The sequence below is a fragment of the Hymenobacter sp. R533113 genome, assembly GCF_056835965.1.
In genome coordinates this window covers 2,061,716-2,147,497 of record NZ_JAKWBD010000013.1, presented here as the reverse complement: position 1 = coordinate 2,147,497, position 85,782 = coordinate 2,061,716, and the positions used below count along the sequence as shown (strand labels likewise).

Here is an 85,782-nt window from a genome sequence, read left to right as displayed (position 1 = left end):
CTGGGAATTGCTTTCAGTGCGAGGCCATCCAGCGAAATCCACAACTGACTAGGGTTTTGGTTAGACGAGCCGCTACTCATGCCTATATAGTTCGTGTTGCTGACATCAGCTGTGGTGCCAAAGTATAGATGATAGTAATACAAGCTTGGATATAGCTGTGTGTTGTAAGTGGTACTCAGCGTATAGGGTATGCTATTGTCGAAACTTTTAGGGCCAGCCAGCGAAAAGCTCGTCACTACGGTTGAGGCTGGCTGCCCCAGCACTACCGCACGCACCAGATTAGGATTTTGGACATCGAGTACGAGGTTCTGCTCCTGCCAGGTACCCACGCCAGCACCGCTATAAACGACCTTGTACTGGTCAAACGGCAGCGTTTTAAATTGGAAGCTGCCGTTAGCATCGGTAGTCGTGGTAAGTGGCTGAGCACTTGTACTCCCTTGTAGCGTTACCAGCACCCCGGTATTAGTAACGGGCTGCCCTGCCTCGTCCTGAATTTTCACAGTGCCGGCCAGCGAACCCATGGTCACCAGAACCGGCGGAGCCGGATCGTCTTGCTTCTTATCACGGTCACAGCCCGCCAACAGAAAAACTGCCCAAACAAAGCTAAGTAGCAGCTTAGCAAATTTGCTCATAAAAGTTAAATAGGTAGCTAGTTGAAAGAAAGGGTAGCATACTTCTCGCACCCATTCTACCCACAAGTGGATACAAATAGTATTCCATGTCAGCCCCTAGCGCCAACTCAATTTGTGTTCTTTCGAGCTTCTATTCTCTCAACTAAACGGCCCCACTAATTTAATAATGAGGCCGTTTCAGTTAGCGAACAGCGTTTTGGTGATACAGGCTCTCGATCAAATTCCGATTGTTCTCGGTAATCGCCTTGCGCTTTACTTTCATTGTGGGCGTCATTTCACCAGTTTCCACGGTCCAGAGGTGGGGCATTAGGCAAATTTTCTTCACCTGCTCCCACTGGGCAAAGCCTTGGTTATAACTCTTCACCAAGTCATCGTACATATCCACGATTTGAGGGTCTTTGATCATTTCCTCATTGGAGGTGAAGGCTATTTCCTTGCGCTTACACCAGTTTTTCAGCTCATCAAACGACGGCACGACCAGCGCTGATGGAAACTTCTGATCAGCGCCAACTACCATGGCCTGCTCAATCAGCGGCGACTCTTTAAGCTTGTTCTCAATGACTTGCGGAGCGATGTATTTGCCCCCCGAGGTCTTGAACATCTCCTTTTTGCGGTCCGTGATTTTGAGGAAACGCCCGTTTACAAACTCGCCAATGTCGCCGGTATGGAACCAGCCATCGGCGTCGATGACCTCTTTGGTCAATTCGGGCTTGTTGTAATAGCCTTTCATTACGGAAGGCGACTTGGTCAGAATCTCGCCGTCGGGGGCGATTTTAACTTCCGTGTTTTCAATTAGGGGACCCACCGCGCCGATGTAGTTGTTCTCCCGCTCGTACCCACTGACAGCAATAACGGGGGAGGTTTCGGTGAGGCCGTAGCCTTCCATTACGGGGATGCCCGCCGCCCAGAACACACGGGCCAAACGCGGCTGCAAGGCTCCGCCACCCGACACGATACACTTCAAATTGCCCCCCAGCGCTTCGCGCCACTTATTGAAAATCAACTTATTGGCCAGTGCCAGCTGGGTATTATAAACAAAGCCTTGGTTTTTCTGGGTATCAAATTTCAACCCTAGATCCAGGGCCCAGAAGAAGAGGTTTTTCTTCACGCCTTCCAGATCGTGGCCCTTGGCCACAATCTTATCATATACCTTCTCCAGCAGGCGGGGCACCGTGGTAAATATCTGCGGCTTGACTTCGCGCAGGTTGTCGGCAATGACTTCCATGCTCTCGGCGTAGTATATGCTCACGCCGTTGATCATGTACAGATACGTCACCATGCGCTCGAAAATATGGCACAGCGGCAGGAAGCTGAGGGCCGTATCATCCTTGGTCACGGGCACGGACGGTTGCGAATTGCGGCAGTTGCTGAGCAGGTTATCGTGGCTGAGCATTACCCCTTTCGGGTTGCCGGTGGTGCCCGAGGTATAGATGATGGTCATCAGATCATCGGGTTGCACGGCGGCTTTTATCGGGTCCAGATCGGCCACGTTGCCTTTCTTGCCCATGGCCAGCAGCTCATCGAAGTGCCGGGCGCCTTCTATTTTATCGAATGTGAAAATGTGCTGTACTTCGGGCAAAGCGGCTGTAGCCTCTTTCACTTTGGCGTACAGGCTTTTATCAGACACAAACACGGCCTTTACACCAGCATCGGTAAAGATGTATTTATAGTCTTCAACCGTGATGCTGGGGTACATAGGCACGCTCACGGCACCAAGCTGGGAGATGCCAAAGTCGGCCAGCATCCACTCCGGCCGGTTCATGGAGATAATAGCGACTTTATCATCTTTTTCAATCCCCAACTGCCGCAGCCCCAGGCTTACCTGATTGGCAGCCTCACTTACCTGCTGGGTGCTCATCTTTTGCCATTCGCCCTTGACTTTGGCGGCGAGACAATCAGACTTCGGGTACTTCGCAAGCTGGTTAGGCAGAATATCAAACGCGCGACGAACTTCCATTGAATAAGAGCGAAAGGGTGGGAAATACTGGTTAAATAACTGGATTTTTTTGCGGAAAGCCAACTGCTACCGTAGGATTAAACCGCTGGGGGGCAAATGTGGTGGACGGCTGACACGATTTGCGTAATTTCGCCGGCCTGCCTTGCTTTTGCCCGATGAATCTGGCTATATTTTTTGATCCGCTCCCTGAGGAGCTAGTGCCCTCGCTCATTGCCCCTACCACGCTCGGGGCGCATCTTACCTGTTTTCTGGATACGTTTCCGGACTGGCGGGAGGCTGATATGGCAATTATTGGCCTGAATGAGTGGCGGGGTAGTGCTGCGGGCTCACCTGACCAGCACGGAGCCAACGTGGTGCGCCACCGCTTCTACCAGCTGCAGAAAGGCGCGGCACCGCTCCGGCTCGTGGATCTGGGCAACCTGCGGCCCGGCCTCACTCTGGAAGACACTTACCTGCGTCTCCGCGAGATAGTCTCGACGCTGCTAGAGCAGAATACCGTGCCCATCCTTCTGGGCGGCAGCCACGACCTGGACTACGGCCAGTTTCTGGCATATGAAACCCTCGACCGAGCCGTAAGCTTTGCCTCCGTGGATGCCCGCGTGGATATGGCTGAGCATGACTCAGCCGCCCCCGAAGACTCACACTTGCGACGTATGCTCATGCACGCGCCCAGCTTTTTATTCAACTTTGCCCAACTGGCGCACCAGCAATACTTGGCTACCCCGGAGGTGCTAGCGGCTTTAGAGAAGCTGCATTTCGAAACGCTGCGCCTGGGTGCCGTGCGGACGGATGTGCGCCAGGCGGAGCCTTTACTGCGGCAGGCCGACTTTGTGAGCTTTGATGTGGCCGCGCTGCGTTGGCAAGATGCACCTGCTTATTCGCCGGCCAACCCTTTCGGTCTGACCAGCGAGGAAGCGGCGCAGCTGGCCTGGTACGCGGGCCACAACGACCAGCTCAGCAGCTTCGGTCTCTACGGCTACCGCCCCGACCACGACCCTCACGGTTTGGGCGCCGCTACCTTGGCCACCATGCTCTGGTATTTTGTGGAAGGCTTTTATCATCGGCGTGGCGAAACGGATTTTCAAAGTACCCGCTTTAAGCGCTATGCGGTGGGGCTGCCCGGTACGCCGGCCAAGCTGGTTTTCTACAAAGCCAAGCGCACCGAAAAATGGTGGCTGGAAGTGGAAAGCATGGCCAACAGCAGCATCAAACGTGTGGTGCCGTGCAGCTACGAAGACTATGTGCACGCCGCGCAAGGCGACTTGCCCAATCGCTGGATTCTGACGCAGGCGCTGTTGGGTTAATCCGTTTTAGTGGCTGTAAAGTCTGTATTTACCAGAAGCTTCTCCTAACTTTAAATGAATAATCCTGTCTCGCTGGCAGCAAAAAGCCAGGACCAAACGCCGCAAAACATCGAGTTGCCTGAGTACACCGCGTCCCAGCTAGCGTTGCGTAATGGTCAGGACCGGGATGAAGTATGGGTTAGCTACCAAGGGTTGATTTATGATGTGAGCCGCTCCCGCCTTTGGACCCGTGGCAACCACTATGGGCACTGGGCCGGCCAGGATCTTACCGCCGAGCTGCACCGCGACGCCCCTCACACGGCCCATGTTTTTGATAAATTCACGGTTATTGGAAAGCTAAAATTGCCCCCCGGTACCGTCGCTCCCAACCAGACCGCCCGGTAGCCGTAAGCGCCGTCATTCCCCCACCCTATTCCGCCCTCTACCGTGAATTCTACCGAAAGCGCCTCCCTCTTCAACGACCTCGAGACTTTATCTACGCACGATTTGCTGGCAGGCATAAACAGCGTCGATCAGACCGTGCCGCAGGCCGTAGCCAAGTCCTTGCCCCAGATTGAAGCATTGGTGGAGGCTACTGTTGCCTGTATGCAGCGTGGGGGGCGTTTATTCTACATCGGCGCTGGTACCAGCGGGCGGCTCGGGATTCTGGACGCGTCGGAGTGTCCGCCCACGTTTGGAGTGCCGCAGGGATTGGTTATCGGTATCATTGCCGGTGGCGACACTGCTATTCGCCAAGCAGTGGAAAATGCCGAAGATGACCCTGAGCAAGCCTGGCAGGATTTGCAGAAGCACAGCATTAATCAAAACGACATCTTAGTGGGTGTTGCCGCCTCGGGTCGCACGCCTTACGTAATTGGTGGCCTGGAACAGGCGCGGCGCCAGGGAATTGCGACGGGGTGTATTGTTTGCAATGCCAGCTCCCTGGTAGCTGTCGCCGCCGAATTTCCGGTGGAAGTCGTGACGGGGCCGGAGTTCGTGACCGGCAGCACGCGCCTGAAAGCCGGTACCGCCCAAAAGCTTGTGCTTAACATGCTCACCACAGCCACCATGATTCGGCTGGGGAAGGTGAAAGGCAATAAAATGGTGGATATGCAGCTCACCAACTACAAACTGGTCGACCGCGGGGAGCGCATGCTGATGGATGAGCTCGGCATTGAGCAAGCTGAAGCCGCGGCCCTTCTGCAACAGCACGGCTCGGTGCGGGCGGCGCTGGCGGCTCATGCCAGTCAATAGTTAGCCATTGGTAGTGTTGAACGCTGCCTTATGCCCAACCAATATTTTTGAGCGGTGTATGGAACAGAACGTCCTGTGGCACGTTTCTACCAAAAAACAGCCGCTTTCCCGTGCATACTATCGAGCCGCATTATAATTGGATTGAGCAGTATTCGGCCTCCGAAGACCCTCGTTCGCCCTTGTTCGAGGCCGAAAACAGCCTTGATTCCTTTACCAATACTATTTACGGCTACTACATTCATCCCCAATGGGATAGCCTGGAGTCAGATACCTTGTTTCTCAAAATTCTCTTCGTAGATTATGAGCAGGGTATTGGTGTTATCGAGTTTATCGGCGAATGGAACGACGCCATCGAGAACGATGTGATGCAGCTCAAGCGCAACATAATTGACTTAATGGTACATGAAGGCATCCGCAAATTCATTCTCATCGGTGAGAACGTGTTCAACTTCCATGGCTCCGACGACTCGTATTACGAGGAATGGTTTGAGGATGTGGAGGATGGCTGGATTGCCGGCGTCAATTTCCAGGAGCACGTATTGCGCGAAATGCGCCAGTACAACATTGATAATTACGTGAACTTCGGTGGCCAGCTCGACGACCTACCGTGGCGCACCTACGAGCCGCGCCGCCTGTTTGAAGTGGTAGACAGCATGCTACAGCGGCGGCTTAATTGAATTCTTTTTAAACATAAAAAAGCCCCCCGGAGCAAGTCCGGGGGCTTTTTTCGTGCTTTCGCACCAACTGAATTAGTTGGTGGTGGTAGCAGCAGGGGTAGTAGTAGAAGGCATTGCGTCAGCAGCATCTTCCATGTTGTCAGCCGTGTTCTCAGCAGCGTCGCGGGTCGAGTCAGCAGACTCTTCCATAGCGTCGGCCTTCATTTCGCCAGCTTCTTCTACGTTGTCAGCAGCGTTCTCTTGAGCGTTTTCAGTCTTCGTGTCGCAAGAAGTGAAAGTGAACGAAGCAGCAGCGAGGGCGAGGAACAATACTTTTTTCATGATCAGGGTAAATTAGATAGGGGGTGAAAAATCGATTTTGAGGTGAATCTTTCAACGTTCCGCGAACGGTTTATCAGCAGATTCGAAGCTTTATACCTCAGTGATTAAGAGGTAACCCGACGAGACCAAGAATTTTATTAATTATTCGCAGATGGTGGTAATTTCAATGAACGCGCTGCCCAAAAAAGCCCCCCAGAACTATTCTGGGGGACTTTTTTGTGGAATATATCAGCCTAATAAAAAGGGCCATCACTTACTTTTTCTTTTCAGAATGTCTTTGATCAGCTGAATCGGAGGTTATTTCTTGCGGAAAATAATGCCAATGGGCACTCCTGTGAAGTCGAAATGCTCGCGCAAACGGTTTTCCAGGTAACGCGTGTAGCTCTCCTTCACGTACTGTGGCAGGTTGCAGAAGAAGGCGAAAACCGGGTTGTGCGTGGGCAGCTGCGTCACGTACTTTATTCGCACCATTTTACCCTTGGTAGAAGGCGGCTGATGCGCCTCAATCTCCCGCAGCATTACCTCGTTGAGTTGAGAAGTCGGTATTTTTTTCGACTTATTGTTGTACACCTGCACGGCCGTTTCGATGGCTTTGTGCACGCGCTGCTTGGTAAGCACCGAGGTAAAAATAATCGGTGGATAGCTGATCGGGGCGATTTTCTCCCGAATCTGATCCTCAAACTCCTTTACCGTATTCGTCTGCTTGTCCTCGATCAAGTCCCACTTGTTCACCACAATCACGATACCCTTGCGGTTGCGGTCGGCCAAGCCAATAATGTTCACGTCCTGCGCCTCAATGCCACGAGTAGCATCAAGCATTACGATACACACGTCCGACTCTTCCATAGCCCGGATAGAGCGCAGTACGGAGTAGAACTCAATGTCTTCGTGTACCTTGTTTTTACGACGCAAACCGGCCGTATCAACCAAGATAAAGTCGTTGCCGAAGGCGTTGTAGCGGGTCTGGATGGCATCGCGGGTAGTGCCGGCAATGTCCGTTACGATGGTCCGCTCCTCGCCAAGCAGCAGGTTGAACAAGCTGGACTTGCCCACGTTGGGCCGACCCAGAACGGCGATTTTCGGTAGGCCAGCATCGGGCTCTTCTTCCCACGGGTCGTCGAAGTGACTTACCACGGCATCGAGCAAATCGCCGGTGCCGGAGCCATTTTGGCTGGAAATAGTGAAGATGTCGCCGTCGCCAATTCCTAAAGCATAAAATTCACCGGCCGCGTGTGCCCGAGCATTGGTATCTGCCTTGTTGGCAACCAGATAAATCGGTTTTTTGCCTTGGTACCGACGCATCACATTGGCAAACTCCTCATCCAGACCATGCAAACCGGCGTCTACATCAACCATAAACAGGATTACGTCGGCCTCGTCGATGGCCAGCTTTACCTGCTTGCGGATTTCCTCCTCAAATACGTCGTCGGAGCCGTGGACGTAGCCGCCCGTGTCGATGACGGAATAGTACTTGCCGGTCCAGTCGCCGTAGCCGTAGTGCCGGTCGCGGGTTACGCCGCTTTCGTTGTCCATGATGGCCTTACGCTGGCCAACTAAGCGATTAAAAAGCGTGGATTTGCCCACGTTGGGCCGCCCCACAATAGCAATGGTATTTTTCATTAGTCTGACTCCAGCCGCCGGCCCGACCAGTTTCGGCAGTGCCCGGAGTAGTTAAGTAAAAGTGAGGTCGGAAGATTCGCGGCAGAGCCGATGGAGACAGTTTACTTTTTTGGTGAAACCGAAGCCTTCGGTTTTTTCAGTTTTACTTGGATAACACCCCACGAGCCCCGAGAGCCAAAGAGTACTGTATAGGAATCATCTTTATTTAAGTTTACTAACTCTACGTCCTTAAGAGTATAGTTATTCAGGCTATCAAACGGTACGAAGCGATTATTGAGCATCAGAGGCATGGGCGATTCAGGCAATGTGTTAATAGTTACCATTCGCCTTGGATCGGCCGCGGTTGGAGATAATGGTGGTCGTTTCTGGCCGGTAGTAGGTTTCGCCACTTTCTGCATGGCCTCTACCAGTTGTCGGAGGTCGCTAGTAGGTTGTAAGTTTTGAGCGAGAGCAGCCGGTGAGACCATAGCGCCCGCAGCTACGAGCAGCATACCAAATACTATTTTCATAAAAGTGAGAGCAAGAAATGAAGTCGTATTTGGCATATGCTCTTTCCCAAATCATTCCATACACAGGATAAATAATTATTTATGCCCCAACCAAGCTAAGACTTAGGGTTACTGATAACCAAAACGGCTCAACGCTTTCGGGTCGGTGCGCCAGTTTTCATTGACTTTTACGTGGGTTTCCAAGAACACCTGTTTGCCGAAGAACTTCTCCATTTCCTCCCGCGCCCAGGTGCCTACTTTCTTCAAAGCCTCGCCTTTGTGGCCGATGATAATGCCCTTCTGACTAGCCCGTTCTACATAAATCGTGGCCCGGATGCGGATGATTTTCTCGTCTTCCTTGAATTCCTCCACACCGACTTCGCAGCTGTAAGGGACTTCTTTTTTGTAGAGCTTAAAAATTTTTTCCCGAATCATCTCAGCGGCAAAAAACCGTTCTGGCTTATCGGTTAGCTCGTCTTTGGGATAGTACGGCGGGTGCTCGGGCAAGCGCTCCAGTACCAGTTCCAGAACACGCTCGGTACCTAAAGCCTTCAATGCTGATATAGCCAATACTTCGGCGGCATTGGGCAGCTGCTCGCCCCAGTAAGCGAGCTTAGCTTCCACTTCAGCTTGCTCAGCCTGATCTATCTTGTTAACCAAGACAATGACCGGTGTTTCGGCCCGGCGCAGACGCTCTACCACGGGTTCTTCGTCGTGCTTTTCGTAGATATCAGTGACGAACAGAATCACGTCGGCGTCTTCCAACGACGAATACACGAAGCTCATCATGGCGTTGTGCAGCTCATATTTGGGCTGAATAATGCCGGGCGTGTCCGAATAGACGAGCTGGAAATCGTCGCCATTCAGGATGCCCATGATGCGGTGGCGCGTGGTTTGGGCTTTGCTGGTAATAATGCTTAGCCGCTCGCCCACGAGCACGTTCATAAGCGTGGACTTACCTACGTTGGGCTTGCCAATAATGCTCACAAAGCCGGCGCGGTGCGGTTTGGGTTCGGGATTCACTGGGATACTGCTGAAAATGAGGCTGCAAAGGTACGGACGCTTTGCTTAATGAAGAGTTAAGAATGAGAAATGAAGAATTGGGTAGTATGCCGAGGTACTTTGTTTCTACTGAAAAAGCCCCCCAGCCTAGCTTGGAGCCTTTGCCACTCAAAAAGAAGCTCTTCGTTGCTCCCTGATAATTCCTCATTCTTAATTCTTCATTCAGCGAAGCGTCAAACCATTGGGGCTCTACCTTTGTATTGCGTCCGACGTTTCGTATTGTTTATGCCTGAAAATGCCCCCCAGCGCCGTATCGGCGTGCTGCTCGTCAATCTTGGTACGCCCGACTCGCCCCAAACCAGCGACGTGCGGCGCTACCTCAATGAATTTCTCACCGATGGCCGGGTAGTGGATATGCCGGCCGCCGTGCGCTACCCCTTGTTTCAGGGTTTGGTAGTGCCATTGCGAGCCCCAAAATCAGCCAAGATATACCAGCAGCTCTGGACCGAGCGGGGCTCTCCCCTGCTCTTTCACGGGCTCGATTTGCAGAAGCTAGTGCAGGAAAAACTGGGCTCGCACTATGTTGTGGCCTTCGGGATGCGCTACCAGAACCCCAGTATTGAAAAGGCCTTAGAGGAGCTGCGCGAGGCCGCTGTTGACCGGATTATCGTGTTGCCTTTGTTTCCGCAGTACGCCTCGGCCAGCACGGGCTCGGTGCAGCAGAAGGTGATGGACATTGTGCGCAAGTGGTGGATAGTACCCAGCATCAGCTTCATCAGCTCCTTTGCCGACAATCAAGGCTTTATCGACACCATTGTGGCCTTGGGTAAGGCCGAAATGGCCAAGCACGACTACGACCACGTAGTGTTCAGCTACCACGGCATTCCGGAGCGCCATGTGCTGAAGGGTAGCTTCAAAGGCTATTGCCAGTTGGGCAAGTGCTGCAACACCTACAATAAGAACAACCGTTATTGCTACCGTGCCCAGTGTTTTGCTACATCGCGCTTAGTGGCCGCTGGTTTGGGTTTGAGTCCCGAGCAATACACGGTTGCCTTTCAGAGTCGCCTGCAAAGCCGCCTGCGCGACCCGTGGCTCCAGCCTTATACCGATGAGATTCTGAAGCCATTACCTGGCAAAGGGATTAAGAATGTATTAGCCTTCAGCCCGGCCTTCGTAGCCGACTGCCTGGAAACCACTATCGAAGTGGGGGAGGAATTCAAGGAATTATTTGAGGAATCCGGCGGCGAGCATTGGCAGCTGGTGCCTTCCCTGAATACTCATCCGCTTTGGGTAGAAACCGTTACGGACATGATTCGGCAGAATTAAACTTTTGCCGATTTTGCTAGCATAGCCTCTGCTTCAGGTAAATAACTATGAGGCAGAGGCTTTCATTTGCTTTTTAGTAGCATTACAGCTTATAAGTATCCTGCCAACAATGAACGTGCTGATGCTTAATGTGTCCTGGGAGCAGGTGTGGGAGGTAATAAGCACAGCCAAGACTTTTTACATTTTTATAGCTATTGGCTTCATAGCTCAGCTCATCGACGGGTTGCTGGGTATGGGATACGGCGTGGTTACGGCCATCAGCCTAATGTCAATGAATATGTCGCCGGCGTCCGTTAGTGCCAGCATCCATACGGCCGAAATGTTTGCCAGTGGCGCTTCGGGCTACAGTCATTACCGGCTTGGCAACGTTAATAGGCGCCTGTTCAAAGCGTTGTTGGTGCCCGGTGTGCTGGGTGCCGTGAGCGGAGCCTTGCTGCTTTCTTACTTTGGCGAGTATTTCGCAGCCTGGGTGAAGCCCACCCTGGCGGTGTATCTGTTGCTGCTGGGGTTGCGCATTCTGCGTCAGTCTTTTCAGCGGCCCGTCCCTTCTCGCCCTGTAAAGCATATCGGCTGGCTGGCCGGTGCGGGGGGCTTTTTAGACTCCTTCGGCGGTGGCGGCTGGGGACCGTTGGTTACTAGCACCTTGCTTATGCGGGGCCGCACGCCCCAATACGTCATTGGCTCCGTTAGCCTAACCGAGTTTTTTGTCACCTTCGCCAGCGCTCTTACCTTTTTTGCTACTCTTGGCTTTTCGCACTGGCAAGTAGTACTGGGGCTGATTGTAGGAGGCGTAGCCGCAGCCCCCTTAGCAGCGCGCCTGGCCGGAAATCTTCCCGTTCGCTGGATGTTCGCGGGCGTGGGCCTCATGGTTATCGTTTGGAGCTTCTGGACGCTGTATAAAGCATTTAGCTAACCATGACGCCAGGTAGAAAAGCCCCCCAGAATTAACTAAAGGACGTTTCCATGCTGGTCGCGGCGGCGAAAAGCACTTAGCTCAGCCGGCCGCCGGTTTTGGTAAAAATGCTGCTCGTCGTAGGAAGGCTGATTGTAGAAAGTGGCAGAGCCGGCTTCGGGCAATGGAAGCTTCAGGGCCCGTAGCATAGCCTCTTCATAGTCGCGGCTGATCTGGATTTCGGAATAAGGCGGGTACTCCAATACCGACTCCATTGTCAGGGCCGGAACGAACACGTTATCACCCTCCTCATCTAGGGCAGCTACGCCAATTGGCAGCAAAATATGGCGCTCGTTCTTATTCAGGCGCAGGTTGCTGCTCAACTCAACATCGAGGTAGCGCACTTTCAGCGCGTCTTCCTCCACTATCAACTCGGCCACTTCGCCAAATTTCTGCCCATCGGCCCCACGCACATTCCAGCCGCGTACATCGGGGCTGCTATCGGCTACTTCAAAATCAGTCAAATCGCGCAGACGCCGCAGGTGCATACCCTCGGCGGGTGGGATTGGGGTAGCAGTTGGTTCCATCAGTAAAAGAATGGGGCGAAGTAAGTGAAGAAAGGTAATCCTGGGAGTGGCTATCAAATCCATTCTTAAGGCAAACTTAAGAAGCGGGCTTACTTAATGTTCCTACCACGTCGGCGGCCCGTACCAGAAACTCCTGCACCGCAGGCACTTCAGCCGCCGTAACCTGGTTTGGCAGCTCGTCGGCTCGCTGCACTAATTCAGCAACAGGGCGGGCCAGCGCCGGATACGCTTTTTGCTGCATCGCCTGCATTAGAGCGGTGGCCGCTACAAAGCCGGGCCGCAGGCTGGCGTTAGCGTCGTCGGCCATACGACTAGTGGCACTGGTCAGGTCATTGCGCTTCTCAGCGATGTTATTATCGCGCATGTCGTCGCGGTCGGCCAAGTCTACGAGGGTAGCAGTAAGCAACTGGAGCCCACGACGCCCATAATCGGGGGTATCATCCTCATCGGCCGCGAATCGAGCCAGTTCCTCAGCCGACGCTGGCGTTTCTTCGGCGGCCATTTCTGTCACGGCTTGCGTGCTGCCCCCGGCGGGCGGAGAAGTAGCTCGCGCTGTCGCCTCGGCGTCAGCATCTGCCGGGGCGACAGCGCCAGTCGCTGACGGAGCGGTAGCTGCCGGTTCCGAGTCGGAGCGAAGTAGAAAGTAAGCTCCTACCGCCAACGCTGCCAGTACCAGCAAAATCAGCAGCCACGGACTCAGCGAGTTCTTCTTGCGTTGAATATTTATTTCAGCCATAAGTCAGGATAAAGCAAGTCTGTGGGAAGCAGTACGGACAGCAGCCAAAATAGGTACTGAATGCAGCCAACGGTCTAAAATTTACGATTATCTTTTACTCACTGAAGGTCTTTGCCACATTCTATCCGGCGTGTTTCGCAAAAGCTGGCTTGTTGAGCCCGTCCCGCGCTGGGGGGCATTTTATAGCTAAACCAATAGCTTCTTGGGCCAATGTGCTGTATAGATGGCCATTACCAGTGGTCTTTCTCTTTAGGGTATGTGGATAGTAGCGCGAAAATCCATTTCGCGACGAGCCGCGCGAGTTCCTACGCGGGTGCTCCGGGCGGCGCGAGACCCGTTACTCGCATTGCTCGTCGCGAAACGGATTTTCGCGCTACCACCTCGCCCACTGTCCACACCCCCTAGTTAATCTAGCTTTGGGACCACATTTTGCAAATCACCATGCCAGCGGCCACTAACGAACAACTCAGCGCGATGCTATCTCTCAACGCTCTGGGACAGCGTGAACAAGCTATTACTGGCGGTGGTCTAAAGCGTGGTGATAAGCCTAATGCATGACCAACTGAAAAAGGCGCTGAACAAGCTATTCAAGCTCCTTTTGATTCAACCTGAAACGGCACCATCACCACGCTTTAGACCACCGCTCTATTACTTTATGCTATATTCAGGCTGGCTGCGCCACGGCGAAACCTACTTCCGCTCTTGCGTTATACTTACTTAGTACTATTTTTTTATACTCCAGTTGCACTGTATAATCCGGCTGCCTATCTTGCCGGAACTATTAAAGTATCTATTACCTATCATCGTGATTACGAGCAAGTTACCCCCCCCCCGCAACTCCAATGCCTAATTCCCTGGAGTGCCTCCTACGGCTGTGTGAGCAATTGCACGCCTGCTCCGATGAAGACCTGCAAAGCCAGCTAAACCAATTAGCCGGTGCTTACCCCGAACGGCTGTTGCCATCCGTGCGGCTCTTGCTGCATACCAGCCAGTACGTGCGGCAGCAGCTACCCACCGCCCCGGACCCGGCCGCGCCTGCTCCCGCACCGGCAAAAAAGCCCCCCACTTCCCCCTCAGCCCGCGGGAACGGGAAGTGCTGGCGCTATTAGGGCAAGGCTACACCCTCCCGCAGATAGGCGATAAGCTTTTTATCAGCCCCGATACCGTGAACAACCATTGCGCCCGGATGCGCGAGAAGCTAGGCTTGCAGGGGCGTAATTCACTGCTGACTTTTGCTGTTAATTGTGGATTAGTATAAAAGAGTAGCTTGCTACTATTGTGTATAGTAGGAGGTAGTCGGCAGATTTGTAACGCAAACAGAAGTACGTGTCGCGACCGGAGTGCTTGTTTTGTGAAATTGCACACATTCAAGGTGAATGTGTAAGTATTAAAACTTCACTTGTTAAATTGATGACAGTAATGAAATTCGATCAATATAATTTGACAGACATGAATTCTGTTGAGCTTACAGAGGTAGGTGGCGGTGGCTGGGAATCATTTCTTACAAAAGCAGGCTGGACTGCTTTAGCAGTTGAGGCTGCTAAAGAATGGGATACCATTAAGCAGGCTGCTGTTGATGGTTGGAATTACGATTACAATCCACCCAAGTAATCCATTTTTATTTCTTTGCGAGTAAAACTTTTCAAATTTCTTAGAAGACTAACAAAAAATACAATGAATATGGCAACTCCAATGATGTTGGATCAATCTCTATCACTTCTCAGCGGTGATGAAATGCAGTTAATAGACGGCGGCGGCGAATTTGAACACCTTTTTTACGATGTAGTATGGGGCACAGCCGCTTTCATACATGGTCTTTACGAAATCACGCAAATGGCTGGCGAGTATCAATCTTCCCTCCCTAGCTCTCTAAAAAAATAAAAAATATAGAAGGGTCGCATTAATTAATGCGACCCTTCTATATTTTTTATCGCTTAAATAAATATAGAAGTTTTATACATGATAAATTGCTCATTAAATATGCACTTACTTTTTTTGAAAAATTATAAGCCATGGCAATTAGTCATTTTAGTTGTTTTGATAGATATCTTTATAGGAGGTGTTTTTTCTTTGTTCGCAACGCCTAACAATCCGGTAGAAGAAATGAAAATATCGATTTGGGAAAAAATGTTTTTGATTACTATCGTAGCTCCTATATTAGAGACTTTAATTTTCCAAAAATTCATAATTAATTTTACTCTTAAGCACACAAATAACCAATTATTCGCAGTATTAGTATCTGCTGTTGCTTTTGGTTTAGCACATAACTATTCCCTCGCTTACGTACTTAAAACAACTTGTACTGGACTGCTTTATGGATCATTATTTATTCTTTGTAAAAAGAAATTTCCAACGATGCACACTGTTTTTGCTCATTCAGCATACAATATATTAGGTGTAACTATTTACTCATTGTTATCATGAACAGTAAATGTTTTTGTCACTGCACCAATGCAATAAAACTTAATCCATTCTGTACTATATTTTTATCATGAATAATTATTATTAATAATATACAAAATGTACAACACTAATTATCAGTTAAATAAGTCGACTTTTACTTTCTTAAGTAAAATGTCTATACGTAGTCATACTATCTATATTGCTGCACTGATTGGATGGGTGGTTTTCGTTATTGCCCTCCCCTTCATTCACCTAAACATCTTCGCCCAGGCGCCCGGCACCCTGCGCCCGCTGGCGGAGAAAACAGAAATCCGGCCGCTGGTAGCGGGCACTATTACCCAGCTACGCGCCCAGGAAAATCAAACTATTCGGAAAGGCGATACGCTGCTGGTGCTGCAATCGGGTGCTATGCAGGCGCAACTGGCGTTGAACGCGAAGCAGCAGGCGGAGAAAGTCGCCTTTATTAGAGATTTGGAAGGATTGGTGCGCGGCCCGGCGGCCCCGGCGGGCGGGCTACGGACGCCACTCTACGGGCAGCAGGCGGCCCAATTTCACTACCAAGAGCAGCAACTGCGCGGTCAGCTGCAAAAAAGCGCCCATGAGCTGGCCACCAGTCAGCGGCTGTACGCGGGCAGAGTGATTGCCCGCATCGAGCTGGAAGACAAAACCTTCGCCCACCGCAAGCTGCTGGATGAAGCCCGCGTGCTGACCGAAACGCAACGTAGCCACTGGCAAACCGATCTTAACGCTCACCGCGCCGCCCTAGCGGAACTGCAGGAGCGGCAGCAACAGCTGGGGCAGGAGCGGCGGCTCTACGTGCTCACGGCCCCGGTCGCGGGCACCGTGCAACAGCTGGCGGGCAAATACGCGGGTAGCTACGTGCAGAGCGGCGAGCTGCTGGGCACCATCTCCCCCGACGGCGACTTGCTGGCCGAGTGCTACGTAGCCCCCAAAGACATCGGCTTTATGCGCGTCGGGATGCCCGTGCGCTTTCAAATAGATGCTTTCGACTATAATCAGTGGGGCCTGATTGAAGGCCGAATAACCGACATCGGCCGTGATTTCGTGCTGCTGAACGACCAGCAGCCGGTTTTCAAGGTGCGCTGCCGGCTGAGCCGGCCCTACCTACAGCTCAAGAACGGCTACCGGGGCAACCTGCGCAAGAGCATGACGGTGCGGGGCCGGTTTCTGCTGGCCCGCCGCAGCCTCTGGCAGCTGCTTTTTGACAAGGCGGATGACTGGCTGAATCCGACGCAGAATGGGGTTGATTAATAGGAAATACTATGATCCTAGCGGTCATGCTGAGCGCAGCGGAGCGGAGTCGAAGCATCTCTACCACTTCATTGCAGTAGTACTGTCATGCTGAGGTCACGAAGCATCTCGCCCGCTTCGTTGCCAGGATATTGTCATGCTGAGAAACCGAAGCATCTCTCCCGCTTCGTTGCCAAGCTAATTGAGATTAGTGTTGCGGTAGAGATGCTTCGACAGGCGGACGCCAGATGAGCATGACCGCCTTTTTACAGGTATCGCTTTTCGAATTCTAAAAACTTCTCTCTTCAAAAAGCACGAAGCGGCTTCGTGCTCTATTTTGTCTATGCGCAACGCTATCAAAGTCCGGCAGCGGGATATTACTGACTGCGGGGCCGCCTGCCTGGCCTCGGTGTCGGCGCACTATAAGCTGCTGCTGCCCGTGGCCCGCATCCGGCAGCACGCCACCACCGATCAGCGCGGCACCAATATGCTGGGCATGGTAAAAGCGGCCACTAAGCTCGGGTTTCAAGCGAAAGGCGTGAAAGGCACCGCTGAGAGCTTGCCCAAGATTCCGCTGCCTGCCATTGCCCATGTCGTGGTGAAAGAGCAGCTTCAGCACTACGTGGTCATCTACCGCGTCACGCCGCAGCGGGTAACGTACATGGACCCCGGCGACGGCAAGCTGCACCGCGTACCGCTGGCGGAGTTTCAGCAGCAATGGACCGGGGTGCTGCTCTTGCTGCTGCCCGATACCTCCTTCCAGCCCGGCGACCACAAAAACTCCGTGCTGGGCCGGTTCTGGCAGCTCGTGCGGCCCCACCGCTCCGTCATGACGCAAGCCTTATTCGGGGCCGCGCTCTATACCGTGCTCGGGTTGGCTATGTCCATCTACGTGCAGAAAATCGTGGATCACGTACTGGCCGACGGCAACCGCAACCTGCTGAATCTGCTCAGCGTCGGGATGCTGGTGCTACTGGTGTTTCAGACGTTTATCGGCACCATGAAAAGCCTGTTCGCCCTCCAGACCGGCCAGCAGATTGACGCCCGCCTGATTCTGGGCTACTACAACCACCTGCTCCAACTCCCGCAAACGTTTTTCGACACGATGCGGGTCGGCGAGATTATTTCCAGGGTAAACGACGCGGTAAAAATCCGGGCTTTCGTGAACGACGTGGCCCTGAATCTGCTGGTGAACGGGTTTATCGTGGTGTTCTCCTTCGGGCTGATGTTCACTTACTACTGGAAGCTGGCGGTCATGATGCTGGCTATTCTGCCGCTGTACGGGGGCATTTATTGGGTGCAAAATCGCCTGAATCGCCGCTACCAGCGCCGACTGATGGAGCAGAGCGCGGAGTTGGAAGCGCAGCTGGTAGAGTAGGTGACGGCGATGGGCACCATCAAGCGGTTTGGGATGGAAAGCTTCGCCAGTGAGCGCACCGAAAGCCGCTTTATCGCCCTGCTGCGGACGGTGTATGAGTCGGGTCGACAAAGTATTGTGGGCGGTTCAGCGTCGGAATTCGTGTCGCAATTTTTCCGCATTGGGCTGCTGTGGGTCGGCTCGTACTTCGTGCTGGCTAACGAACTGACGCCGGGCGAATTGCTGTCGTTTTATGCCATTATCGGCTACTTCACCGGGCCGGCGACCAGCCTTATCGGGGCCAACAAAAGCATCCAGGATGCTCTGATTGCCGCCGACCGGCTCTTTGAGATTATTGATTTGGAGCGCGAAGCCCTGGAAAACAAGACCGAGCTAACGCCCGAGCTGGTCGGCGACATTCGATTGCACGACGTGACGTTTGCCTACAACACGCGCGGCACGGTGTTTCAAAAGCTTAACCTCCATATAAAACGCGGCACGATTGCCGGCATCGTAGGGGAAAGCGGCTCCGGCAAAACCACGCTGCTTTCGCTGTTGCAAGGCCTTTATCCGCTCAGTGAAGGTCGGATAACGATTGGCGAGCTGGACATCCGCCATTTGCACCCCGAGAGTCTGCGCCGCGTGGTGAGCGTCGTGCCCCAGCAGATTGATTTATTCACCGGCACCATCGTCGAGAACATTGCCGTGGGCGACCCGGAGCCGGACATCCGACGCATCATCGGCATTTGTCAGCAGCTAGGGATTCTGGAGTTCGTGGAAAAGCTGCCCAACGGGTTTGCTACCCTGCTGGGCGAGCGGGGCGCGGGGCTGTCTGGGGGGCAAAAGCAGCGGTTAGCCATCGCCCGCGCCCTCTACCGCGACCCGGAAATTCTGATTCTGGACGAAGCCACGTCGGCCCTGGACACTGTTTCAGAGCAGTACGTGCAGCGCACTTTGCACGAGTTGCGGCAGGCCGGTAAGACCATCGTGCTTATCGCCCACCGCCTGAGCACGGTGATGCACGCGGATAAAATAGTGGTGCTGGCGGCCGGCAAATTGCTAGAAGAGGGTACGCACGAACAGCTATTACAAAGTAGCGGCGCTTATTACACGCTCTGGCAACAGCTTCTCCCCGATTCGGTAGCCGCTTACCAAGCCTGTGCGGCTCAAGCAATGGCGGTGGAATGCGTATAGTAGTGTTGCAGTAAAAGGAAAGCAGAATATAGTAAAAAAGCCCCCGGCAGCACTTACACCGCTACCTTACGGTACATCTTAGCCAACTGCTCAACGGCAAATTTCACTTCTCCTACCGTATTGTACTTGCTCATAGAAAAGCGGATGGCTCCGCGGTTGGGGTCGCAGTTCAGCGCGCTCAGCACATGAGAACCCGCATTGGCCCCGCTCGAACACGCCGAGCCCCCTGATACCGACACTCGATTAATATCGAGATTGAAGAGCAGCATCTCGTTTATATCTGATGGTGGAAGACTCACATTCAGTACGGTGTACAAGCTTTGGTTGGCTTCGGCTGAAGTTCCATTGAATTGCACGTCCTCGATTTCCGCTCGCAGAGAGGTTATAAACAGGTCTTTTAGGCCCTGAATATGGCGCTGGTGGTCCACCATATCCCGATAGGCGATTTCTAAAGCTTTAGCCAGCCCCACAATGCCGTAGACATTCTCAGTTCCGGCTCGCACGTTGCGTTCTTGGGCGCCGCCGTGAATGAGCGGCCTGACCTGCGTACCGGAGCGGGTGTAAAGAAATCCGACCCCTTTCGGCCCATGAAACTTATGAGCCGACCCAACCAGAAAGTGCGCTTTAAGCTGCTGCACATCGTGGCGGTAATGGCCCATAGTCTGCACCGTATCCGTGTGAAAAACTGCGCCATGCTGCTGAGCTATGTCAGCAATGGCCTGTACGTCGTTAATGTTGCCTATCTCATTATTGGCGTGCATCAGACTGACGAAAGAGCGTGGGTGCGTAGCCAACAGTTCAGCCAGATGCGTCAAATCTAAGCGGCCGCGCTCATCGTGGCGCAGGTAGCTGAGTTGGATATCGCCGCTTTTTTCTAAGGCCTGTAACGTGTGCAGCACGGCGTGGTGCTCCAAAGGCGACGTAATAGCATGGCGCAGCCCCAATGTGCGAATACTTCCGAAGGCAGCATAATTATCGGCCTCGGTCCCGCCCGAAGTAAAGGAAATCTCCGCGGGTGCCGCATTTATCAGGTGGGCAATGGTCTTGCGTGCATTCTCGATAGCGGCTCGTACCTGTCGCCCATGCCCATGAATGCTGCTTGGGTTGCCAAAGTGATTTTGCAGAAACGGCATCATAGCCTCCAGTACCTCAGGGTCGAGGGACGTGGTAGCGGCATTATCGAAATAAACGGCTTGCTGCGACATGAGTGCTAAGAGGTGAGTACGGAGAGGTGAGAAGTGAGACTCGTCGGAGGCTCATGCAAGGCCAAAAAGTACAAAGAGTCTCACTTCTCACCTCTCCGTACTCATGTCTACTTTTATGCTTTAGCTGAGAGAATCTCTTTGATATCGCCGATGATCTTGTTCGCCAAATGATCAGCGGTGGCATTGGAATCTGACTCAGCGTAAATGCGGATAATAGGCTCCGTGTTGGATTTACGCAGGTGTACCCACTCCTTATCAAACTCTATTTTAACACCGTCGATAGTGTTGATGGGCTGCTTGGCGTAGCGCTTCTGCACTTGCTCCAAAATCTTATCGGTGTTAATGTCGGGGGTCAGCTCGATTTTGTTTTTTGAGATGTGATAACTGGGGTAAGAAGCCCGCAGACGAGTCATCGTCAACCCCGATTTAGCCAGGTGGGTCAGGAACAAAGCAATACCTACCAACGCGTCGCGGCCGTAGTGCAGCTCCGGGAAAATGATGCCTCCATTGCCTTCCCCACCAATAATGGCGTTGGTTTGCTTCATCATATTCACCACGTTTACCTCGCCGACAGCGGCGGCGGCATAATTGCCCCCCAGTCGCTCTGTCACGTCGCGAAGGGCGCGAGTGCTGCTCAGGTTGCTAACGGTGTTGCCGCCGCCGTTCTGCTTGAGCACATAATCGGCTACGGCCACCAAGGTGTACTCTTCGCCGAACATTTCGCCGTTTTCGCTCACCAGCGCCAAGCGGTCCACATCGGGGTCAACTACAATACCGAGATCGTAGCTGCCTTTTTCGAGTACCCGTGCGATATCGCGCAGGTTTTCGGGCAATGGCTCGGGGTTGTGGGCGAAGTCGCCGGTGGGCTCGCAGTGCAGCTTCTCGATTTTTTCAACGCCCAGCGCCTCCAGTAGCATTGGCACTGCCAGACCACCGCTGGAGTTGACGCAGTCAATTACCACCCGAAAATTTTTCGCTCGAATAGCTTCTGCGTCTACTAACGGCAAGGCCAGCACGGCCTTCACGTGCTTTTTAAGAAAGCTGGAATCAGTACTGTACTGCCCCAGCTTGTTTACCGGTGCAAAGTCAAATTGCTCGGCATCGGCTAAGGCTAATACTTGCTGCCCGTCTTGGTCAGAAATAAACTCGCCTTTATTATTGAGCAGCTTCAGCGCATTCCACTGCTTAGGGTTATGAGAAGCAGTTAGAATGATACCCCCACCTGCTTTTTTGGCGGGCACGGCGAGTTCTACAGTAGGCGTTGTACTTAGGCCCAGGTCTATTACATGGATACCCAATCCCTGTAAAGTAGCGGCTACCAGCTTGCTTACCATTTCGCCCGAAATACGGGCGTCACGGCCAATAATGATCGTATTATTCTGCGTGGTATCCAGCACCCATGTGCCAAAAGCGGCTGCGTATTTTACTACGTCGATAGGTGTAAGCCCATCTCCCGCCGCGCCTCCGATAGTGCCCCGAATACCCGAAATTGATTTTATTAGTGCCACAAGCAATGGTTATTTTAAGTCGCAAAAGTAGACAAACGCGCTGCTTTCTCTATGAAAGTAGTTTTAAGGCAACGACAATTTTTAGTCCTTAATTCTTTTCCCAAAGTTGATGATCGAGCGTTCTTGCCTGCGCAATCATTACTCTATGCAGAAAGGAACCGTATATTTGATTTAATGGAAAAGCCTTTCCCTTACCGCCGACCTGAGCAATTAGCAGCCTTCAGCCGTCTACTGGATGTGCTTGACCGCCTGCGCGCTGAATGTCCCTGGGACCGTAAGCAAACCATGCAAAGCTTACGGCACCTCACTATCGAAGAAACCTATGAACTCTCCGATGCCATCCTGCGCGACGACTTAGCGGATGTGCAAAAGGAACTTGGAGATGTGTTTCTGCACTTGATCTTTTACTCAAAAATAGCCTCTGAGAGCAGCCGCTTCGATATTGCCGATGTGTTGAATGCCCAATGTGAAAAATTGATTTTTCGCCATCCGCATATTTATGGCGATACGCAGGTAGCAGATGAGGAGGACGTGAAGCGTAATTGGGAGCAATTAAAGCTGAAAGAAAAAGGAAATACGTCGGTGCTGGGTGGAGTGCCCGTATCATTGCCGGCGCTGGTGAAGGCCATGCGCATTCAGGAAAAGGCCCGCGGTGCCGGCTTTGATTGGGAAGAGCCGGCACAAGTCTGGGAGAAAGTACAGGAAGAATTAGGCGAGTTCGGAGCCGAATTTGCTCCCCAGAACGCTGATTCTATTGACTCAGAGCGGGCGGCAAGCGAGTTTGGTGACTTATTATTCTCGCTCGTAAATTTTGCCCGCTTCGCCGGAATTAACCCTGAAGAAGCTTTAGAACGTACTAATCGCAAGTTTATTCAACGCTTTCAGTACCTTGAAACGGAAGCCGCTCGCGATGGGCATCGCCTCACTGATTTAACCCTGGCTGAAATGGACACGTACTGGGAAAGAGCTAAAACTTTACCCAATTCCTCTGCTTCCGTGAATAGCGAGAAATAGCTTTTTTAAGCCGCACACCGTTTTAAACCGTTTAAACCCATATTTCATTTGGCGGCGCGCTGGTTTTTATTTAGGTTTGCCAAGCATAGACCTTCTGAGAAACCAGGCTCCGCGCACGAGCAGACCCATATTTTATCCCCATTAGTGGGGGCCAAATATGCGGGTGAGCGGGGCTGCCGCCGTCTTTAGGCTATTCTTTTTTCACCCAATACCCCATTCATTTTCTCCCTTTACCGCTTCAACCTTTCACTACCAACCCCCTAATTCTCCGGCACAATGGAACAGAAGAATGCCATGAACAAGAACGTGCGGCCTGCCGCTACCGCTGCTCCGCAAGAAGAAGCAAAAGGCGGATCAGCGTTCGCCGCCATCGTAATTCCGTTGGCACTTGTAGTCTCTATTATTATTTACATGTTCGTGTTTGGCAATGGCGCCAACTTCCAGGGCGGTAATAATGAGAACAACCCAATCGAAGGTAACTACCTCGGCATCGTGTATAAGGGGGGCTTTATTGTACCTATCCTGCTCACGCTGTTCTTACTTGTTATCACTTTCTCGATTGAGCGCTACCTGACTATCGGTAAAGCCCGCGGTACAAAGAGCATCGAAAGCTTCGTGCGTTCGATCCGTCAGAAGTTGAATGTGAACGACATCACCGGCGCTCTGGCGGTTTGCGATCAGCAGAAAGGTTCGGTAGCTAACGTAGTAAAGGCCGGACTGCTGAAATACCAGGAAATGTCGCGTGAGCGTGGTATGGACAAAGACCAGAAGATCCTGTCAATCCAGAAGGAGATCGAAGAGTCGACTGCCTTGGAATTGCCGATGCTGGAGAAAAATCTGGTTATCATCTCTACGATTGCCTCTATCGCTACGCTGGTAGGTCTGTTGGGTACGGTAGCTGGTATGATCAAGGCCTTCTCGGCTCTGGCACAAGCTGGTAACCCGGATGCTACAGCACTTGCAAACGGTATCTCGGAAGCTTTGATTAACACGGCTCTGGGTATTCTTGGCTCCGCGCTGGCCATCATCTCCTACAACTTCTTTACAAGCAAAATCGACGAGCTGACTTATAGCATCGACGAGGCTGGCTTCAGCATTATTCAGACGTTTGCCGCTCAGCACGGCGAAAAAGAAACTTACACGGCATAAGTTGCGGTTAACGCACTAAAGCCTAGGGTTCCTACGTTTCTGAATTCAAACTAACAAAGCCAGAAATGCCTAAAGTAAAACCCCATAGAACGTCCCCCTCGTTGGATATGACCCCGATGGTGGACTTGGCATTCCTGCTGGTGACATTTTTTATGCTCACCACCAAGTTTGCCCCCGAGGAAGTAGTTATGGTGGATACACCATCCTCTACCTCAGACCTCAAGTTGCCCGATACCAACCTCATTACTCTTTCGGTCGATAAAGACGGCAAAACATATTTTGCACTGGACAGCGAGCCTGCGAAGGTTTTGATGCTGGAAAAAGTAGGTGCTAAATATGGCATCTCCTTTACTCCCCAGCAAAAGAAGCGCTTCGGCCAAATGACCAGTTTTGGTGTACCCATTCAGCAGCTTGGTTCTCTGCTCGACCGCGACAAGGAAGAAGTGAAGAAAATTCAGCAGCCGGGTATCCCAACTGACTCCACGAACAATCAAATTATTGATTGGGTAATACAGGGAAGGGCTGCTAACCAACAGCTCTTCAGAAAGCCGGTTTATATCGCCATCAAAGGCGATAATAACGCGGATGTACCGACGGTTCGAAAGCTAATCAAGTACATGCAGGAGAAGGACATTAACCGCTTTAACTTGATTACTGATTTGGAGATGAAGCCCAAAACATTAGTTAGTAACTAACCGGCCGCAGCGAAATGTCAGAAATTCAACAACAAGCCGACTCCGGCGGAAAAGGCGGGAAGAAACGGGCCAAGAAAATGTCGACCAAAATCGACATGACTCCCATGGTTGATTTGGCCTTTCTTCTTCTTACCTTTTTCATGCTCACGACTACGTTCAATAAGCCGAACGTAATGCAGGTAACGATGCCGGTAAAACCAAAACCTGATGATCCGCCATCTGAAATTAAATCGTCTAATGCGATGACGGTAATTTTGGGTGAAGCTAACAAGGTATATTACTACGAAGGCCTATTGGCTGATGATGTAAAGCCTGAGTTGCAGGTTACTAATTATGGTGCTACCGGTGTTCGTAAAGTGTTACTTGATCGGATGCGTCGTAATCCGAATACTGTAGTGCTGATTAAGCCAGCACGAAAGTCAGTCTACAAGAACATGGTTGACATTCTGGATGAGATGAACATCACAAACCAGAAGAAATACGCGCTGGTGGATATTGCACCAGCCGACACTGTACTTATAAGCAAGTCAGGGCTATGATGGATAACACGCAATTGGCCCGTGCTTCCTTCGACGACATCGTCTTTGAAGGTCGCAATAAGGCCTACGGAGCCTTCGTACTCCGTCGCTTGTACAGCAAGCACCTAACCCGTGCTCTTCTCATTGGCATCGCCATCTTCGCGGTTCTGGTAAGCTTCCCTATCATTGCCCGCATGTTTGAGGGTAGCAGAGCAGAGGAAGACGCTAAAAATTTGAAGGTGAATGAGTTGATGGAAGCACCACCACTGGATAAAGCATTACCGCCGCCACCGCCGCCACCACCACCAGAGGCACCACCACCACCACCACCAAAGCTCTCCACGATTAAGTTTACGCCTCCCGTCATCAAAAAAGATGAAGAGGTAGTAAAGGAGGAAGAAATTCCGGATCAGGATGAGTTGAAGGACAAGGTGGTTGCTACCGTGACGGTAAAAGGTAACACCAACGAGGTGGACTTAAGCGGCTTGGAAGGTGATGGCAATGCAGCAGTAGCCGAAGTGGTAGACACGAAAGTGTATACCTATGTAGAGCAAATGCCGCAATTCCCTGGTGGTAATGATGCTATTGTTGGTGCTATTCAAAAAGCCATCAAATACCCGGCATTGGCACTGCGTAACCAAGTAGAGGGAAAGGTTTTCGTAAACTTTACCGTAAACCCACAAGGTGAGGTAACAGATGTGAAAATCACCAAAGGCATCGGGGCCGGCTGCGACGAGGAAACTGTTCGCGCCGTGAAAACCCTGCCAAGGTTCGCTCCCGGTAAGCAGAACGGCCGCGCAGTAAGCGTATCATTTACTGTTCCGGTAACCTTCGCTATTAAGTAATACTTTTGTTTCTCGAAGCTTAAAACCCCAAGCAGCCACTGTGTTGCTTGGGGTTTTTGTTTGCATAAATATCTTTGTCGGCATGCATACTAGTTGAAATATATAGAGCGTTGAGAGTTCGAAAGCCAGAGCAGAAGTGATGAGAAGTAGATAGTATATGGCTTGGGTAATGCGCGTTGCGGCCTCCTTTCACCTTTAAGCCCATACAACCCATGAAAACCCTCAATCTGCTCACCGCCACCCTCGACGACATCGTCTTCGATGGCCGCAACCAAGCGTATGGCGCCTATCTGCTGCGTCGGCTTTACAATCGGCACTTGGCTACGGCTCTGGCCGTTGCGCTGGCGCTATGCTTGGTGCTGTTTAGCATTCCCATGTTGGTGCAACGCCTCTCCCCAACTGTCGCCGATGCTGTTCTACCCACAGATCGAGGCATTATTGATCTTGAGCTTATTACGATTTTGCCCCCACACCCCCGGCAGTTATAGCGCCTCCGGTTGCACCACCCCCAACACGAGCGGTAGTGACAAAGGCAAATCCAGCTGATGTGATTTCGCGAGTGGTACCAGATGAGCTGGTCACAAAGCCCATCTCAATGCAAAAGGTTATCGGTGAGACAACCACGCCTGGGGCGGTTGTTGGTCCAGTCGCCATTCCAGGGAATAATACAGGCGTCATCACCGACATTTCAAGCGCAGGTACTGATTCGGGCAAGACGGGCGCGGGCGCAATTACGAAGCCCTTCCTAACGGCAGAAGTAATGCCTGACTTTGTGGGTGGCCCGGAGGCACTGCGCCGCTATATGCAGCGCAACCTGCGCTTCCCGAGCCAAGCGGCAAGCGCCGCAGTTTCTGGTCGGGTCTATATTTCCTTCACGGTAAATGCCGATGGCTCTATCTCTGATGTAGCCGTCATTAAAGGGCTAGGTTATGGTACGGACGAAGAGGCAATACGCGTGATAAGCAAAATGCCCCCCTGGTCGCCTGGCCGCCAAAACGACCATGCAGTTCCGGTGCGCTACACAATGCCTATTACCTTCCAGTACCAGTAAACCATTGCAGCAACAAACAGGCTGAAATCAGCAAGAAATGCAGCTTTCTTACCAGACAGAAAATCCAGGGGGCAAAATTGCGCCTCCTGGATTTTCTGTACTTGTCCGGCCTCAAAATATCCGGGATGATATATATTTTGGGCCGTGAGGCGAACAATCTACATACATTTATACGTTAAGGCACTAACTGACTACTTTTCCCCGTTGGATCACGCTTATGTTGAACCGCCAAACTACGGATGAACGCTTAGGAAAGCGTGGCGCTACTAATGTGATGCGCTACTTTTCGCTGTTTATGGCCTTAGCTTATATCAGCTTGGGCATCTTTCTTTGGTTTGCCTCACCAGAGGCTTTTTCGCTGTTGCCGACTGTACAACGCACGTTGGGGGGCGTTTTTGTCCTCTACGGAATTATTAGATTTATCCGCACCTATCAGCAACATTTCAAGAAATCCAATGACACTTCTGCGCGCTAATTGGCGAGCGGCCGGCGCTTTGCTTCTGCTCACCGGCTTACTCACCACAGGTTGCAACCAAGGAAATCCGGCTGACAGAGACACGCCTACGAGCGGCCGCCTCAATATCAGCGTGGATGAAACGTTTGAGCCTATCGTGCGGTCGCAGGTTGATACCTTTCAGAAACTCTACCAGTCGGCTACTGTCACGGCAGTTTATAAGCCAGAAGAAGCCGTCATGCAGGATTTGATGGCGGATAAGGTACGTGCCGTAGTTGTATCGCGGCAGCTGACCGATGCTGAAAAAGCAACCTTTAGGCAGCAAACCATCACTCCCCGCGTAACCAAGATTGCTACTGACGGCTTGGCTATCATTGTGCATCCTAGTAACCCTGACTCGCTGCTGACAATGACCCAGCTTCGGGCAATTTTCACTGGCCAAACCCAGAAATGGGCGCAAGTAAGCGGCAAAAAAGGATTGGGAGATATTAATGTAGTGTTCGATGCGAACCGCTCCAGCACTACCCGCTATGTTCAGGATTCGATAACGCAAGGAACGCCTTTAACGAAGCGCGTGTTCGCGGCAAAATCGAACCCGGAACTCCTTGATTACGTTGCTACGCATCCCGACGCAATCGGCGTAGTGGGAGCCAACTGGATAAGTGACCGTGACGATTCGTCGGTGCAGAGCTTTCTGCGTAAGGTGCGGGTAGTAGGCATTAGTGCCCTCGACAACCCAAAATCACCCGACGACTACGTGCAGCCGTATCAGGCATATCTGGCTCTCAAGACGTATCCTTTGCGCCGCGAGCTGTTTGTTATCAACCGCGAGGCGCGCACGGGATTAGGCAGCGGATTTGCCTCTTTTGTGGCTGGCACCAAAGGCCAGCTGATTATTCTGAAGTCGGGCCTGATGCCGGCCACCGGCCAAACCCGCATCGTAACGACTTCGACCAAGTAGATTTTAATTCTTTTACTCACCCTTCTCCACTAACCCTTTTGCTCATGAACTTCAAGCCCTGGAAGATTTCGTTCCTCGTTGCCTTGTCGGTTTCCGGCTCTGCCGCTTTCGCTCAGAGTGCGCAGACCGCCCAAAAGTCACTCGAACTGGAGCGCTATAATGAAGCCCGCGCAGCACTGCTCCGTCAAGGCCAATCGCCCGAGGCGATGTACGAGTTGGGCCGCCTGTATCAGATGCGGGAAATGCCTGATTCAGCTGCTTTTTACTTCAGCAAAATCACGCCTAATGCGGATTCCCCGATGTCATTGGTAGCCGCTGGTCGTGCTGCGCTGGCAAAGGGCAATGAAGCAGAGGCGGCAAATCAGTTTGACAAAGCCGTTAAAGCCACCAAGAAAAAGGAAGCTTTTGGCACTTTAAAAATGATTGCCCAAGCCTACGCTGAGTCCGACGTTAAAGACACCGGCAAGGCTATAGCCTATGTAAACGCTGCGCAAACGGCTAACAAAGGCAAAGATGATCTGGGGCTGATGATAGCCCGTGGCGACATTTATCAGAAGTCTGAGAATGGTGGTGGCGAAGCAATGGGCAGCTACGACCGGGCGTTGATAGTGGACCCGAATTCGGTAATAGCTAATTACCGTAAAGGCCAGTTGTATGTACGTTCGCGCAATTTCAACGAAGCTCGTACTTCTTTCGAGAAGGCAATCAGCCTTGACGCGAACTTCGCTCCTGCCTATCGTGACCTGGCTGAAATGTATTACTTCGCTAAGCAGTATGACTTAGCGCTTTCTACTTTTCAGAAGTACATGTCGATGGCGGAGAAGACGCCCAGCACGAACGCTAAATACGCCTCCTTCCTATACCTGACAGGTAAATATCCAGAGGCTCTGACTGAGATACAAAATGTATTGAAGAATGATCCGAATAACCTGACAATGAACCGTCTGCTGGCTTACTCTCTCTACGAGAACAAGCAGAACGACTTGGCATTGCCAGCGATGGATAAATACATGAAGATGGTTCCTGCCAACAAGATTATCCCCGAGGATAATGTGTACTACGGCAAAATGCTGATGGGTGCCGGCCGCACGGACGAAGGCGTTGCCATTATCGAGAAGGCTATTCAGTCTAACCCAGATAAGGCTGGTGATCTGCAGAATGACTTGGCGCAGGCTTACTTAGCTAAGAAAGATTATGCAAAGGCTATTGCCACCTATCAGGCTAAAATTGCCGCTCAAGGCGCTACCCCTGAACTAGCTGACCAAATCTATCTAGCCCGTGCTTATGAGCAGAACAAGCAGTTCGCAGAGGCTGATAAACTGTATAGCGCAGTAGCAACGGCGCGCCCTACGTACGTGCCGGTATACTTGATGCGTGCTCGCGCTAACTTCGGCTTGGACCCTGAATCCAAGCAAGGTACCGCTAAGCCTCACTATGAGAAGTTCATTGAGGTAGCTAAAGCGAACGATCCTACTAAATACAAAGATGGATTAGTCGAGGCTAATAAGTATCTAGGTTACTACTACTATCAGAAAGGCGAAAAGTCTACTTCGCTCCCTTACTGGCAGGCAGTAATTGTCCTTGATCCAGCTGATGCGCAGGCTAAAACTGCCATTGACGAGATTACGAAGCGTAAGAAGTAGTTCGCTGTAATAGCTTAACGAAAAAGCCCCCCAGCGTATGCTGGGGGCTTTTTTATGTTTGCTAGTACTGCTTAGTTCATGCTAATTCATCAGAAGCATACTTTTCCCATTTCTCCAAGACAGCCGTAAAGTCTGGGGGCAAATCTGACTCGAAGTGTAAATGCTGACCTGTGTCGGGGTGCTCAAAGCCCAAAGATTTGGCGTGCAGCGCTTGCCGAGGCATTAGTGCGAAGGCTTTCTCAACGAAGGCCTTGTAGGCGCCCGTACGCTGCCCATATAGTATTTTATCACCGCCATAAGTAGCATCTGAGAACAGCGGGTGGCCAATGTGCTTCATATGTACCCGAATCTGGTGTGTTCGGCCCGTTTCGAGGTTGCACTGCAAAAGCGCAACGTGCCGGAACGTTTTGAGCACCTTGTAATGCGTGACCGCCGGCTTTCCCTGCTCGCCGTTGGGGAATACGGCTTGTACCTTCCGGTCTTTGACGCTACGGCCTACGTGGCCCCGTATCGTACCTTCCATCTCCTTCGGGACCCCCCAGACCAGCGCCAGGTACGAGCGCTCGATAGTATGGTGAAAGAACTGTTGCGAGAGGTGCGTCATCGCCCACTCCGACTTTCCTATCACCAGCAAGCCCGACGTGTCCTTATCAATGCGATGCACCAGACCCGGCCGTATTTCGCCGTTGCGGCCAGTAGGCAAGTTCTGCAGATGGTGCGCCAGTCCATTTACCAGCGTGCCCTGCCAATTACCAAAAGCCGGATGCACAACCAGCCCAGCGGGCTTATTCACGAGTAACAGAGCCGAATCCTCGTAAGGAATATCCAGCTCCATGGGCTCGGGCATAACCTTAAACTCGCGGGGCGGCTCCGGCAGCGTAATAGTGATAATATCGTGCGGCTTGATCCGGTAGCTGGCCTTCACCACTTTTTCATTCACCTGCACCGCTTCGGCCAGAATGGCATTCTGAATCTTGGTGCGGGAAGTATGCGAAAGCCGATGCAGCAGAAACTTGTCTAAGCGCAGCATCTCCTGCCCCCGATCTACCTGAATACGGTGGTGTTCATACATCTCATCCCCACCTTCGCTGATATCCTCGTCAGGCAGATCATCGGGGGGCAAATTTTCAGTAAGCATAAGCGAATAGAATGCTGATGATAACAAGTTCTCGAAAACAAGAAAGCCGGAACATCATGTTCCGGCTTTCTTGATAGGTAGCATAAGAAAGGCTTACTTCTTCTTGCCTTTTTTGGCTGTATTGTTAGCTGGCGTAGCGGCTGGCGCAGCTGGCGTAGTCTTAGCCGGAGCAGCAGCAGCGGCCTGAGCAGCACCTGGCGTTACGCCCATTTTCTTAAGGATCATATCGGAGATGTCGCCTTCTTTAGGGCCGTGCAACAGTACTGGGCTGGCACCATCCGAATTCAACACGTACGTGTAGCCGTTTTCGGTGGCTACGGCATCAATCGTCTTTTGCAGTTTATCCAAAGCTGGCTTCAGCAGCGTCTGTTGCTTCTGCTGGAGTGAGTTGTCGGCGCTACGCTGAAACTCCTGAATAGAGCCCTGCAGACCCGTTAATTCTTTCTCCTTATCGGCGCGCACAACTTCAGTCATAGCACTAGCTCCTTTCTGATATGCCTCAGCCTTCGTCTGATAATCGGCAATCTTGCTCTTTAGCTGAGCTTCCAACTGAGAGCTGTATGCTTTCAGATCTGACTCAATCTGCTTGCTTTCGGGCATCTGGCTAAGCACATAGTCCACGCTAGTGTATCCGATCTTTAGCGGAGCCTGAGCTAGGGCAGTCGTAGCGGTTGTGAAAGTAAGGGCGGCCGCGGCCAAAGCAAAGCGGATTTTGTTCATCGTGGTCATTAAAAGGAAAGTTGCAAGTTAAAAAGTCAAAGTTAGTTTTTTCGTTTTACCGGCTGAGCTGGCTGCCGAGTGCGCGGTGCCGGACGAGTTGTTGTTGGTGCATCAGTAGCCTCAGCGTCTGCCCCATCGGTGGGCGTAGCAGGCGTTTCTACCGTTTGTACTGAGCCCTTTGTACCAGGCTGGTTTTTCTCCTCAGAAGCCAAACCCATTTCCTCCAGTACAAATTCAGTATAGTCATGGACCGGATTGGTGTAAAGCATAGTCAGATCACCAGCCTTATCAAACACAATCGCCAGCTGCTTCTTTTTAGCTACCCGTTCGATAGCTTCAAACACTTGATCCTGAACAGGTTTAGTTAATTCCTGGCGCTTTTTGAATAGCTGCCCTTCGAAGCCAAAAATCTTATTCTGATACGCTTTAATCTCCTGTTCCTTTTTCAGAATCTCATCCTGCCGCTTCTTCTTGGCAGCTTCTGTTAGCAACACCTCTTCCGCCTGATAAGTGCGATATAGCTTATCAAGATCCTTCTTTTGGTTCTCGATATCTTTTTGCCAGTTGCCAGACAGCGTATTTAACTCCTGCTGAGCAGCCGCATAAGCCGGCAATTTGCCCATCACAAATTCGGAATCTACATACCCGAATTTTTGCGCTTGAGAAGCAGGAGCCGTTAGCAATCCTGCTAGTACAATGACAAGAGAAGAAAGTAGCTTTTTCATGGCAACGACTTTAAGAACCTAGCTAACTATGATGAATTAGCGAATCTGCTGGCCGATAATAAAATGGAAAATACCTTCCTTTTTAGTCTGGCCAGGTACCGTATCCAGCGGCAGACCGTAGTCGAAACCGAGCAAGCCAAATGCCGACATAAATATGCGGGCACCTACTCCTACCGAGCGATAAAGCTTATAAGGATTGTAGTCGGTATACTGATCGAAAGCATTACCGGCTTCCGCAAAACTCAAGACATAAACAGTAGCTGCGGGGTTGAGCGATACTGGATAACGCAGCTCCATTACGTATTTATTGTAAGCCACGCCCCCGCTGGATGACTGCCGGGCTGTCGGAATGGCAGTCGCGTCGCCGGGGTCACCATAGCCTCGCAAACCAATAAACTCGGTACCAATCAAGAAGTTGGATGCTCCGCCAAATCCCAATCCAGCGCCACCCATCTTGAATCGCTCGAAAGGTCCTATCTGCCGGTCGGAGTAAGAGCCAATATAGCCGAAGTGTGCTCGTGAGTTTAATACTAGCTTGCCCACAATAGGTGTGAACCATGAAGCATCAAACATCCACTTATGAAACTCAACCCATTCATTCACAGAAGGATGTGCACCCTTAAACACCGAATAAGGAGGAGTCAAGTTCAAGCTAAGCGATAGTGACGAACCACGGCGAGTGTAGGTCGGATTGTCGATGCTATTACGTGACAGGGTTGTATTAAGCGTGATATTATTTGCGATACCGGTGCCATTAGGGAAAAAATCTGTTCCAAAAGCCTGATATTGGTTTAGATCATATCGGCTAACTGATAGCGAGTTAGTCAGCGTGAAGTAGTCATCAGGGAACCGCAGCTGGCGGCCTAAGCCAAGAGAAGCACTATTAACTTTAATATATCGGTCAGTGCTAGCGTCCAGGGCCTGCCCTGCACGCTGAATGCTTTTGTTCAAACTAAAAGTCAGCGAGTTACGCTTGCGTCCTCCCAACCAAGGCTCCGTGAAGGAAAAAGAATAAGCTTGATACTGTAATCCATTGGCCTGAATATTCAAAGCCAATCGCTGGCCATCACCGGCTGGTACTGGCTTCCAGTTACTAAAATCCCCTGCTTTACGCAGCGAAAAGTTATTGAAAACCAATCCTACCGTACCAATGAAGCCAGCAAAGCCACCCCAGCCGCCCGAAAGCGTAATCTGGTCAGAAGGCTTTTCCACTACCGTGTAGTTAATATCTACCGTGCCTTCAGCGGGATTAGGCACCGGGTTAATGCCTACTTTTTCCGGGTCAAAATAGCCTAGCGTAGATATCTCCCGCTGCGAGCGAATCAACAGCTCCCGATTGAATTTGTCGCCCGGTAGCGTACGCAGTTCGCGGCGCAGTACATGGTCGCTGGTTTTGGTGTTGCCGGCAATGTTCACCTCTTTGATACGAGCCTGAACACCTTCGCTTATTCGCATCTCTAAGTCAATAGAGTCGCCCTCAATTTTGGTTTCTACCGCATCAATATTGAAAAACAGGTAGCCGTCATTCATGTAGAGCGACTGCACATCTTGGCCCGTAGGGTTGTAGCTGATGCGCTTTTCGAGCTCCTCCTTATTGTAAACGCTGCCCTTCTTAATACCTAGCACGGAAGCCAGTGTCTTATCATCATACAGATAATTGCCGTTCCAGGTGATATTACGGAAGTAATACTTTGGTCCTTCGTCTACTGTAATTCGCAAAGCTAGGCCGTCTTCCTGACGGATGAGAGTATCCGAAACGATAACCGCGTCCCGGTAGCCTTCCGCATTATAGAATTCCAACAGCTTCAGCTTATCTTCTTCGTATTCAGCGCGCTGGAATTTTCCTGCAGTAAGCAGCTTATACGACTTTTTAGCTTTTGTTTTCTTCAGCTTCTTTTGGAGCTTTCCATCAGAAAAGGCCTCATTGCCTTCAAATGCGATATCGCGAATACGAATTTTATCGCCTTTATCTACTTTAATTCTTAGTACCACACTATTCGACAAGCTCGAATCAGGCACTTGAGTAATATTTACTTTGGCGTCCAAGAAACCCTTGTTTGTATAGAATTTACGCACTTGGGTGCGGGTATTATTCAACAAGGCATCCGTAACCACCTTACCCCGAATAAGCTTAATTTTATCGCGTAGCTCATCGCCTTGGCCCTTACTGATACCCACAAAATCAAACTTGGATAGGCGAGGACGCTCACTCAGGAAGAAATCGAGGAAAACGCGCTGCCCGTCTATGCGGGTAATAGACACGCTCACATCACCGAGGATGCCCTGCTCCCATAAGCGGCGAATCGCTTTCCCAATATCCTCTCCTGGAATTGTTACAGGGTCGCCGACCCTCAAGCCTGTTATTCCAATCAGCGTGTTTGCATCCAGATAGCGTGCCCCACTGATAGTAATGCCCCCCAGCTCATAGCGCTGAGGCTCGGCAGGTGCTGATGCAGGCGTTTGGGCCCGCAACTGTTCAACACCAACTATTCCAAGCGCCAAGACGAGGGCTAACAGCCTGATAAATTTATTAAGAGAAGCAATCATTCTAAATACTTACGAAACGGTTAGTTGCTCACTGGTTTTGCCAAAACGGCGCTCGCGGCGCTGATAGGACTGAATGGCATCGTAGAAGTGTTCGCGCCGAAAGTCAGGCCACAACAAATCGGTGATATAAAGTTCAGTATAAGCCAGTTGCCAAAGCAAAAAGTTACTGATACGCTGCTCTCCGCTCGTCCGAATAAGCAGCTCGGGGTCAGGAATGCCCCCCGTAGCAAGGTATTGGGCTATCGTGGCCTCGTTTACAGCGGCGGGCTCCAGTCGGCCCGCGGCCACCTCTTCGCTAATGCGGCGCATGGCCTGAGTCAGGTCCCAGCGCCCGCTGTAGCTTAAAGCCAGTACCAACGTCATACGGGTGCCAGCGCGGGTCAATTCCTTCGCTTCAGCTAGTTCCCGCTGGCAGGATGCTGGCAGACTATCAATCTGCCCAATAGATTCCAGTCGAATACCATTTTTGAGTAGAGTTGGTGTTTCTTGGCGAATAGTATGTACTAGTAGCTGCATCAAGGCTGTCACCTCATAAGCTGGCCGAGCCCAGTTTTCAGTCGAAAACGCATAGAGCGTCAGGTATGCGATACCTAGCTCGGCGGCCGCTTCTACAGTATCCCGCACAGCCGTAATGGCACTTTGGTGACCAAAAATGCGTAGGCCGCCCTTTTGCTTAGCCCAGCGGCCATTACCATCCATGATGACGGCTACGTGGGCAGGTAAATTCTGAGAGTCAACTTCGGACCGAGAGGCCATTGCTATTTTTTGCGTAAAGAGGCTGCAAGTTACGCAAATGGTTGCATTTGCCTTCCGTCTGAATGAGCACTACGCCTCTGCGCTTTAGTCGGGGCAATAAATTTTATAAAACGTATAGGATACGCTTACGCCATTATAGAAGTACCAGTCATTGGTATGACGATTCGCAATAAACGCGTTCTCGTCGCTTAAATGATCTAATTCGTCCGTAAACGTTTTGCGTGCTCCAGCTTCCAGCCCCAGGTTCCAACGAGGAGATAATGCATACTTTACTCCTGCCCCCACCGGAATGGCAACACCCAGCATAGCTCCGCTGGTGTTTGGAATATTAAATCCTTGGCCCTCAAAAGTTGTTTTCGTGTTGGCGTAAAATCCAGCAATCCCAATGAACACATAAGGCGTGAAGTGGATCTTATCCTTGCGATTATGGTAATTAAAAAAGTTGTATTCCACTATGCCCGACACCTCAGCCAACCCACCCTTCATGGTAGCTTGGCGATAACTATTCAACGGCGCAGTCGCATCGTTTACGCCCTGTACATTCTCGTCGTTGGCCTGGAGCATACCACCTGTAAATGCCCCCCGCAGCGTAATAGGCACGGAAATATCTTTTCGATAAAAAATAGTCAGAGCTGGCCTATTGTTTTCAAATTGATAGTTAGTCGAGAGTTCGCCTTTATAATTCAATCCCCCAATACCAACACCTAACTCGCTGGTGTTTTGAGCCTTGACAGAATAGGCAAAAAAAACACTCCCTACTTGCACAAAGCAAGTAAGGAGTGTTACGCGGAGAATCGAATGCAACATCAGACTGACTCTTAAGTGGAATAGACAGCCAGATATTATTAGCTATCGGAATTTAGGGCTCTTCACGCGTGGCTGAAGAACATAGTTGAGCGTGATACCAGTAACGATGTACCAGTCGTCTTCATTGCGCTTGCCACGCATTTCACCAGGATTATTGAATTGAGCAAACTCACCATCGGTGCGGAGGGTAATATTACGACCGAAATACCGGGCAGCCTCGCTATTTAGGTCAGTGGCAGCAGCAAAGTTACCGCTTACATCGTCTATGTAGTCAGTAAATGTTTTGCGCCAGCCTATTTCCAAGCCAATATCAAAGTCCTTATTGATTTTGTAGCGAATACCACCACCAAATGGAATGGAGATCTGGGTTTTGCTATAGCCCTTCGCTTGGCCTTCTGTCTTCAGCGATTGAAGCTCTACATAGTCACCAGGAGTTAAACCCGATGTTGCGCCGTTGTCTTTTACCAAACCTTTAGGATTATGATAGAAGGCAGCAACACCAGCAAACACATACGGCACAAAATCAGGACGCTTCACGTAGGTGTTGCGGTTTTCAATCAGATCGAAAACACCGATGGCCGACAATTCAACTATATCATTGCGGAAAGCGAAGTTACGGTTGTAACGATACTTAGCATCCGAATCATTCTGATCAGCAGCTTTCGTGTCGTCGCCGGTAATACGGCCGTACGACAGACCGGCCCGACCAGATATCCGGGGGGCAAAACGGCGCGTAAAAGTTAAACCGATGTTAGGCCGCGTAGCTGCGAAACGGAAGCTAGGAACACTAGCCTTCGGCACGATATCACCGAAATAGTTCATAGCGTTCAGGCTTACCCCTACGGAATTGTACTGTTTCCGTTTGTTAAACTGCTGAGCGCTTGCCTCATTGGCTACCAGTGCAAGCACGAGCAACACAGCTAAGGTGTGGGTAAAGAAATGCTTCATAATCAAGCCGGGGTTAGAAATATCGGATTTTGAGAAAGCGGATTAGCCAATAGGCACAATAGCAGTCAGCGACAAAAGTAGGGGTTGTAATGAACTTTAAAAACAAATATTATAAATAGCTTTTCACTTATACGGGCGTACCGGTAGGGTTACGCCGATCCAGACCCCAGTTTAACTTACTGCGCAAGGTGGTCAGAAAATTAACGTGATTCAATTTTACCAGCCGCGCCCCGAAAGCTTCACGCCGCACGGCAATCTGTACATTGGCCTCCACCGGCACCGAGCGAGAATCGAGCGAAAGCAGGAAATTATTGCTCCTACCTTCTATTTCGAAGGAAATCACGCTACGATCTGACACTATAAGGGGGCGCACATTTAAGTTGTGCGGGCATACGGGCGCAATAATGAAATTGTTGGTTTGCGGCAACATTACGGGCCCCCCGCAGCTCAAAGAATAGCCGGTAGAGCCTGTTGGGGTAGCCACAATCAGACCGTCTGCCCAATAAGAATTTAAATATTCGCCGTCAATATAGGTATGCACCACAATCATGGACGAAGTGTCACGCTTGAGAATAGAGAATTCGTTGAGGCCAAAATTGACTTTCCCGAAAACATCGGGATCTGTTTCTACGCGAATCAAACTTCGTTCCTCGATTACGAAATGACCTTTATATAAGGCATCCATAGCTTGCGCTATCCGCTCAGGGGTAATAGTAGCCAGGAATCCAAGCCGACCAGTATTGATACCTAGGATTGGGATTTGCAGGCTTCCTACATAGGTAACTGTGTCTAACAGAGTGCCATCGCCACCGATACTAAGGATAAATTGTACGCCTCGCAAAGAGTCATCACGCTGAAAAACCGTGATGTCGTCGGGCAAGCGAATTTTAGAAGAGAGTGAGGTGTGAAACGACCCAGCAATAAGAATTTCAGTCTGACGAGCTACCAGATCATCCAGCAACGCCTGAACGAAAGGCAAGGTAGAATCGTCGAGAGGCTTACCAATTATGGCGATTTTCATAACAGAAGAGTAACCTGCGGCAAACCGTCGGGATAGAGTTTAGATAGGAAAATCGGTGCGAAAGAAAAACCCGCTTTCCCCTCGGCCATTGCGGGTGTACTCCACCGTTAGTACCCGGTCGTAGTAGGTGACGAAGTGCAAACCTACTCCCGCTGCCCCTAATAATTGATTCGGCAATCTGTTATCGGGAATAGTTGTACGGGCCAGCACATACCCAGCATCGGTAAAGGTATTCAAATAAATAACCAAGGGTAAGCTGTTTATCTTAGAGTTAGTGATACCCTGCAGCTTGATTTTGCCGGCATCGAAAAGGCGATAAGACACACTTTGCCGCGCTAATCCATAATGCCGACCGTCCACGACATAGGCATCGTAGCCCCGCACATGGGCATCGTAGCCAAGGGCTCGATTATCGGCGTAGCCGACACGCTGAGCAAGCCGTAGCTGGCCCTGCAAATTGAAGTTGTAGTAAAAATTGCCCCCCAGCGCGAAATATTGCGCATAGCGACCTAAAAGCGTGGTAAAATCAGCGTTACCGGACGTCAGGAAAATGCGATGTGATAATGCCACCTGGGCAAACCGGCCAGTAAGGGGGTAAGCAAATGTATTGCGCTGATTCAAGGTACTGGTGAGTCTAAGCTCCAAATATTCACGCTGCGAACCGCTGAGAAAATACACAGGGTTGAGCTCAACAACAGAATCAGAGACCTGCTCTTTGTAATAAGCCACATCCAAGGCAGAGAAACGCTGCACGGATTGGCGCCAGCGTAGACCCAATGAGCCATACTGGCGCATAAGCGGAAACCCATCTTCGGGACGAAACGTGACGAGCCGGTCGCGAAGGGTAGCATAGTCGAGGGCGCGGGTGCGGGCATACGAGACGCCCGCGCCGAAGCCGATGCGGCGGCGCGGACCATAACCAGGCGCTTCGTAGAACAACTCGTAGCGGCGGTTGAAGCCTAGTTGCACATTGGCGCGCACTTCCTCATTGCGGCCCCGGAAGTTTTTGCGCACCATGTACAGCCCGTAGTTGACCCGGCGCCAGCGGTCGGGGCGGTCAAGCCAGGCGTTAAAATTGCGCTCGGCGAACGAAAGCGTCGGAATAGGAAAGGTGTACCACCGTTCCTGCACCGCAAACAGCACCGTTATTTCGCCATCGCGACAAACCGTTTGCTGAATGACGCTGTGGAACAGCCGCAGGTTGAATAGCCGTAGGCGGTTACTTTCCAGTCGAGTGGCCAACGTAGCAGCGTTTAGCGTATCACCTTCGTGAAAGTCCAACTCAGCGCGCAACACCACTTCCTTAGTAACCTCGTTGCCCGCAAATAAGATAGTGCCCACGCGCACTACAGCGTACTGCGGACATTGTGCTTGCAGCAAACTATCAATGGGGGCGCGTACTACGGAATTAGGGACCGGTCTGGGGGGCAAAATGCTGCTGCCCAGCAGTAAGGAAAGTAAACAGGCGAGCAGACTCAAGCAGGTAACAGTAAAAATGGAGAATCGGGCGGAGCGCAATTCTCGTTCCGCAACGCTAAGAATAGCTTTGAGCTTGCGGCAGCCGGCTGTTGAGCTATCATTCTCTGCTAATACAACTCTCTTTTCTTCAAAGAGTTATCGCTGCCAAATAAGTAGTCAGCGCTTAAAGGCTTAAGTACTTCAGGAGAGCATCGAAGCGGTCCTGCTCGCCCTCGCTTACATCGGTAGCGCCACTAAACTGAGCGGTGATAACGTATCCAAACCGTTCTAGTGTAGCCACAATACGGGTAAGTGAGGGCGTATTGAGCTTCAGCGTCAGCCGGATTTTATACGGGTCGCTTTCATCCTGTGCAACGTGGGCGCTTAGAATTTTAGCGTTATTTTCCTCTACGTACCGGCTGATTTGGGTGAGGGAATAATCGCGCTCCTCCATCGAAAGCACTAAAATACCTCCCTGCCCCACGGCGATGGGCATTTGGCCAAGCGCGGCCAGCGTATCACCTACCGTCACTACACCCATGTATTCGCGCTGCTCGTCGAGGACGGGCACAAGCTGAATTTTATTCTGGATAGCTATTTCCATGATATTATAGAAATGTTGATCGTGCTGCACATGCACGTCGGCGTAGCCCAGCGTTAGTTGGCTGAGCAACTCCTCCGTCTGGTCGTAGTCCAGCAGATCAGATTCGGTAATAAGACCACGGTACTGGCGGTTATCAACGACGGGTAGCTGCCCTACGTGAAACTCTTCCAGCCATTTGGTAGCCTTCCCAGTCGAGTCCGTCACCTGTAGCGCCGGAATCATATGGTTGAGCAATTCTTCGGCAAGCATAAAATGCATGTGTAGGCTGAGAAACGGAAGTAAACGTGGATAAGCTACGAACCAAACGGCAAACAAGCGCCGAGGAGCAAACTTTGTTTAGTTGAGCTGGCTCCGGGTTGCAAACAGAAAAGCGGTTTGCCTTCTATGATACGGAGCTAACGACCGACTGGCGCTTGGTACTATGCAGAAACTGACGGAGCCGGGCATTGAAGGCCACGGGGCGCTCCATCATGGGCGCGTGACAACAGTGGTCCAGAAAATGCAGCTCGGAGCCAGCAATGAGGCGGTGAAACTCGTGGGCTACTATCGGGGGAGTAATGGTGTCGTTCAGGCCCCAGACCAAAAGGGTTGGCACCTGAACACGGCCCAGGTCTTTGGCTAAATTATGGCGCTGAGCTGAGCGCGCTATATTAATGATACGCAGCACCTTGATGTTCGAGTTTGTGACATCGAACACCTCATCTACCAAGTCTTTGGTCGCTAACGAAGGGTCGTAGAAGGTATAGGCCACGCGCTGCTGCACGAAGCCATAGTTGCCCCGCTTCGGAAAGGAGCTGCCCATCGAGTCTTCAAACAGACCACTACTACCCGTGAGCACCAGGCGCTGCACCTGCTGTGGATTGTGCAGGGTATACACCAGCGCTACGTGCCCGCCCAATGAGTTGCCAAGCAAGGTAAAGGGCTGGTCTAAAGCCATTTCGGATACAAATTCCTCTACATATCCTACTAAGCCAGGAACGCCGGCTTTGGTCAGAGGCATTTCATAAATCGGTAGCATCGGAATGATGACGCGGTAGTCGCGCGCGAAATCACTTATGACGTCCTGCCAGTTGCTCAGGGCGCCAAACAAGCCGTGCAGGAGCAGGAGCACCTCGCCGGTGCCTTCCTCCACGTACTGAAATCCGTTCTTTTCCTTAATCTGCAATTCCATCGTCTCAGCTTCTCAGCGGGCCGACGCCGGCGCGGCGGGTGCCGACCGAGCGTCCTTTGCAATGATACAACACTTGACCCAATTGCCGAGCAACGCCAGACCATGACTCGTCAGTAGCGCTTCGGGGTGAAACTGTACGCCGTAGAGCGGCAAAGAGTGGTGACGCAAAGCCATTATCTCCTGATATTCATCCGTAGTTCGGGCCAACGGCACCAGCGTTTCGGGTAAATCATTGATTACTAAGGAGTGGTAACGGGTGACAATCAGCCTGGGGGGCAAATTTTCAAATAAGGGCTCTTGGGGGGCAATTTCGATTTCTGAAACCTTACCGTGCATGGGCCGCACGGCGCGCTGGAGCTTAGCCCCAAAAAATTCACCCAGCGCCTGATGTCCCAGGCATACGCCCAGCATCGGTACCCGCTGATGATACGCTTGCAGTACTTCGGGCATCACGCCTGCTCTGGCCGGTGTGCCGGGCCCCGGCGACAACACGATTCCATCGAAGTCAAGCGCCTCGATGGCCACCAAGGGCACATCGTTGCGCACAACCTGCACCTGCACCTGCAACTGCTGAAAGTAGTCCAGCAGGTTATAGGTAAAGGAATCGAAGTTATCGAGCAGAAGAAGCCGCACCGGGTAAGTGAGTGAATGAGTGAATGGGCGAATGAGTGAATGATCAGCCACTCACCCATTCACTCATTAATTAAAATACCGCCCGCAAACGGGTCAACAGAGTACTGGCAAATGGTAGTACAAGACCCACCATCTCCAAGGCTACTGGAGTGGCCTGACGTACAACGGGCAACACCTGCGAGTCGCCGGTCAGGGCGGGCGAGAGCAGATGTACGCCAGCTAAGCCTAAGCCGTGCAGGAGCAGACTTAAGCCCAGTATCCACTTTAAGGCTCCGGCCGCGCCGCCCAGCAAGTTGTCGAGCAGGCCGAGCGGAGTGAGATGCACGGCACTTTTCACGAAGCTGCCCAATAGATGAACTCCCCACCCAATCAAAGCAAACACCAGCAGGAATGACACGATGGGGAGCAGGCCGAAAGCCTCGCCCGCATAATGCCGCACCAGCGGAATCGCATCATTGAGCAGGCTCAGTCCGCCTACTACGCCCAGAACGAAGGCTAGTAGCGACGCGACTTCCAGCACCAAGCCCCGCCGAAACCCCTTCACTGCACCCACGCCCACCACCAAAAGCAGAAAGAGGTCGAAACCAGACATCTGTGGAACAGCTAAAAAGCAGGAAGTAAGCAACTGGAAACGGGTCTTAACAACTTTTAAGCTGCTCCCTACCTAAAAACTACGCGTTTGTGTTATTCAATAGATGATTTACAACCTGCGAAATCATACGGCCATCAGCTTGGCCACCCAGCTCGCGAGCTGCAACACCCATTACCTTGCCCAGATCGGAGGGGCCGGTAGCACCTACTCGCTGGATAATATCGACGAGGCGCTCCACCACATCAGCTTCGGAGAGTTGCTGCGGCAGGTATTCTTCGATGATAGTCAGCTCGGCCAGCTCAATTTCTTCGAGGTCGGAGCGGAACTGCTTCTGGTAGGTTTCGGCGGCTTCGCGGCGCTGCTTGGCCTGCTTGGTGAGCAGCTTGATTTCGGCATCGGGCGTGAGGGCCGCGCCGTGGGCACCTTCAGCCGTTTCGGCCAGCAGGATCTGCGATTTGATGCTGCGCAAAGCCGTAAGGCGTACTTTATCTTTGGCAAGCATTGCCTGCTTAATAGCGGCGTCGATGGTTTCTTTCAGGGCCATAGTAAGAGGATTTTAGGGTGCAAGATTACGGCTTTCCACGGTAAGGAAAGCGTCATTGTATCTAGCTGATGTCGTCTTCAGGGAGCAAGTTTTGGATAAGCTCGGCGGGTGCATCTACGTACAACGCCACGCTATGCACGGTACGCCGGATGCCGTAGAGCCCGGCTACCGTTACGGGCTCCCTGAAAGTGATTAACAAATTGGGAACAGTAATAAGCTGTTTGGCGGCGTTCAACACTTCTGAGCTGGCAGCTGGAACATCAGAAATGCGTTGGACTGAAGCCACGTTTTGGCGCGACGCACGCACTCGCCATATAAACCCAACCCGAATCAGTAAATCGTCGGGAGTGAGCAGAGTTGGACGTAGCCGCACGGCATTCAGGTGAGCCAACAGAAATAGCAGCGTATACATATCGAGCACTAATAAGAACCCGGCTATGCTTGGGTTCCAGGGCTGCACAAGCAAATGCACAGCTGCGGTTTCTATTGCCGACAATAAGCAAGCAGTTGCTATAAGGGCGCCAAAGCCGGAGTCACGATGGCTGCTGAAAGCGCTTTGCCCAACCTGGTATTCCACTTTTGCCCCCCAGCCCAGCACTGCATAGCGGAATAAGGCCACTTCAGATACCAGCGGACTAAATGACTTGCCCAGCGTAGCAGTGATGGCCGTCGTAAGGTTTTCCAGGAAGTCGGCACTTTTCTCGGTCGCCACTTGGTACACTCGCGCGATGCGGCGCAGCTTGGTAAAAGCTAGTACGACAAGTAGGGCTTCGGCCAGCACGATGCCGTGGCTAGCCCAGTTCAGGTACTGCTGGTGCGCTTTTGGGATCAATACGTAGCTCAGGGCCAGCGCGCCGCCAAAAGCCGCGACCAGCGTAATAACAGGTAAGCGGTAGCGTCGTATTACCTGCCAATAGAACAGGGCTGGAATACCTACCACCAAATCGAGGGTAACGGCGGCGGGCAGCGCGGCCTGGGTTTCAAAGGCAGGCAAAAGCACCACTAGCCGCTCGATCAGCAGCAGCGTCGCTGCCAAGCTGAGAAACAATAGGGCCGGGCGATAATTAAAGGAAGAGGCTAGCGTCACGGAAGTCGAAGTTGGTAAGCATGCGGTGCGGCGTTCTTATCTTTGATAGCTTGCTAAAAATAGCCTCAGCAATAGTCTAAATAGTATGACCAAGCTTAGTGTAAACATAAACAAAATCGCTACTCTGCGGAATGCCCGCGGCCACAACCGCCCCGATCTGCTGCAAGTGGCCCGCGATTGTGAGCGGTTCGGGGCACAGGGCATCACGGTGCACCCGCGGCCCGATGAGCGCCACATTCGCTACCAGGACGTGCGCGACCTGAAACGGATTGTGACCACTGAGCTGAACGTGGAAGGCAACCCAACCCCTGATTTCATCAATCTGGTGCGGGAAGTGCGTCCCGAACAGGTGACGCTCGTGCCCGACGCGCCCGATGCTGTTACCTCCAATGCAGGCTGGGATACCATTGAGCATCAGATTTATCTGCTGGGCGTTGTGACGGAGCTAAAGGCGCTGGGGTGCCGGGTGTCTATTTTTCTCGACCCTAATCCAGCGATGGTGAAGGCTGCCGTAGGCACCGGCACCGACCGTATTGAACTGTATACAGAGGCTTACGCGCAGCAGTATCGCACCAACCCGGCCGCTGCTATTGCGCCTTACCGCACGACGGCTATTCTGGCCCAGGAGCTTGGAATCGGCTTGAATGCTGGCCACGATTTAGACCTGGACAACTTGGCTTACTTAAAGCAGAACCTACCCGGCCTGGAAGAAGTAAGCATTGGACACGCGCTGATATGTGATGCGCTCTATTTCGGGTTGGAAAACACAATTCAGCTGTACCGGCGGCAGTTGCAGTAACACCAAGTTTCAGCTTGGCTGCCCAGTCGTGCCATAAGCCGACTTTATGCTATCCGTCATTCAACGATTTACCAAGCTGGAGCTTGGTGTTACATTCATCTATGCCCCGTCTCTCTCTCTCCGATTTTCTGCAAGGTCCGCCTGACGCGCCCATTCTGGATGTGCGGGCGCCGGTAGAATATGCCCACGGCCACATTCCGGGGGCCGTGAGCTTGCCGCTGTTTACGGATGAGGAGCGGGCACGCATTGGTACCGCCTACAAGCAGATCAGTCAGGAGAAAGCCATTCACATCGGGCTGGATTTCTTTGGGCCGAAGATGAGCCAGATGGTGAAGCTGGCCCAGAAAATTGCCCCCCAGAAGGAGGTACGTCTGCATTGCTGGCGGGGCGGCATGCGCAGCGGCGCCGTGCTGTGGCTGCTGGAGCTGGCTGGCTTTAAAGTGCATTTGCTGGATAAAGGCTACAAAGACTACCGCCGCTGGGCGCTGGCTCAATTTACCCAGCCGCGCCCCTTACTCGTGCTTGGCGGCCTGACGGGCAGCGGCAAAACCGATGTCCTGCACGAGTTAGCCCGTCAGGGTGAGCCCACTATTGACCTGGAAGGCCTAGCCAGTCACAAAGGCTCATCGTTTGGCAGCATAGGGTTGCCCGCCCAGCCTACAGCCGAGCAATTCGAGAATGAGCTAGCCTTTGCGCTGGCAGATTTGCCCCCCAGCGCCGTACCGTGGTTCGAAGACGAGAGCCTGGCCATCGGCCGCGTGACGATTCCGAAGCCGCTTTTCGAGCAGATGCGCGTCGCGCCGCTCATCGTCCTCGACATTCCGCGGGCGGTGCGCACCAGCAAGCTAGCTGCTGAGTATGGCCGCGAAGACCCCGCCGAGCTGGCCGGGGCCATTCAGCGCATCAGCAAGCGCCTGGGCGGTCTGGCGACGAAGGAAGCGTTGGCGGCCATCGAAGTGGGCGACATGGAGAAAATGGTGGACCTCGCCCTCGATTACTATGACAAAACCTACGGCCACGGGTTAAACACCAAAATCAACAGCACTATCGTGCGCGTTCCGTCTGACACCTGCGACCCGGTAGTAAATGCGGAGTTGGTGCGGGCCGCGGCCAAAACGGTCGTGGCGCAGTCGCTATTTGCTTCCAAGGGCATGGCGTAATTCAAAGGCCTGAGTAAACTGTGAAGCCCTACAGCAACATCCTTATTGAACCTATGATCTTCGAAGAAACTGACCAAATTCGCCTCACTCAGTACAGTCATGGGGCGGGCTGCGGCTGCAAAATTGCTCCAAAAGTGCTCGACCAGATTCTGCACACCAGCATTCCACAGCCCCAAAACGATAAGCTGCTGGTCGGCAACAGCTCCCGCGACGATGCCGCCGTGTTTGATATTGGCGGCGGTCAGGCCATTATCAGTACCACTGACTTTTTCATGCCCATTGTAGATGATGCCTACGACTTTGGGCGCATTGCCTCGGCCAACGCCATCAGCGACGTGTATGCGATGGGCGGACGGCCGGTTATGGCCATTGCCGTGCTAGGTTGGCCCATTGATAAATTGCCCCCCGAAGTGGCGCGCCGCGTGATTGAGGGCAGCCGCAGCATCTGCGCCGAAGCGGGCATTCCGCTGGCCGGCGGCCACAGCATCGACTCGCCGGAGCCCATTTTCGGCCTGGCCGTGACGGGCATGCTTGATATTGCCAACCTCAAGCGCAATGACACGGCCACGGCGGGCTGTGAGCTGTACCTCACCAAACCGTTGGGCGTGGGCATGATGACCACGGCGCAAAAGCGCGCTATTCTGCGGCCCGAGCACGAGCAAATTGCCCCCCAACAGATGATGCAGCTCAACAAAATCGGCTACGAGTTGGGGCAGCTGGCCGCCGTGCACGCCATGACCGACGTAACTGGTTTCGGCCTGCTTGGGCACTTAGCAGAAGTATGCGAGGGCAGCAACCTGACGGCCGAAATAGAATTCGATAAAGTGCCTTTGCTGAAGGAAGCGGAAGAGTATCGGCAGCAAAAAGCAGTACCCGGCGGCACCTTCCGCAACTGGGACAGCTACGGCCATAAGATCGGGCCGGCAACGGACGAGCAGCGCCAGTGGCTTTGCGACCCGCAAACGTCGGGCGGCTTGCTGGTGTGCGTGGCACCCGAAGGCCGCGAGGCTGTGGGGGGCATTTTTGCGCAGTACGGGCTTGACTTGCAATCCTTTGGCACGCTGCGGCCACATACGCCGGGCGAGGCCTGGATTCAGGTTCAGTAGGCGGTGAAGGTATTTCAGATACTGCGGCCCTTACTGGAAATCGGGGTGGTCGTGTTTGCCATTGTCTTTGGACTGCGCTTTATCACCAGCTTTTTCTCCCAGAAAAGTAAAGTATATCGGCCCACGTTCTTGCGGCAATTCTACCTGCTGTTCTGGCCATTGCTGTGCCTAGGTGTCGGCTTGCCCAATCTGGGCTTTTACTTCTACTCCAGCCAGCTAGCCAGCCACGAAGCGGTTTTGCTGCTGGCTTTGGCGGCCGTCCTGCTGGGCTTTTCAATGCCGGCACTGCTGCTGCACGCGCAGTATTACGCCCGCAACCTGCACACCACGCTGGTTTTTGATCCGAAGGAAAATCGGCTGGAAGTATATGAGGGCCGCGTGCGCATTCCGTTCCGGCAAAGCGAGCTGGTGCGCGTGGAGCGCGTAACCTGCAAGTCGAAACGGCTGTTTTGGAGCAACTACGACTTCCTGCGTCTGCACCTGCAAACCGGCGAAGTACTCACGCTTACATCTTTGCTGCTCAACCTTGCCCCACTGACGGAATTTCTGCGCAACACGCCTATAGAGCACCGACAGCGCTGGTTTTGCTGGACCTGAGTTACCGCCTTCGCAACGCATCAGCCCCGAACGCGTTTGCTTACCAAAAGATTTGAACCTCGCTACCTATGCAATTACACTACCGCGAACAGGGCCAGGGCGCACCGCTGGTTATCCTGCACGGCCTCTTTGGCACCCTTGATAACTGGCAAACCCTGGCGAAGCGCTGGGCAGATCACCACCGGGTTATTGCCGTTGATCTGCGCAATCATGGTCGTTCGCCCCACACCGAAGAGCACACCTATGAGTTGATGAGTGAGGACGTGCGGGAGCTTTTCGTCCAGCTTCAGTTGGATTCCCCTACCCTGCTCGGTCACAGCATGGGGGGCAAAGTAGCCATGCGCTTCGCCCTCGATTACCCCGATTTTCTGGCGCGACTGGTGGTAGTGGACATTGCGCCCAGCTTCTCAGATATGCTCCACCAGGACAGCATTTTGGCGGGCCTACACGCCGTGAAACTAGAAAATCTGGAGAGTCGCCAGCAGGCAGATGAGCAGATGTCAGAGCACATCCGGCAGGATTCGGTGCGGCAGTTTTTGCTAAAAAATCTTTACCGTCGCGAGGATCATTCTTTTGCCTGGCGCCTCAATCTTGATGCTCTAACCTCTCAAATGGTGCATGTTGGCGCCGAGATAAAAGCCCCCCAGCCTTTCCTGAAGCCCGCTTTATTCGTTCGGGGAGGCAAATCGGACTATATCACGACGGAGGATAAGCTCAACGTTATTCCGGCGCTTTTCCCCAATTCTCAGGTCGAAACCATTCCCGATGTCGGCCACTGGCTCCACGCCGAAGCCCCGGATAAAGTGTTTGAATTGGTCAACGCCTTCATGCAAGGTTAAGTTGTTACCCGCTCGTACCTGACCTTTAATCTACCTTCTCTTGCCCGGCGTCCTCTTCCTTATTCCCACTATTTTGGCCGATGATACGGCCGCGCAGGTGCTGCCGGCGCAGGTAGCTACGCACGTGGCCGCGCTCTCGTATTTTCTGGTAGAGAATGCCCGCACTGCCCGGCGCTTCGTGAAAAGTGTTGCTCCAGCGCACGTAATCGAAGATCTGCGCTTCACGGTGATTGATAAAGACTCCTCGGAAGCGGAAATCCGAGCGGCGCTGCAGCCCGTAGCAGCAGGCCAGGATGCGGGCATACTATCGGAAGCAGGCTGTCCTGGGGTGGCCGATCCGGGCGCGGAATTGGTTCGTGTAGCGCACCAACTAGGTATTCGGGTGGTGCCGTTGGTAGGGCCGTCGTCGCTCTTGCTGGCTTTAATGGCCTCGGGCATGAACGGGCAGAGCTTTGCTTTTCACGGCTATTTGCCCATTGAAAAAGCAAAGCGAATCGCAGCGTTAAAACAGCTGGAGCGCGCGGCTACTATGCAGCATCAAACCCAGCTTTTTATTGAAACGCCTTACCGCAATATGCCGCTGCTGGATGATCTGTTGGCGCATTTGCAGCCTACAACCCGTCTGTGCATTGCCGCCAGCCTCACGGCGCCCAACGAGTTTGTGCAAACTCATACCGTAGCCGATTGGAAAGGCAAGCTACCCGAGATCCACAAGCAGCCAGCCGTATTTCTACTTGGGAAGTAGCGTGAAGCTTCCACTTCGCGCACCGCGAGTTCCCACGCGCTGACACAATTAACGCGGTACCGCCTACTCGCTTTGCTCGTACGCGAAGCGGAAGCTTCGCGCTACTTAGCTGCTACTTGAACACCTGATACACTATCAGTGAAGACACATAGGCCAAACCTGTCATGTAGAGCAGCTGCATCAAAGGCCATTTCCAGCCTTTGGTTTCGCGGTATACAACCGCGAGCGTGCTCATGCATTGCATCGCAAATACATAGAAGACCAGCAGCGAAAATGCTCGGGCCGGCGTGAAAAATGGCTGGCCATTTTCGTCTTTCTCGGCGGCTAGTTTCTGCTGCACCGTGCGCATATCAGCGTCCTGACCTACGCTATAGATTGTAGAAATGGTCCCCACAAATACTTCGCGGGCGGCGAAAGACGTGATTAGGGCAATACCTATTTTCCAATCGAAACCCAGAGGACGAATAGCTGGCTCCAAGGTTCGGCCAAACAATCCGGCATAAGAATTTTCAAGTTTCTCGGAAGCAATTCGGTTGTCAGTTTGCTCAGGTGACAGTTGTTGCTCAGCAGCGGTAGCACGCGCTCGCTGCTCGGCCTGCTCCAACGACTTGCCCGGACCATACGAGGCCAGCACCCACAGAATAACCGAAATGGCTACAATGACTTTACCGGCCTGAAATACAAAGGTTTTTACCTTCTCGACGATAGTAATACCAACGTTTTTCCAGCGTGGCCAGCGGTACACCGGAAACTCCATAATGAAGTAGCTCCGCTCCTGCGTTTTAAGCAGCAGCTTCAAAGCCAGGGCCGAAAACATGGCCGACAGGAAGCCCAGCAAGTACAAACCCATCAGCACCACGCCCTGCAAGTTGAAGAAGCCCAGCACTTTCTCATCGGGCACAACCAAGGCCGTGAGCACTGTGTACACTGGAATCCGAGCTGAGCAGCTCATCAGTGGCGTGACGAAGATGGTAATGATGCGGTCTTTCCAGTTCTCAATGGTGCGGGCACTCATAATGGCCGGCACAGCGCAGGCTACCCCCGAAATGAGCGGCACCACACTCTTCCCGTTCAGCCCAAACTTGCGCATGATGCGGTCCATCATGAACGTGACGCGGGCCATGTAGCCCGTTTCTTCCAGCACCGCGATGAAAGCAAACAGCAAGGCAATCTGCGGAATGAAGATCAAAACGCCCCCCAGACCAGCAATAACTCCCTCAGTAAGCAGATTTATCAGCGGCCCGTTGAAGTTGGTTTGAATGAGTGAGTTGATCAGCGCAATGCCCTGATCGATCAGGTCCATGGGGTAGCTGGCCCAGGCAAATACCGCCTGAAACATCATGAACAGCACTCCAAAGAAAATCAGGTAGCCCCAAACCCGGTGGGTCAGGACTTTGTCCAGCTTATTACTGTACGGCTCATTGCGCTCGGTACGTGTCACTGATACTGCGTTGAGCAGAATCTCATTGATGCGCCCATAGCGGGCAATCGTTTCCTGCGCTTGACGCGCGGTCGGCTCGAAGCCATACTTTTCCACCAACTCCTGCACGTACTGCCGCTGATCGGGCGTTAGAAAGCTGATGTGCCGGAATTGATGGGCGTAGTGCAGCGCCAGATAATCGTTGTGCAGATCAAAATAATACCGGATCTGCCGGATCATGGGCAGCAGCTCTTCATCAGGCTCATAAAAGCCCACTGTGGGCGCATCGAGGTGCTGCGCCATTACGATCTTAAGGGCTGCCACGCCAATGCCCTTACGAGCATTCATAGGAATGATGGGAACGCCTAGCTCCTGCTGCAACTCAACGATATCGATGTGCACGCCGTGCTGCTCAGCCACATCCATCATGTTGAGAGCCAATACGGCGGGCAAGCCCAAATCGGCGAGCTGAGTAAACAGCAACAGATTGCGCCGCAGGTTGGAGGCGTCTACCGTTACCACCACGAAATCGGGGTACTGAGCCGATTCGCGGTCGTAGAGCAAGTCGGTGATAACCTTCTCGTCCAGGCTTTTCGGGTACAGCGAATACGTACCTGGCAAGTCAATAATCTCGGCGCGGTGCTGGGGCGTGAGCTGGCTGATGCCGGTCTTGCGGTCAACCGTCACACCTGGGAAATTGCCAACCTTCTGATTCAGGCCCGTGAGCTGATTAAACAGCGAAGATTTGCCTGAGTTAGGATTGCCTACCAAGGCAATGCGCGTCAGCCCACGACGGGAGTGAGGCACAGGTATGCTATCAACGCCTGAGGCGACGGCCGCCGGAGCGGACACTGTAGGTATAGTTGCCAGGCGAGCCATCCGCGCCGGTTAGTTTTTCAATAAAATGGTAGCCGCCTCGCTTACTCGTAGCGAAAGCGTATAATCTTCGTCGCCTAGTACCAGCGTGATGGGGCACCCCAACGGGGCACGGCTATTCAGGCGCACTTGCGTGCCCGGAATGCAGCCCATCTCTAATAATTTCAACGCCATTTCGGGATCCTGCAGGCAGCAAATCGTCGCGCTCTCGCCCAGACGAAGGTCTTTCACACTACGTTGGGTCATAGCGGCAGCGGTAGTAGAACGGATAGCCACGGGCAGAATTGGTTATTTAGACAAGATTCAAACAAAGGTACGCCCCATTTAGGTTTCGGCCAAAAGATGGTTTTCTTCAACTACTACTAAGAAGGGGTTTAGACCAGCTTAGAATTATTCCATCAGAAAATTGCACAGGTATAACTATTCAAGGAAAACAGGGATGACATTGGCACATTCATTGTAGTTTTGGGGTACAACTACTCATTTTTACTATGTTTAAACGTGTACTTTCTTTCGTCGTCTTTGCTGTGATGCTGCCTTATTTCAGCTTCGCACAGGCCGACCGAATTTCAGGTCGAGTAGTTGATAAAGAGACGAAGGAGCCTATTCAATACGCTTCTATCGGCTTAAAAGAAGAGCAGGTAGGCGCTTTGACCAATGAATACGGCTTCTTTCAGCTAGCTATGCCAGAGAAAAACCAGAAAGACTCGCTGATTGTGATGGCACTGGGCTTTAAGCGCACGGCTATTCTGGTAAGAAAAAGCGATAAGAACCTGGATGAAATCATCATTGAAGTGCCCAAGCGCGACTATTTACTGAACGCAGTCAAAGTTGAAGCCAGCAAGGTGAAGCCCATCGGATTGGGTGCCCGCTCCAACACGCCCGGCGATGGCATGATTCAGGGCATGCCTGGTACTCAATATGCCTTCTATGTCAAGAATGACAAAGGCAAGAAACTAGGATTAGTACGCACCGTGTCATTCTTTATCGGTGAGCATGGCTTCCCCCGCGAGCCGTTCCGCATTCGCATTTATGCGCCCGACGGCAACTACAGTTCCCCTAACTCCGACCTGCTCACCGAAAACGTAGTCGTGTCGGCTATAAAAGGCGGCGCCTGGTACACCATTGACCTGACTCAATACAACATCGTGGCGCCCGATGAAGGCTTCTATGTCGCGATGGAATGGATCGTGACGGGTGACAAGTTCTACACTACCAACTTCATGGATACTTATACGCCCTACGGTCAAATCCTGCGGCCGACGTTCGAATTCAAGGAGAGCCGGACCTGGAACTATACCATCGGACGCGGCTGGAGCTTAATAACCTTAGCTAATAATGGTATGCGCTACAACGCCATGATTAAGGCCGAAGTAGATATGTACAAGTAAGGCTTGGCCTTGCCAAGCTGTATCCAAGGCCGGTCTCTACCTGGAAATCGGTCTCTAATTATATGAAACGACGCTCGCCAGACTTACCTCAGCGTCTGTTTACCCCTCCCACAGCCCTATTTCGCTTACAAACTTCTCTCCCGGTCTGTAAATCTCACTTTATGCTCCAACGCGTACTATTCACCTTTACCTTCTGTTTGCTGCTTCCAGCGCTCAGCATAGCTCAGGAAACCCGGCTTTCTGGTCGAATTATCGACAAGAAGACGAAAGAGCCCATTCCCTTCTCTTCCATCGGTTTGAAAGAGGAGCAGAGCGGTGCTCTTACCAATGAGATTGGCATCTTCCAGATGAACGGCCCTGCCAAAAATGCCCAGGACTCCTTGATCGTTCTGGCCCTGGGCTACGAGCGTAAGGCTGTACTGGTGAAGCGCGGCGCGAGCCAAGCCGACATGGTAATTGAGGTTTCTAAACGGGTCTATGAACTGGCCGAAGTGAAAGTACAGGCCAGCAAAGTGAAAGACCTAAAGTTGGGCGCCCGCTCCAATACGCCCGGCGACGGTATGATTCAGGGCATGCCTGGTAGCCAGTACGCATTTTTTGTAAAGAACGAAAAGGGCAAGAAGCTGGGTAATGTGCGCTCCGTATCCTTTTACATTGGGGAGCATGGCTTCCCCCGCGAGCCGTTCCGGGTGCGCATCTACGCGCCCGACGGCAACTACAGCTCGCCCAATTCCGACTTGCTCACCGAAAACGTAGTCGTGTCGGCGCCGGGCGGCGGACAGTGGTTCACCATTGATCTGACTCAATACAACATCGTGGCGCCCGATGAAGGCTTCTATGTCGCGATGGAATGGATTGTAAGCGGCGACAAATTCTATACCACCAACTTCGACGACAATTATACCCCTTATGGTCAGATTATGCGGCCGACGTTCGAGTTCAAAGAAAGCCGGACCTGGAGCTACACGCTCGGCAAAGGCTGGACCCTGATGACCATGTCGGGTGCGGGCGGCTTGCGCTACAACGCTATGATCAAGGCCGAAGTAGACATGATTAAGTAACTCTATTTTATTCGATCATTATTTTATTCACTAAAAAAGCCCCCAGACTTGGTCTGGGGGGCTTTTTTAGTGAATCCGGTTGTAGACTCAGTACTTACGCGCTACTGGTTGAGCACGGCAATTTCAACACGGCGGTTTTGCTGACGGCCTTCCGCCGTAGCATTGGACGCGACGGGTTGCGACTCGCCCATGGGCTGGATAGCCAAACGGGAGGCTTCAATCTTACCGTTCTGAACCAGCCAGTTTTTCACCGCTTCAGCCCGTTGCTCGCTTAGCTCTTTGTTGTATGCCTTAGAATCGCGCGCATCGGCGTGGCCGATAATGCGCAGTTGCTTGCCAGCGGAACGCTGCCCAATAGAAGCCGATATCTGTTCCAACGCTTTTGCTGCGGTAGGCTTAATGGTGGCTTTATCGGTATCAAAGAGTACCGTTTCTTCCAGGCCGTACACGCTGTACTGGTCGTTGCCGCGCACAGATACGTCAGCAAGATTGACCTCCGGGAAATCAACGTCGGGCAGATTCAGCGCGTCCGTATCAATTAAATCGCCTTCAGCAACGGCCACAGCAGGGCCTTCCTGGCCCTCACGATAAACCACCGCTGTATCGGCGGTGGCTTCTTCGGGCTCATTTTTGGTGGCCGGATTTTTCAGGTTGTCGCAGCTAGCCAGCAGGGTAGCGGCACTGAGAATCGTAAACAGAGTCTTTTTCATAGCAGGTAAAAGTTGTGGAGCCCTGTTCTACGCACAAGACTCCATAACGGTTCACCTAGCCTATCGCCTTCATAGATGCCTGTTGTGCTTACTCTATTTCGCTTTTTCTGTGGCCTGCACTACAATCCACTGCCGGATGGCCTCCTGGGCCTGAGGCGAGAAAGTAGGATGTGGCTGTCCATTTACGATTGTCCACTGTGATGGGTCGGCCTGAAACATATGATTCACGCCTACCAGTTTGCGGCTATTGACAGAAGAGCTGCTTTTTAGACCTCTCTGCAATAGATTAAGATTAAGGTCGGCTTCAATGTACGTGTCAGCAGTACCAGAAAGCAGTAATACGGGGCACTTCACACTTGGCAGCTTATCAGCAGGACTAAAGTCCAGGAAATAGCGGTACCGATCCGTAGTCAGCAAACTAGCGCTAACTTTAGCCGTAGCCATGTCGATAGACGGATTCGTTTCTCTCAACATAATGGCTACTAAGCGCTGAGCTTTGGTATTATCAGGCGTCTGACGAATAACATCCAGGATAGCTTGGCGGCGCGTAACCCCTATCTGCATTTGCGTTGGGCTGGCGCCTAAAGAGCGATGCAAATCGGCTTGCTGCTGCAACACCAGATCACGACCCGATAAGCCGCTGGCGGCCATCGTAACCACAAAATTGGGAGCTTCCTCCTGTGCGGCGGCCAGCAGAGCAAGGTTACCACCTTCCCCGTGGCCGACAGCGCCAACCTTTGCCGCATTGATCTCGGGGCGGCTGCGCAATGCGCGCATAGCGGCTTGCAAGTCAGTCAATAAGCTAGCTTGTGTAGCTTCATTATAGTCACCGCCCGAACTTCCAACTCCTCTATCGTCAAAGCGCAGCACTGCGATACCACGACGGGTAAGGAAGTCGGCCAGCGCGCCCATGGGCCGGTAGTCGCCTACCGCGGCGTCCCGATCTTGCGGTCCCATATCCGAAATCAATACGACAGCAGGGAATGGGCCTTCACCGGCCGGAATCGTGAGCATACCGCTCAAGGTCAGGTTGGCCTCGGTATTAGTCACAGCTATTTCCTCCTCACGATAAGGAGGCGTGAGCCGGGCAGTTTTAGCAGTGCTTACTGGGGCCGATGTATAGCCAAGAGTTAAGGCAACCTGGTAGCCGGGCTGTTGCCAAGTACCCGTCAACGCCTTACCATCGGCCGAAACCAATCCCATGAACTGGCTTCCCGCTTCAGGGGCCATAAATACGATGGTATCGCCGCGCACCTCTACACTGACCGCCATCTGGCTGATCTTTTGTTGCGGCACATCTAGCGTAGCAAAGAAAGAGCCTCCGGTAAGGGCTACTACTCTAAATACAACTTCTAATTGGCCTCCAGGCACGGGCAAAGGTCCTTTCCATAAGCCATCTAAAGCGGGAGCTGCTGCACGAGCCGGAACTGCTATAAAGAGTGCAATAACCAGCCAGAAGACTAAACAAGACGAGTAGATAATTTTATTCATGCAACAGGGAGTGAGGAGTAGAAAAGGAAGTTTGAGATCAGTGCGTGGTAAGCCAAAGACGCATGATATCACCACAGCAGATTGGAATGTTCGCCTTACACAAAACATGCACCAGAGGCACAATAAAATGGCATTGAGACCAGAAAAAAACTTTTTCTGGTCTCAATGCCATTTTATACTCAAACCAAGAACCCGCAATTGTTTTTTAACCTGAATATTCGTTTAGGATATTGCTACTCGCGCGCTAGTATAGTATCTATAATGATAGCCAGAAACTACTAATTGAGAATTAGAATCAAGTATTCATTAACAAATTGTGCTTCAAAAACTCATTACTCTCAAGCTTATATTTAATTCGTTATGCTGTTACTAGCCATTTAATCTTATTAAACTATTCCAAGTAATTATTATGATAGATAAAGCTCTAATAGCTGGGTCAAATTATTCCGTTATAAATATGCGCTTCACTCGCTCGCTCACGTTCGTTAGTAGCTCGTAGGGGATGGTGCCAATGCGAGAGGCTAGCCCTAACAGCGGCATCTCCTCGCCAAATACTACCACCGCGTCGCCGGCTTGCACATCGGGAATGCGGGTAACATCTACCATACACATATCCATGCAGACGTTGCCCAAAATGGGGGCTTTTACACCGCGTATCACTACTTCGCCCACTCCATTGCCGAAGCGCCGGTCATAGCCATCAGCATACCCAATAGCTATCGTGGCAATACGCCGCTCAAAGTCGGCGGCGGCGCCACGACGTCCGTAGCCAACTGTTTGACCGGGGGGCAATTTTTTGACTTGAGAGATAATCGTGCGCAGCGTGCTGACTGGGCGCAGTGCCGCCGAATCCTTACCTGAGGCCTCTACTCCGTAAAGGCCAATGCCCAGGCGCACCATGTCTAGGTGAGCCTCTGGAAACCGTATAATGCCAGCGGAATTCAACGCATGCTTCAATACGGTATAGCCTAAAGCAGCTTCCACTAGCGGCGTCATCCGCTGGAAGGCCGCTAGCTGCTGGTGCGAAAAATCGTTATGCTGCTCTTCGTCGGCGCCAGCCAGATGAGTGAGAAGACTCGCTACACGCAGCTGGGGGGCTTTTTTTCGTAATAGTGCACACAATTCATCGAGGTCCTCCTCTGCAAAACCTAAACGCCGCATACCTGTGTCGAGCTTCAGATGGATGGCCGGCATCGGCTGATCCTGAGCCGCTAGCAGGTAATCGTGCAGGCGCTCAAAAGAGTAGATTTCAGGCTCCAGATGATACTGCCGCAGTTTTTGGAAGCTGTCGGGTGAGGGATTCATCACCATAATGGGCAGACTAATGCCGTGCTGCCGCAGCTCTACGCCTTCATCGGCATACGCTACGGCCAGGTAGTCGGCCCGATGAAACTGGAGCAGATTCGCCACTTCGTAGCTGCCGCTGCCATAAGCAAAAGCCTTTACCATCACCATCAGGCGGGTACCGGGCGCGAGTCGGGCGCGATAATAGTTGAGGTTGTGTACCAGCGCATCCAGGTTCACCTCCAGTACCGTACCATGGATTTTTTGCTGGAAAGCCGCCACAATACGCTCAAATTCAAAGCGTCGGGCGCCCTTCACCAGAATCGTTTCGTGGCGAAACTGCTCAGGCTGGAAAGCGGCCAGGAACTCTTCTGTAGTGGCAAAAAATGCCCCCCAGAGCGTATCAAATAAATGCTGATGCGCGCTTATAGCCTGACCAATACCTATAATGCGCCCCACACCATGAGCAGGGAGCTGGGCCGCAATTTGAGCATACAGCTCCTCCGCTGGCAAGCCCGATTCGAGCACGTCGGAGAGTATGAGGGTGCGCTGTCCGCGGCGAGGCTGGCGGGCTAAGGCATCGAGGGCTAAAGTGAGGCCAGCCAGGTCGTTGTTGTAGGTATCGTCGAGAACGTAGCAATCGTTGACCGCCTGCTTCATCTCTAAGCGCATGGCTACGGGCAGCAGCCGGTCGAGGCGGCGCTGAATCTCGGCGGTTGGCACCGCGTACCAGAGCAGCACGGCTAAGCAATGCAAAGCATTTTCTACCGAGGGCTCATCGGCGAAGGGCAAGGTAAACGTATGCTCCTCAAGCCAGGGACGGGCCAGATTTACACGTACCACCGTGCGCTCGGCACTGGCCTCTGTTACCGTGACGCTCAAATTAGCCTCCTGCTGATGCTGTCGACTCCAAGTAAAGGTGCGGGCCGGACCAAGCATCTGCTGAGCAGCAGCGTGGATGGCTTCATGGTCGCGGCAGTAGAAAAGCGTGTCTATAGCTTCAAAAAGCTGCATTTTCTCGTTTACCTTCTCTTGCGCCGAGTTAAAGCCCGCATCGTGAGCCGTGCCGAGGTTGGTAAAGATGCCGAGCGCAGGCTGAATAACATGGGCGAGCTTGGCCATTTCGCCTTGTTCCGAAATACCAGCCTCAAAAATACCCAGCGTGTGCGTCGCGTTCAGCTCCCACACCGACAAGGGTACGCCCACCTGCGAATTGTAGCTGCGCGGGCTTTTACAGATAAGCTCATCGGAGCCCAGTAGCTGTGACAGCCACTCTTTTACAATGGTCTTGCCGTTGGAGCCCGTAATTCCAAATACCGGAATATCGAACTGCCGACGGTGCCAGGCTGCCAGTGCTTGCAAAGCGGCTAAACTGTCTTGAACCAGCAAAAACCTAGCTTCAGGAAATGCCGATTTGCCCCCCGGAATCTCGTCTGCTCTATCTACTACAAACAGGCGCACGCCGCGCTCGTAAAGGTCGGGCAGGTAGCGGTGGCCGTTGTGCTGGGCACCACGAATAGCAAAAAACAGCGACCCGGCCGGTTGTCCCACGCGCCGGCTGTCGAGCAACAGATGCTGCACGCGACTTGTATCGGGGGGCGTTTGGAGCAAGGTGCCGCCGGTGAGAGCGGGCAAATCGGAGAAGAACAGCATGGGGAGCAAAGGTACGGCGTGTGGTATCTTTGCGGTCTTTACCGTTTGTTTCTTCGTTGTGCAACTCACTCGCTACCACCTGGCCGCACTCGCGGCTTTTCTTATTTGGGGGTTTTTCCCGATTCCGCTCCGTACGCTCACCAGTTACTCCAGCGGGCAGATTCTGTTCTTTCGGGTGCTGATTTCCCTGCTCATTTTACTAATCATCAACCTACTCTTTCGCATTTCGGCTGTGCGGGCTACATGGCATAAGTGGCGGAAAGCGCCGGTGGGTGAGCGGCGCGGGGTGGCCGGCAGCACCTTGCTGGGGGGCATTTTACTTACTTCCAACTGGCTGTTGTTTATTTATGTCATCAATAATGTGAGTGTGCAGGCGGGCTCCTTTGCTTACCTCATCTGCCCTATCCTGACAGCCCTGCTGGGGTTTCTGGTGCTGCGCGAAAAGCTGCGTCGCAATCAGTGGCTGGCCATTGGGCTGAGCGCTTTAAGCTGCGCTTTGCTGGGCACGGGCTCGGCGCGCACTTTACTTATGAGCTTGATAGTGGCATCCACTTACGCTCTCTACCTTATCACCCAGCGCCGCCTGCAAGGCTACGACCGGCTAGTACTGCTCACGGTGCAGCTTTCCTTGGCCGCTGCCTTTATTCTGCCTACTGCCAGCTTGTTGGGCGCCTCTCCCCTGGCTGGTTTTCAGGACACTCATCTGCTACTGATGACGGCTATTCTGAGTGCCGTATTCACAGTGCTGCCGCTGTTTCTGAACCTGTACGCCCTGAATACGCTGCCTTCGGGCACGGTGGGTATTCTGATGTATCTAAATCCGGTAGTAAGCTTTCTGCTGGCTTTTCTTTATTTCAACGAGGCTGCTTCCACCTTACAGGCTATTGCCTACGCTGTTATTTTGGGCTCGGTAGTGTTGTACAATATGCGCTTCGGAGCTAAATCAGCCAGTACTCAACCCAACCTTTGATTCTTTTGTGCTTAGGCTGAGTTAAATCGTATAGGTACCTAAACCCCCATTCACAACGCATGCAGCAGCCCGCCAAGAAATTTTATACGCCCCCGGAAGCCCTTCAGAAAATAGCCTCCTTTTGCACTTATCAGGAACGTACGTTCAAGGAAACAGAAGAAAAGCTGCGCAGCTATGGCCTTACTGAGGACGAAGCCGGGGAAATCATTATTCGCCTGAGCCGGGAAAAGCTGTTGGACGAAGAGCGCTACGCCAAGAGCTTTGTGCGCGGTAAATACCGGCTGAAGAAGTGGGGCCGCCGCCGCATTCTGCAAGACCTCAAGTTTAAAGGCATCTCCGACTACTGTATCAAGGAAGGGATGAAAGAGATAGACGGCGACGAGTACTACCAAAACCTAATCGATGTTTTGGAAAAGAAAGACCGCCAGGAAAAGGAAAAGAATGTGCGGGTGCGCCGCCAAAAGCTCCAGCTTTTCATGACCAGCAAAGGCTATGAATCTGATTTAATAAAAATGGCGCTGGATGACTTAGGCAAGGAAAAGACCGACGAAGACGAATAACGCTACTACTCTACTCCAACAAAAAAGCCCCCGCACATGCGGGGGCTTTTTTAATAAACTATTGCTTAGCCCTAGTAAGGCTGAGCTACGTGAGCCCGCTCTTCGGCTTGCTCTACCGCTTGGGCACTCTTGCTTTCGTTGGCCTGAGTAGCACCTTGCGCACCAGCTTTGGCCTGCTGAAGGCCTTCTGCCAAGCGACGGCCCCAATCCTGGTCGCACTTGCCAGTTAGCTCAATCATCTTATCCTGAATAACTTGAGCAGCGTTTGCAAGGGCGCCAACCATATTGGTGATAAGGTCTTCACGCTCCCAATCTTCGTGCAGACGATACCGCTCACCAGCCTGCTTGAAGTCGTTGGTGCGGTCGATGCTCTGACGAATCAGGCGGCCCTCGTAGCGAGGCATATGATCGGGGTGCGTGCGAGGGGCTTCTTTCAGACCATTCAACGATGAGGGCTCGTAGTTGATGTGGTTGTTCTGACCAGGAGCCGAATCAACATGATACGTCATCTGACCATCGCGCTGATTGGTCGCTACGTGCTTTTTAGGCGCATTGATGGGCAGCTGCAAATAGTTAGTACCTACCCGATACCGTTGCGTGTCGGAGTACGAGAACGTCCGGCCCTGCAGCATTTTATCGTCGGAGAAGTCCAGACCATCTACCAGCACACCAGTACCAAAGGCCACCTGCTCTACCTCGGCGAAGTAGTTCTCAGGGTTGCGGTTCAGCGTCATTTTGCCCACAGGCAGGAAAGGAAACTGATCCTGGGGCCAGATTTTGGTATCGTCGAGCGGATCGAAGTCGAGTTCTGGGTGCTCATCGTCACTCATGATCTGCACACATAGCTCCCACTGCGGGAATTCGCCAGCTTTGATGTGGTCGAACAGGTCCTGAGTAGCGTGGTTGAAGTTCTTGGCTTGAATCTTCTCAGCCTCAGGCTGGGTCAGGTTCTTGATGCCTTGCAGCGGCTCCCAATGATACTTCACTAATACAGCCTCGCCCTGCGCATTTACCCACTTATAGGTATTTACGCCCGAGCCTTGCATCTGCCGGTAGTTAGCCGGAATACCCCAGGGCGAAAACAGGAAGCTCACCATGTGCATGGCCTCCGGCGTGTTGCTGATGAAGTCAAAGATGCGCTCCCCGGTTTGGCGGTTGTGCACCGGATCAGGCTTCTGCGAGTGAATCAGGTCTGGGAATTTGAGGGCGTCACGGATAAAGAACACCTTCAGGTTGTTGCCTACGAGGTCCCAGTTACCGTCTTCGGTGTAGAATTTCACCGCGAAGCCGCGTGGGTCTCGTAGAGTCTCGGGCGAGTGTCCGCCGTGACCTACCGTAGAGAAGCGTACGAATACGGGCGTTTCTTTGCCTTTCTCTTGAAACAGCTTAGCTCGCGTATACTTGCTGATTGCCTCATCACCTACTTTGCCGTAGGCTTCAAACACTCCATGAGCGCCAGCGCCACGGGCGTGTACCACACGCTCCGGAATACGCTCCCGGTCGAAGTGGCTGATTTTCTCCAGCAGCTGATAGTTCTCCAGCGTCACAGGACCGCGGTTGCCCACGGTGCGCGAATTCTGGTTATTGGTAACGGGATGGCCCTGGCGGGTGGTCAGCGTTTGGGCGTTTTCGCCGGCCGCCGTGCGCGTGTCCTGCGAAGTACCCGCACCGGTGACGGCCGTGCCCGTACCGTTGCCGGACGTGGGATTTTGGTCTTGGTCCATAGGAAAGCTTTGTTTAGGTGATGACTACTTATACGAGATGTTTCGAGAGACAATCTTATATAATTACTGTCAAAGATGCTGTTGTAATAAGTATAAATCAAATCATTTGTTTTGATAATAGTATAAGCAACGCTTATAGTTTACCTTCGGACGGTGAATCTGCAACAGCTTGAATACCTTATTGCGCTCGACACGCACCGGCAGTTTGTGGGGGCCGCTAACAGTTGTCACGTAACGCAACCCGCCCTCAGCATGCAACTCCAGAAGCTAGAAGATGAGTTGGGGGTGCTTCTGTTCGACCGCAAGAAAAAGCGCTTAGAGCCTACCGCCGTGGGTATTAAAGTAATTCAGCAGGCGCGCCATGTGCTGCGCGAAGTGCAGCTGCTTCGTGAAGTGGTGCAGGTGGAAAAAGGCGAATTGGTGGGCGATGTACGGCTGGGTATTATCCCAACGCTGGCCCCGTATCTGGTGCCCTTATTTTTGGTAACCCTGGCTGAGCGTCATCCTCAGTTGCGGGTGCGGGTAGAGGAGATGCAATCAGAAGAATTGGTCCGTCGGCTCAAAGCTCACCAGCTTGATATAGGACTTCTTATCACGCCTCTCAATGACTTGCAGCTCCGCGAAGTGCCTTTGCTGGAAGAGCCCTTCCTGGGTTATGTGTCGGAATCGCACCCTTTGTATGCGCACGCAACTTTACGCCCCGCTGACCTTTCGGGTACAGGCTTGTGGTTATTACAGCAAGGCCACTGCTTTCGTAATCAAGTACTTACTATTTGCGCTCCATCGGACGACATACACCCGTACACGTATGAAAGCGGCTCTATTGAGACCTTAAAGGAGTTGGTACGCCGCAACAATGGCTATACGCTGGTACCTGAGCTGTCGGTATTGGATGAGGCGGATGACAACCCCATGGTAAAGCGCTTCGAGTCTCCCGAGCCGGTGCGCGAAGTAAGCTTAGTGGTACATCACGGCTTTGTCCGCACCCAGCTACTTACTAATCTGCGTGAGTTGATTCTGGAGCAAGTGCCCGAGCGGCTACACGCGGGCCAGACGACGCAGGAGAGAGGTGAAATTGTGAAGTTGTGAAATGGTGAGGTTAATGTTCGGTTTGCGCCATCTGCGCGGTTTGCGCCGCAAGAATCTAAAAATCAGCATCTCACAACTTCCCCTCTTCACCACCTAGCGCTTCGCAGGCCGCTGGGGCGGGGCCATTTGCTGGGTTAGTACCACACGGCGACCCGTCATGGTTTCGAGCATAGGGCGCAGTATTTTCTCTGCGTTTTGGGTGGTTTGAGGCAGGATGCCCGATTGCAAGGCCGTACGCCGAACGTTACTCTCGGCGTAGCGGTAGCCTTCATCGATGAGTTCGGCGTCCTGAAAAAACGAGTTCTCCGTGCTAAACACTTTGCTCTGACTGTGGTCGACGCGCCAGGTGCACAGCTCGGGCGCTGGCAAGGCCAATCTTATTACTGAGTCGCCCTCAAACACAACATCCTGGGCGCGCACTTTAGTCATGTCGAGGCAGCCTACCGCCTCCCCGGCCACGATAAGAGCTACTTTGGAATCGGGCAAAAAGCGGTAGCTGCTCTTGCGATATTCCACCACATCTTTAAAGCGGAAGCGCACTAGTTCCATGCGGCCCAGGCTTTCTACTTTAGTCAGCACCGTGTTATGGGTTACCGTGATTTGCGGAGTGGGTCGCAACGGATTCTGCAATTCAGCCAGCGTGGGCTGCACCTTTTCCCATAAAAACCAGCCTAGCCCCACTAAGAACAACAATGGCAATAAGCGGCGGAGTAAGCGGATCATTCAGTGAGGGAAAGGAGTGAGATAGAAAACGAATCAGATAGCTGGCCTGAATACGTTGCCAGTTCATCTAAGGCACTGTTGAGTCGTAACAAAGATTCGCTGGCTTTTAATTCTCGCCGCTGAGTTATCATTTCCAGACAGCTCTTTAGGCTACATCTGGCCACCATTCACTTCGCTTCTCAAATCGGGCTCGAAAGCCAGCCCAGGCTTGCAGCCCGCCCGTATGCACCGCCACCACGGTACTGCCAGCCGCGAAGTAGTCTTGATTTAGTAAATCCAGAACTCCATATAACAGCTTGCCCGTGTACAAAGGGTCGAGCAGCACGCCGTGGCAATGGTGAAATTGCTGCATAAACAGCATGAGCTCCGGCGAAAACTTGGCGTACCCACCAAAGTGATACTGCGTCTGCACTGACCATTGTGCTGTCAGCGACTGACCGGCAGCAGTTGTTAATGCTTCAATATCGTCTTTCAGAAAGCCACCGTTTTTTAGAGCAGCCACGCCAATGGCTTGCTGCTGCAAGGTTAGCTCCCTCAAAATGCCCCCCAGTGTACCGCCAGTACCACAGGCAACGCACAGCGCATCGAAGGAAGTTTGCGCACTCAGCTCGGTTACTAATTCGGCGCAGCCACGGAGGGCGAGTTCGTTTGTACCGCCTTCGGGCAATACATAGGCTGGTCCCATTTGGCGCAGCAGTTCGGCTTGAAAAGCCGGCTCCTGCTTAAGGCGGTAATCATCGCGGCTGATATAGCGCAAAGCCATACCATCGGCTACGGCTTGTGCTAGCGTAGGGTTCAGGGTGCTTGTTGGCTCGCCCCGCACTACCCCAATTGTGCGGAAACCATACAAACGGCCAGCCGCCGCTACTGCCGCCAAATGGTTGGAAAAAGCCCCCCCGAAGGTAAGCAGCGTGTGGTGGCCTTGGGCGCGGGCTTCCAGTAAGTTGTACTTGAGCTTGCGCCACTTGTTGCCCGGCAGCTCGGCGTGCGTCAAATCATCGCGGAGCAAAATCAGCCGGATGCCCCGATGGTGAGCGGCAGGTTCGTCTAGTTCCTGGAGAATCAGCGGCTTTGCAGGGGTCATAAGTGTATTACCATGCTCCGGCTTGGGCCAGGGTTGCGGCCGTTGGGATGTAGCGCGAACTTTTAGTTCGCGTATCGTTGCTGAGATTAAACCAATCGATAAAAAAGCCCCCTAACTGCTGTTGTTCAACCATACGCGAACTAAAAGTTCGCGCTACACCCTAATGATTTCCCAAGCGGGAGCTAAGCTGCGCTTTCCTTCGGTTGGTGTTACACCGCTACCAAATCTTGATTAGCCAGCACTGGCCGCTTTCTCCAGATATAGAAAGCCACACCTATTAAGCCAAGAATCAAGATTATGGACGACACCAACGACACTGTGTTGCCAATGACGTAGGCCTGGGGCTCGAACTTAAACTCAATGGTATGCTGGCCAGCGGGCACGGGCAGGGCTCGCAGCACATAATTGGCCCGGAGGTGCGGCACCAGTTTACCATCGATATACGCGTTCCAGCCGTCCTTATAATAGATTTCGGAGAACACAGCAAAGCCATCCTGGGTGGCATTGGCCTGATATTTCAGCGCATTGGGCGAATACTTAGTCAGGCGGATGGTGGAGCCGGCGGCGTTGTAGGCCGTTTTTGTAAGCGGGAATTTCGAGGCATCAACTACGGCCGTGGTAGCGGGATTGAAGTTGCTGAGGGCTTCAATTTCCTGGTCGGGGCTCTGCACTTTTTGGATTTCGCTCACAAACCAGGCGTTACCCAACGCAGCAGGGTTGCGCTGTACCTGAGAGGGTTGATTAGTTTGCGGGTTGGGGGCGTAATCAGGTAGCGGGTGTTCAGCATGTTGAGCACCTGCGTATTGTTCTGCGAAATCTGACGCTCGATCAGATCCTGGTAGCGGCGCAGCTTCGCCCCATGGTAACCGCCGATGCTCTTGTGGAAATAGGAAGTATTCGCTTCGTTGAAGGGGTTGTTTAGGTTCAGCACCCGGTAGCTAAGGTCCTTATCCTGCAGAATCTGCTGATCCTGAGGAGTTGGCACAAACTGTTGCGTAATCGTTTCGCGCTGGAAGTTGGAGTCGTTGAGGTAGCGCTTATCTACGGCCCATAAATCGACGAGGGTGAGCGCAGCCATGACGGCGGCCGCGGCCGTAGCGGAAAGCTTCCGCTGCAAAAAGAAGTACAAAACGCCCCCCGCCGTCAGAATAAAGAACAATGAGCGCAGCACATCGGTCCGGAGCAGACTAGCGCGATCTTCGCGAATAGCATCAAGCGGAAAGCCGCTTTGCTGCAATTGCGCATCAATAGGAGACGCATAATCGGCGCCCAGGCTGAGCAGCCAGGCCAGGACGCACAGGCCAGCCGTGCCGGCCACGGCGTAAAGCAGCTTGCGCTTGAGGTCGGATATTTCGGCTGAGTCGGCAGTGGGAAGAGAAAGCGCCGGATGACCCGCTACTGGCACCGAAGTCGTGCTTTGAGCACGCAGCACGCGGGCCAAAGCCAGGACGGCCAACAAAGGCATAGCCAGCTGCGCAATCACCAATGCCATACTCACTGACCGGAATTTGTTGTAGCCAGGGAAGTAGTCGAACATCAGATAGTTAAAGGTCTCGAAGTTCTTACCCCAAGCTAACACAATTGACAAGATAGTGCCTGCCAGTAACCAGACGCGCAGACGACGATCCGCCACAAACAACCCCAGCACAAACAGCAGACACACCACCGCGCCCACATACACTGGGCCGCTAGTACTAGGCTGGGCGCCCCAATACAAAGGCAACTGGCTCAAGTAATCACGCAGCTGCACGGGTGGGACGCCGAGTTGGGTAAGTGCCTTGCCGGTGGCCGAGTTTTCGCTCAGCGCACCCTGGCTGGCACCACCGTAGTAGTTGGGAATAAGCAAGGTAATAGTCTCGCCTACCCCGTAGCTCCAGCCAAAAGCGTAGTCACGGTCGAGGCCGGAGCCGCCGGGAGCATCATCGGAAGCAGCGGCGGCTGGGGTGCCGGGCGAAGGCGTCGTAAGCTCAGAGCGGCCGCGGATGGAATACTTGCCGTATTCAGCCGTTACATAGAGACGGCCAAAGCTGACGCCTACAGCCAGCAATGCCGCTGCGCCTAGCAGAGCAGTGCGTCCTAGAAAGTCGGGTAAGCGCTTTTCGCGGAAGGCATAAATCAGTTCCACCACCCCGAATACCAAGACCAGCAATAGCAGGTAATAGGTGATTTGCAAGTGATTGGAGCGCACGTTCATGGTCAGGCCCAAAGCAAACAAAGCCGCGCCCAGCCAGCGGTTGCGCCGAAACGTGACCAGCAGCCCCGCCAGTACCAGCGGCGCGTAAGCAATAGACAATGACTTGGTATTGTGCCCAGCGGCCAGAATAACGAGGTTGTAGCTGGTGAAGCCCAGGGCAATAGCTCCCACCACCGCTACCAAAGGCCGCACGCCCAGCACTACAAACAGGATATAGCCGCAGAGTAGCGCCAGAAACAGGTTGGCTACTACCGCCGGCAGATTCAGGGTAAAAACCTGGTGTAGATAGGTGGATAAATCGCCGGGGAAGCGGGTGCTGATGAGATAAGTAGGCATCCCGGAGAACATGGAGTTGGTCCACAGCGCCTCCTCACCTGTTTCGGCCCGGTAGGTGGCTGCCTCCTGCGAGCCGCCGCGAAACTGCACGATGTCGTGCTGGGCAAGCGTTTCACCTTCCAGCACCAAAGGCGAGAAGTATACGAATACCAGCGCCAGGAAAAACAACACGGCCAGCAGGTGCGGCAGCATCCGCCGCCACAAGGGCACGGCAACGGGAGAAACAGTAGTCATCAGCGAAAGAAGGAGTCGAGTAACGGCCAAAAAGCCCCCCAGGGCCCGGCAAGGCCCGCCGAAGGTAGGTCGTTTATTTTATTCGGGGAAGTGGGTGGTTGTAGCCGAACGATTTTTATAGACATAAAAATGCCCCCCAGCCGTATGGTTTTTAAACCGGGGAAGCTGGGGGGCATTTTTGAGAAGAAGCTATTCTATGATCGAACAGCAAGGTAGACCAACGAGTCCGACAGCCAAATCAAGCCTCGTCTTCGCTTTTGTCCAGGGCAAGCACGGTGGCCAGAGCCTCAGTAATTTGCTTGTCTAATAGCTGAGTAATTAAATCAGCCTCTTCTTCAATAGATTGCTGATACGTGAGCGCCGCGGGCGTGTGCGGCGACTCCTCCCACCGGGCCAGCTCGGCTAAGGTGTTCAGGCGGGTGAGCGATTCATCCAGATGATGGTAGAGTTGTAGCCACGTGGCGCTAGAGTGCGGAAGATGGTTTTTCAATGCCAAGCGCAGGTCGAGCAGCTTCATCACAACGGTCGCTAATGCTTGCAGACGCAGTTGCTCGGTAATGGAAAGTATGCGGGGCTGGCGGTCAATCACGCACAAGGTTCCAATATTATAGCCCTCCGCGTTGCGTAATGGATACCCGGCATAAAAACGGAGCCGCAGTGCCTCTGCTATATCTGGCTTGGTCAGCTCACAGGGCGCGAGAAGCAGGTCTTCGTATATGGTCGTATCATCCTGCAAAATGGCCACCGAACACATACTCTCGTCGCGGGTCACGCGCTCAGTGCCGGCTAAGCCAAAGTTGGCTTTAAACCAAACGCTGTTCTCTTCCACCAGCGATACCAGTGCAATGGGCACATCGAACAGCTTAGCCGTGAGGCGAACTACCTCATCAAAGACGGCGTCGGGTGCGGTGCCAAGTACCAGGTAAGGAGCCAGGGCTTGTAGGCGTTGCGGGTCGTTGGCCGGTACAAGCGAGCTAGAATTAGTGTGGGGCATAGCGATTTAAAAACACTCTATTGCTCGCCAGCTTTCAGCAAGACGAACTATTTATTCTAAAAAACAAAACACGAGCGTACCAACTAGCACTCCCTACTAACAGAGCCTTGCAGTGGGAAAACCGCCACTTTATCAACCAGATAGCTATGCCACTGGCAGAAATCATTTGATACACTAAGTTTATTTCACTTCCTCGTATTCCACGTAGTCACCGCCATTAAACTTGGTCTCTGGGCGGGCTTTGGGCTGCGGTGGCGCATACTCTACGCGCACTTCGCCGGGAGCAGGCGCGGGGCCGGACGGCGGCCCAAACGGCGAGGCTTGCCCGAAAGGAGGCGCCTGACCAAACTGCTGACCGTAGCGGCGAACTTGTTTTTTGATGAACATGCCCACTACCAAACGCAGCACCACGGGCAGCACGAAGCGCACGAGCAGCGAAATGATGAGCAGGGTTAGGAGGAACTTGGTCATGGGCGGGAAGGCGGGGAAACGGGTTGAAAGTAAAAATCGGCCGTGACGGCGCTGGTAAGTTGCTCAGCCGAGCAGGCTACAAGTTCAGAACGCGCCGACAGCATAAATGGTTTATAGCCCAGCTCCGCCAGCAAATGAACCACGGCCTGCCGGTTCTCCAGACCATTCAGCTCCGTTTGGATAAGGGGCTGAAAGCGGCGCAAGGTGGCCTGCAAGTGGCGAAATACTTCGTGCTCAAAGCCTTCTACGTCGCATTTTACAAAATCCAGTCGAGGCAACTCAGCCAGCAGCTCATCGGGCACGCGCATGGGCACCTCGTAGGTGCGGGCGTAGGTTTCGTGGGGGTTGGAGGCTGCTACTTTAGTCATGCCGTGGTGAAGCAGACCATCGCGCTCGGGCGTGCCCATTTGCACGGTGGTATTTTGCCCCCCAAGGGCGTAAGGCAGCAACGTAAGATTGTCGTGGCCACTCAGGCGGACATTGTCGCGCCAGATTTTTTGAAAATCCGGAATGGGCTCTACAGCCAGAACCTTGCCCTCCGCTCCTACCAGGCGTGATAAGGCCACGGAGTAATAGCCCAGGTTAGCACCAATATCCAGGCACACGAACCCGGGCTTGATAATCTTTTCCAGAAAGAACAGCTCGGGGTATTTTGCCCGCCCCCAGCCCGCGCCCACCAGTCCCAGATACACGCGGCTCACGAAACGGATGTAGCGCTCGAAGCCGAGGGCCTGGACCAATAATTTGCGGAGCTGTTTTACCATAGCGGCGGCAAAGGTAGCACGTCCGGTTACGTAGACGCGCTAAACTGAGCAGCCCTACGCACGGCAGCTTACTTTCTGCGCTTGCGCGTTGCCCGCGCCGCGCCCGCCGCAGCCAGCCCACCAATCAGGTACCAGGCTACCGTCATCAGCTTGGTTTGAGGCGTGCGGTTGCTGGGAGCTTTGCCCAAGCCCATCGGGCCGGGCAGTACCACGCCGCCTATGCCCGCCGCTAAGCCGAGTAGGGCGCCTCGTTGCCATGCATTTTTGCCCGCACCTACCAAGCTGTAGTACAAACCGTTGGAAAGCAGGTCGCCAGCCATTGTCAGGTTGAACAGGGTGTCGTGGTCGGGCTGGGGGGCATTTGCCTTACCCAGCAGTTTGCGCAGGCCGCGCATACCCAGCACGTCCATGCGCGGGGCGGTATCGGGGATGAGTTGGCGGACGGTTTCGTGCACAGCCGTCAGCACGACGGCGCCCACAAAGCCATTACCCAAGGCGCGTAATACGGTTGCGGATTTCATCTGGTATTGGGGTCAAATTCAAACTAAATCCAGCTATTGGGACCGGATGCTTTTCCCCAAACGCATAAGCGCAACGGCACGTTGCCCGGTTTCTGCCAGCGGTTGAGGTTAGAAAAAAGCCCCCAGCATTGCGCAAGTTTCCAGCACCTGCCTATCTTTGTTGGCCTGAGCAACTACGGTTGTTCAGCAGACGCCTCTTTAGCTCAGCTGGTAGAGCAGCTCATTCGTAATGAGCAGGTCGTTGGTTCGAGTCCAATAAGAGGCTCTCCGTAAAAAAGCCCCCCAAAGTCGCCGACGCGCCTTGGGGGGCTTTTTTCTTATCGTGCTTTTCTAGCTGAGCACGCTACTGGAACTCTAAAAATCAGCGCCGGAAGTATACGCGGAAGGTGGAGCCCACCCCGAGCTGGCTTTCTACCTCAATTTTGCCCCCCGCGTTCTCAATTATCTTCTTGACCATGTACAGGCCAATGCCGGAGCCCTCCACATGGGTGTGGTAGCGTTGAAACATGGAAAACAGCTGTCGCTCCCGCGTCAGGTCGAGGCCCAGGCCGTTGTCCTGCACTTCCAGAACGTCGTACTCTGCTTCGGTACGGCAGCTAATGTGCACCTGGGACGGGCGGTCGAGGTGACGGTATTTGCAAGCGTTGCTCAAGAGATTATACACTATCGAGCGCAGATTTTTCTTGGAAAAAGAAAGCGTAGGACAGGCTTCTACATCTACCTCCAACTGCGCCTCAGCTTGCTCCATCAGGGACATTAAATCCAGGCGCACTCCCTCAATAACTTCGGCCAGATCAATGGTTATTGCGGGCTGATCGTGTTCCTTTTGCAGCTTCGATACCTCCGTAAGATGGTCGATGGTTGTCTTGAAACGGTCAACCGCGCCTTGCATCAACGACAAAATGAAGTTCACATCGTCATCTTGGCCACTGACCGGCAATTGCTGTTGCAGCGCATGTAGTAGGCCCTCAATGTTGGTAATAGGAGCTTTCAGGTCGTGGGAAGCGGTATAAATGAAGTTGTCCAGGTCCACGTTGGTGCGCGTAAGCTGCTGGTTGGCGGTGCTCAGCTCCGTATTGAGGCTTTGGGCTTCGTCGCGGGCTTTGCTCAGCTTGCGGGTGAGCCGTTGCAGAGCCGTTGCGGCCTGCTTCTGCTCATGAATATCCGTGGCCGCGCCCACCCACTGTACTACTGCGCCGGCTGTGTCGCGCACGGGTACGGCCCGGTCCAGATACCAGCGGTATTCGCCAGTGGCCGCTATGCGCAGGCGTGCCTCGGCCTGAAAGAACTGCTGTGTGCGTACGGCCTCCCGCCAAGTTTGCACAAAGGGCTCCTGGTCTTCGGGGTGAATATATTCCTTCCAGTTTAGGCCCTGGCCATTGGCCGCGGCAGTGAATTGTTCCCAGTGTGGGCTTAGGTACGTAGTATGCCCTTGAGCATCTGCCTCCCACACAATCATGGGCGTAGTTTCGGCCAGCCGCCGGAAGCGGGCTTCGCTACGCTCGGCCTGCTGTTGGGCCTGCACTTGCTGGGTTACTTCGAAAGCAAACACCAGCACGCCATCAATGCGCCCGTGCTCGTCGTAGCGGGCCTGCTGGAGGTAGTTGAAGTAGCGGTCTTCCAGCACCCCATCGCCGGGGCGGGCAAAGGGAACCAGAATACTGTGCTCTTCGTGGGTAACACCCGTTTCGTAGACCCGACGGAAGGTAGCGTACACCGCATGACCAGCTATTTCCGGCAACGCCGTCAAAAGTGGTTTACCCAGTAACTGACGACCGGGAAACAGCTGCTGATAGCCAGGATTGACCAACTCATACACCAGGTCCGGTCCACTAAGGATGCAAATTGCGGCTGGGGCCTGCATGAACAGGCACTCAAGGCGAGCCCGCTGCCCTTCGGTTTCGGCTTGAGCATGCTGCACGGCTTGCGTGCGCTGGGCCACGCGGGCTTCCAGCTCCTCGTTGGCAGCGGCCAGCTCTTCGTTCAGGTTTTGCACCTGTTGGCGAGCCAGCACCTGTTCACTGACGTCGTAAGCAAAAATGAGGATGCCTGCTACCGCGCCGGCCGCGTCGTGGGTTGCCTGGTAGATAAAGTTGAAATACACTGGGTCGAGCCGGCCCGAATTGGTTTGGTCAAGGTAGGCCAGCACCTCATTGCCGTAGTAGGTTTCACCAGTGCGGTAGACGCCGTCGATCAGCCCAAAAAATGGCTGACCTTCCAAATCCGGTAACGCCTCTCGAATGGGTTTGCCCGCCAGCGGTCGGCCGCCAAATAGCTGTTGGTACGGAGAATTAGCCAGCTCAAATATGTGCGCGGGACCAGTGAGGCTGGCAATGGCCGCCGGGGCCTGCATAAACAGCGTGTGCAATTGCTGGCGCTGGAGGTCAGTTTCGGCTCTGGCAACTTCCGCTTGATGGGTGGCAGCTGCCAACTCCAGATTAGTAATTGCTAGCTGCTGGTTCAATTCCTGCAGCTTGGCTTCGTCTTGTTCCATCTGCTGGCGGGCCAGCACCAGTTCGCTCACGTCATAGGCAAAGACGAGGATGCCATCAATCGTGCCCGTGGCATCGCGGGTAGCTTGGTTGATAAAGTTAAAATAACGCGGGTTGGCCCCTTCGTAATCAGCATGGGAAAAATGAATGGGGATTTCGTTGCCGTAGAAGGTCTCGCCGGTGCGGTACACTTCATCGAGCAGGCCAAAAAACGGCTCGCTTTCCAGCTCCGTCAATGCCTCCCGAATGGTTTTACCCAGTAGCTGCCGCCCACCAAATAGGTGATGGTAAAGCGGATTAGCCACGGTAAAAACGTGCGTTGACCCCGAAAGTCGGGCAATACAGGCCGGCGCCTGGCTAAACAGCGTGTCCAGCTGCTGGCGCTGGGTTTCTACTTGGGCCAATGCTTCCCGCTCGCGGGCTTGGCTTTCGCGCAGGGCTACTTCCACGGCGCTGCGCTCCTGATCAGCCGTGTCGGTGAAGCTGACTACCAGCCGCTCGCCGCTACGCTGGGCCACGTGGCGAAAGTAATTGTCGTAGCCATCGGCTTGGTAATTAATGTCGAATGCTTCCGTCTGCCCCGTCTCAAACACGCGCTGGTAAAATGCCCAAGTGCCAGCGGCCACAGTATGCGGAAAGCGGCTAAGCAACGTGTCTTCAGGCCGTTCCGGCAAACCCAGGATTCGCTGACCGGCGGGGTTGAGATAGTCCAGCGCGAAGTCTACTAACCCATTATCTGGCCCGTACAGAGGACGCAGGAGCAAAACGCCGCTCAGCGAAACTTCAAATAAGGTCTGAAACAGGTCGTCGGGGGAGAAGCGTGGGGCAGAAAGCGGCGCGGGCAATTCAAACATGATAGAGGCTAAGACACTAAGGTCGGCTTTCTGGGCAGCGCGACGCAGACAGGAGCCAGGCTAGATATAGATAGAGTAAGCGCAAGTTCATAGAACTAACGAGAAATACCGCACCTACGGCCTGCGCGCCGGCTTGCTACTGACACTGCTGGCATAGCCCCGTCATTAGGTATTCACGCGATGTGGCCTGAAAGCCCCCCGGCAATGCAACCACCGGAATTGCCACCTGATTGAGGCAATAGGTGTGCAGGCAGGCAGAACACTTGAAGTGCACATGATCATCCGTGTGCGCGTGGGGGGCACATTCGCGGGAGCACAGCGCGTAGCGCAGAATATCGGTGTTATCGATAACGCGATGAATAACCCCCTTTTCCTCAAACGTTTTCAGGGTTCGGTATAAGGTGATGCGGTCAGTGTTGGAATCCAGACTTTGTTCCAGATCATGGCTGGACTGAGCGTAGGTTTTATCCAGAAATACTCGCAGAACGGCCTGTCGGACAGGCGTCTGACGCAGACCATGTTGGGCCAGCAGGGTAGCAGCAGAATCGGCAGCGGACATACGGGTTTGGAAACGTAAGCGAATAAGCGCTAGCACTGGCAGTTTCGTTCGGCTAGTGATAAGTTGTAAAAATACAACCCGGTAGCATTGTAGAGCCGCCCCAACATATTCCGGGGTGGCTAACGCTGAGCCAGTAGCACCAAAAAGGGCCTGCTTCGTGGAAGCAGGCCCTTTTTCACTTTATAAACCGAATGCCTACTTAGCTGGCATCAATACGGCGTCGATGGAATGCACCGTTCCGTTAGTGGCTTTGATATCGGGGGTGGTCACGGTAGCCGAGCCGCCCTTTGCATCGCGAATCGTGACAGTGCCGCCTTGCAGGCTCACAGTCAGCGACTCACCCTGAACCGTTTTGATGGTTTGGCCATCTTTCAAATCAGCGGCCATTACGTTGCCAGGCACCACATGATAGGTCAGGATCTTGCTGAGCTGCTTTTTGTTGGCTGGCTTGAGCAGATTATCTACCGTGCCGGCGGGCAGCTTGGCAAAAGCGGCATTATCCGGGGCAAACACGGTGAACGGACCTTTCGCTTTGGCCTGTTCGGCCAAGCCAGCAGCCTTTAGCGCAGCTAATAACGTGCTATGCTCAGTAGATAGAGCAGCACTGGCGGCCAAATCCTTATTCGTAGAAGTTGCGCTGGTCGTAGCCGCAGGAGTCGAGGTCATTGTTTGGGCCGTAGCAATGCCACTAGTACCTAGTAGAGCGATTGCACCGAGGATGATCAGTTTCTTTTTCATAGCTAAAGGTTGGATGTTAAAAATGCGGTAAGTGATTCTACAACCGTCGAGTTGATGAATAGTTGAGATAAAATTTTTTAATCTGTTCATAATCAACCTTTTCACTCTATCCATCCTTTAGCAAAACTCATTTATTCGAAACTAAAGCGCCCAGAAAAGCCCCCAGGGCCCAAAAAAGCCAGACGCTCTAACGTCTGGCTTTTTTGGGCCCTGGGGGCTTTTACTTACAGGCTGCTGTCATAATCGGATGAGCTGGATGAGCCACTGCCCATGCCGCCACGATAGCCCGACGACTGGCTTCCTGACTGATTGCCCGAGGAAGAGCCATAGTCGCTACCGCTGCTGCTGCCTGAACGGTAGCTGCTGCCGCTACTGCTGGAACCGCCGCTGCTTGGAGCCGGACGGTAGCCGGAGTTGGAGCTGCCCGAACCTGAGTCGGAGCCGTAGCTACCGCTTGAACCGTAGCTGCCGCTCGAACCAGGCCCAGAGCTATTTAAGCCTGAACCATAGCTACCGGAGCCATAGCTGCTAGAACCGCGGTAAGCTGATTTGTCTGACTTACCTTTTTTACCGCTCTTGCCTTTGTATGACTTGTAGCCTTTGTCGCTGCTCTTGGAGCGCAACGCCAGCCAGCTTAAACCACCAATGAGCAGGGCACCGCCCACTATTTGTTGGGTAGTGCTCAGCTTATTAAACTGCGTAGTTGCTTTGCTGCTGAGGTCTTTTACAGATTGGGGGATCTGGATTTGGTTAAGCTTATCGCCCAAACCAAATTGGTCAGCCATGTCTTTTATTGAACCCATGGCACCACCTTCCTGACCGCTTTGACCTTGATTTTGGTCGTTTTTCTGATTATCCGAGTCATTCGAGCCGCCACCGGCTGTGCTGGCCGAACCGGCAGCACCTGATGATTTACCAGCCGAGCCTTGCGCCGAAGCAGGTTTTTGGGAAGAACTACCCGCATTTGCGCCAGTAGAAGAAGGAGTAGATCCGGTGTTGGATTGATTGGGCTTGTTTTCCATAATGAGGTGAGGGTGATAGAGCGAATAGTTACGTGCAACCGGCGGGTCGCACTAGGTTCTATATCGTATTTCCCCGGAGCCGGGTTGCGAATAAGCAATACTTTTTCCGGCAGTTGAGTCGCAACCTTCATTCATAGGCATCAGTAAGTTAGCCAAACACTGCTCTTAACAACCACCCTAAAAACAAACTTTTATGGCTCATCAATCTAATTCGACCGTTGCTCTCATTACGGGGGCGGCTAGTGGCATTGGTCAGGAGCTGGCCCACCTATTTGCGAAGGATCAATACCAACTTATTCTGGTTGATCAGGACTTAAACGGCTTGCAGCAGTTTGCCGATCATCTGCGCAGCGTTCACCACCTGGAGCCTACGCTTATTACCCAAGACTTGAGTCAGCCTCAGGCTGCTCAGCGCGTGTACGACGCCGTAAAGCAACACGGCCTGCAGATAGATGTGCTCGTAAACGACGCGGGCTTTGGCGAGTACGGCCCTTTCCTGGAAGCTGATGCGGCCCGCAACGTGGCCGTGATTCAAACCAACATTACCGCTTTGGTGGAGCTAACCTATCTCTTCGGGCGCGACATGAAAGAGCGGGGCAAAGGCCGGATTCTGCAGCTAGCCTCCACGGCTGCTTACACACCTTCGCCTAACATGGCCGTTTACTCGGCTACCAAGTCGTTTGTACTGTCCTTTTCGGAGGCCTTATATAATGAGTTAAAAGATTCGGGCGTGACCGTTACGGCGCTGTGCCCCGGCGCTACCGACACCGATTTCTTTGAGCGGGCCGGCGCCGAGGACACCAACGCCGCCCAAGGCAGCCTCGCCAACCCGAAGGACGTGGCCAAAGATGGCTACACCGCCCTGATGAACGGAGAGATGCGGGTTATTTCGGGCATTACCAATAAGATTCAGGCCATGCTCAGCAATATAACACCTGATAACCTGGTGGCTGCGGGCATGCGCAAGATGTTTGAAGAGCAGAAATAGCACTGGCCCCAGCTTAGCATAAGCTGAACAATTGGGAGAGGTTGCCGCTTTTCTTTCGTGAAAGGCAGCAGCCTCTCTTTTGTTTTTCCTATAAAAGCCCCCCAGCCCAGCTTATATGTCGAAGCGGTTCGAGAATAAGGTATGCATCGTTACCGGAGCTACTTCGGGCATTGGGCGGGCAGTAGCCGTGCAGTTAGGGCGTGAGGGCGGTTGTGTAGCTATATTAGGGCGAAGCGTTGAAGCGGGTCGTGAAGTGGTACGCGAAATAAAAGCGCGCGGTGGTGAGGCCATTTTTGTGCGGACTGATGTGGGCAAAGATGCTCACCTTCAGGCTGCCGTACGCCGTACGCTGGCTCGCTGGCACAGAATAGATGTGCTCATCAGCAATGCCGCCGAAATGACTTATGTGCCTCTGCTGGATTTGCCCCCCAAAGAATGGGATGCGCTGATGAATGTGAATGTGCGGGCATTATTTCGGCTCTGCCAACTCTGTTTGCCGCACATGCACCAAGGCAGTATCGTGGCAGTCAGCTCGGTACATGCCCACCAAACCACGGCTAATGTAGTGCCCTACGCCACCAGCAAGGGCGCCATCGAAGCATTTGTGCGCGGCCTTAGTCAGGAAATTGCCCACACCCAAACCCGCATCAACGCTATAGCGCCTGGTGCCGTGGATACGCCGATGCTTTGGGACAACCCTAATGTGAAAAGTGGCCGCGAAAAGATAACTGGCCAGGTGGGTAGCCCCGAGGAGCTAGCTTCCGCCATTTGCTTTATGGCCGCTGCTGAGTCCAGCTTCATCAATGGCACCACGCTAGTTGCGGACGGTGGCCGACTTGCCGCGCTATAGCACGGTTTCGTACTTGTTGGGCTTAGAGGCAAAATGCCCCCCAGCAACCAATAATTCTGATGGTACAGACTTATCCGCGGGCACCCTTGTGCATCTGCTCGGGGTCGGGAAGGGGGCCTTCGCCGGCATAAAGATGAGCGTCGAGGCGACCGGCAAGGCGGGCTTCCGCTTCAAACCTGTTGTTGAAGTATCCCACTCGGGCCGATTCGACCAAGTACTTCCATAAGAAAGGCACTGGGCCATGCTCCCGAAACTGGCGGATGTGGCACATCTCGTGGGCTACCCAATATGGGTCTTGCAAAAACTGCTCGCGGGTGGCTCCGCTGAGGTGAATACTGTTGCCCAAAACCATGGCCACACTTCGCGATTGCAGCACAATGCGGGCGATGCGGGCAAAAGGTGAATTCTCAATAATTCGGGGCGGCTTCATGGCAAATATTGTAGCGGCGTATTATACGCCAAACGGAGGAGGAATAGTCATGGCTCAGCTATAATCTTTTTACCACAAAATTATCTTATAACATGTTTTTTGAGCCTATTGAGGGGCAAAACTTGGATGCCGGGTTTTTTATGGCTTAGCTTTAACCTATGAGGCTGGCTACAATCGGTCGGTTTTGCCCCCCATACGCTCCTTTTTAACCACCTTTTTTCGGACTAACAGTCCAGCTTTTCCGCTCATACGACCCACTTCTTCGCCGCTTGCGGCTACGCCCGAAAATCGATTTTGCTCCCTTACGACGGACAATGAAACATAGCCTTCTCTATTGCCTCGCCGCTGCCTCGCTTACCCTCTCCTTTTTCTACGACCGTACACCTGCTGAACCCAGCACCGCTCCGGCCCCAGTCTTTGCCGAAGCCTCCCTTTTCCCTCCTGGACGCCGGATACGCCGGTTCCGCCCGCCGACCACACGGCCGCTAGTTCCCGCGATTCGCTGGCGTATAACTACTACGCGCAGACCCTCGGTCTCAAGCTTGATTTCGACGAGAACAAGGCGCTGCTCCGCACCGTCACCGACTGGCTCGGCACCCCTTACCGCTACGGCAGCAGTACCCGCCGCGGCACCGATTGCTCCGGCTTTGTAAGTCGCGTATTCAAAGAAGTTTACGGTATTACCCTCCAGCGCAGCTCCCGCTCCATGTTTCAGAGCGTGAAGCGCATCAGCAAGACTGACATAGAGGAGGGCGACCTGGTATTTTTCCGTCGCGGGCCCGGCCAGCCCATTTACCACGTTGGTATCTATTTGAAGGACGGCAAATTTGCCCACTCAGCTACCAGCGGCGGCGTTATGGTAAGTTCCTTACGCCAAGGCTATTATAATCGCAACTTCTACGCGGCCGGCCGCGTTGAGACTAATTAACTGGCCGCCAACTGTTTTCCTGACATGAAGCCCCGCTCTTCGGAACGGGGCTTTTTTGTGGCCTACGGTGGGGCTGCCGAGCCAAAACCATTTTGAGCGGTAACAGTATAGAACAGGCGAGCACCAGCCCGACGCGGGCTGGCAGCAGTTTACTCTCAACTTTGTTTACCTATGAATACTCCGAACCCCAAGGGCGAGAATATCGCCTCTTCTCCCCTCTTCAAAACCTTCCTTGGCAAAGCTGAGGATTATATAAAGAAGCCCCTGCGCATTAAGACGCTGCTAAACGACGCTTATCAGAAAGCCAGCGAGAAGAACGATTTAGGTACGCTGGCCCAAGAGGCTTGGGAAAGCTTGCAGGTGCTGTTTCGGCTGGTTCGCACGTCCGTATCGGGTGAGTACACGGGTATACCTGCGCCTACTATCGTAGCGGCGGTGGCGGTGCTCATCTATTTTCTGAGCCCCATTGACCTGATTCCGGACTTTATTCCGGTGATTGGCTTGCTCGACGACGTGGCTTTGCTAGCTTGGTTTACTACGAAACTGAAAGAAGAGATGGACCACTTCGTGGCCTGGGAGCACTCGCGGCCAGCTATGGCCCACGCCAGCGGTCCAGTAGATAGCCCTTCCGGCGCGGCTGTATCATTGACTTCAACCGATGGCACCACTTCTGAATCGGGCCCAAAGCCGCAAAATGCCCCCCAGACTTCCCCCGACCATACCCTGGACCGAGGCGTAGAAGCGCCGGAGTCGGCTAAACGTATGGGCACTGTTGACTTAGATCATCCAGCGGCTGGCTCTGCTCACTCGCAGTCACGCACCGATTCAGGCATTTCTTCCCCTGATAGCAGCAACCCAAATCCCAGCCTGACCGGCCCCAATGATACGGAGCCTAAGACCGACGTGCGGCCCCATGCCGACGATACCTACAACACCGACGGTAGCCGCACCCGCAACGACAGCCCGAACGATACAGGCGGCAACGTACGCTAATCACCGTTCTTCTAAAACGCAAAAAAGCCCCCCAGCATAGGCTGGGGGCTTTTTTGTGCTATGATATAAGCTCAACCTACGCTACCTGCCGAATTTGAGAGGTATGTGAAGCTACGTAGCTCACGAAATCGCCTACGGTGCTCAAAGGTACTTCGTCGGGAATGGTGATTTTGAAGCTGCGCTCGAGCTCAAGAATAATATCCACTACATCAACCGTGTCGAAGCCAAGCTCGCGGCTCAGGTTGCTGCCGATACGCAGGCGCGTGGGCTTGATGGCCTTACGCTTGCTGATGATGCGCAGCACTTGCTGCTCGATGGTAGAAGGGACGGAGGTAGATGAGGAAATCATAAAAAGGGAGGTATACAAAAAGAGGACTATAAGACCTGAGAAGTGAGATTTAGTTTACTACGGGCAGCTAGTCAACGTCTCACTTCTCATTTCTCGTGTCTAAAGTTTAAGCTTCAGCCAAAACAGGCGGGCGAGTGGCGCGAATCTCTTCCGCGTCGGCGGGGGGCGTTACAGGAGCATCAGGGTCCTTGCCGGTAATCTTAGCGCGGAGCCGTTCATTGAGCAAATACATCACAGGGACTACGACAAGGGTAATAAGGGTTGCAAAGCTAAGCCCGAAAATTATGGTCCAGGCTAGCGGCCCCCAGAACACCACCGACTCGCCTCCAATGTAGAAATGAGGCTCGAAGCGGGCGAACAGACCGTAGAAATCAATATTCAGGCCAATTGCTAATGGGATAAGTCCTAAGATGGCCGCCGTGGCCGTCAGAATCACCGGATTGAGGCGGGTGCGTCCGGCCATCACGATAGCTTCGCGCAAAGGCATTCCCTGGGAACGCAGAATATCGGTGAACTCAACCAGCAGAATGCCGTTTTTAACCACGATACCCGCCAACGCTACTACGCCCACGCCCGTCATCACGATACTAATTTTCATGCCTGTGAGCGCCAAGCCCAACGCCACGCCGATAATCGAGAAGATGATTTCGGTGAGGATGATGATGGTTTTGCTCAGGGAGTTGAATTGCGTTACCAGAATCATAAAGATCAGCCCGATAGCCAGCAGACCGGCTACGCCCAGGAAATCCTGGGTTTCCTGCTGGTCTTCCGTGGCCCCGCCCATACGGACGGTGTAGCCGGCCGGCGTGGGATACGCTTCCAACGCCTGCTGAATCTGGGCCACCACATCGGGGGCGGTGTAGCCGCTGAGCACGTTGGAGCTGATGGTAATAACTTTATTCAGGTCTTTGCGCTTGATGCCGCCGTAGGTGGTGCCGTAGGTCAGGTCGGCGACCGAGGAGATGGGCACCTGCCGCACCTGCCCTGAGCCATCGCGGAAGGTGAGGCGGGAGTTGAGCAGGGCGTCCACGTTGGAACGAAACGGCTCGGCGTAGCGCACCTGAATCGGGTACTCGTCGTCGGCAGTCTTGAACTTGCTGGCCTCGGAGCCGAAGATGGCAGTACGCACTTCCAGGCCGATCTGGGCCGTGCTGATGCCCTCGCGGTTGGCTCGCGCCCGGTCAATATTCACCGCGATTTCAGGGTTGCGGTCCTCCAAGTTGGTGCGCAGATCCTCGATGCCCGCGATGTTGAGCGAATCCACGTAGCGCTCTACTTTCTTGGAAAGCCGGGCCAGGTCCTGGTAGTTGTCGCCGGCTATCTCAATGGCAATGTCCTTACCCACCGGGGGGCCATTTTGCTCCTGATCCACCGCGATTTCAGCCCCCGGAATGCCTTTCACCGCTTCGCGGATTTTGCTGAGATACGTGCCGGTTTTCGGGCCAGTCTGCTCGCCCAGCTCCTTGAAAGCGACCGATACTTTGCCCAGATGCGATTGCGCCGTGCGGGCCGCGTCCTGCGGGTCATCGGCCCCGATGGCCACGTTGGAAATCACGGATTCCACGTCGGGATTGTTACGGCCGATGGCGGTATAAATCCGCTTTTCCAGCTCCCGCGTGATAGAGTCGGTGATGGCTACTTTGGTGCCCACCGGCATTCGCAGGTAAGTGTAGATGAATTTGGGGTCGCCTTTGGGGAAGAACTCCACCTGCGGCTTACGAGTGATTACACCCATAATCGAGCCTACAAACAGAAGTACCATTGTGCCCATTACCAGGGCCGGGTGATGAATGGCCCAGTGCACCAAGCGGCCGTAGCCGTTCTGAAATTTGGGCAAGGCCTTGCGCTGAAACCAGGCAATGCCGTGCACGAATACGAACCGATCCAGGAAGCAAAGCACGATGATAACCAGCACTAGATTGCCCACGAAAGGCGAGCCGGCCAGGTAGCCGATACCGGCGATTAACGCCAGTACGCCCATTGCCAGCAAAAAGCCTTTAGTCAGTTTGGAAGGCTTGTCCTCGGCCAGGTTCTCGCCGCGGTTCATAAAGGACACCGCAAATACTGGATTGATGATAAACGCTACCACCAGCGACGACATCAGCGTGACAATGAGAGTGATAGGCAGAAAGAACATGAACTTGCCGATAATGCCCGGCCAGAAAGCCAGCGGCACGAAGGGCGCGACTGTGGTCAAAGTACCGGCCAGCACGGGCACGAATACCTCGCCCGCCGCGACTTTGGCGGCCTGGGCCGTGCTCAAATCGGGCCGGTCGTGCAGGATGCGGTGGGTGTTTTCAATCACCACGATGGCGTCGTCTACCACGATGCCCAGGGCCAGCAGGAAGCTGAAGAGCACGATCATGTTGAGCGAGAAATCCAGCACCGGCAGGAAAAGGAAAGCCAGGAACATGGAAATCGGCACCGACAAGCCCACGAACAAGGCATTGGTGGTGCCCATGAAGAACATCAGAATCAGCGTCACGAGGATAAAGCCGATGATAATGGTGTTGATCAAGTCATTGAGCGTCACGCGGGTATCGTTGCTGGTATCGCCGGTTACGGTGATGTCCAGCTCGGTGGGCAGGCCTGATTTCGACTCTTCGATGATTTCGTGAATCTTGTCGGCGGCTTCAATCAGGTTTTCGCCGCTACGCTTAATGACGTTCAGCGTGACGGCGGGCTTGCCGTCGAGGCGGGCGTAGCTTTCGCGGTCCTTGAAGGCGTCGGTGACGGTAGCAATGTCGCCGAGGCGAATGGCCGAGCCGTTGAGGTTCTTGATTTCGATGTCGGCGATGTCGGCGGCCCGCTCGTACTGACCCGCGATGCGCACGGCCCGCTTTTGGGTGCCTACGTCCACGGAGCCACCCGAAATAGTCAGGTTTTCGCCCTGAATAGCACGGGTAATATCCTGAAAGCTCAGGCGCGAGGCTTGCAGCTTGGTCAGGTCCACGTCCACGTTTACTTGCTGCTCCAGCGCTCCCACGATGTCCACGCGCGATATTTCAGGCAGCGCCTCAATCTTATCCTGAAAATCGTCGGCGTAGCGCTTGAGCTGGCTCAGCGACAGGTTGCCGGCCAGGTTGATGTTCATAATCGGAAACTCCGAAAAGCTCACTTCCTGTACGCTCGGCGGGCTGGGCAAGTCGGTGGGCAACTCGCTGCCGGCCTTGTCCACGGCGTCCTTGATGAGCTGCTTGGCATACTGCACATCCACGTCGGTGTTGAACTCGACATCAATGACGGAGTAGTCCTGGTTGGAGGTAGAGTTGATCTGCTTCACCCCGTTCACGCTCTTAATCTCCTTCTCAATCTGGCGCGTGACCAGGTTTTCCATGTCCGCCGGCGAGATACCAGGGTAAATGGTGGCCACGATAATTCGCGGCACCACAATATCCGGGAAGTTCTCCTTCTGAAGCTTGATGTAGGTGAACACCCCGGCGATGCACAGAATCAGCGTCAGGATGTAAATGCTGGTCTTATTATCAATAGACCAGCTGGTTGGCTTGAATTCTTTTTCGACGTCCTGCATGATGAATGGGTTTGCGGATTTGGACGATATTCCCCTCCTTACTAAGGAGGGAACGCCGTCGCGAAGCGGCGGCTGGGGTGGTTATGGTGTTGAACGAGGGGCGGGGGGCAATTTTGGTTGGTTATCGTTTTCAGCAACCTTAGCTAAACAACTAAACAACGACCTTAGCCACCCCAGCTTTGGCTTTACCAAAGCGTCCCCCCTCATCTGAGGAGGGGTGCTTGTCATTCTGTCTTCTTTATAGGCTTACTACCTGTCCTTCGTTGATATTTTGATAGCCTGCTGAGATAACTTTGTCGTTGGCACTCAGACCATTGGTGACTTCCACTTCGCCATTATAAGTGGCACCGGTCTGGATGACGCGTTTGCGAGCCACCGGCTGGTTGCCCTTTTGCTCCACCACATATACATAACTATTCTGCTCGTCACGTTGCACCAGGTCAACTGGGATTACCGTGGCGTTCGGGCGATTATAAT

83 protein-coding genes, 1 tRNA gene and 2 pseudogenes (1 of these 86 running past the window's edge) are annotated in these 85,782 nt (G+C 53.1%); 39 read left to right on the top strand and 47 right to left on the bottom strand.

What is annotated here, in order from left to right:
• Positions 1-632, bottom strand: a 632-nt coding sequence (locus MKZ35_RS18870) for a carboxypeptidase-like regulatory domain-containing protein (RefSeq protein ID WP_482514724.1), incomplete at its 3' end; no start/stop codon positions are given.
• A 181-nt stretch (positions 633-813) separates the two neighbouring features.
• Positions 814-2,589 (bottom strand): AMP-dependent synthetase/ligase, encoded by a 1,776-nt coding sequence (locus MKZ35_RS18865; RefSeq protein WP_482514723.1) that lies wholly within the window; start codon positions 2,587-2,589, stop codon positions 814-816.
• A gap of 155 nt (positions 2,590-2,744) precedes the next feature.
• On the opposite strand from MKZ35_RS18865, the gene MKZ35_RS18860 reads away from it, so the two are divergent.
• The 4 genes from MKZ35_RS18860 (at position 2,745) to MKZ35_RS18845 (ending at position 5,803) form a co-directional block, all read left to right on the top strand.
• Entirely contained in the window at positions 2,745-3,893 is a 1,149-nt protein-coding gene (locus MKZ35_RS18860; protein WP_482514722.1) for a formimidoylglutamase, read from the top strand.
• Positions 3,894-3,947: 54 nt separating this feature from the next.
• Positions 3,948-4,277 carry a cytochrome b5 domain-containing protein gene (locus tag MKZ35_RS18855; RefSeq protein ID WP_482514721.1) on the top strand — a complete coding sequence of 110 codons (330 nt, stop codon included), beginning with the start codon at positions 3,948-3,950 and terminating at the stop codon, positions 4,275-4,277.
• 42 nt (positions 4,278-4,319) lie between these two features.
• Complete coding sequence (murQ, locus tag MKZ35_RS18850) at positions 4,320-5,126, top strand: N-acetylmuramic acid 6-phosphate etherase (protein WP_482514720.1); 807 nt, start codon at positions 4,320-4,322, stop codon at positions 5,124-5,126.
• 110 nt (positions 5,127-5,236) lie between these two features.
• Complete coding sequence (locus MKZ35_RS18845; RefSeq protein WP_482514719.1) at positions 5,237-5,803, top strand: hypothetical protein; 567 nt, start codon at positions 5,237-5,239, stop codon at positions 5,801-5,803.
• A 72-nt stretch (positions 5,804-5,875) separates the two neighbouring features.
• On the opposite strand, the gene MKZ35_RS18840 is transcribed toward MKZ35_RS18845, so the two are convergent.
• From MKZ35_RS18840 to era, 4 genes are all read right to left on the bottom strand, one after another.
• Entirely contained in the window at positions 5,876-6,124 is a 249-nt protein-coding gene (locus MKZ35_RS18840; RefSeq protein WP_482514718.1) for a hypothetical protein, read from the bottom strand.
• Between the two features lie 297 nt (positions 6,125-6,421).
• Entirely contained in the window at positions 6,422-7,744 is a 1,323-nt protein-coding gene (der, locus tag MKZ35_RS18835) for a ribosome biogenesis GTPase Der (RefSeq protein WP_482514717.1), read from the bottom strand.
• A gap of 101 nt (positions 7,745-7,845) precedes the next feature.
• The gene (locus MKZ35_RS18830; protein ID WP_482514716.1) at positions 7,846-8,253 is read right to left on the bottom strand and encodes a hypothetical protein; all 408 of its coding nucleotides are present in this window, start codon (positions 8,251-8,253) and stop codon (positions 7,846-7,848) included.
• A 108-nt stretch (positions 8,254-8,361) separates the two neighbouring features.
• On the bottom strand, positions 8,362-9,255 hold the full coding sequence (gene era, locus MKZ35_RS18825; RefSeq protein WP_482514715.1) for a GTPase Era: 894 nt from the start codon (positions 9,253-9,255) through the stop codon (positions 8,362-8,364).
• 264 nt (positions 9,256-9,519) lie between these two features.
• Here era and hemH point away from each other — a divergent pair, with 264 nt between their 5' ends.
• A complete protein-coding gene (gene hemH / locus MKZ35_RS18820) occupies positions 9,520-10,560 on the top strand; it encodes a ferrochelatase (RefSeq protein ID WP_482514714.1) in 1,041 nt (346 codons plus the stop codon).
• A 109-nt stretch (positions 10,561-10,669) separates the two neighbouring features.
• Positions 10,670-11,473, top strand: a complete 804-nt coding sequence (locus tag MKZ35_RS18815) for a sulfite exporter TauE/SafE family protein (protein WP_482514713.1) — start codon at positions 10,670-10,672, stop codon at positions 11,471-11,473.
• 35 nt (positions 11,474-11,508) lie between these two features.
• Here MKZ35_RS18815 and MKZ35_RS18810 read toward each other — a convergent pair whose 3' ends face one another.
• The gene (locus tag MKZ35_RS18810) at positions 11,509-12,039 is read right to left on the bottom strand and encodes a PRC-barrel domain-containing protein (RefSeq protein ID WP_482514712.1); all 531 of its coding nucleotides are present in this window, start codon (positions 12,037-12,039) and stop codon (positions 11,509-11,511) included.
• Positions 12,040-12,115: 76 nt separating this feature from the next.
• Positions 12,116-12,775 carry a hypothetical protein gene (locus tag MKZ35_RS18805; protein WP_482514711.1) on the bottom strand — a complete coding sequence of 220 codons (660 nt, stop codon included), beginning with the start codon at positions 12,773-12,775 and terminating at the stop codon, positions 12,116-12,118.
• An 842-nt stretch (positions 12,776-13,617) separates the two neighbouring features.
• On the opposite strand from MKZ35_RS18805, the gene MKZ35_RS18800 reads away from it, so the two are divergent.
• The 7 genes and pseudogenes from MKZ35_RS18800 to MKZ35_RS18770 all read left to right on the top strand — a co-directional run bounded on the left by MKZ35_RS18800 (position 13,618) and on the right by MKZ35_RS18770 (position 18,980).
• Positions 13,618-13,884 (top strand): hypothetical protein, encoded by a 267-nt coding sequence (locus tag MKZ35_RS18800; RefSeq protein WP_482514710.1) that lies wholly within the window; start codon positions 13,618-13,620, stop codon positions 13,882-13,884.
• Positions 13,869-14,033: a response regulator transcription factor gene (locus MKZ35_RS18795; RefSeq protein WP_482514709.1), complete on the top strand. Its 165-nt coding sequence runs from the start codon at positions 13,869-13,871 to the stop codon at positions 14,031-14,033. Before MKZ35_RS18800 ends, MKZ35_RS18795 begins: the two co-directional genes overlap by 16 nt.
• Before the next feature lie 161 nt (positions 14,034-14,194).
• A complete protein-coding gene (locus MKZ35_RS18790; RefSeq protein WP_482514708.1) occupies positions 14,195-14,386 on the top strand; it encodes a hypothetical protein in 192 nt (63 codons plus the stop codon).
• A 69-nt stretch (positions 14,387-14,455) separates the two neighbouring features.
• Positions 14,456-14,656, top strand: coding sequence for a hypothetical protein (locus tag MKZ35_RS18785; protein WP_482514707.1), 201 nt, complete (start codon positions 14,456-14,458; stop codon positions 14,654-14,656).
• Between the two features lie 99 nt (positions 14,657-14,755).
• Positions 14,756-15,199: a CPBP family intramembrane glutamic endopeptidase gene (locus MKZ35_RS18780; protein WP_482514706.1), complete on the top strand. Its 444-nt coding sequence runs from the start codon at positions 14,756-14,758 to the stop codon at positions 15,197-15,199.
• Positions 15,200-15,349: 150 nt separating this feature from the next.
• A complete protein-coding gene (locus tag MKZ35_RS18775) occupies positions 15,350-16,450 on the top strand; it encodes an HlyD family secretion protein (RefSeq protein WP_482514705.1) in 1,101 nt (366 codons plus the stop codon).
• A 322-nt stretch (positions 16,451-16,772) separates the two neighbouring features.
• Positions 16,773-18,980: pseudogene (locus tag MKZ35_RS18770) on the top strand (peptidase domain-containing ABC transporter).
• A gap of 53 nt (positions 18,981-19,033) precedes the next feature.
• Here MKZ35_RS18770 and MKZ35_RS18765 read toward each other — a convergent pair.
• Positions 19,034-20,185, bottom strand: coding sequence for a cysteine desulfurase family protein (locus tag MKZ35_RS18765; RefSeq protein WP_482514704.1), 1,152 nt, complete (start codon positions 20,183-20,185; stop codon positions 19,034-19,036).
• Between the two features lie 113 nt (positions 20,186-20,298).
• Entirely contained in the window at positions 20,299-21,693 is a 1,395-nt protein-coding gene (gene glmM, locus MKZ35_RS18760; protein WP_482514703.1) for a phosphoglucosamine mutase, read from the bottom strand.
• 174 nt (positions 21,694-21,867) lie between these two features.
• On the opposite strand from glmM, the gene mazG reads away from it, so the two are divergent.
• The 10 genes from mazG (at position 21,868) to MKZ35_RS18710 (ending at position 30,023) form a co-directional block, all read left to right on the top strand.
• A complete protein-coding gene (gene mazG / locus MKZ35_RS18755; RefSeq protein ID WP_482514796.1) occupies positions 21,868-22,707 on the top strand; it encodes a nucleoside triphosphate pyrophosphohydrolase in 840 nt (279 codons plus the stop codon).
• 276 nt (positions 22,708-22,983) lie between these two features.
• Positions 22,984-23,856 carry a MotA/TolQ/ExbB proton channel family protein gene (locus tag MKZ35_RS18750; protein WP_482514702.1) on the top strand — a complete coding sequence of 291 codons (873 nt, stop codon included), beginning with the start codon at positions 22,984-22,986 and terminating at the stop codon, positions 23,854-23,856.
• Positions 23,857-23,921: 65 nt separating this feature from the next.
• On the top strand, positions 23,922-24,551 hold the full coding sequence (locus MKZ35_RS18745; protein ID WP_482514701.1) for an ExbD/TolR family protein: 630 nt from the start codon (positions 23,922-23,924) through the stop codon (positions 24,549-24,551).
• Between the two features lie 14 nt (positions 24,552-24,565).
• Positions 24,566-25,090: an ExbD/TolR family protein gene (locus MKZ35_RS18740; protein ID WP_482514700.1), complete on the top strand. Its 525-nt coding sequence runs from the start codon at positions 24,566-24,568 to the stop codon at positions 25,088-25,090.
• Positions 25,087-25,914: an energy transducer TonB gene (locus MKZ35_RS18735; protein WP_482514699.1), complete on the top strand. Its 828-nt coding sequence runs from the start codon at positions 25,087-25,089 to the stop codon at positions 25,912-25,914. Before MKZ35_RS18740 ends, MKZ35_RS18735 begins: the two co-directional genes overlap by 4 nt.
• Positions 25,915-26,126: 212 nt before the next feature.
• A complete protein-coding gene (locus MKZ35_RS18730; RefSeq protein ID WP_482514698.1) occupies positions 26,127-26,402 on the top strand; it encodes a hypothetical protein in 276 nt (91 codons plus the stop codon).
• 107 nt (positions 26,403-26,509) lie between these two features.
• Positions 26,510-26,965, top strand: coding sequence for an energy transducer TonB (locus MKZ35_RS18725; protein ID WP_482514697.1), 456 nt, complete (start codon positions 26,510-26,512; stop codon positions 26,963-26,965).
• 217 nt (positions 26,966-27,182) lie between these two features.
• Positions 27,183-27,440, top strand: coding sequence for a hypothetical protein (locus tag MKZ35_RS18720; protein ID WP_482514696.1), 258 nt, complete (start codon positions 27,183-27,185; stop codon positions 27,438-27,440).
• Complete coding sequence (locus MKZ35_RS18715) at positions 27,421-28,380, top strand: PstS family phosphate ABC transporter substrate-binding protein (RefSeq protein ID WP_482514695.1); 960 nt, start codon at positions 27,421-27,423, stop codon at positions 28,378-28,380. The genes MKZ35_RS18720 and MKZ35_RS18715 overlap by 20 nt, the downstream gene beginning before the upstream one ends.
• A 44-nt stretch (positions 28,381-28,424) precedes the next feature.
• A complete protein-coding gene (locus tag MKZ35_RS18710) occupies positions 28,425-30,023 on the top strand; it encodes a tetratricopeptide repeat protein (protein ID WP_482514694.1) in 1,599 nt (532 codons plus the stop codon).
• 76 nt (positions 30,024-30,099) lie between these two features.
• Here MKZ35_RS18710 and MKZ35_RS18705 read toward each other — a convergent pair whose 3' ends face one another.
• The 15 genes from MKZ35_RS18705 to MKZ35_RS18635 form a co-directional block, all read right to left on the bottom strand.
• On the bottom strand, positions 30,100-31,161 hold the full coding sequence (locus MKZ35_RS18705; protein WP_482514693.1) for an RluA family pseudouridine synthase: 1,062 nt from the start codon (positions 31,159-31,161) through the stop codon (positions 30,100-30,102).
• Between the two features lie 93 nt (positions 31,162-31,254).
• Positions 31,255-31,881, bottom strand: coding sequence for an OmpH/Skp family outer membrane protein (locus MKZ35_RS18700; RefSeq protein ID WP_482514692.1), 627 nt, complete (start codon positions 31,879-31,881; stop codon positions 31,255-31,257).
• Between the two features lie 41 nt (positions 31,882-31,922).
• Positions 31,923-32,606 (bottom strand): OmpH/Skp family outer membrane protein, encoded by a 684-nt coding sequence (locus tag MKZ35_RS18695; RefSeq protein WP_482514691.1) that lies wholly within the window; start codon positions 32,604-32,606, stop codon positions 31,923-31,925.
• Between the two features lie 36 nt (positions 32,607-32,642).
• Positions 32,643-35,153 (bottom strand): outer membrane protein assembly factor BamA, encoded by a 2,511-nt coding sequence (gene bamA / locus MKZ35_RS18690; protein ID WP_482514690.1) that lies wholly within the window; start codon positions 35,151-35,153, stop codon positions 32,643-32,645.
• A gap of 9 nt (positions 35,154-35,162) precedes the next feature.
• Complete coding sequence (locus tag MKZ35_RS18685) at positions 35,163-35,909, bottom strand: isoprenyl transferase (RefSeq protein WP_482514689.1); 747 nt, start codon at positions 35,907-35,909, stop codon at positions 35,163-35,165.
• An 84-nt stretch (positions 35,910-35,993) separates the two neighbouring features.
• Positions 35,994-36,716, bottom strand: a complete 723-nt coding sequence (porG, locus tag MKZ35_RS18680) for a type IX secretion system protein PorG (RefSeq protein ID WP_482514688.1) — start codon at positions 36,714-36,716, stop codon at positions 35,994-35,996.
• A gap of 42 nt (positions 36,717-36,758) precedes the next feature.
• Positions 36,759-37,664, bottom strand: a complete 906-nt coding sequence (locus MKZ35_RS18675; protein ID WP_482514687.1) for a DUF6089 family protein — start codon at positions 37,662-37,664, stop codon at positions 36,759-36,761.
• Positions 37,665-37,791: 127 nt separating this feature from the next.
• Positions 37,792-38,685 carry an NAD kinase gene (locus tag MKZ35_RS18670; RefSeq protein WP_482514686.1) on the bottom strand — a complete coding sequence of 298 codons (894 nt, stop codon included), beginning with the start codon at positions 38,683-38,685 and terminating at the stop codon, positions 37,792-37,794.
• A 39-nt stretch (positions 38,686-38,724) separates the two neighbouring features.
• A complete protein-coding gene (locus tag MKZ35_RS18665) occupies positions 38,725-40,164 on the bottom strand; it encodes a BamA/TamA family outer membrane protein (RefSeq protein ID WP_482514685.1) in 1,440 nt (479 codons plus the stop codon).
• 163 nt (positions 40,165-40,327) lie between these two features.
• Complete coding sequence (locus MKZ35_RS18660) at positions 40,328-40,996, bottom strand: CBS domain-containing protein (RefSeq protein ID WP_482514684.1); 669 nt, start codon at positions 40,994-40,996, stop codon at positions 40,328-40,330.
• A 133-nt stretch (positions 40,997-41,129) separates the two neighbouring features.
• Positions 41,130-41,918, bottom strand: coding sequence for an alpha/beta fold hydrolase (locus tag MKZ35_RS18655; protein ID WP_482514683.1), 789 nt, complete (start codon positions 41,916-41,918; stop codon positions 41,130-41,132).
• Between the two features lie 12 nt (positions 41,919-41,930).
• Entirely contained in the window at positions 41,931-42,551 is a 621-nt protein-coding gene (locus MKZ35_RS18650; protein WP_482514682.1) for an anthranilate synthase component II, read from the bottom strand.
• 70 nt (positions 42,552-42,621) lie between these two features.
• Positions 42,622-43,143 carry a CvpA family protein gene (locus MKZ35_RS18645; RefSeq protein WP_482514681.1) on the bottom strand — a complete coding sequence of 174 codons (522 nt, stop codon included), beginning with the start codon at positions 43,141-43,143 and terminating at the stop codon, positions 42,622-42,624.
• A 79-nt stretch (positions 43,144-43,222) separates the two neighbouring features.
• Positions 43,223-43,687 carry a GatB/YqeY domain-containing protein gene (locus MKZ35_RS18640; protein ID WP_482514680.1) on the bottom strand — a complete coding sequence of 155 codons (465 nt, stop codon included), beginning with the start codon at positions 43,685-43,687 and terminating at the stop codon, positions 43,223-43,225.
• Positions 43,688-43,748: 61 nt separating this feature from the next.
• Entirely contained in the window at positions 43,749-44,774 is a 1,026-nt protein-coding gene (locus MKZ35_RS18635; RefSeq protein ID WP_482514679.1) for a hypothetical protein, read from the bottom strand.
• A gap of 85 nt (positions 44,775-44,859) precedes the next feature.
• On the opposite strand from MKZ35_RS18635, the gene MKZ35_RS18630 reads away from it, so the two are divergent.
• The 6 genes from MKZ35_RS18630 (at position 44,860) to MKZ35_RS18605 (ending at position 50,020) form a co-directional block, all read left to right on the top strand.
• Complete coding sequence (locus MKZ35_RS18630; protein WP_482514678.1) at positions 44,860-45,573, top strand: pyridoxine 5'-phosphate synthase; 714 nt, start codon at positions 44,860-44,862, stop codon at positions 45,571-45,573.
• Between the two features lie 101 nt (positions 45,574-45,674).
• Positions 45,675-46,733, top strand: a complete 1,059-nt coding sequence (mnmH, locus tag MKZ35_RS18625; protein WP_482514677.1) for a tRNA 2-selenouridine(34) synthase MnmH — start codon at positions 45,675-45,677, stop codon at positions 46,731-46,733.
• A gap of 53 nt (positions 46,734-46,786) precedes the next feature.
• Positions 46,787-47,839, top strand: a complete 1,053-nt coding sequence (selD, locus tag MKZ35_RS18620) for a selenide, water dikinase SelD (protein WP_482514676.1) — start codon at positions 46,787-46,789, stop codon at positions 47,837-47,839.
• 3 nt (positions 47,840-47,842) lie between these two features.
• A complete protein-coding gene (locus tag MKZ35_RS18615) occupies positions 47,843-48,436 on the top strand; it encodes a PH domain-containing protein (protein ID WP_482514675.1) in 594 nt (197 codons plus the stop codon).
• A 68-nt stretch (positions 48,437-48,504) separates the two neighbouring features.
• The gene (locus tag MKZ35_RS18610) at positions 48,505-49,275 is read left to right on the top strand and encodes an alpha/beta fold hydrolase (RefSeq protein ID WP_482514674.1); all 771 of its coding nucleotides are present in this window, start codon (positions 48,505-48,507) and stop codon (positions 49,273-49,275) included.
• Positions 49,276-49,315: 40 nt separating this feature from the next.
• The gene (locus MKZ35_RS18605) at positions 49,316-50,020 is read left to right on the top strand and encodes an SAM-dependent methyltransferase (protein WP_482514673.1); all 705 of its coding nucleotides are present in this window, start codon (positions 49,316-49,318) and stop codon (positions 50,018-50,020) included.
• 112 nt (positions 50,021-50,132) lie between these two features.
• Here MKZ35_RS18605 and feoB read toward each other — a convergent pair whose 3' ends face one another.
• Both feoB and MKZ35_RS18595 read right to left on the bottom strand, forming a co-directional pair.
• Positions 50,133-52,319 (bottom strand): ferrous iron transport protein B, encoded by a 2,187-nt coding sequence (gene feoB, locus MKZ35_RS18600; protein WP_482514672.1) that lies wholly within the window; start codon positions 52,317-52,319, stop codon positions 50,133-50,135.
• A 9-nt stretch (positions 52,320-52,328) separates the two neighbouring features.
• Positions 52,329-52,592: a FeoA family protein gene (locus MKZ35_RS18595; protein ID WP_482514671.1), complete on the bottom strand. Its 264-nt coding sequence runs from the start codon at positions 52,590-52,592 to the stop codon at positions 52,329-52,331.
• A gap of 215 nt (positions 52,593-52,807) precedes the next feature.
• Between MKZ35_RS18595 and MKZ35_RS18590 the strand changes: the two genes are divergently transcribed.
• Complete coding sequence (locus MKZ35_RS18590) at positions 52,808-53,707, top strand: carboxypeptidase-like regulatory domain-containing protein (protein WP_482514670.1); 900 nt, start codon at positions 52,808-52,810, stop codon at positions 53,705-53,707.
• Positions 53,708-53,868: 161 nt separating this feature from the next.
• Positions 53,869-54,768 (top strand): carboxypeptidase-like regulatory domain-containing protein, encoded by a 900-nt coding sequence (locus tag MKZ35_RS18585; protein ID WP_482514669.1) that lies wholly within the window; start codon positions 53,869-53,871, stop codon positions 54,766-54,768.
• 101 nt (positions 54,769-54,869) lie between these two features.
• Here MKZ35_RS18585 and MKZ35_RS18580 read toward each other — a convergent pair whose 3' ends face one another.
• The 3 genes from MKZ35_RS18580 to MKZ35_RS18570 all read right to left on the bottom strand — a co-directional run bounded on the left by MKZ35_RS18580 (position 54,870) and on the right by MKZ35_RS18570 (position 59,906).
• Positions 54,870-55,478 (bottom strand): OmpA family protein, encoded by a 609-nt coding sequence (locus tag MKZ35_RS18580; protein ID WP_482514668.1) that lies wholly within the window; start codon positions 55,476-55,478, stop codon positions 54,870-54,872.
• A gap of 93 nt (positions 55,479-55,571) precedes the next feature.
• A complete protein-coding gene (locus MKZ35_RS18575; protein WP_482514667.1) occupies positions 55,572-56,774 on the bottom strand; it encodes an alpha/beta hydrolase family protein in 1,203 nt (400 codons plus the stop codon).
• 636 nt (positions 56,775-57,410) lie between these two features.
• The gene (locus MKZ35_RS18570) at positions 57,411-59,906 is read right to left on the bottom strand and encodes a bifunctional UDP-N-acetylmuramoyl-tripeptide:D-alanyl-D-alanine ligase/alanine racemase (protein ID WP_482514666.1); all 2,496 of its coding nucleotides are present in this window, start codon (positions 59,904-59,906) and stop codon (positions 57,411-57,413) included.
• Positions 59,907-59,964: 58 nt separating this feature from the next.
• Between MKZ35_RS18570 and MKZ35_RS18565 the strand changes: the two genes are divergently transcribed.
• Both MKZ35_RS18565 and MKZ35_RS18560 read left to right on the top strand, forming a co-directional pair.
• Positions 59,965-60,876 (top strand): EamA family transporter, encoded by a 912-nt coding sequence (locus MKZ35_RS18565; protein ID WP_482514665.1) that lies wholly within the window; start codon positions 59,965-59,967, stop codon positions 60,874-60,876.
• A gap of 59 nt (positions 60,877-60,935) precedes the next feature.
• A complete protein-coding gene (locus MKZ35_RS18560; protein ID WP_482514664.1) occupies positions 60,936-61,436 on the top strand; it encodes a regulatory protein RecX in 501 nt (166 codons plus the stop codon).
• Positions 61,437-61,507: 71 nt separating this feature from the next.
• On the opposite strand, the gene MKZ35_RS18555 is transcribed toward MKZ35_RS18560, so the two are convergent.
• Positions 61,508-63,160, bottom strand: coding sequence for a catalase (locus MKZ35_RS18555; protein WP_482514663.1), 1,653 nt, complete (start codon positions 63,158-63,160; stop codon positions 61,508-61,510).
• Positions 63,161-63,313: 153 nt separating this feature from the next.
• Between MKZ35_RS18555 and MKZ35_RS18550 the strand changes: the two genes are divergently transcribed.
• Positions 63,314-64,249 (top strand): LysR substrate-binding domain-containing protein, encoded by a 936-nt coding sequence (locus MKZ35_RS18550; RefSeq protein ID WP_482514662.1) that lies wholly within the window; start codon positions 63,314-63,316, stop codon positions 64,247-64,249.
• 93 nt (positions 64,250-64,342) lie between these two features.
• Here MKZ35_RS18550 and MKZ35_RS18545 read toward each other — a convergent pair whose 3' ends face one another.
• The 8 genes from MKZ35_RS18545 to MKZ35_RS18510 all read right to left on the bottom strand — a co-directional run bounded on the left by MKZ35_RS18545 (position 64,343) and on the right by MKZ35_RS18510 (position 71,570).
• Positions 64,343-64,972: a DUF4230 domain-containing protein gene (locus MKZ35_RS18545; RefSeq protein ID WP_482514661.1), complete on the bottom strand. Its 630-nt coding sequence runs from the start codon at positions 64,970-64,972 to the stop codon at positions 64,343-64,345.
• Between the two features lie 145 nt (positions 64,973-65,117).
• The gene (locus MKZ35_RS18540) at positions 65,118-66,056 is read right to left on the bottom strand and encodes a 1-aminocyclopropane-1-carboxylate deaminase/D-cysteine desulfhydrase (RefSeq protein WP_482514660.1); all 939 of its coding nucleotides are present in this window, start codon (positions 66,054-66,056) and stop codon (positions 65,118-65,120) included.
• Between the two features lie 209 nt (positions 66,057-66,265).
• Entirely contained in the window at positions 66,266-66,745 is a 480-nt protein-coding gene (locus tag MKZ35_RS18535; RefSeq protein ID WP_482514659.1) for a YfhO family protein, read from the bottom strand.
• Positions 66,742-68,820 carry a YfhO family protein gene (locus MKZ35_RS18530; protein ID WP_482514658.1) on the bottom strand — a complete coding sequence of 693 codons (2,079 nt, stop codon included), beginning with the start codon at positions 68,818-68,820 and terminating at the stop codon, positions 66,742-66,744. Before MKZ35_RS18530 ends, MKZ35_RS18535 begins: the two co-directional genes overlap by 4 nt.
• A gap of 238 nt (positions 68,821-69,058) precedes the next feature.
• Positions 69,059-69,814 carry a GAF domain-containing protein gene (locus MKZ35_RS18525; RefSeq protein ID WP_482514657.1) on the bottom strand — a complete coding sequence of 252 codons (756 nt, stop codon included), beginning with the start codon at positions 69,812-69,814 and terminating at the stop codon, positions 69,059-69,061.
• Positions 69,815-69,994: 180 nt separating this feature from the next.
• On the bottom strand, positions 69,995-70,285 hold the full coding sequence (locus tag MKZ35_RS18520) for a DUF4834 family protein (RefSeq protein ID WP_482514656.1): 291 nt from the start codon (positions 70,283-70,285) through the stop codon (positions 69,995-69,997).
• Positions 70,282-71,049: an FkbM family methyltransferase gene (locus tag MKZ35_RS18515; protein ID WP_482514655.1), complete on the bottom strand. Its 768-nt coding sequence runs from the start codon at positions 71,047-71,049 to the stop codon at positions 70,282-70,284. The genes MKZ35_RS18520 and MKZ35_RS18515 overlap by 4 nt, the downstream gene beginning before the upstream one ends.
• Positions 71,050-71,117: 68 nt before the next feature.
• Positions 71,118-71,570 carry a hypothetical protein gene (locus MKZ35_RS18510; RefSeq protein WP_482514654.1) on the bottom strand — a complete coding sequence of 151 codons (453 nt, stop codon included), beginning with the start codon at positions 71,568-71,570 and terminating at the stop codon, positions 71,118-71,120.
• Between the two features lie 192 nt (positions 71,571-71,762).
• Here MKZ35_RS18510 and MKZ35_RS18505 point away from each other — a divergent pair.
• Positions 71,763-71,835 (top strand) — tRNA-Thr (locus tag MKZ35_RS18505).
• 96 nt (positions 71,836-71,931) lie between these two features.
• On the opposite strand, the gene MKZ35_RS18500 is transcribed toward MKZ35_RS18505, so the two are convergent.
• The 4 genes from MKZ35_RS18500 to MKZ35_RS18485 all read right to left on the bottom strand — a co-directional run bounded on the left by MKZ35_RS18500 (position 71,932) and on the right by MKZ35_RS18485 (position 77,235).
• Positions 71,932-74,916, bottom strand: coding sequence for a PAS domain-containing sensor histidine kinase (locus MKZ35_RS18500; RefSeq protein ID WP_482514653.1), 2,985 nt, complete (start codon positions 74,914-74,916; stop codon positions 71,932-71,934).
• Positions 74,917-75,052: 136 nt separating this feature from the next.
• On the bottom strand, positions 75,053-75,475 hold the full coding sequence (locus tag MKZ35_RS18495; protein WP_482514652.1) for a Fur family transcriptional regulator: 423 nt from the start codon (positions 75,473-75,475) through the stop codon (positions 75,053-75,055).
• 195 nt (positions 75,476-75,670) lie between these two features.
• Positions 75,671-76,213 carry a fasciclin domain-containing protein gene (locus MKZ35_RS18490; protein WP_482514651.1) on the bottom strand — a complete coding sequence of 181 codons (543 nt, stop codon included), beginning with the start codon at positions 76,211-76,213 and terminating at the stop codon, positions 75,671-75,673.
• 224 nt (positions 76,214-76,437) lie between these two features.
• The gene (locus MKZ35_RS18485) at positions 76,438-77,235 is read right to left on the bottom strand and encodes a hypothetical protein (RefSeq protein ID WP_482514650.1); all 798 of its coding nucleotides are present in this window, start codon (positions 77,233-77,235) and stop codon (positions 76,438-76,440) included.
• Positions 77,236-77,428: 193 nt separating this feature from the next.
• On the opposite strand from MKZ35_RS18485, the gene MKZ35_RS18480 reads away from it, so the two are divergent.
• Both MKZ35_RS18480 and MKZ35_RS18475 read left to right on the top strand, forming a co-directional pair.
• Positions 77,429-78,223 (top strand): SDR family NAD(P)-dependent oxidoreductase, encoded by a 795-nt coding sequence (locus tag MKZ35_RS18480; RefSeq protein ID WP_482514649.1) that lies wholly within the window; start codon positions 77,429-77,431, stop codon positions 78,221-78,223.
• A gap of 115 nt (positions 78,224-78,338) precedes the next feature.
• The gene (locus MKZ35_RS18475; protein ID WP_482514648.1) at positions 78,339-79,073 is read left to right on the top strand and encodes an SDR family NAD(P)-dependent oxidoreductase; all 735 of its coding nucleotides are present in this window, start codon (positions 78,339-78,341) and stop codon (positions 79,071-79,073) included.
• Positions 79,074-79,143: 70 nt separating this feature from the next.
• Here MKZ35_RS18475 and MKZ35_RS18470 read toward each other — a convergent pair whose 3' ends face one another.
• Positions 79,144-79,503, bottom strand: a complete 360-nt coding sequence (locus MKZ35_RS18470) for a hypothetical protein (RefSeq protein WP_482514647.1) — start codon at positions 79,501-79,503, stop codon at positions 79,144-79,146.
• 502 nt (positions 79,504-80,005) lie between these two features.
• Here MKZ35_RS18470 and MKZ35_RS18465 point away from each other — a divergent pair.
• Both MKZ35_RS18465 and MKZ35_RS18460 read left to right on the top strand, forming a co-directional pair.
• The gene (locus MKZ35_RS18465) at positions 80,006-80,431 is read left to right on the top strand and encodes a C40 family peptidase (protein WP_482514795.1); all 426 of its coding nucleotides are present in this window, start codon (positions 80,006-80,008) and stop codon (positions 80,429-80,431) included.
• Positions 80,432-80,878: 447 nt separating this feature from the next.
• A pseudogene (locus tag MKZ35_RS18460) lies at positions 80,879-80,954 on the top strand (YkvA family protein); the annotation flags it as partial.
• A gap of 546 nt (positions 80,955-81,500) precedes the next feature.
• Here MKZ35_RS18460 and MKZ35_RS18455 read toward each other — a convergent pair.
• The 3 genes from MKZ35_RS18455 to MKZ35_RS18445 form a co-directional block, all read right to left on the bottom strand.
• The gene (locus MKZ35_RS18455) at positions 81,501-81,773 is read right to left on the bottom strand and encodes an acyl carrier protein (RefSeq protein WP_482514646.1); all 273 of its coding nucleotides are present in this window, start codon (positions 81,771-81,773) and stop codon (positions 81,501-81,503) included.
• A gap of 106 nt (positions 81,774-81,879) precedes the next feature.
• Complete coding sequence (locus MKZ35_RS18450) at positions 81,880-85,305, bottom strand: efflux RND transporter permease subunit (protein ID WP_482514645.1); 3,426 nt, start codon at positions 85,303-85,305, stop codon at positions 81,880-81,882.
• Between the two features lie 238 nt (positions 85,306-85,543).
• Positions 85,544-85,782: the end of an efflux RND transporter periplasmic adaptor subunit gene (locus MKZ35_RS18445; RefSeq protein ID WP_482514644.1), read on the bottom strand. The gene runs 889 nt beyond the window's last position; the window shows 239 of its 1,128 coding nt (coding positions 890-1,128); its start codon lies off the right edge, out of view; its stop codon occupies positions 85,544-85,546.

What these genes read in the sequence shown, in the direction of transcription:
- MKZ35_RS18655 (WP_482514683.1), bottom strand. Translation starts at nt 41,918, where the DNA reads ATGGAATTGCAGATTAAGGAAAAGAACGGATTTCAGTACGTGGAGGAA.
- MKZ35_RS18780 (WP_482514706.1), top strand. Translation starts at nt 14,756, where the DNA reads ATGCACTTACTTTTTTTGAAAAATTATAAGCCATGGCAATTAGTCATT.
- MKZ35_RS18865 (WP_482514723.1), bottom strand. Translation starts at nt 2,589, where the DNA reads ATGGAAGTTCGTCGCGCGTTTGATATTCTGCCTAACCAGCTTGCGAAG.
- MKZ35_RS18450 (WP_482514645.1), bottom strand. Translation starts at nt 85,305, where the DNA reads ATGCAGGACGTCGAAAAAGAATTCAAGCCAACCAGCTGGTCTATTGAT.
- MKZ35_RS18830 (WP_482514716.1), bottom strand. Translation starts at nt 8,253, where the DNA reads ATGAAAATAGTATTTGGTATGCTGCTCGTAGCTGCGGGCGCTATGGTC.
- MKZ35_RS18775 (WP_482514705.1), top strand. Translation starts at nt 15,350, where the DNA reads ATGTCTATACGTAGTCATACTATCTATATTGCTGCACTGATTGGATGG.
- MKZ35_RS18630 (WP_482514678.1), top strand. Translation starts at nt 44,860, where the DNA reads ATGACCAAGCTTAGTGTAAACATAAACAAAATCGCTACTCTGCGGAAT.
- MKZ35_RS18740 (WP_482514700.1), top strand. Translation starts at nt 24,566, where the DNA reads ATGTCAGAAATTCAACAACAAGCCGACTCCGGCGGAAAAGGCGGGAAG.
- MKZ35_RS18710 (WP_482514694.1), top strand. Translation starts at nt 28,425, where the DNA reads ATGAACTTCAAGCCCTGGAAGATTTCGTTCCTCGTTGCCTTGTCGGTT.
- MKZ35_RS18515 (WP_482514655.1), bottom strand. Translation starts at nt 71,049, where the DNA reads ATGGTAAAACAGCTCCGCAAATTATTGGTCCAGGCCCTCGGCTTCGAG.
- MKZ35_RS18475 (WP_482514648.1), top strand. Translation starts at nt 78,339, where the DNA reads ATGTCGAAGCGGTTCGAGAATAAGGTATGCATCGTTACCGGAGCTACT.
- MKZ35_RS18860 (WP_482514722.1), top strand. Translation starts at nt 2,745, where the DNA reads ATGAATCTGGCTATATTTTTTGATCCGCTCCCTGAGGAGCTAGTGCCC.
- feoB (WP_482514672.1), bottom strand. Translation starts at nt 52,319, where the DNA reads ATGGCTCGCCTGGCAACTATACCTACAGTGTCCGCTCCGGCGGCCGTC.
- MKZ35_RS18670 (WP_482514686.1), bottom strand. Translation starts at nt 38,685, where the DNA reads ATGAAAATCGCCATAATTGGTAAGCCTCTCGACGATTCTACCTTGCCT.
- MKZ35_RS18585 (WP_482514669.1), top strand. Translation starts at nt 53,869, where the DNA reads ATGCTCCAACGCGTACTATTCACCTTTACCTTCTGTTTGCTGCTTCCA.
- MKZ35_RS18675 (WP_482514687.1), bottom strand. Translation starts at nt 37,664, where the DNA reads ATGAAGCATTTCTTTACCCACACCTTAGCTGTGTTGCTCGTGCTTGCA.
- MKZ35_RS18500 (WP_482514653.1), bottom strand. Translation starts at nt 74,916, where the DNA reads ATGTTTGAATTGCCCGCGCCGCTTTCTGCCCCACGCTTCTCCCCCGAC.
- MKZ35_RS18685 (WP_482514689.1), bottom strand. Translation starts at nt 35,909, where the DNA reads ATGGCCTCTCGGTCCGAAGTTGACTCTCAGAATTTACCTGCCCACGTA.
- MKZ35_RS18785 (WP_482514707.1), top strand. Translation starts at nt 14,456, where the DNA reads ATGGCAACTCCAATGATGTTGGATCAATCTCTATCACTTCTCAGCGGT.
- MKZ35_RS18530 (WP_482514658.1), bottom strand. Translation starts at nt 68,820, where the DNA reads ATGACTACTGTTTCTCCCGTTGCCGTGCCCTTGTGGCGGCGGATGCTG.
- MKZ35_RS18485 (WP_482514650.1), bottom strand. Translation starts at nt 77,235, where the DNA reads ATGGAAAACAAGCCCAATCAATCCAACACCGGATCTACTCCTTCTTCT.
- selD (WP_482514676.1), top strand. Translation starts at nt 46,787, where the DNA reads ATGATCTTCGAAGAAACTGACCAAATTCGCCTCACTCAGTACAGTCAT.
- MKZ35_RS18580 (WP_482514668.1), bottom strand. Translation starts at nt 55,478, where the DNA reads ATGAAAAAGACTCTGTTTACGATTCTCAGTGCCGCTACCCTGCTGGCT.
- MKZ35_RS18660 (WP_482514684.1), bottom strand. Translation starts at nt 40,996, where the DNA reads ATGCTTGCCGAAGAATTGCTCAACCATATGATTCCGGCGCTACAGGTG.
- MKZ35_RS18480 (WP_482514649.1), top strand. Translation starts at nt 77,429, where the DNA reads ATGGCTCATCAATCTAATTCGACCGTTGCTCTCATTACGGGGGCGGCT.
- MKZ35_RS18765 (WP_482514704.1), bottom strand. Translation starts at nt 20,185, where the DNA reads ATGTCGCAGCAAGCCGTTTATTTCGATAATGCCGCTACCACGTCCCTC.
- porG (WP_482514688.1), bottom strand. Translation starts at nt 36,716, where the DNA reads ATGTTGCATTCGATTCTCCGCGTAACACTCCTTACTTGCTTTGTGCAA.
- MKZ35_RS18545 (WP_482514661.1), bottom strand. Translation starts at nt 64,972, where the DNA reads ATGATCCGCTTACTCCGCCGCTTATTGCCATTGTTGTTCTTAGTGGGG.
- MKZ35_RS18610 (WP_482514674.1), top strand. Translation starts at nt 48,505, where the DNA reads ATGCAATTACACTACCGCGAACAGGGCCAGGGCGCACCGCTGGTTATC.
- MKZ35_RS18640 (WP_482514680.1), bottom strand. Translation starts at nt 43,687, where the DNA reads ATGGCCCTGAAAGAAACCATCGACGCCGCTATTAAGCAGGCAATGCTT.
- MKZ35_RS18715 (WP_482514695.1), top strand. Translation starts at nt 27,421, where the DNA reads ATGACACTTCTGCGCGCTAATTGGCGAGCGGCCGGCGCTTTGCTTCTG.
- bamA (WP_482514690.1), bottom strand. Translation starts at nt 35,153, where the DNA reads ATGATTGCTTCTCTTAATAAATTTATCAGGCTGTTAGCCCTCGTCTTG.
- MKZ35_RS18590 (WP_482514670.1), top strand. Translation starts at nt 52,808, where the DNA reads ATGTTTAAACGTGTACTTTCTTTCGTCGTCTTTGCTGTGATGCTGCCT.
- MKZ35_RS18730 (WP_482514698.1), top strand. Translation starts at nt 26,127, where the DNA reads ATGAAAACCCTCAATCTGCTCACCGCCACCCTCGACGACATCGTCTTC.
- MKZ35_RS18735 (WP_482514699.1), top strand. Translation starts at nt 25,087, where the DNA reads ATGATGGATAACACGCAATTGGCCCGTGCTTCCTTCGACGACATCGTC.
- MKZ35_RS18800 (WP_482514710.1), top strand. Translation starts at nt 13,618, where the DNA reads ATGCCTAATTCCCTGGAGTGCCTCCTACGGCTGTGTGAGCAATTGCAC.
- mazG (WP_482514796.1), top strand. Translation starts at nt 21,868, where the DNA reads ATGGAAAAGCCTTTCCCTTACCGCCGACCTGAGCAATTAGCAGCCTTC.
- MKZ35_RS18695 (WP_482514691.1), bottom strand. Translation starts at nt 32,606, where the DNA reads ATGAAAAAGCTACTTTCTTCTCTTGTCATTGTACTAGCAGGATTGCTA.
- MKZ35_RS18555 (WP_482514663.1), bottom strand. Translation starts at nt 63,160, where the DNA reads ATGGACCAAGACCAAAATCCCACGTCCGGCAACGGTACGGGCACGGCC.
- hemH (WP_482514714.1), top strand. Translation starts at nt 9,520, where the DNA reads ATGCCTGAAAATGCCCCCCAGCGCCGTATCGGCGTGCTGCTCGTCAAT.
- MKZ35_RS18745 (WP_482514701.1), top strand. Translation starts at nt 23,922, where the DNA reads ATGCCTAAAGTAAAACCCCATAGAACGTCCCCCTCGTTGGATATGACC.
- MKZ35_RS18525 (WP_482514657.1), bottom strand. Translation starts at nt 69,814, where the DNA reads ATGCCCCACACTAATTCTAGCTCGCTTGTACCGGCCAACGACCCGCAA.
- MKZ35_RS18645 (WP_482514681.1), bottom strand. Translation starts at nt 43,143, where the DNA reads ATGTCTGGTTTCGACCTCTTTCTGCTTTTGGTGGTGGGCGTGGGTGCA.
- MKZ35_RS18855 (WP_482514721.1), top strand. Translation starts at nt 3,948, where the DNA reads ATGAATAATCCTGTCTCGCTGGCAGCAAAAAGCCAGGACCAAACGCCG.
- MKZ35_RS18570 (WP_482514666.1), bottom strand. Translation starts at nt 59,906, where the DNA reads ATGCTGTTCTTCTCCGATTTGCCCGCTCTCACCGGCGGCACCTTGCTC.
- MKZ35_RS18720 (WP_482514696.1), top strand. Translation starts at nt 27,183, where the DNA reads ATGTTGAACCGCCAAACTACGGATGAACGCTTAGGAAAGCGTGGCGCT.
- MKZ35_RS18540 (WP_482514660.1), bottom strand. Translation starts at nt 66,056, where the DNA reads ATGACCCCTGCAAAGCCGCTGATTCTCCAGGAACTAGACGAACCTGCC.
- MKZ35_RS18700 (WP_482514692.1), bottom strand. Translation starts at nt 31,881, where the DNA reads ATGAACAAAATCCGCTTTGCTTTGGCCGCGGCCGCCCTTACTTTCACA.
- MKZ35_RS18810 (WP_482514712.1), bottom strand. Translation starts at nt 12,039, where the DNA reads ATGGAACCAACTGCTACCCCAATCCCACCCGCCGAGGGTATGCACCTG.
- MKZ35_RS18490 (WP_482514651.1), bottom strand. Translation starts at nt 76,213, where the DNA reads ATGAAAAAGAAACTGATCATCCTCGGTGCAATCGCTCTACTAGGTACT.
- MKZ35_RS18470 (WP_482514647.1), bottom strand. Translation starts at nt 79,503, where the DNA reads ATGAAGCCGCCCCGAATTATTGAGAATTCACCTTTTGCCCGCATCGCC.
- MKZ35_RS18815 (WP_482514713.1), top strand. Translation starts at nt 10,670, where the DNA reads ATGAACGTGCTGATGCTTAATGTGTCCTGGGAGCAGGTGTGGGAGGTA.
- MKZ35_RS18705 (WP_482514693.1), bottom strand. Translation starts at nt 31,161, where the DNA reads ATGCTTACTGAAAATTTGCCCCCCGATGATCTGCCTGACGAGGATATC.
- MKZ35_RS18805 (WP_482514711.1), bottom strand. Translation starts at nt 12,775, where the DNA reads ATGGCTGAAATAAATATTCAACGCAAGAAGAACTCGCTGAGTCCGTGG.
- MKZ35_RS18520 (WP_482514656.1), bottom strand. Translation starts at nt 70,285, where the DNA reads ATGACCAAGTTCCTCCTAACCCTGCTCATCATTTCGCTGCTCGTGCGC.
- MKZ35_RS18840 (WP_482514718.1), bottom strand. Translation starts at nt 6,124, where the DNA reads ATGAAAAAAGTATTGTTCCTCGCCCTCGCTGCTGCTTCGTTCACTTTC.
- MKZ35_RS18495 (WP_482514652.1), bottom strand. Translation starts at nt 75,475, where the DNA reads ATGTCCGCTGCCGATTCTGCTGCTACCCTGCTGGCCCAACATGGTCTG.
- MKZ35_RS18790 (WP_482514708.1), top strand. Translation starts at nt 14,195, where the DNA reads ATGAAATTCGATCAATATAATTTGACAGACATGAATTCTGTTGAGCTT.
- MKZ35_RS18725 (WP_482514697.1), top strand. Translation starts at nt 26,510, where the DNA reads ATGCAAAAGGTTATCGGTGAGACAACCACGCCTGGGGCGGTTGTTGGT.
- MKZ35_RS18510 (WP_482514654.1), bottom strand. Translation starts at nt 71,570, where the DNA reads ATGAAATCCGCAACCGTATTACGCGCCTTGGGTAATGGCTTTGTGGGC.
- MKZ35_RS18455 (WP_482514646.1), bottom strand. Translation starts at nt 81,773, where the DNA reads ATGATTTCCTCATCTACCTCCGTCCCTTCTACCATCGAGCAGCAAGTG.
- mnmH (WP_482514677.1), top strand. Translation starts at nt 45,675, where the DNA reads ATGCCCCGTCTCTCTCTCTCCGATTTTCTGCAAGGTCCGCCTGACGCG.
- MKZ35_RS18560 (WP_482514664.1), top strand. Translation starts at nt 60,936, where the DNA reads ATGCAGCAGCCCGCCAAGAAATTTTATACGCCCCCGGAAGCCCTTCAG.
- MKZ35_RS18750 (WP_482514702.1), top strand. Translation starts at nt 22,984, where the DNA reads ATGGAACAGAAGAATGCCATGAACAAGAACGTGCGGCCTGCCGCTACC.
- der (WP_482514717.1), bottom strand. Translation starts at nt 7,744, where the DNA reads ATGAAAAATACCATTGCTATTGTGGGGCGGCCCAACGTGGGCAAATCC.